Raw genomic sequence first — 115,343 nt, 5'->3', positions numbered from 1 at the left:
TCGATGATCTCCAGGGCCTCCAGGACCTCCTCCACGGGCTTGACGCCGGTGTAGGGGCGGCCCGCGGCCTTGTGCTGGCGCCAGTTGTGATTGATGTCGCAGTACTGGCACTCCTCCTTGGCGCCGAAGTACTGGCACACCCGGAAGACGGTCAGATAGACGAGGTAGCCCCACTGGATGGTCGGGGCGACCTCCATGACGGACTTGCCGTTCGCGAGCTTGTGCCGGTAGTAGTCCGGCATCGGGGGCAGGCCCACGTCGGAGATGCGCTGGCCGTCCAGGTAGAGGCCGAGCAGGCCGTCCGCGTCGGCGGCCACGCGGTACGGCGAGGACGGGTTCACCCGCACCGACACCACCGTGCGGCGCAGCTCGTAGGGGCCACCGGTGAGGACGATCTCCTCCGGCGGGCGGCGCAGCGCGGCCTCGCCCAGCTCGGGCAGGGTGCCGTGGTCGAAGGAGAAGATGAAGTACGACTTCGGCTTGATGTCGCCGGCGGCCTCGTCGGCGCTGTCGCTGAGCGCCGACGGGTCGAAGGCGATCCCGCCGCGCAGCAGGTCCTCCTTGATCACGGCCTCGCGCGGCACCTGGGAGTGCCGCTGCATGAGTCCTTCGATCAGCTCCGTACGCCTGGGCATGGGGCGGGCACCTCGGATCCTGTTGAGCTTTGGGGTTGTTTGTCCGGTTGCATCATGTTTCTCAGTCGCGCCCGGGATCACCGTGCGCGAGGTCCACGCTAATACCGGCGATTCCGGCGCCGAATCCGCCTCCGGTCCCGGGCACGCTCCGCCTCTGGTCCCGGGCACGCTCCGCCTCCGGTCCCGGTCGCGCCGGGCGCGTCTCCGCAGCGCGCGGGAGCGTTCGTGGGCCCGAGGTCGGATTCCGGGAACCCGGCCGCCCGGCCTGCACGTTCTCCAAGTCACCGCACGTGGTCACGGGGCCGCGGCGGACGGCCCGAACGGACGCGCGGGGGCGCTCATGGACAGGACACGCAGGGGCCGCTCATGACCAGGACGCGCAGGGGGCGCTCATGACCAGGACGCGCAGGGGGCGCTCATGAACGATCTCGTGGCGGGCGGCAATCTGCCGCTGCCGGACGGCACCCTCACGCTCCGCGTGCCCGGCCCCTTCGACCTGTCGGTGCTGATCACGGGCGACAGCGGCAAGGTCGCGGGCGACGCCGACTTCGTCTTCTACAACCAGCCCGCCGCGTCCGGGGCCCGCCTCGACGGCGACACGGTCACGGTCGACGCCCGCCGCCTGCGACCCGGCGCGAGCCGGGTCACCGTCGTCGTCAGCCCCGCCGAGCCCGGCACCCCGCTCGGGCGGCTGCCCGCGATAGCCCTCCAGGTCAGCGGCGCACGCGGCGAGACCGTCGCCCGCTTCACACCGCCGCGCGCGCACCACGAGACGGTGCTGCTGCTCGCCGAGATCTACCGCCGGGGCACCGGCTGGAAGCTGCGGGCGCTCGGTCAGGGGTACGCGGACGGGCTTGCGGGCGTGGCGCGGGACTTCGGCCTGGACGTGGCCGACGACACACCGCCGCCCCCTCCCGCCGTATCCCCGGCTCCCCCGACCCACACGGCTCCCCCAACCCACACGGCTCCCCCGGCCCACACGGCGCCCCGCCCCGGCCACCCCGCGCCCCACGCCCCACCACCCCCGCCGTCCGACCCCTTCCTCACCCTCGTCAACGCCGCCCGCGCCCGCGCCGGTGTCCCGCCCGTCCAGTCCGACCCGCGCCTCACCGAGGCCGCCCGCGCGCACGCCGCCGGGATGGCGGCGCGGGGCAGGCTCGGCTCCGAAGGCGCGGACGGCGTCTCGCTGCACCAACGCGTGACCTCGGGCGGCTACGCGTACCTGGCGATGGGCGAGCACCTGGTGTCGGGCCCGCGCACCCCGGCCGACTTCCTGGACTACTGCCTGGGCGACGACCGCTCCCGGCAGACGGTCCTGGAGCGGGCGTACTCCCACGTCGGGGTGGCACATGTCCCGCACGCACGCTCCGGCGACATCTTCTGGACGGCGCTGTGGGCCGAGCCGTACACCCCGCAGGGCCTGGCGAGGACGGCGGCCGACGTCCTGGCCCGCACCAACACCCACCGGGCGGCGGCCGGGCTGCGCCCCCTCGCCCCCGACCCGCGCCTGACCGCCGCCGCCCAGGCCCACAGCGCCGACATGATCGCCCGCGCCTTCTACTCCCACACCGCCCCGGACGGCAGCGAGCCCTGGCACCGCGCCGCCGCCGCGGGCAGCGCGCACCGCGCGGTCGGCGAGAACATCGCGTGCGGCCAGCGCTCGGCCGCCGAGGTCGTCGAGGGCTGGATGAACAGCCCCGGCCACCGCGCCAACATCCTCAAGCCCGCCTTCACCCACCTCGGCGTGGGCTTCGCGGGCGGCGGCGAGGCGGGGACGTACTGGACCCAGCTCTTCGGGGGTTAGAGCCGGTCCGACGGGGACGGGTTTCCGGTCGGCACCCGGCGCGCACAACCGGGGGCCGTCGCCCTTGACGGCCACCCGGCTGCGCGCCGAGGCCGGTGCGGCAGCGGATCGGCCCCCCGTAGAGCGGATCCCCTGAACCGCCGGCCCCCGGGGAGAGTCCAGCCGACGCCGGATTGTCCAGCAGCCCGCTGCCGCGCCCGTGGACAAAACCGGGCGCGTCCCCGCAGGTCGGGGATTGGCCGGGGAGCGGCTTTTGGGACGTGGGACGCCGTGGTCGGGTGGGCTCGCACACAGGGCCGATGGGGGTGGGCGCCGCATGGGACGTCAGGAGAAGCCGCTCGATCCGGGGGCGGGTCCGGTGCAGCGGTTCGCGTGCGCGCTGCGCGAACTGCGGCGGGGCGCGGGGACGCCGACGTACCGGACGATGGCACGGCGTACGGGCTTCTCGGTGACGGCGCTCGCCGCCGCGGCGTCCGGCGGCCGGCTGCCGTCCCCGGCCGTGCTCGCCGCGTACGTGCAGGCGTGCGGCGGCGACGTCGCCGAGTGGGAGCGGGCCCGGCGGGACGCCCACCGGGAGGAGAGCGCCCGGCCGTCCGACGAGGACGAGGACACCGCCGATCCGCCCTACCGGGGCCTCGCCCGCTTCGAGGTCGGCGACAGCGAACGGTTCTTCGGCCGCGAGCGGCTCACCGACGAGCTGATGCGCCTCGTCCGGGAGCACCGGCGCGTCGTCGTCTTCGGCCCCTCGGGCAGCGGCAAGTCGTCGCTGCTGCGGGCCGGTCTGATCCCCCGGCTGCGCGGCGGCGAGCACGGGCGTCCGGCCGTGATCCGGATCCTCACCCCCGGGGCGCGGCCGGTGCACGAGCACGGGGAACTGTTCGTCCCGGCCCCGGGGGCGGGTGAGACGTGGGTGGTCGTGGACCAGTTCGAGGAGGCGTTCACACTCTGCCGGGACCCGCGCGAGCGGGCCGCGTTCATCGATCTGCTGACCGCCCGCGACGGCGACGACGGGCTGCGGGTGGTGCTCGGGGCGCGGGCCGACTTCTACTCCCGCTGTCTGGAGCACGCGGGTCTCGCCGCGGTCGTACGGGAGGCGAGCCTGCCCATCGGCCCGATGACGCGGGCCGAACTGCGCGCGGCGATCGTCCGGCCCGCGACCGCGGCGGGCCTCGTCGTCGAACGGGCCCTCACCGCCCGGCTCGTCGAGGAGACCGCCGACGAACCGGGCGGCCTGCCGCTGCTCTCCCACGTCCTCCTGGAGACCTGGCGGCGCCGTCGCGGCCGCACCCTGACCCTGGACGCCCACCTCGCCGCGGGCGGGCTGCACGGCGCGATCGCCCAGACCGCCGAGCGCGTCCACACCGGCCTGTCCCCGGACCGGGCCGAGCTGGCCCGGCGCATCCTGCTGCGCCTGATCACCCCGGGCGAGGGCGCCCAGGACACCCGGCGTCCCGTCGACCGCGCCGAGATCGAGCACGGCGACCCCGCCGACACGGACGCGGTGATCGACCGCCTGGCCAGGGCGCGGCTGATCACGCTGGACGCCGGCTCCGTGGACCTGGCGCACGAGGCCCTGATCACGGCGTGGCCGCGGCTGCGCTCCTGGATCGAGGCCGACCGGGAACGCCTGGTGGCGCACCGCCGTCTGACCGAGGCCGCCGCGCTCTGGGAGGAGTTGGAGCGGGACGCCGGCGCCGTGTACCGGGGCACGCGGCTGAGCGCGGCCGAGGAGCGGTTCTGCGGGCCGGGCGGGCAGGACGACTTCACGGCCGCCGAGCGGGAGTTCCTGGCCGCGGGGCTCGCGGCGCGCGACGCCGAGCGCCGTGCCGCCGCCCGCCGGAACCGGTACGTCCGCTATTCCGCGATCGGCCTCGCCGTGCTGCTGCTCCTGGTCACCGGTGTCAGCGTGCTCGCCGTCGACCAGCGCGAGGACGCCGAGCGCGCCCGGCAGCACGCCACCTCCCGGCAGCTCGCCGCGCAGGCCGTCAGCCTGGCGCCGAGCCGCCCGGCCGTCGCGGGGCTGCTCGCCGTCGAGGCGTACCGTACGGAACCGACGCCCGAGGCCCGGGGCGCGCTCCTGACGATGTCCACCTTCCGGTACCACCAGGGGGAGCTCACCGGCCACGACGACGCCGTGTCCGAGGTGGCGTTCAGCCCGGACGGCACCCTCGCCTCCGTCAGCCGCGACCGGCGCGTCATCCTGTGGGATCCCCAACGGCGTACCCGCAAAGCCGTCCTGACAGGGCATCACACCTGGTTGCGCACGGTGGCGTTCAGCCCGGACGGCGGTGTCCTGGCCACCGGGGGCGACGACGGCAAGGTGCTGCTCTGGGACGCCGCTTCGCGCAAGCGCCTGTCGGTCCTGGGCGGTCATGCCGGACCGGTGAAGTCGCTGGCCTTCAGCCCGGACGGGGGCACGCTGGCGACGGCGGGGGTGGACGGCACGGTGGCCCTGTGGGACCTGGGGGACGGCCCGGACCGCACCGACGGCTCAGACCGCACCGACCAACCCCAGACGGCCCGGTTCCGCCCGGGCCAGGACCGCGCGGCCCACGACCGCCCGGCCCGAGCCCACCCCATCCGCAAGCGCGGCACCCTCCGAGGCCACACGGGCAGCGTCAACACCGTCGCCTTCAGCCCCGACGGCCGCACCGTCGCCACCGCCGGGGAGGACCGCAGGGCGATGCTCTGGGACCCGGCGAGCGCCAAGCGGCGCGCGGTGCTTGCGGGGCACAAGGACGCGGTGAAGGGCATCGCCTTCAGCCCGGACGGCCGCACCGTGGCCACGGCCTCCGGCGACCACTCGGTGATCCTGTGGCACGCCGCCCGCGGCACCCGCGCGGCCACCCTCACCGGCCACACCGGAGCCGTCCGTGCCCTCGCGTTCAGCCCCGACGGCAGGACTCTCGCCACGGCGGGGCTCGATCGCACCGTCGTGCTCTGGGACCCGCTGCGCCGCGCCCGTACGGCCACGCTGACCGGCCACGGCACGAACGTCTACAGCCTGGCGTTCGCCCCCGGCCCCCGGCCGCTGCTCGCGTCGAGCGGCGAGAACGGCGCCATCACCCTGTGGGACCCGTCGCGGACCGCCCTGTCCGGCCATCGCGACCGGGTCAACAAGGCCGTGTTCAGCCCCGACGGCCGCACCCTGGCCACGGCGAGCGACGACGGCACCGCCGTGCTGTGGGACCTGCGCCGCGGGACGCGCAAGGCGACGCTCAACGGCCGTACCGGGCCGGTCACTTCGGTGGCGTTCAGCCCGGACGGCCGCACCGTCGCCACCACCACGGGCACCGATGTGCACCCGCCCCGCGCGAAGGACTACACCCTCACCCTCTGGCGCGCGGCCGCCCCCGCCGAGCCGCTGGCCCGCCTCACCGGACACACCGACCGCGTCCTCGACGTCGCGTTCAGCCCCGACGGCCGCACGGTGGCCACCGCGGGCGCCGACGACACCGTCATGCTGTGGGACAGCACGCGCCGGACCCGTCTGGCCGTGCTGCCGCAGGGCGCCCGCAAGGGCCGGTCCCCGGCGCACGACCCGCTGGGCGCCGAGGCGAAGTGGGGTGTCTACGCGGTGGCGTTCAGCCCGGACGGCAGGACCCTCGCCTCGGCCGGGCACGACGGCACGGCCCTTCTGTGGGACGTGGCGACACGCACCCGTCGGCTCACCCTGGCCCGGCACACCGGTTCGCTGCGGGCGGTCGCGTTCAGCCCGGACGGCCGCACCCTGGCCACCGCCGCGCTGGACCGCAAGGTCATCCTGTGGGACACCGCCCGGGGCTCCCGCCGCGCCACCTTCACCGGCGACTCCTCCGGCCTCGCCGTGGCGTTCAGCCCCGACGGGCGCAGGCTGGCGGCGGCCAACGCCGACACCGCCGTCGTCCTGTGGGACCTGCCCGCGCGCCGCCAACTGGCCACCCTCACCGGCCACTCCCGGCAGGTGCGCAGCCTCGACTTCAGCCCCGGCGGCACCCGGCTCGCCTCGGCGGCCGTCGACGGCAGGGCGGTCCTGTGGAACACCGACGCCGAGCGCACCGCGGCCCAACTGTGCGCCACCCGCCCCCGCGAGCTGACCGAGCCGGAGCGGAACAGGTTCGCCGCCCAGTCCCGCCGCCACGCCTGCGGATAGCGCACGGGCCCCTCACCCGGCGACGGCCACCGGCACCCCCGTCCGCGCCGACGCGTACCCCGCCGCCACGATCCGCAGCGTACGGAGCCCGCCCGCACCGTCCGCGACCTCCATGCCGTCCGCGCCGGGGCCGTACAGGAACGCGCGCAGCATCGCCGCGTCCAGGTCGACGCCGAAGGAGAGTTCCAGGGCGCGGCCGTGGCGTTCGCTGTGGCCGTGGACCTTCTGGTCGAAGGCGTCCATCTCCAGCGTGGCGTGCTCGCCGACGAGGGTCAGCTCCAGGCCGCCCCAGGCGGGGTGGGAGCGCGGGTGGGACCAGCTGCAGTCGATGGTGGCGACGGTGCCGTTGTCGTAGACCACGGTGACCAGGCCGCTGGTCTCGGCGGTCACCTCGCCCTCGTACAGGAGGTTGTTGGTCTGGGCGTAGACCTCCACCGCGCGGGCCGCGAACAGGTCGTCGAGGAGGTCGGCGATGTGGACGGTGTGGTCCATCAGGGCGCCGCCGCCCGCGAGTTCGGGGTCGGCGAACCAGCGGCGGGTCCGGGTCGGCATATGGCCGTTGTTGGCACCGGACACGGTCAGGACACGGCCGGTGTCACCGGCGGCCACGGCCCGCTTGACGGCCGCGTACGCCGGGCTGAACCGCACCGGGAAGGCCACCGCGAGCCGCACACCGGCCGCCCGGCACGCGGCGACCATCGCCTCGCCGTCCGCGACGGTGGTCGCGAGCGGCTTCTCGCAGAGGACGTCCACCCGGTGCGCGGCGGCCAGCTCGACCAGCGGGCGGTGCCGGGCGTTCTCCGAGCAGACGATCACGGCGTCCGGCCCCCAGGCGAAGGCCTCCTCGTACGTGTCCACGTACGGGACGCCGTGCCCCTCGGCGAACGCGCGGCCGCGGGTCTCGCCGGGCGCGGCGAGCGCGTTGAGCGCGCTGTCCGGGTCGCTGCCGATGACCTCCACTCCGGGCAGGTCGCGCAGCAGGGTCAGATAGGCCGCCGCGTGGACGTGGGCGAACGACAGGACGGCGACCTTCATCGGGCGGACTCCTCGTTGTCTGCGGGCCCGGCGTGCCCGGCGTGCTGTGCCGGGTCGGCCGGTGCGGGGGCCGCGTGGCCCGCTGTGGGGGCTGGGGTCAGTTCGACGGCGCGGCCCGTGCGGCTCGACTCCACCGCCGCGCGCGCGACCCGCACCGCCTCGATGCCGTCGCGGGCGCTCACCCGCGGCCGGACCGCCGGGTCGTCCCAGGACGCGGCGAACTCGCGGAGTTCGGTGAGGTAGGGGCTCTCCGTCATGGGGCTGGAGGGGATGCCCTCGTTGGCGGCGCGCTCGCCCTGCGCGGTGATGCGGAAGCCGGGCACGGCGGTGGAGTCGTGGCGCAGCAGCCCGTCCGCGCCCGCGATCCGGAACGTCGTACGGAACTGCTGGTCGGGCAGTCCCCACAGGCCGCTGACGTGGCTGACGGCGCCGGAGGCGTGGGTGAGGACGGCGGTGGCGGTGACGACGTCGGCCGGGGCGCCGGTGGCGTGTTCGATGCCGCGGGTCTGGGCGTGCACGCGCACGACGTCGCCCGCGACCCAGCGGGCGATGTCGATGTCGTGCACCATCAGGTCCATGATCACGCCGCCGGACTGGGCGGGGTCGGCGAACCACGGCGCCCACTGCGGGCGCGCCCCGCCCCGGGTGAAGCGCAGGACCGCGAGCGGGCCGAGCTCGCCGCGGACGACGGCGTCCCGCATGGCCGCGTAGGCGGGGAAGTAGCGGACCACGTGCGCCGGGTGCAGGCGCACGCCCGCGGCGTCGGCGGCGGCCGCGATGTCCTCGGCGTCCGCGACGGTCAGCGCGAGCGGCTTCTCGCAGACGACGTGCCGTCCGGCGGCGATCGCGGCGCGGGCGAGGTCCTTGTGGGTGGGGGTGGGGGTGCAGATGTCGACGGCACGGCATGGGGCGAGGAGGTCGTCGAGGGCGGGCACGGCGGTGATGTCGTGCCCGCGTGCCGCGTACTCGGCGGCGAGTTTCTCCGCGGAGCCGTCCTGGGTGTGGACGCTGACCCGCGCGCCCAGTTCCAGCCAGCCGGGCAGGTGCGCGCGGGCGATGCCGCCCGCGCCGAGCAGGCCGATGTGAAGCGGTGGCATGGAGGTTCTGGCCTTTCTCTGTACGTCGGTGTGCCGTCAGCCCTTGGACCCGGAGAAGGCGACGCTCTGTACGAAGTGCCGCTGCAGGAAGACGTAGACGAGCAGCATCGGCAGGCTCGCGATCAGCGACCCGGCCATCATCACCGGGTAGTTGGTCTCGTACTGGCCCTCGAGGGAGGTCAGGCCCGCGCTGATCGGCATGGCGTCGGGGTCGGTGTTGACGATGAGGGGCCACAGGAGGTCGTTCCAGGCGGTCATCGCGGTGATGACGGCGAGCGCGGCGAGCGCGGGCCGGATCAGCGGCAGCATGATCGACCAGAAGATGCGGAAGGAGCCCGCGCCGTCGATGCGCGCGGCCTCCTCCAGTTCCTTGGGCAGCGCGAGGAAGGCCTGGCGCAGCAGGAAGGTGCCGAAGGCGCTGAACATGCCGGGCAGGAACAGCGCGGGCGTCGAGTTGAGCAGCCCGAACTGCTGGATGATGTCGTACTGCGGCAGCACGAGCAGGGAGCTCGGCACCATCAGGACGGACAGGAAGAGGCCGAACAGCAGGTCGCGGCCCCGGAATTGCATGCGCGCGAAGGCGTAGGCGGCGAGCGAGCAGAAGACGAGCTGACCCGCCGTGCGTCCGGCGGTGGCCAGCGCGCTGTTGGTGAGCATCTCGCGGAACGGCATCGCGGTGAAGACCTCGTCGAAGCTCGACCAGTTCCAGTCGTCGGGCAGGAACGTGGGCGGTACCCGGGAGACCTCGGCGAGCGACTTGAGCGCGGTGAGCGCCTGCCACAGGAACGGGAAGACCATCACGAGGGCGCCGAGCGAGAGCACCAAGTGGGTGGCCACGGAGCCGCCGTTGACACGCCACCGGGGTCGCGCGACGGCGGCCTCGGCACCGGTCGCCCGCGCGCCGGTGATCTCGGTGTCAGCCATAGTGCACCCACTTCCGCTGGAGCCGGAACTGCAGATAGGTGAGGCCCGCGATGAGCAGCATCAGCAGGAAGGCGAGGGCGGCCGCGGCGCCCTGGGCGTTCTCGATGAACGCCCATGTGTAGAAGAGGCCGACGACCGACTGGGTCTCCCCGACCGCGGGGTTCTTCTCGCCCATCATGATGAAGATCAGGTCGAAGGTCTGCAGGGACTGGATCATGCAGATGACGGACGCGAAGAACAGCGTGGGGCTGAGCAGCGGCAGGGTGATGGTGAAGAAGCGGCGCACGGGGCCCGCGCCGTCCAGCTCCGCGGCCTCGTAGTAGTCCCGGGGGATCGACTTGATGCCCGCCATGAAGATGATCAAGTAGTAGCCGGTGGTCGACCAGACCATGACGGCGCCGATGGCGAGCACGGCCGTCGAGGGGTCCGACACCCAGTAGTGCCGGTCGACGCCGAACCACCCGAGGATCTCGTTCAGGAGCCCGAAGTCGCCGTTGTAGAGCCAGTTCCAGACCAGGCCGACGGCGACGGGCAGGGTCACGAACGGCACGAAGTACAGGGCGCGGTAGACGGCGACGCCGCGCAGTCCGCGCCGGTTGAGGAGCGCGGCGACGACGATGGCGAGGGGCAGCGCGACCAGCCCGATGCCGCAGTAGATGAGGGTGTTGCCGAGGGCCTGCCAGACGGTGACGTCGCGCAGCACGCGCGCGTAGTTGTCGGTGCCGGTCCAGGTGTGGCCGCCGAAGGGGCCGAACTCGGTGAAGCTGAAGTAGAACGTCTGGATCATCGGCCAGAAGTAGAAGACGCCGAAGCCGATGCCGAGCGGCGCGATGAAGCCGTACGCGGCCCGCTGGCCGCGCCGGACCGGCCGCGCGGCGGTCCTGGGTGCCCGGCGTCCGGCCGACTTCGCGGCCGCCGTGGCGGGGAAGAGACTCATCAGCCGCGCTCCTCCTTCAGGGCCCGGTCCATCTGCTCGCCCAGGGTGCGGGCGGCGTCCTCGATGCCGCCCTTGCCGCTGAACGCGGCGCCGAGGAGCGGGTATTGGAGGTTCTCCCAGACGGCGGTGTTCTTCGAGCTGGGGTACGGCACGCCGTACTTCTCCATGTCGATGAAGTGCTTGAGGTCGAACTCCGGCATCGACTTCAGCCAGGCGTCCTGGGTGCCCGCGTAGCTGGAGATCGTGACGCCCGACTCGGCCTGGATCTCGGCGGCCCTGCGGCTCGCCATGAAGTGCACGAACTTCCAGGCGGCGGCCTTCTTGTCGCTCTTGGCGGAGATGACGTTGGCCAGGCCGTGGATGACGGTGGTGCGCTCGCGGCCCTTGGGAAGGACGGTGACTCCGGCGTGGTCCTTGAGGGCGGGCACGGCGTACATCTGCCCGGCCATCGCCGACAGGTCGTGCACCATGGCCACCTTCTCGGACCAGAAGCGCACCCGGCCGATGTTCTCCACCATCGCGGACTGCGGCGGCGACCAGCCGCGGTCGATCATGTCGGTGAGGAATCGCAGGCCCTCGACGGAGCGCTCGTCGCCGAAGCCGGAGTGGCCGTCGCGCAGGACGTATCCGCCCGCGGCGTGGATGGCCGGGTAGAGGACGAGTTGGCGCTGCATCTCGGAGCAGAAGCCGTGCACGCGCTCGCGCGGGTTGGTGAGTTCGGCGGCGGCGTCCCGCAGGTCGTCCCAGGTCCAGCTGGTGTCGGGGTACTTGACGCCCGCCTTGTCGAAGAGGTCCTTGTTGTACCAGAGGCCGATGGTGTCGAAGTCCTTGGGCAGCCCGTACTGGATCCCGTCGTACGCGTACAGCCGCACCAGTTGCTCGGGGTGGCGGTCGACCGGGGTCCGGTCGTGCTCGATGTGCTCGGACAGCGGCTCCAGGACGTCGTGGGCCGCGTAGAGCTGGAAGTTGACGGCGTTCATCCAGAACACGTCGGGGGCGGTGCCGCCGCGCATCGATGTCTTCAGGGTGGTCCAGTAGCTCGACCACGGGGTGAGCTCGATGCGCACGGAGATGTCCGGGTTCGCCTTCTCGAACGCGGCGATGATCTGCTTCATGCCCGGGACCTGGGCGGGGTCCCACATGCCGTACGAGACGGTGGTGCGGCCGCCGCCGTCGGCGCCGCCGCCCTCGTCCGAGCAGGCGGCGAGCACCGGGGCCGACGCCGCGGCCAGGCCTGAGCAGAGGAGGGTCCTCCTGCGCATACGCGCCTCCGCTTCCGTTGGGGTGGGGGTGGCTTGAGGTCACCGGGGGCCGGGCCCGGCGCGGGCGCCGACCCGGGCGCCGGCGGTCAGCCGACCGGGTCCGCGAGCAGTTCCTCCTCCACGCGGTCGAGTGCCTTGCGCACGGCGCCGAGGGCGACGCCGCGCTCGCCGAGGGTGCTCAGGGCGATCCGGGGGACGTGCAGCGTCTGGGGCCGCAGCCGTTCCTCCAGGAGCGGTACGAGGTGGGCGCCGAGCGGGGTCGCGCCGCCGGTGAGGACGACGAGTTCGGGGTCGAGGGCGAGGGCGAGGGCGGCGATGCCGGGCGAGATGCGGTCGGCGAAGTCCGCTATGGCGTCGAGCGCGCGCGGGTCCGCGGCGTCGGCCGCCCGGGCCAGCGCGGCCACCTCGGACTCGCCGTCGCGCAGCCCGTCCTTCCAGGCCAGGGCCTCGTGCGCGCGGCCCATGCCGAGCAGCGGAAGCAGGCCGAGTTCGCCCGCGCCGCCCCGGCCGCCGCGGTGCAACTGCCCGCCGATGGTGAGGCTGCAGGCGACGCGGTGGCCGGTCAGGACGCAGACCACGTCCCCGGCGAGGGTCGCGGCGCCCTGCCAGCGCTCGGCGAGCACGGCGAGGTTCACGTCGTTCTCGACGAGCGTGTGCCCCGTCTCGCCGTCGGCGAGCAGGCGGCCGAGGTCCACGCCGGACCACTCGGGCACCACGACGGAGGTGATGTGGCCGCTCGCGTCCACCACGCCGGGCACGCCGACGCAGCGGGCGAGCACCAGGTCACGGCGTACGGTGTGGGCGTCGAGGAAGGCGTCGAGGCCGTCCTGGAGCAGCGCGAGGCGCGGGCCGCCGCCCAACTCCGGGTCGATGTCGGCGCGTTCGGCGGCGAGGACGTTGCCGCCGAGGTCGGCGAGGAGCAGCACCATCTTGTGCAGCCCGATGTCGGCCCCGAGCACGTACCCGGACTCCCCCCGGAACCGGAACCGCCGCGCGGGCCGCCCCCGCACCCGCTCCCCCGCGTCGGCCTCGGTCACCCACCCCTGGGCGGCGAGTTCCTCCAGGGCCGCGTCCACGGTGGGCCGGGACAGGCCGGTGCCCGCGGCGAGTTCGGCGAGGGTCTGGGGGCTGCGGCGGTGCAGGGCGCGCAGGACGACGGTGGTGTTGAGGCGACGCAGGGCGGCCAGGTCGTGGCCACGCGTCCGTTTTCGCATGAGTTCTGCACCCCGGGGGAAGTGGTGGGACAGCTCGACTACGGCCCCATTAAAGGGGTGTGACGCGGCTCGCGTCGAGATTCGGTAGGAGAGTTGCATAAAGCTGCTCCGCCGGGAAGACCCCACGGAGGGCCGATTCCCTTACGGTCACCGGCCGTTGCCCGTACGGTCACGGGACCTTGCCCGCACCGCCGCACGATCCCTGCCGGTACGGTCACGGGACCCCGCGCCATCGTCCCGCGGCCGGGCCCGAGCGGCCCGAACCACCGTCCCCGTCCGAGGAGTTGCCCCCATGACCGCAGTCCCGCCCACCGCCGACGGTATCGGCGCCGCCGACGGCCTCGACACCGGCACCCCGCACCCCGCCCGCGTCTACGACTGGTTCCTCGGCGGCACGGACCACTACGCGGCGGACGCGGAGCTGGGGCGGCAGCTGGTCGCGCTGGACGCGAGCACCAAGTACTGCGCACAGCACAACCGCTGGTTCATGCGGCGGGCCACCCGCCACCTCGCGGGCACGGCCGGAATCCGCCAGTTCCTCGACCTCGGCAGCGGCATACCGACCGAACCGAACCTGCACCGCGTCGCCCAGTCCGCCGCACCCGACGCGCGGGTCGTGTACGTGGACAACGACCCGATCGTCCTCGCGCACGCCGAGCCGCTGATGGCCGGATCCGCGACGGGCGCGAGCACCTTCCTCCAGGCGGACGTCCGCGAGCCCGACCGCATCCTCGAACTCGCCGCCACCGTCCTGGACTTCGACCAGCCGATCGCCCTCTCCCTGATCGCCCTCCTGCACTTCGTCAGCGACGACGACGGGGCACGCGAGATCGTCGCCCGCCTCACCGGCGCGCTCGCGCCCGGCAGCCACCTGGTGCTCTCCCAGATGGCGGGCGACTGGATCCCCGAGCGCACCGACCGCGCCGTGGAGATGTACAAGGCGGGCGGCGTCACGCTGGTCCCGCGCTCCCGAGCCGAGGTGGAGCGCCTCTTCGACGGCTTCGAACTGCTCCAGCCGGGCTTGGTGTGGCCGCCCGACTGGCGTCCGGAGCTGGGGGTGGACGAGGTGCGGGACGGGACGGAGGTGCCGTTGTACGCGGGGGTGGGGCGGAAGGGCTGAGGGGGCCTCCTGGCCCGAGTCGGCCCGGCGAACGGCTCCCCGCAGCAGGCCCCCTCCCCGCCACCTCCCCTTTTGGTCGTCTTGACGATAAGCGCGCCGGAGCCCTATCGTCGGGATGACGAAAAACGGGGAGGGGTTCCACCATGGCCGACATCACCCGGCGCCTTGGCCTGCGCCATCTGCGGTCCGCGCCGACCGCGCACATCCGGCACCACAAGAACGGGAAGCTCGCCCACGACGGGCCGGGGCTGAGCTTCTGGTTCCGCCCGCTGAGCGCGGCGCTGTCCGAAGTGCCGGTCGACGACCGGGAGTTGGCAGTCGCCTTCCACGCGCGCACCGCCGACTTCCAGGACGTCACCGTGCAGGCCGCGGTGACCTACCGGATCAGCGACCCGGCGGCGGCCGCCGCCCGCCTGGACTTCTCCGTCGACCCCGACACCGGGGTCTGGCGGTCCGCTCCCCTGGAGCAACTGTCCACGCTGCTCACCGAGTCGGCCCAGCAGCACGCCCTCGACGTACTCGCCCGGATGCCGCTGTCGGCCGCGCTCGCGGAGGGGGTGGCGGCGGTGCGGGAGCGGGTGCGCACCGGGCTCGGCTCCGAACCGCGGCTGCCCGCCACCGGGATCGAGGTCGTCGCCGTACGCGTGGTGGCGATCCGGCCCGAGCCGGAGGTGGAGCGCGCGCTGCGCACCCCGGCGCGCGAGCGCATCCAGCAGGACGCGGACAGCGCCACGTTCGAGCGCCGGGCCGTGGCGGTCGAGCGCGAGCGCGCCATCGCCGAGAACGAGCTCGCCAGCCGCATCGAACTCGCTCGCCAGGAGGAGCAGTTGGTCGCCCGGCGCGGCACCAACGCGCGCCGCGAGGCCGAGGAGAAGGCCGCCGCGGACGCCGTACGCACCGAGGCCGAGGCCGCCCGCACCGTCGCACTCGCCCAGGCCGAGGCCGAAGCCGCCCGCACCGTCGGCGAGGCGCGCGCCGCCGCCCAGCGGTCCTGGCTGACGGCCCACGCGAGCGCCGACCCGGCGACCCTGCACGCCCTGGCGGCGACCCGCCTCGCGGAGAACGTGCCGCGCATCGAGAGCTTGACGCTCACCCCGGATGTGGTGACGGGGTTGCTGGGGAGGCTGGGGCGCGGTGGGGGCGGCGTCGGGGCCGAGGCGGGTGCCGACGCGGACGCCGGGGCCGGGGCCGGGGGAAGCCCTGGCGCGGGCGCCGCTGCCGATCAGGGCGCGCGTGGCAGCCGCGGCTCGGGCGGCGGAGGGCACTCATGACGCTGGCGCCGCGTGCCGTCCTCGTGCACCGCACCACCGAGTACGAGGAGTTGCTCGCCCGGCACGGCACGCACGGGCAGGCCGCGTTCTTCCTCTCCTCGCGCGGCCGGGACATCGACGAGGTGGCCGGGCGGCACCGGCTGGCGCAGCGGGCGCTCGCCGACGTGGCGGCGGCGGTGCCGCTGCGGTGGCGGACGGCGCGGGTGGAGCGCGCGGACCTGGACCGGTTCCTGTTCGGGCCCGAGGACGTGGTGGTCGTGGTGGGGCAGGACGGGCTGGTCGCGAACGCCGCCAAGTACCTGTCGGGGCAGCCGGTCGTGGGGGTCGACGCCGAGCCGGGGCGGAACCCCGGTGTGCTGGTGCGGCACCGGGCCGCCGACGCGGCCAAGCTGCTGCCGCACGCGGCGGCGGGGGCGGCCGGGGCGGACGAACTCACCATGGTCGAGGCGGTGACCGACGACGGCCAGCGGCTGCGCGCCCTCAACGAGATCTACGTCGGCGCCGCCGGGCACCAGACGGCCCGCTACCGCCTCAGCTCCGGCGCGGGGCCGGGCGGCACGGAGGCCCAGGCGTCCTCCGGGGTCGTGGTCGGCACCGGCACGGGTGCCACTGGCTGGCTGGGTTCGCTGCGCCGCCAGGCCGCGGACGGCCCGCGCCCACCGGAACCGTACGAGGCCCGCCTCCTCTGGTTCGTCCGGGAGGCCTGGCCGTCCCCGACGACCGGCACCACCCTCGTGCGCGGCGAACTCACCGCCGGCCAACGCCTCTGGCTCACCGTCGAGTCGGACCACCTCGTGGCCTTCGGCGACGGCATGGAGACCGACGCGCTCGGCCTCGGGTGGGGGCAGAGCGTGCGGGTGGGGGTGGCGGCGGGGGCGCTGCGGCTGGTGGGCTGAGGGGGCGGTGGGGCCTCGGGGGCGGTGGGGGCCTCGCGGGCTACGGGGGCAGCGGCCTGGCACGGCAGGGGCGGGCGTGCGGGGTGCGCCCCTGCCCGGGTTGTCTGGCCTGGGGGTTGCAGGTTTGCCCAAGACTTGCCCAACGTCGTGGGTGCATCGTGCTGGCTTGAGGGCACCGTGCGCGGCCGGGTGCCCCCTGGCCCACTCACGGCGGAAGGCAAGGGACAAGTGATCGAGACCTTGTCCACCACCGAGGACCTCCCCTGGGGAGAGCGCTTCGCCAACTGGAACGAGCTGACCTCCCGCGCCGTCCTCCCCACCCGAGCGCGATGTCACGACGAAGCGGGCTTCCAGGCATCGGCTCTGGTACTCGGCTCGGGCACCCTGCAGATATCGACCGGCACGTCGTGGTCGTCGTATTCCGCGGCGCGCACCCAGAAGCTCATCCGGCAGTCGGACCCGGAGCGGTACCTCCTCGGCGTCGTGCGCTCCGGAAGACCCCGATTCAGCCAGGGGAACCACGACGCCCGCCTCAGCGCCGACGACTTGATCGTCCTCGACTCCTCCCAGCCGTTCACCTCGCACCACGAGCCCGGCAAGCTCGAGACCCTGATCCTCCCCAAAGCACTCCTGCCGCTCCCCGCGGCGCAGGTGGCTCCGCTGCTGGCCCAACGGCTCCCCGGGAACACCGGCATCGGCGCCGTCCTCGCCCGCTGTCTCCAGGAGATCGCCTGCACGGACAGCCGGTACCGAGGTGCCGACATCATCCGCCTGCTCGACACCGCCCTGGAACTGCTCGCCGCCCTGCTGGCCCACGAGCTCCAGTCGCCGCACGCGCTGTCCCCCGAGAGCCAACAGCATTCCCTGCTCGCCCGCGTCCAGTCCTTCATCCACCAGCACCTGGCCGACCCCGACCTGTCACCGGCGACCGTCGCCCACGCCCACCACATCTCCCTGCGCCGCCTGCAACAGGTGCTCGCCACCGCGGGCACGACCCCCGCGGCCCTGATCCGGCGCAAACGACTGCAGCAGTGCCAGCGCGCCCTGCTGGACCCCGGGCACGGCGGGTGCACCATCCGGACCATCGCCGCCCGCTGGGGCTTCACCAGCCACGCCCACTTCACCCGGCTCTTCCACGCCACCCACGGATCATCACCCAGCGAATACCGGGCCTCCCACGGCTCGCTCCTGCGCACACCGACGAGCCCACCGCACGACTAGCCGACGACGACTCGGGGCGTTCGCGGAATCCTCCCCGTGCGGCGACGAAGATCGCAGGTGGGGGCCGGTGCAGGACCCCCGGCCAGGTAGGGCAGGATGGGCGGCCGTGTCTTCGCGCACGGGAGCGAACCGGCCGACCATGGGAGCGTATTGATGGACCGAGCCCTCACTCTGCACGACTGGACGATCGCCGGGACAGCGGTGCTCTGCGGGCTCGCGGCGGCGGTGCTGCTGCGGATGTCGCTGCGCTGGCTCGGGGAGCGGGCCAGTCGGACCCGGTGGGGCGGGGACGATGTCATCGTCGACGCCGCCCGCGCGCTCGTGCCGTGTGCGGCGATCGCGGGCGGGCTCGCCGCGGCGGCGGCCGCGCTGCCGCTGACGCCGCGTACCGGACGTACCGTCACCCTCGTCCTGTCGGCGCTGCTCATCCTCGCCGCCACGGTCACCGCGGCCCGGATCGTCGCGGGGCTCGTCAAGTCGCTGGCCCAGTCGCGCTCCGGCGTGGCGGGCTCGGCGACCATATTCGTCAACATCAGCCGGGTCGTGGTGCTCGCCATCGGGTTCCTGGTGGTGCTGCAGACGCTCGGTGTGTCCATCGCGCCGCTGCTCACCGCCCTCGGCGTGGGCGGGCTCGCGGTCGCGCTCGCCCTGCAGGACACCCTCGCGAACCTCTTCGCGGGCGTGCACATCCTCGCCGCGAAGACCGTGCAGCCGGGCGACTACATCCGGCTGACCAGCGGTGAGGAGGGCTACGTCGTCGACATCAACTGGCGCAACACCTCGGTGCGCAACCTCTCCAACAACCTCGTCATCATCCCCAACGCCAAGCTCGCGGGCACCAACATGACCAACTACAGCCGCCCCGAGCAGGAGCTGTCGATCATGGTGCAGGCGGGTGTCGGCTACGACGCCGACCTCGACCGCGTCGAGCAGGTCACCGTCGAGGTCGTCGACGAGGTCATGAAGGACATCACCGGGGCCGTCCCCGACCACGAGGCCGCCATCCGCTTCCACACGTTCGGCGACTCCCGGATCGGCTTCACGGTGATCCTGGGCGTCGGCGAGTTCAGCGATCAGTACCGGATCAAGCACGAGTTCATCAAGCGGCTGCACCGGCGCTACCGCGCCGAAGGCATCCCCGTCCCCGCCCCGACCCGCACGGTGACCGTGCGGCAGGGCGCGGTTCCTGTGCTCATCCCCCATCAGCGGGACGCGGAACACAGGGATGCGGTCGATGTTCCGGCGGTACCTCACGACGACACCCAGGCCTGATCCGGCGTCCGGTCCGGCCCGGCCCGCTGCCCCTTCTCGAACCCTCTCGAACCTTCTCGAAAGGCCTTGCATAAGGGGGTGTTGGGGGGCCGCGAACTACCCGTGGGGGAGGAAAACCGGTCGCATATGACGGGCGGGCAGTCGCCCCGGCCCGGGCCCGCGCGCCACACCCCTGCCGTACAGCGCCGGAATCCCCGCTCCCGGATCCATGGTCGGCCTTTTCCGGCCGATCGCTAAAAGTAGTTGAAAAGTTACACCTTGTGGTCACGGAACCGCACGCAGACGATCGGCCCCTGCCCGTCTTCGAGGAGGTTCCCGTGAACGATCGCCTTTCGCTCTCTCCGGATTCAGCACGGCAACTCGCGACCGCGACCAAGACCGCGCCGCAGATGCGCGGCACCACGCCCCGCTATCTGCTGCGCGCGCTGCCCTGGGTCGACCTCAAGTCCGGTGTGTACCGCGTGAACCGGCGCCGCACGTTCATGCTCGGCGACGACCGGATCGCCACGCACACCGACGGCGGTTCGCCCCGCGTCATACCGGGCGACCTGCGCGAACTGCCGTATCTGCGGGACGCCGAGGAGTCCTGCCTCACCGAACTCGCGGGCGCCTTCACCGAGGTCAGCTTCGAGGCCGGGCAGGTCCTGGCGCAGGAGGGCGACCCCGCCGAGCGGCTGTGGATCATCGTGCAGGGCCGCGCCGAGAAGCGGGTGACCGGGCGCTACGGCGAGGAACAGCTCATCGAGGTCATCGGCGACGGCCAGTTCTTCGACCTGGGCGCCTGGACCCGCGAGGAGCAGGCGCCGTACCGCGTGCGGGCCCTGACCCCCGGCACCGCGCTGTGCGCCGACCGCGGCGCCCTCGCCGCGCTCGCCGACCGCGACGCGGGCGTACGGAACTCGATCACCGCGTACGTCTCCGGCAACGGCGTCCGGCCCGGGGCCGAGGTGCCGGTCGACCTCACCTCCGGCCACGTCGGCGAGCCCGACCTGCCGGCCACGTACGTCGACTACGAGGACGCGCCCCGCGAGTACCACATGACGCTCGCGCAGACGATCCTGCGCGTCCACACCCGCGTCCACGACGTCTACAGCGGCGACGTCGACCAGACCCGCCAGCAGGCGCTGCTCACCGTCGAGGCGCTGCGCGAGCGGCAGGAGGCGGCGCTGCTCAACCACCCGGAGTTCGGCCTGTTCCACAGTGTGGCGCCGGGCCAGCGGGTGCAGACACGCACCGGCTCGCCGACCCCGGACGACCTGGACGAGCTGCTGTCGAAGGTGTGGAAGCAGCCGAGCTTCTTCCTCGCGCACCCGAAGGCCATCGCCGCCTTCGGCCGCGAATGTACGCGGCGGGGTGTGCCCCCGGTGACGGACAGCCGCTTCGGCAGCCCGCTGCTCACCTGGCGCGGGGTGCCGCTGCTCCCGTCGGACAAGGTGCCGTTCAGCAACGGTGTCAGCGGCAACGGCTCGGGCGCGGCCCTCGGCACCACCGAGATCCTGCTCATGCGGATGGGCGAGGCCGACCGGGGCGTGGTCGGCCTGCGGCCCGCGGAGGTCGCCGACGAGGTCGAGCCCGGTCTGTCCATGCGGAACATGGGCACCGACCAGAAGGGCATCAGCTCGTACCTGATGACGGCGTACTTCAACACGGCGGTGCTGGTCGAGGACGCCATCGCGGTGCTCCAGAACGTCGAGGTGAACAACTACCATGACTACTCCTGATCTCAGGGCGCTGCTGCGTTCCCCTGAGCAGGTGCCGTCGCCGACGGCCACCTCGGCAGCCGGGATCCCGGCGACGCCCTCGGCGACCGCGGCGCCGACGACTCCGGCGGTACCCACGACCGGCGTGCCCGCGGCGGCGACCCCCGCCCCCGCGGACGTACCGGCCGTCCCCGCCGAGACACCGACGGCGGCCACCACCGTCCCCGCCGCACCCCCGGCCGACCTCTCCGGCCTCACCGCGACGCCCCCCGGCGCCTTCTCGCCCGAGGCCGCCCGCAAGGACGTCCCGATCCTGCACCGCACCGTCAACGGGCATCCGCTCGTCTGGCTCGACAACGGGGCGACCACGCAGAAGCCGCGGCAGGTGATCGAGGCCGTGAGCGCGTACTACAGCGCGGCCAACTCCAACATCCACCGCGGCGCGCACACCATGGCGCGCGAGGCCACGGAGCTGTACGAGGCGGGGCGCGGCGCGGTCGCCGAGTTCCTGGGGGCGCCCTCGCCCGACACGATCATGTTCGTGCGGGGCACCACCGAGGCGATCAACCTGGTGGCGCAGAGCTGGGGCCGGGCCCACCTCGGGCCGGGGGACGACATCCTCGTGCCCGTCCTGGAGCACCACTCGGACATCGTGCCCTGGCAGTTGATCGCCGAGGAGACGCGCGCACGGGTCGTGCCCGTGCCGCTGACGCCGGACGGCGAGATCGACCAGGCCGCGTACGCCGACCTGTTGTCCGCGCGCACCCGGATGGTCGTGGTCAGCCAGGCCTCGAACGTGCTCGGTACGGTGCCGCCGGTGGCCGAGATGACGGCGCTCGCGCACCGGTACGGCGCGAAGGTGCTGGTGGACGGCGCGCAGGCGGTGGCCCACATGCCGGTGGACGTGCAGGAACTCGGCGCGGACTTCTACGCGTTCTCCGGGCACAAGCTGTTCGCGCCCACGGGCATCGGCGCGCTGTACGCGACGCCGCAGGCCATGGCGGAGATGAAGCCCTGGCAGGGCGGCGGCAACATGATCGAGTCGGTGAGCTTCGAGCGGACCACGTTCGCGGCGATGCCGCACATGATGGAGGCCGGGACCGGCCACATCTCGGGCGTCGTCGGCCTGTTGGCGGCGATCGACTGGCTGCGGGGCTTCGACCAGAGCGCCGTGGCGGCGTACGAGCAGGCGCTCATGGCGTACGCGATGCAGGCGATGGCGACCGTGCCGGGCCTGGAGGTGATCGGGTCGGCGGCCGAGCGGATCGCGGTCATGACCTTCACGATGGCGGGCCACGATCCGGCGTCGATCGCGAGCTGGCTGGACAAGGACGGGATCGCGGTCCGTGCGGGCCACCACTGCGCGCAGCCCGCGCTCGCGCACTACGGCCTGGAGTCGGCGGCCCGCGCCTCGTTCGCGCTGTACAACACCTCGGACGAGGTGGACCAGTTGGTGGCGTCGCTGCGGCGGCTCGGCCAGTCGGGACAGACCGGCCGGACCGAGCAGTCCGGGCAGGCCGCCCCGGCGCAGTAGCCGCGTGCCACCCCGGGATCCGGGGCCGTCAGCCCGTGGGGCGGCGGCTCCGGGTCCGGACGTGGAACACGATGAGGCCGATGACGGCGAAGGACGCCGCCCAGATCAGGCCGAGACCGAGGTAGCGCCACAGGACGGTGTCGCCGAGCGAGCCGCCCACGGAGAACTGCATCGGCCCGAAGGACGGGAAGTACTGCAGGACCGGCTTGTTGGCGGCCGGGTTGCCGAGCGGGTTCTGCAGGAACGTGTCGGTGAGGCCGCCCATGATGATGAGGAAGAAGCCCTCCAGGTCGTTCTTGACCAGGACGCCGAGGAGCAGGCCGAGCGAGCCGTAGGTGAGGGTCATGGTGACGAACCCGGCGAGGATGGTCGCCCAGCCCGTGAACCCGGGGCGCCAGTACAGGAGCAGCGCGAGGGCCGTGTAGAGCGCGATGGTGCCCGCGACGATGCCGATGGCGAGCATCTTGGCGCCGATGAGGGTGGACTGGCGGAACCCGGCGAAGGCGAGGCGCCTGTCGAAGGCCAGGGCCTTGCGGACGGCGTCGAAGACGACGAAGCCGGAGATCATCGTGAGTGAGTTGAGCCCGGCGGTGATCAGGGTGATGTGCTTGCCGGAGACGCTCAGCATGTCGCCGGTGGCGTACAGCTTGAAGTCCAGGCCCTTGTCGCCCGCGATCGACGTCATCAGCAGGTACCAGAGCGGCACGAACCCGAGCAGGAGCAGCGCGGCGAGGCGGTTGCGGCTCTGTTCGCGTACGGAGAACCGCAGCGCGGTCGGGAACTGGGCGTAGAGCGGGGTGCCCGTGAGGGTGTCAGGCGCCGGCATGGGTGTGCTCCTTCACTTCCAGATCGCGCGGCGTCAGCCGGCCGTCGACGAGGTCGGCGAGGACGTCGAAGCGCTCCTGCTCGAAGACGAGGTGGGTGATGACGACCACGGCCTTGTCCCGCTCGTGCAGTTGGTCGACGAGGTCCCAGAAGCGCAGATACGTCTCCCAGTCGAAGCCCTGGTACGGCTCGTCGAGGAGCAGGACGTCGGGGTCGTGCAGGAGCGCGAGCGTGAGGTTGAGCTTCTGGCGGGTGCCGCCGGACAGGTCGCCCGCCGCGGTCTCGCGGTACTTCGCGTAGCCGAGCAGGTCCACCAGTTCGTCCGCGCGGTCCAGGCTGGTCAGGCGGTGGGCGGCGGCGAAGTAGCGCAGGTGCTGGTCCACGGTGAGGTTGGCGTTGAGGACCGGGTCCTGGGGGCAGTAGCCGAGGGCGCCACTGAGGGTGACCTCGCCCTTGTCGACGTGCAGGGTGCCCGCGATCGACTTCAGGAGCGTCGACTTGCCGGAACCGTTCTCGCCGACCACGGCGACCAGTTGGCCGGGCTCGACCGTGAGGTCCACGCCGCGCAGCACCTGATGTCGGCCGTAGGCCTTGTGGATGTCCCGGGCGGTGAGTGCGGGCTTCGGCCTTGTGGTCATGCCTGGGCTCCTTCTGCTTCCGGCTGAGCTGTTTCCGCCTGCGGTTCTGCTGCTGGTGTTCGTGCTGGTGCTGGTGCTTGCGGAGCTTCAGGTGCTTGGGGTGCTTCGGGCGTTTGGGGTGCTTCCGGTGGCGCGTTCAGCCCGCCCGCGTAGATGGTCAGGAGCTCCGGGCCCCAGCGGGCCAGGCCCGCCGCCGACAGCGGGTCCACGCCGAGTACCCCGGTGAGCTGGTCACGGAGCAGGAACACCGACAGGTCGTTGACCAGCAGCAGCGCGGCACGGACCTGCGGGTCGCCGCCCCGGGCGGCGGCGCCCGATTCGGCGAGGTCGTCCAGCGTCTCCCTGCTCATCGCGTACAGCCGCCGGAACAGGCCGCGGCCCGCTTCCGTGTCGGACAGCAGCAGCCGTCGCAGATAGCCCGGCAGCGGTGAGCCGACCGGCAGGTGACGCAGGAAGATCTCGCCGAGCGAGCGCGCCGCCGCGGCCGACTCGCCAAGGAGCTCCGGGCCGCTCTCGCCGGTCAGCTCGCTGAGCATGCCCTCGAAGACGGTGATGACGTACTGGTCGACCTCCTGGCGCAGGCCGTCCTTGGAGCGGAAGTGGTGCACCACGAGTCCCGGCGAGACACCGGCCGCGGTGGCGATCTGCCGGACGGTCACCACGTCGGGGCCGTGCGCGGCGAAGAGGCGCAGGGCCTCGTCTCTGATGACCGCCCGTGTGGTGCGGTCCTCGGGCATTGAACGCATGTACAGCAGACTAAACGCTCGTTCAATCGACTGTCCAGTACCGCCGGAACGCCGGGCTCCGGGGTGCTGGCGTGGGGCGGCCGGTGCACGGGGGCACGGCAGCGGAAGGCCGCGCGGCGGGCGGTCGTCAGTCATCCGTGGAGGCGTGCGGCGTCCGTCTCCACGGATGATGGATGCGGATATCCGGAAATTGATCGGGACCCGTACGGACGAAACCCGTCAGGTGATCGATGACACCCGGACACCACCCCTGCAAAACTCGTGCCCAGCCGAAAGGACAGGGCCAAGAGGGGGCCAAAGGGGGCCTTGTAGTCTCTTCTCCCCGAGCGACCAGTGCTGCCCTTTGCTGTCCAGTGATGCCGTTTGCTGTCACCGGGGGGAACGTCATGCACATCAATATCCTGGGGCCCGTCTCCGTGGCCGCGGACGGGAAACTCCACGGAATTCAGGCCAACAAGGTACGGGCCATGCTGGCCACGCTCGCCCTCGACGCGGGCCGGGCCGTCTCGCACGGCGACCTCGCCGACGAGCTGTGGGCGGGTCAGCCGCTCGGCAACACCCGCAACGCGCTCCAGGCGCACGCCACCCGGCTGCGCAAGGCCTTCGACGGCCACGAAACGTGCCGCCGGGGCGCGACGGTGCTGCGGGCGGTGCGCGGCGGCTATCTGCTGGACGTGCCGCCCGCCTGCGTCGACGGCAACCGTTTCCTCGACCTGGCCACGCGCGGCGCGGCCGCGCTGCCCGTGGCCCCCGAGCGGGCCATCGAGCTGCTGCAGGCCGGACTTGAGCTGTGGCAGGGGCCCGCGCTGCTCGACGCGGGCGACGGGCTGCGCTGCCAGGGCGCGGCCGCGCTCTTCGACGAGCGGCGTCTGACGGTCCGGGAGGACCTGATCCGGGCCCGGCTCGCCGTCGGTGACGCCGCCCGCGCGGTGGCCGAGCTGCGCCGCCTGGTGGCCCAGCACCCGCTGCGCGAGCGCTTCTGCGAGCTGCTGATGCTCGGCCTGTACCGCACCGGCCGGCAGGCGGAGGCCCTGGAGCTGTTCCATGTGACGCGGCGGCGGCTCGACGAGGAGCTGGGCGTGCAGCCCGGAATCGTGCTGCAGCGTCGGCACACGGAAATCCTGTCGCAGGATCCGGCGCTTTCCCTTTCAACTGCCACAGCCGCCACGTGAATCTCCGGGACCGCCATGGGAACGATTTCACCTCAGGGGTCCCACTTCTTGAAGTGTGACTCGGGGGGGCACTCCGTGGGCACTTCCCGGGGCGGCGGGAGGGATTTCGTCGCGCCGCGAACAGTGCCTGTCGACGGTGCCGTGAGCAGTGCCGCCAGCAGTGGCGTCAGCAGTGCCGTGAACGAGAACTCATTGCCAGGTAGAACATCTGGTTCGGCGACCGCAGGAGCAGCCGCGTGATGACGTCAGATCCGCAACCACCCCGGCGCGCCGCGCCCGTCCGGCCCGGGGAGCCCGTCGCCATCGTGGGTGTCGCGGCGCTCGACCCGGGCACGCTCGACGACGTCGTGGTGGACGTCGCCCGATTCGGCATCCCGCCGATGCAGGCCAGGTCCATGAACCGGATGCAGTTGCTGATGCTGGAGGCGGCCCGCCGGTGCCTGGCCGACGCGGGCCATCCGGAGCGGCCGCTGCCCGCCGAGCGCACCGACGTCGTCGCCGGTCTGTGCTTCGCCCTCGACCGGCAGCACGCGAACGCCCTGCGGGTCGAACTGCCCCGGTACGCCCGCGAGGTGGAGCGCGCGGCCGTCGCGGCGGGCGCCGAACCGGACAGCGCCGCGCGCGCCGGGGCCGAGCTGCGCGGGCGGCTCACGCGGCGGCTCGGCGGGTCGCCGCACGACCGGGTCGGCGAGATGGCCAGCACCATCCCGGCACGGATCGCGGCGGCCTTCAAGCTGCACGGCCGTACCCTCGCCGTCGAGTCCGCTGAGGCCACGTCGTTCGTGGCCCTCGCCCACGCGCTCGGGCAGTTGCGGGCCGAGGGGTCGGACGCGGTGCTCGTGCTCGCGGGGCAGCGGGACGAACATCCTTACGTGGCATGGGCGTTGGCGGCGAAGGGGCGGCCCGGGGCCGGGCAGCCGCCAGGGGCCGGACGGTCACCCGGCGCCGACGAGCCGCCCTCCGCACGCCCCCTACGCCCCCTCACCGAAGGCGTCGGCGCCGTCCTCCTCAAACGGCTCTCGGACGCCGTCCGCGACCAGGACCGCGTCTACGCCACGATCCTCGACTGCACCCTGCACCACGATCCGCAGCCCGGCTGCTTCCGCCCGTCCCGCTCCGCCGAGCTGTGGCAGCGGGCGGCCAGGGAATCACTGCGGGCGGCGGGGGTCGACGCGGAGACCGTGCAGTACGTCGAGTACGTGGACTCCGCCGTCACCACAGCCTCAGCCACAGCCGACACCACCGTCGCCACCGTCGCCACCGTCGCCACCGTCGCCGCAGACACCGCAGACACCGCAGACACCGCAGACACCGCAGACACCGCAGACACCGCAGACACCAGCGTCACCACCCACCACGAAGCCGCGACCGGCACAGCGCACCACCCCTCGGACGCCCCCGTCCTCGGCACCGGCGACGGCCGCGCCTTCGCGCACGCGGGCCTCGCCTCCCTCACCAAGGTCGCCCTGGCCCTGCACCACGGCCACTACCCTGGCCAACCCCTCGGCTCAAGCGCCGAGTCGGACGGCACGGCGACCCGGCACCCGGAGCCGGGCGCGCCCTGGCCGTCAGGCGTACGACCCGACACGCCACGCCGAGCCGTGGTCCAAGGCGCCTCCCTCACCGGCACGTTCAGCCACCTCGTACTGGAGGAGCACCCCGCCCCGCGGGCGGCGGAGCCCGGACCCGGAAACCACCCGGCCCCCCGGGGACGCGCCCGCCGCGCCTGGGCCTCGGCCACCCGGGCCGTGCCCGTCGCGGTGGTCGGCCTCGGCGGGCGCTTCGCCGGGGCCGCGGACGCCGCCGGGTTCTGGCGCGTCGTGGACTCGGGCCGGACCCGGATCGGGCCCGTGCCGGAGGCGGTGCTCGACCGGGAGCTGTACTACTCCCCCGGCGCCCTCAGCCTCACCCACTCGTACACCGACCAGGGCGGGCACGTACCGGTGCCCGCCGAGCCGCCGGAGGACCTGGCGGTGCTGCCGCCCCGGTACGCGGCGCTCGACGGCGCGCAGCGGCTCGCGCTCGCCGTCGCCGCCGAACTCTTCGCGCCGCGCCACGCGCTCGCGGGGCGCGGGGTGGTCGCGGTCGGCGGCACGCTGGGGCTGACGCGCGAGCGGCGCGCCCACGCGGATCTCGCCCTCGACGGCCTGGACGACACGGTCGTGGGGCTCCCGGCGCTCGCCGGGCTGTCCCCGCTGGGCCGCAAGAAGCTCCTCGAACGGCTGCGGGAGCGGACCGGGCGGGTCGCCGACGGCCTGCCGCCCGCGCTCCTCGACGGCTGTCTGGCCAGCGGCGTCGCCGCGCTGCTCGCCAACGAGTACGGGCTCGACGCGGTCCCGCTCGCCGTGGAGGCGGCCTGCGCGTCGTCGCTCGCCGCACTCGACATCGCCGTCGGCGCGCTGCGCTCCGGCGCGGCGGACTACGCCGTCGCGGGCGGCGTCGAACTGGCCTGCAACGTACGGGACATGGTGCTGTGCTCGGCGCTCGGCCTCCTGTCGCACAGCAGGAACGCGCCGTTCGACGCGGGTGCCGACGGTTTCACGCCGGGGGACGGCTGCGGGCTGTTCCTGCTGAAGCGGTACGACGACGCGCGGCGCGACGGAGACACCGTGCACGGCGTGATCCGTGCCGTCGGCGCGTCCAACGACGCCAAGTCGCTCATCGCACCGGACGTCGCGGGCCAGGTGCGCGCCATGCAACGCGCCTTCGCCCAGGTCGACTTCGAGCCCTGCACGGTCGACTACCTGGAGGCGCACGGCACCGGCACGAAGGTCGGCGACCGGGTCGAGATCGCGGCGGCGGCGCGCCTGTACGCGGGCGGGCCGCGGGCGGAGCCGCTGCGCATCGGCTCGGCGAAGTCGTTCTTCGGGCACACCTTCGCGGCGGCGGGCAGCGCCGGGCTGCTGCGCACGCTGCTCGCCCTGCGCGCCGGGACCCTGCCGCCCAACACGCTGCTGCGCACGCTCAATCCGGCGCTCGGCCTCGCCGCCATCCCCGCCGAGATCCGCACCGAGGCGGAGCCGTGGACCCGGCCGCCGGGCAGGCCGCGGCGGGCGGCCGTCAGCTCCTTCGGCACCGGCGGCATCAACTACCACGTGCTCGTAGAGGAGCACCGCGAGGAAGGGTCCGGACCACGATGAGCTTGTCCTTCGACGCCGACGCCGACACATCCGCCACCATCGGGACAGCTGCCGAAGCCGCGGAGATGTGCCGCATGGTCGAGGCCTTCGCGCGGCGCGAACTCGGCGACGTACCCACGTCGTTCGACCGTGCCGAGTTCCGGCGGCGCTGGCTGCTCGCGGGCGGGCAGGGCCTGGTCGGCAGTGTGGTGCCGGAGCGGTACGGCGGCAGCGGCCTGGACGCGGTGACGGCCGCGGCCGTCCTGGAGGCGCTCGGCTACGGCTCCCCGGACACCGGGTTCGCGTTCTCCGTGGCGGCGCATCTGTTCGCCGCGGTGATGCCGATCGTGGAGTTCGGCACGGAGCGGCAGAAGCAGGCGTGGCTGCCCGCGCTGTGTTCGGGCGAGCGGATCGCCGCGCACTCCATCACGGAGCCGGAGGCCGGTTCGGACACCCTCGCGCTGCGCACGCGGGCGGTGCGGGAGGGCGACCACTACGTCCTCGACGGCGCCAAGGCGTTCACGACGAACGCGCCCGTCGCGGACGTGTTCGTGGTGCAGGCGGCGACCGCGCCCGGCGGTGGCTTCTTCGGCCTGACGGCGTTCGTCGTCGAGGCCGACACGCCGGGGCTCACGGTCGGGCCCGCGTACGACAAGGTGGGGCTGCGCGGCTCGCCGACGGCCGATGTGCGCCTGGACGGGTGCGTGGTGCCCGCGAGCCGGGTCCTGGGCGCGGAGGGCGCGGGCGCGAGCGTGTTCGCGGGGTCCATGAAGTGGGAGCGCACCTGCCTGTTCGCGGCGTACCTCGGCGCGATGCGGCGCGTCCTGGAGTCCACGGTCGCGTACGTCAAGGAGCGCGAGCAGTTCGGTGTGCCCATCGGCGGCTTCCAGGCGGTGAGTCATCGCGTCGTCGACATGACGCTGGCCCTGGAGTCGGCGCGGCTGCTGCTCCAGGAGGCGGCGCGGGGCCTGGCGCGGGGCAGCGAGGACGAGGTCGCGCCCGCGCTCGCGAAGCTCGCCGTCAGCGAGGCGGCCGTACGGATCGGTCTCGACGCGATCCAACTGCGGGGCGCGCTGGGCGTCCTGACGGGCGGTGACGCCGAGACGCTGCTGCGGGACGCCTTGCCTTCGCGCATCTTCTCCGGGACCAATGAGATCCAGAAGAACAACATCGCCCGCGCCCTCGGCCTGGGCGGCAACCGCCGCTCGGGCGGAAGGCACTGACCGTACGGGCGTCACTCCTGACCGGCACCACTCCTGACCGGCACCACAACCTGACGGACACCACGCCCCTGACTGACGGGATGTCATTCACCATGTCGCCCGACACACCCCACCCCGCGCGGGACGGCGCCCACGCGCCGCCCGCCGCCACCACGGTCATCGTGCACCGCATCCGGCTGCTCGGCGGCGTGGACCCGGAGCGGTTCGAGTCCTGGGTCCGGGACGTCGACTACGCGGCCTGTCCGCGGCTGCCGGGGGTGGTGGCGTTCGCCGTGCAGCGCGTCACGGACGCCGGTGCCGCGTCGCCCGGCGAGTACTTCGAGGTCATCGAAGTGACCGCCCGAGCGGACTTCGAACGCGATATGCAGTCCGACACTTTCCGCGGACTGGTCGCCGAATTCGAGAAGATGGCCACGGTGGTGGCCGAGTTGACCGGCGATCGCGTGGGGCCCGGATACCGCTCTCGATAATTTTTGCGATACGGAATACCGGGGCGGCTTCTTTTCCGGACGGGCCCGCCCGTTCTTCGTCGGTGCGTCCCGTTCAACCCTCTTGTCCGCGGAATTCAGCGGTCCGCCCGATTGTCGCCATCAAACCTGTTTCATAGGCAATGGCGACCGCTTGGGCGCGTGTGCTCACACCCATCTTTCGGAGCACATGGTGAACGTGGGACCGGACGGTCGCCAGGGACACCGACAGCTTTTCGGCGACTTCCGCGTTGGACTTCCCCTGGGCGAGCAGGACGATCACCTCGGACTCGCGGGGCGTGAGGTCGGCGGCCCGGCGCCCGGTGGTGCCCGAACGCCCCTGCTGGGGCAGGCGTTGGAGGCTGCGCCGGGCGGCGGCCGGCATCACCATCGAGGCGCCCGCGCTCACCGTGCGCAGCACGTGGATGAGGTCGTCCGCCGAGGAGTCCGGGGCGAGGACCGCTCTGACGCCGACGCACAGGGCCTCGACGGAGCGGTGCGCGGACTCGGCCTTGGCGATGAGGACTATCTTCGTCAGGGCGGCGAGCTCCGCGAGTTCACGGCTGTCGTCCAGGCCGAGCGCCGGGGCCACCACGATCATGACGTGGGGCGCCAACTCGGCTACGGCGGCGGCGGATTCACGGCCCGTGGTGAAGCCGAGGACCTCGAAGTCGGGCTGCTGGTCGAGCAGCGCGCGCATCGCCGCGGACATGATCGACTCGTCGCAGCACACCAGGACGCGGATCTTCATGGATCGCCGCCTCACCGCGTCTGGCCCGGCTGCGGGCCGCTGCCGCGCCGGTCGCACCGGACCGTTCCTCCTGTCCTTCCCGTTCCTCTCGTCACGGCATCACGTCCGGACGGGCCGGCCTCCCCGGCCCGGGAGTGACTTCCAGCAGGTGCCCCCTACAGCAGTTCCCCATCTCGCTGCCCCCCCCTTTGAATGACACGACCATGTGCCTTCGGGTACCCCTCGTCGCTGCTGCCCGTAAACGCATCCAGCTACTGTTCGAATCTGCGTTTTCCGCTCCCGTACGCCCCCTCTCGCGGCGTATCAGGGCAGACTCACGGGTGCGGAATATGCCGTCCGCACTGCAACAGTATGTGGGCGCAACTACCCTCTGGGCGAGGATTATTGGAAGAAGCATGAGAATGGCTCGAAACGGCGTGACGGGAAACTCAGATCCTCCGCAGATGTGCGTCAGCAGGGCGGCGTGGGGAGGGCGGGAACTCGGTGACGGGCCAGCCGAGGCGGCTCACGAAGAACGCCCGTCCCGGGATCCGGAGGCTCGACTGGAAGGCCGCCCGCAGGTCTTCGTGCTGGAGCACGACGCTCACGGGGTGCAGGGCGAGTCCCGCCGTGGTCGCGCACAGCCAGTAATCGGCCAGTCGCGCTCCGCCCTTGACGGCGTCCGCGAGCGTCGGCTCCGTCCGCCCGAAGCTCATGGCGACCACGACGGGCGTCGGCCGCACCATCCGGGCGAGGCCGCGGGCGAGGCTCCGGCCGACGAGCCGGTCGTAGCCGACGGGACCGAGCAACCGCATGGTCGCGGGCGCGAGCGCGGCCCGCAGCGCCAGCCTGCTCGGCCACGACAGCGGCCCGAAGAGCTGGTCCAGCGCGAACCCGTCGCCGCAGGCGGTGGCCTCGGCGCGGTCGGCCCGCAGGTACGCGTGCGTCTCGCGCCAGGCCTCGCGGTGGCTGAAGTCCCGGCCGCCGTGCGCGGCCACGAAGTCGGCGAACGCGGCACGGTCGGCGCCGGACGTCAGGTGCCGCACGGTGACGTCGGCGTCGCGGGCCGCCGCGCATCCCGAGGGGGCGAGCAGGCCGTCCAGGAGGGCGGGCCGGACGGGTTGGGTCAGGTAGGGGGCGCGGTTGGTGCGGCGGGCGCGGGCGGCGGCGCGCAGGGTACGCAGCTCCGCGCCGCCGTCCCGGTCGGCGGGGTGGGTTTCGGCCTCGGCACCGGGCACGGTCGCCGCCCCGGCACCGGCATCGGTTCCGGCACCAGCCCCGGCACCGGTCGTGGCCCCGGCACCAGCCCCGTCCCGGGCTTCGGCGCCAGCCCCCTCCCCGTCCCGCCTCCGCAGCCGCGCCACACACAGCGCCGTCCACGACCCGGGCCACGCGGTCCCGGGCGGTTCGGCACCCCGTGCCGTCCCCGCGTCCAGCGTGCCCTCCGCGAAGTGCAGGGCGTCCGCCGACCAGCCCAGCGCCTCCAGGGCCCGCAGCAGGAGCTGCCAGTACAGGCCGCAGCTGAGCAGCATCTCGACGGCGTGGGCGGGCAGAGACCGCAGCTCCCGGCTCCGGTCGAGCCCCAGGACGAGGTACTGGTACGTTCCGTCGCCGCGCCCGCCCCCGGGGGCCGGAACGCCGGACGCCTCGGCCTCCCCGTCCACCAGCCGCGCGGCGGCCGCACGTGACTCCGCGCTCCGCGCCCACGCCACCGCCCACGGCTGGCAGTTGTGGGACGAGGGGCTGAGCACGGCGATCCGGGCGGCCTCCCGCAGGGCCTCGTCGAAGTCGGGGAGGCGGTGGGTCGCGGGTGGGGCGGCGGCTTCGGCGGCGGGGGCACCAGGGGTGGCGGCCCGGTCTGGGGTCATCGTCGTGTTCTCCTCAGCTCCACACGAGGGCAAGTGAGTAGTCGTCGATCTCGCGGGCCCAGCTGTCCAGGCGGGCGGCGGTCGCCGTGGGGGCGTGCCGCCGCAGGCCGGGTCCCGGGCGCCAGGAGAAGCGGCCGTCGGGGTGCCAGGCCGTGAGGTCGACCTCCCGGGTGTCGACGCGCAGGCCGAAGCCGAGGTGCTTGAGCACGGCCTCCTTGCAGGCCCAGCGCAGCGACAGCGGCATGGTGTCGAGCACGGGACAGCCGGGGCCGGGCTCCGGGGTCAGCAACGCGGCGAGCGGCGGCGGCACTTGGCGGGTGCGTTCCAGGTCGATGCCGACGGGACGCGGCCCGCACGCGGCCACCGCCAGGTCGCCGGAGTGCGTGAGGCCGACCTCCACGGGCGCGTTCACCGTGGGCTTGCCCGCGCGGATGCCCCGGGCCACCGCGCCGACCCGCACGTCCCGGGTGCGTACGGACAGCCCGTCGTACCGCCGCAGGTACGCGCTGACGCCGTGCTTCACGGCGAGGCGCCCGGCCATCCACTCCACGCGCCGTCTGGGCACGGGGAGTTCGGCGGCGCGGGCGCGTTCCTCGGCGCACAGGTGTCGGGCCCCCAGCGCCGCGCGGCCCGCGTCGTCCCGTGCCCGTACCCAGGCGATGGACACCACGGCGAGGGTCAGCGGTCCGCGCGCGTGCGTGACCCGCAGGGGGCGGGCCGGGTCCAGGGTGACGCTGTCGTCGAGACGGGGAGCGGCGGCGCGTACGAGAAGGGGCATCGGGTCAGCGGTCCACGGGCGGCGGCAGGAGGAAGGGGTAGGGCTTGCGGCGGACCGTGCGCTGCCACCGGCGGTCGGCGGCGCGCAGGCGCTGGATCAGCTCCCACATGCGCGCGTCGCCGCGGTAGTACGAGGCGACGTCGGCGGCCGTGATGGGCTCGGCGAGGCGGGCGTTGGCCTGCTCCAGGAACACGGGGATCAGCGTGTCGAGGTGTTCCTTGTGGAGGTTGCCGAGGAAGTCCAGGAGCACGCCGCGCGTCTCGTAGAACTTGTCGAAGATGGATGTGGCCATGGTGACGCGGACGGCGTCGCGCAGGAGCCACGGCAGCGAGGTGAAGAAGAGCCGCACGTCGAGGAGTTCGCGGCGCCGCTCGTCGCGCATCAAGGGCGTACTGACGTCGAGATACGTCAACTCGCCGTCCACGTCGATCCAGTTGGAGGCCTGCGCGTCCAGGCCGAGCGTCGGGTGCACGGCGGCGTCGACGCGGTCGAGGAAGCGGGCGAAGAAGCTCTTCGCCCACGCCTCGCCCTCGGTGTGCAGGAGCCGGGAGCAGAGCCGCTCCGGCGGGAGTTCGCGCTGCACGCAGTACGCCGTGATCCGCCCGCGGGGCCCGGTCGTGTGCCAGACCTCGGTGGGCGCGACGGTCAGGCCGCGCTCGGCGAGGCGGCGCAGATACACGTCGAGCGAGTCGCGGTAGCGCTCGAAGCGGTCCCGGTCGGGGAAGACGGGCAGCCGTTTGCAGGCGAAGGAGTCACCGTCGGCGCGCAGCCGGAGCACGAGGGTGATCTCGCCGTAGCCCAGCACGTCGAGGGCGCTGTCGTCGGCTCGGCGCAGCGCGTCCTGGACCTGTTCCTCCAGGCGCGCGAGCGCGGTGTGCGGGACCGTGAGGGTCATGGGTGCCTACTCATTCTCGGCGGGCTCGGGTCCGGGGCACTGAGGGGGCGGCGGCGGGAGCGGGGTGCGGGAGCAGGGGTACGACGCGGTCGTCGGGTGCGGCACGTGCGCCCCGGCTCACGGCGCCGTCACCACCAGGACGGCGTTCTGGCCGCCGAAGCCGAAGGAGTTGCTGACGGCGACGTCCAGCTTCCGCGCGCGCGGAGCGCCGGAGACGACGTCCAGCTCGATGTCGGCGTCCTGGTGGTGGAGGTTGGCGGTCGGCGGCACCGTGCCGTGCTGGACGGCAAGGACGGTCAGCGCGGCCTCGATCGCGCCGGCCGCGCCCAGGGTGTGGCCGAGCACCCCCTTGGTGGCGGTGACCGCGGCGCCCGCGCCGAGGAACTTGCGCAGGACCGCCGCCTCGGCCGCGTCGTTCAGGGGCGTCGACGTGCCGTGCGCGTTGACGTGGTCGACCTCGTCCGGCATGACGCCCGCCCGCGCGAGCGCCGTGCGCAGCGCCAGGAGCACACCGGTGCCCCGCGGGTCGGGCGCCGTCATGTGGTGCGCGTCGGCCGACGCGCCGTATCCGGCGAGGCGGGCCCGGACGGTGGCGCCGCGCGCCCGGGCGTCCGCCGCTCGCTCCAGGACGAGCATGCCGCTGCCCTCGCCGATGACGAACCCGTCCCGGTCCCGGTCGAACGGCCGGGAGGCGGCGGTAGGTTCGTCGAGCCGCCGCGACAGCGCGCCCATCTGCGCGAAGCCGGTGACCATCAGCGGCGTCACCCCGGCCTCGCCGCCGCCCGCGACCACCACGTCGCAACTGCCGTCGCGCAGCAGGTGCAGCGCCGTGCCGATGGCCGTCGCGCCGGACGCGCAGGCCGTCGCGGTCACCAGGTTCGGCCCGGTCGCGCGCAGGTCCATGGCGAGGTGCCCGGCGACCATGTTCGGTACGAGCATGGGGACGAGCAGCGCCGACACCGCCTGCGGACCCTCCTCGAGCAGGCGGCGATGCTGGGCCTCCCAGGTCGCGACGCCGCCGAGGCCGCAGCCCACGACGACGCCGACACGGGCGCCGTCCCACGTCCCCGGGTCGAGCCCGCTGTCCGCGACGGCCTCACGCGCGGCGGCGACGGACAGCTGACTGAACCGGTCCTGCGTCAACGCGCTGCGCCTGCCGACGTGTTGGCGTGCGCTGAAGCCGGGAACCGTGCAGGAGATGTCCACCGGCAGCCCGGCCAGGCCCGGATCGGTGGCCGCCGCGGACTGCCCCCGGCACACCCCGGCCCAGGTGTCGGCCACGCCGATGCCCGCGGCGGTGACGAGGCCGAGGCCGGTGACGGCGATGTCGTCGGGGGCGGAGGCGGGTGCGGGGCGGGTCATGAGGCGGGGGTGGAGGTGGGGGTGGCGGCGGGCTGCGAGGCGGGTGCCCGGCCCGGTGGTCGTCCCTGAGTGCGCTCTCGTACGGGAGCTGGCCCGCGTACCGGAGCTGGCCCGCGTACGGGATCTAGCCCACGTACCGGAGCCGGCCCTCGTACGGGCGCCACCGCACCCGGCACCCCCGCCTTCCGCTCCAGCACCGCCGCCGTCGTCCCGATCGTGTCCCCGGGCCTCGCCGCGTCCTCGCCGACGGACACGCCCAGTTCGGCGTGGACGACGAGGAACACCTCGACCAGGATCAGTGAGTCCATGTCGAGGTCCGCGAACGTGGTGTCGGGAGCGATCTCCGCCGGGTCCACGTCGAAACGGTCGACCAGCAGTCCGACCAACCTGCCGTACATCGCGCTCATCGAATGCGCCCCACCTCTCCGGTCGCCTGGGGTCGAGTCTGCGGGCCGCGCCTGACCGCCCGCCGCGCCGGACGCTGACCGATGGCTGACCCGAGGGGCCGTCGGGCCGTCCGGCGTGACGCCACCGGGCGCGATCAGCGGGCGGTCAGCGAGCCGTCAGCACGCGTGGCCGCTTCCCGTCAGCCCGCCCGGCGAGACTCGATAACCGCACCGCCGAACAGCGCGAAAGCCGCACAGCGCGAACGCAGCACCGCCGCAGATCCCACCCGATCCGAGCCGCACCACGCGCCGCCGCACCGCCCCGCACCCACGTCCTGCCGTCCGGGAGACCGAGGAGCACGCGTGACCGCACCCCCACCGAGCCGACCGTCACCCGACCGTGCCGCGGTGCTCACCGGGGTCGGGGGCTGTCTGCCGCCGACCGCCGTCAGCAACGACGAGCTGTCCGTGCGCCTGGACAGCTCCGACGCGTGGATCCGCTCCCGGACCGGGATCCGGCAGCGGTACTTCGCCGCGCCCGGCACCGCCACCTCCGATCTGGCGGTCGGGGCGGGCGCCAAGGCCCTGAAGTCGTCCGGCACACCCGTCGTCGACGCCGTGCTGCTGGCCACCACCACCCCGGACCGGCCGTGCCCGGCGACCGCGCCCGTCGTCGCGGCGCGCCTGGGCCTGACCGGCACCGCCGCCTTCGACGTCTCGGCGGTCTGCACGGGTTTCGTGTACGCCCTCGCCACGGCGGCCGGTCTCATCGCCACCGGCGCCGCCGACCGGGTCCTGGTGATCGGCGCGGAGACGTTCTCCACGCTGCTCGACCCGGACGACCGCGCCACCTCGGTGATCTTCGGCGACGGCGCGGGAGCGGTGGTCCTGCGCGCGGGCGAACCCGCGGAGCCGGGCGCGCTCGGCCCGTTCGACCTGGGCAGCGACGGCGGCCGTGAGGACCTGATCACGGTGCCCGCGGGCGGCTCCCGCCAGCGCCTCTCGGGCCGCTCCCCGACGCCCGCCGAGCGCTATTTCACGATGGACGGCAAGGAGGTCTTCCGGCACGCCGTGCAGCGCATGTCCGCCTCCGCGCGGGCCGTTCTCGACCGCGCCGGGTGGACTCCGGCGGACGTCGACCACCTGGTCGGCCACCAGGCCAACCTGCGCATCACCAACCACGTGGCCGACGAGGTGGGCGTCCCTCGCCCACGCTGCTTCAGCAACATCGCCGACGTGGGCAACACGGCCGCCGCGTCCATCCCCCTCGCCCTGGACCAGGCCCATGCCGACGGCGTCCTGCGAGCCGGCGACCGGGTGCTGCTCACCGCCTTCGGCGGGGGCCTCACCTGGGGGTCGACGGTGCTGACCTGGCCCCGCCTTGACCACATCTGAGGAGAACCGCATGAGCGAGACGTACGACAGGCTGGTCGAGCTGCTGGTCGACCGGTTCGAGGTGGACCGCTCGGAGATCGGCCCCGACACCAAGTTCGAAGAGCTCGACATGGACTCGCTGTTCCTCGTCGAGCTGCTCCTCGTCATCCAGTCCGAGTTCAAGGTCGCCATCGGCGAGGACGCGGCGACCCCGGGCGACACGGTCGCGGCGGTGGCGGGACTCATCGAGGACCGGCTGCCCGCGTCGAGCCCGAGCGCCGCCGCGGCGTCGGCCACCGCAGAGCGATCCTAGGGCGCGGCCATGACCACCGAGCAGTCGATCATCAACTACATCGCCGACGTCTGGCTCGACGGCGACGCCGACGGACTCGACGCCCAACTCCCCATAGCCGAGCTGAACATCATCGACTCGGCCGGGATCTTCGACCTCGTGCACTACCTGCAGAGCGACTTCCGCATCACCGTTCCGCTGCGGGAGATCTCCCCGGCGAACTTCCAGTCCGTCGACACGATCGCCGCACTCGTCGAACGGCTGCGGTCCCAGGGGGAGAGCGTGCGATGACCGATGCCACCGCGCAAGGCCACGAGGGCGCCGCCCTACGGCGCGAGATCGTGGACATCGTCGCGTCCCGGACGCTGTACGACGAGTCGTACCTGCTGCCGGAGAGTCACTTCGAGGCCGACCTCGGCATCGACTCCGTCATCCACGAGTCGATCCTCGCCCTGGTCACGGAGCGCTTCGCGCTCGCCTCGCCGCTGCCCGACGGGCTGTACACCATCCACGACCTCGCCGTCGCGGTCGAGGAGGCGCTCGCGGCCGCGGGGCGGACGAACGGCTCCGCCCCCGGCCCCGAAGCGGCACTCTCCCCCGCGCCCCCGTCCGGCGCCCCCGCCGCCGCGGACCCCGTCCTCGAAGCCGTCCTCCGCGCCGCCATGCACCACACCCAGTACCGGCGCGAACAACTGCCCCTCGACGCCGACTTCGAGGGCGAGCTGGGCATCGACTCGGTGGTCCTCGTGTCGATCGTCGCCGACTGCGCCCGCGACCTCGGCCTGCCCGACGACCTCGCGGGCACCCTGACCGCGCCGTCCCTGCGCGACCTGATCGCCGGGCTGCGGGCGTACCTAGGCACCGGCGACCGCGGAAGCGACGCCACCGGCACCGGCGCCCCGGACCCCGCCGCCTGGGACAGCCGCTCCATGAAGGACTTCGTGGAGGGCCGGGACGCCGACCTCTTCGCCAAGACCCGCAGCTTCCGCGGCTATCTGCGCGGGCGCGAGGCCGACCACCTGTACTGGTACGGGATGCCGCTGCACTCCCGCTGCGGCAGCCGCGCCCTCATCCTCGACGAACTCACGGGCCGCAAGCGTGAGTTCCTGATGTTCGCCTCCAACAACTACCTGGGCGTCGCCAACCACCCCAAGGTCATCGAGGCGGTCTGCGAGGCCACCCGCGCCTACGGCGCCACGCACACCGGGTCGCGCTTCATCGGCGGCACGAACATGCTGCACAAGGAGTTGGAGCGGCGCCTCGCCGCGTTCAAAGGACGCCCGGCGTGCATCGTCTATCCGGGCGGGTACGCGGCCAACCTCGGCACCATCTCCGCGCTGGTCAAGAGCTACGACACGCTGATCGTCGACAAGCTCAACCATATGAGCATCGGCGACGGCGCCCGGCTCTCCGGCGCGGTCCGCAAGATCTACCAGCACAACGACATGGCGGACCTGGAGCGCATCCTCAAGCGCTGCGACGACCGCTCGGCGGGCAAACTCATCGTCGCGGACGGCGTGTTCAGCATGCACGGCGACATCTGCGACCTGCCCGAGATCGTCCGGCTCGGCAAGGAGTACGGCGCCCGCGTCATGATCGACGACGCGCACGCGACGGGGGTACTCGGCGCGCGCGGCTCGGGCACCGCCGAGCACTTCGGTCTCAAGGGCGAGGTCGACCTGGAGCTCGGCACCATGAGCAAGTCCCTGGCGGGCATGGGCGGTTTCGTCGTCGGCGACGAGGACGTCGTCGAGTACCTGCGCTTCTACGCCAACTCCTACGTCTTCGCCGCCAACATCCCCGCCGGGGTCGCCGCCGGGCTCATCGCCTCCCTCGACGTCATCGAGGCGGAGCCGGAGCGGATCACCCGGCTCTGGTCCAACATCCGCTTCCTGCACCGCCAGCTCGCCGACGCGGGCTTCGACCTGGAGAACACCGAGAGCGCCATCCTTCCGCTCGTCATCGGCGACGAGCGCCGGGCCATGGAGCTGGGCCGGGCCGTGCGGGCCCGCGGTCTGTTCTGTCAGACGGTGGTGTTCCCGGGCGTTCCGCTCGGCGACGCGCGGCTGCGGGTCAGCGTCACCTGCGAGCACACCCGGGAGGACCTGGAGGCCGCCGCGGGCATCTTCGTCGAGGCCGCCCGCGAGACCGGCGTCCTGCCGTCGGCCGGGTGAGCGCGATGACGAACCCGGCCCAAGAGCCCCGGCCGTCGGAGTTGCCGGAGTCATCGGAGTTATCGGAGTTATCGGAGTTCCCGGACCTGTCGGCGCTGTCGGAGCTCTCGGACGTCGCGCTGATCCGCAAGCCGTGGCCGCCCAGCGCCGAACGCACCGCGCGGCTCGCCTTCGTCGGGCCCGGCGCCCGCACGTACGGCGAGCTGGCCGGGCATGTGGCCGCCGTCGCCGCGGGACTGCTCGGCCTCGGCGCCGAGGTCGGCGACCGGGTCGCGATCTGGACGGACAAGCAGCCGCGCTACGCCGAGGCGATCCTCGGCGCCCTGCACGCGGGCTGCGCGTACGTCCCGCTGGACGGCGGGCAGCCGGTGGCCCGCGTGCGGACGATCCTCGCGGACGCCGAGCCGGTGGCCCTCGTCACGGACAGCCGCCGCCTGAAGTCGCTGAGGGAGCGTCAACTCCCGGACTCGGTGCGGGTGATCGTGCTCGTGGACGAGTACGAGCACGACGGCCAGGACGCGGACGGGGGTGCGGGCGAGGGCCCGCCGCAACACGTCCGCCCCGGCCCACCGGTCCCCGTCCACGACTGGACCGCCTTCACGTCGAGCGCCGCGGGCCACGTCGTCCTGCTGCCGCCCCTGGACCGCGACGACCTCGCCGCGATCCTGTACACCTCCGGGTCGACCGGCACCCCCAAGGGCGTGCGCATCAGCTACCGGAACCTGGCGTGCTTCATCCGGTGGGCGCGCGAGGAGCTGGCCGTCGGGCCCGGCGACGTGTTCGCCAACCACGCCTCGTTCAACTTCGACCTGTCGACGTTCGACCTGTTCACGGCCCTGTCGGTGGGCGCGGGCCTGTGGATCGTGCCCGACGGGCAGGCCCGCGACGTGGGCGCGCTCGCCGCCGGGATCCGCGAGCACGGCGTCACCGTCTGGTACTCCGTGCCGTCGGTGCTCCGGCTGCTCACGGTGTCGGGCGCGCTCACCCCCGAGACGGCACGGGGACTGCGGTACGTCCTGTTCGCGGGCGAGGTGTTCCCGATTCCCCAACTCCGCGCCCTGGCCGCGCAGTTGGCACCGGAGACCGGGCTCTACAACCTGTACGGGCCGACCGAGACGAACGTCTGCACCTACCACCGGGTGCGCCCCGAGGACCTGTCGCGCCACGACCCCGTCCCCATCGGCACGCCCCTGCCCGGCGCCAAGGTGTCCGTCGTCGACGCCGCGGGCCGCGCCCTCACCGGACCCGACGCGTGCGGCGAGCTCGTCGTCGAGGGCGACTGCGTCACCCCCGGCTACTGGCGCCGCGAGTCCGAGCCCGCCGCGGCCGGCCACCGTCGCGGCCGACACGCCACGGGCGACCTGGTGAGCCATGACGTAGACCACGACAGTGCCGCCCTGGTGTACCGGGGCCGCAAGGACCGCATGGTGAAGCTCGCGGGCCACCGCGTGGAACTCGGCGAGATCGAGGCGGCCGTGCTGCGCCACCCCGGCATCGCGCACGCCGCCGTCGTCGCCGACACCGGCGACCCCGACGGCGGCATCGCCCTCTACTTCACCCTCAACGGCGAGACGCCGCGGCCCGGCCTCATCGAGCTGAAGCGGCACTGCGCGCGCTACCTGCCGCGCTACATGCTGCCGCGCACGGCCACCTGCCTCGACGAACTGCCCCACAACTCCAACGGCAAGACCGACTACCGGCGCCTCGCCGGCCCGGCGCCCACACCCCAGCCGGCGCCCGACCCCGCCCCGCGTGCCGTGCCCGGCAAGTGACGGAGACGTACACATGAACCAAGGCCCCACCGAGACCTGGGGGCGCGGCACCGCGCCGGGGACCCTCGTCGCCCTGCTGCGCCACCACGCCGAACACCGGCCGGACGCGCTCGCGTACCGCTTCCTCGGCACCGCCGGCACCCCGGCACCCGAGGGCGGCACCACCTCCGCGGCCGGCTCCGGCTCCGGCTCCGACTCCGACTCCGACTCCGGCCCCGGCTCCGGCTCCGGCTCCGGCTCCGGCTCCGGCTCCGGCGAGCGTTCCTGGACGTTCGCCGAGCTCGACCTGCGGGCGCGGCGCGTCGCCGCCCTGCTCCAGCACGAGGGCGCGGCCGGCGACCCGGTGCTGCTCCTGCACCCGCCCGGCCTCGACTACATCGCCGGTTTCTTCGGCTGCCTCTACGCGGGGGCCGTCGCCGTCCCCGCCTATCCGCCGGACACGCGCCGCTTCGGCCAGACCATGCCCCGGCTCGCCTCGATCGCCCGGGACTCGGGGGCCGCGCACGCGCTGACCACGGGCGGCCTGTCGCGGTTCGCGGACGACCGGAAGGACGACCTGGCCGCGCTCGGGCTCGGCGGGCTGCGGTGGCTGGTGACGGGCGGCGGCGCCGGGGCGGCGGGCGGGACGGACCCGGCGGCGGACAGCGGCGCCGGGCACGGGGACACCGTGGGCGCGGCCGACTGGTGCCCGCCGGACGTCACCGGCGACTCGCTCGCCTTCCTCCAGTACACCTCCGGCTCGACGTCCGCCCCCAAGGGCGTCATGGTCAGCCACGGCAATCTGCTGCACAACCTCGCCGCCATCCACCGCAGGCTGGCGCACGACGCGGACTCGCAGATGGTGTCGTGGCTGCCGCCCTACCACGACATGGGCCTGATCGGCGGCATCCTGTCGCCCCTGTACGGCGGGTTCCCCGCGCATCTGATGGCGCCGATGTCGTTCGTGCGGCGCCCGTTGCTGTGGCTGGAGACCCTGTCCGACACGCGGGCGTCGACCAGCGTCGCCCCGAACTTCGGCTTCGAGGCGTGCGTCCGCAGGATCACCGACGAGGAGCGCGACCGGCTCGACCTGAGCCACTGGCGGCTCGCCCTGAACGGCGCGGAGCCGGTGCGGGCCGGGACCCTGGACCAGTTCGTCGAGCGGTTCGCCCCGAGCGGGTTCCGGCGGGGCGCGCTGCTGCCCTGCTACGGCCTCGCGGAGGCCACCCTGATGGTGACGGGCGTGCACGCCCACGAGCCGCCCGCCGTCGGGGAGTTCGACGCGGCGGCGCTCGGCGCGGGGGTCGCCGCCGAGGCCACCCACGCCGGGAGGGCGGCCGGGGGCCGGGTGACGCGGGTCGTCGCCTGCGGCCCGGCCGTCGACGGCATGGACGTGGCGATCGTGGACGCGGCGGCGCGGCGACGGGTGTCCGGCGAGGGGACGATCGGTGAGGTGTGGCTCGCGGGCGGCAGTGTGGCGCGGGGCTACTGGCGCCGCCCCGAGGCCACCGCGGAGAGCTTCGGCGCCCGCCTGGAGGGCGAGTCCGACACGCCGTACCTGCGCACCGGCGACCTGGGGTTCCTGCGCGACGGCCAGCTGCACGTCGTCGGCCGCACCAAGGACGTCGTCATCGTGCAGGGCCGCAACATCTACCCCCACGACATCGAACTCACCGTGGAACAGGCCGACCCGGCCGTCCGCGCGGGCTGCGGCGCCGCCTTCGCCGTCGAGGTGGACGGCGCCGAACACCTGGTGGTGGCGTACGAGACCGACGACCGCCGGGCCGCCGACACGCCGGGCCTGCTCGCCCGGCTGCGGTCCGCGATAGCCGACGAGCACGAGGTCACGCCGCACGCCGTGGTCCTGCTCAAGCGGTCCACGGTGCACCGCACCACCAGCGGCAAGATCCAGCGGCAGGCGTGCCGCAAGGACTTCCTGGGCCTCGGCCTGAACGTGGTGGCGGCCAGCGTCACCCGCGAGGCACCGGACCCGGCCGCGCGGGACGGGCGGCGGCGACCGGGGCAGCCGGTGGGCGCGGTGGTCGAGGAGGTCCTGCGGGCGTACGTCCCGGACGTCTCCGGCGTCGCCACCCGCACGTTCGCCGACCTCGGCCTCGACCATGCCCGGCTGCTGCTCGTCGTACGGGATCTGGAGCGGCGCCTCGGGGTGCCGGTCCCGGTCGGGGAGCTGCTCGTACGGCCGCGGGTCGACACGCTGACCGGGCTGCTCGCGGAGCGGGTGCCCGACAGCGGGACCTGGGACCCGGACTCCGTGGCGGCGTGGCTGACCGGCAAGGTCGCCGAACGCCTGGGGCTGGCCGCGACGGCGGTCGACCCGTCCCTGCCGCTCGCGTCGCTGGGCCTGGACTCCAAGCAGGCCGTGGCGGTCCTGGCGGAGCTGAGTGCCCGGACCGGCCGTGAGATCCCCGCGTCCGTGGTCTTCGACCATCCGACGATCAGCGCGATCGCCGCCCACCTCGCCGCGACCGGCACGGAGGCGACCACGGCGGGCTCCGGGCCGTCGGCGTCCGTGGCCCAGGGGCAGGGCGACGCGCCCGAGCCGATCGCGGTCGTCGGGATCGGCTGCCGCTTCCCCGGCGCACCCGACCCGGACAGCTACTGGCGGCTGCTGCGCGACGGCCGCGACGCGATCACCGAGGTGCCGCGCGGCCGGTGGGACGCCGGGCGCGTCGCGGCGCCGGACTTCGGCGGGTTCGTCGACGGCGTCGAGGAGTTCGACGCCCGGTTCTTCGGCCTGTCGGCGCGCGAGGCGCTCCGCATGGACCCGCAGCAGCGGCTGCTCCTGGAGACGGCCTGGACCACCCTGGAGGACGCGGGCCACGACCCGACGTCGTACGCGGGCAGTGCCACCGGCGTGTTCGTCGGCATCAGCAGCCACGACTACGCCGAGCTCCAGATGGGCCACCTCGACACCGTCGACGTGCACGGCGCGACCGGCAACGCGCACTCCATCGCCGCCAACCGGCTCTCCTACGCCCTCGACCTGCGCGGCCCGAGCCTCGCCCTGGACACGGCGTGCTCCTCGTCCCTGACGGCCGTCCACCTGGCGTGCGACAGCCTGCGCCGGGGCGAGTGCGCGACGGCCCTCGCGGGCGGCGTGAACCTGATGCTGACGCCCGGGCTCTCGGTGGCGTTCGCGGACGGCGGGATGCTGGCGGCGGACGGGCGCTGCCGGACGTTCGACGACGCGGCGGGCGGCTATGTGCGCGGCGAGGGCGCGGGCCTGGTCCTGCTCAAGCCCCTTGCGGCCGCCCTCGCCGCCGGCGACCGCGTGCACGCCCTGATCAGAGGCTCGGCCACCGGGCACGGCGGGCGCAGCAACGGCCTGACCGCGCCCAAGGGGTCCGCTCAGCGCGCCGTCATCGAACAGGCCCTGGCCCGCGCCGAGTTGAGCGGCAAGGAGATCGACTACGTCGAGGCGCACGGCACCGGCACGCCGCTCGGCGACCCGGTCGAGTGGGAGGGCCTCGCGGCGGCGTACGGCATGGGCCGCCCGGACGGCGCCCGCTGCCTGGTCGGCTCCGTCAAGACCAACATCGGGCACCTGGAGGCGGCCGCGGGCGTCGCGGGCCTCATCAAGGCGGCGCTCGTCGTGCGCGAACGCGAGGTGCCCCCGACGCTCCACCTGGCCACGCCCAACCGCCAACTCGACTGGCATGGCGCCGGGTTGGACGTACCGACCCGGCTGACGCCCCTGCCCGGCGCGGGCCCGGCGCGCGCCGCCGTCAGCTCCTTCGGCTTCGGCGGGGCGAACGCCCACGTCGTCCTGGAGTCCCCGCCCGACCCCGACCCCGCGCCCGCGCCGCCCGCGCGGCCGGTGCACGCCCTGTGCCTGTCGGGCCACACGCCGACCGCCCTGGCCACCCTGGCCCAGCGCTGGCGCACGCACCTGGCCGCCCGCCCCGACACGCCCCTCGCCGACCTGTGCCGCGGCGCCAGCACCGGCCGGGCCGTGCTCACGCACCGCGCGGTCGTCGTCGGCGGGTCCGCCGCCGCGCTCGACGCCGGGCTCGACGCGCTGGCCCGCGACGAGGCCTCGACGGCCGTGGTCCGCGCCGCCGCCGGGCACGGCCCCGAGCCGCACACGGCGTTCCTGTTCAGCGGCCAGGGCACGCAGTACCCGGGCATGGGCAAGGGCCTGTACGACACGCACGAGCCGTTCGCCCGCGCCATCGACCGCGCGGACGGCGTGCTGCGGCCGCACCTCGGCGTGCCCCTGACCGAGGTGCTCTTCGCGCCGGACGGCACGGACCGGCTGCGCGCCACGCGCTACTGCCAACCCGCCCTGGTCGCCCTGGAGATCGCGCTCGCCGAGCTGTGGCAGTCCCTCGGCGTCCGGCCCACCGCCGTGCTCGGGCACAGCGTGGGCGCGTACGCCGCCGCGTGCGTGTCCGGCGCGCTGTCCTTCGAGGACGCCCTCACGCTCGCCGCGACCCGCGGGCGGCTCATGGACGAGCAGCCGGGCGACGGCACGATGATCTCCTGCGCCGGGGACGCCGAGACGGTACGAGAAGTGGCTTCCCGGTACGGGACGTTGGCGGTGGCCGCCGTCAACACGCCGACCCACCTGGTGCTTTCCGGCGACCGGGGCGAGGTCGAGCGGGCCCGCGCGGAGCTGGTGGCGCGGTCCGTCGTCGTCAAGCCGCTCACGGTGTCGGGCGCCTTCCACTCGCCGCTGATGGCGGGCGCCGCCGAGCCGCTGCGCGCGGCCGCCCGTTCCGTGCGGTTCGCCGAGCCCGCCGTCACCTGGGTGTCCGACGCCACCGGTGAGCCCGTCGACCGGATCGACGCCGACGCCCTGGTGGAGCACCTGCTCGGCACGGTGCGCTTCGCGGACGGCCTCGCGACCCTGCGCCGCCTCGGCTGCACGGCGTTCGTCGAGGTGGGACCGCACCCGACGCTGCTCGGCCTGGGGCGGGCGACGGCTCCGGCCGACGCCGGGTCCGAGGCGCCGCCCGCGCTGTGGCTGCCGTCGCTGCGCCGGGGCCGGGGCGGGGCCGTGCCCGGGGCGGCGGGCGACTGGGGGACGCTGCTCACGTCCCTGGGGCGGCTGCACTGCGCGGGCGCCGCAGTGGACTGGGCGGCGCTGGACGCGGGGCGGCGGGCGCCCCGGGTGGCGGTGCCGCACGCGGTGTGGGAGCGGGAGCCGTACTGGTTCACGGCACCCGCGGACGCGGCCACGGAACAGAGCGCGCCCACCCCCGTCGACGTACCGCGTGAGACCGCCCCCGGACCGGGCGGGACCGCGCTCATACCGCGCGAGCCGGTGGCCGCACCACCAGCGTCGACTCCCCTTCCCGCGACGGCGGAACACTCCCGTACCGGACGGCAGGAAGTGTTCGCGCAGGTGTCACGCGTCTGCGGCCACGCCGTCGCGCACATCCCGCGCGACGCCCGGCTCGGCGCGGACCTCGGCTTCGACTCGCTGATGCGCACCGAGCTGGAACGGGCCCTTGCGCGGCGGTTCCCCGGGCACTTGGACCAGAGCCGCGAGCGGTTGCCCGAGGACCCCACCGTGGGGCAGCTCGCCGACCTGCTGGCGGGCGCCGTAACCGTGCGGGACGAGGCGCACCCGGCCGCCGAGGCACCCGTGGCCCCGCGGCCCGGGCACACCGCCGAGGAGACGGCACCCGCCGTGCGGCAGGAGCGCGTCTTCGAGGAGTGGCCCGAGTACGCCGAACTGCAGGGGCGGCTGCGGCAGGCCACGGCCGACGGCGACAACCCGTACGGGCGCACCCACGAGGGGTTCAACGGCGGCCGGGCCAGCGTCGACGGCCGCCCCGTGCTGAACTTCTCCTCCTTCAACTACCTTGCCCTGTCCCACCATCCGCGGGTCCGCGAGGCGGCGCGCGCCGCCGTCGACCAGTACGGCACGTCCTGCTCGGCGACGCCGCTCCTGTTCGGCGAGACGCCGCTGCACCACGAACTCGACGCCGAGATCGCCGCGTTCCTCGGCACCGAGGCCGCGATCGTGTTCGCGGGCGGGCACGCCACGAACGTCGCGACCATCGGGCACCTCTTCGGCCCCGAGGACCTGATCCTGCACGACGAGTGGATCCACGACAGCGCGGTGCGCGGCAGCGTCCTGTCCGGCGCCCGGCGCAGGCCGTTCCCGCACAACGACTGGCGCGCCCTCGACCGGCTGCTCACCGCGGGCCGGCCCCGGGCCCGGCGGGCCCTCGTCCTCGTCGAGGGCGCGTACAGCCAGGACGGGGACCTGCCCGACCTGCCGAAGTTCATCGACGTCAAGCGTCGGCACGGCGCGCTGCTGATGGTCGACGAGGCCCACTCGCTCGGGGTGCTCGGCCGCACCGGGCGCGGCATCGGCGAGTACTTCGGCGTCGACCGCGCCGACGTCGACCTGTGGATGGGCACGCTCAGCAAGGCCGTCGGCAGCCTCGGCGGCTATGTCGCGGCGCGGCAGCCGATCGTCGAGTACCTGAAGTTCACCACGCCGCTGCACATCTTCAGCACCGGCATCTCCCCCGCCAACACGGCCGCCGCCCTGGAGGCGCTGCGGGTCGTGCGGGACGAGCCGGAGCGGGTGGCGCGGCTGCGGCACCTCGCCGAGCACTTCCGTGACGCGGCCCGCGCCCGCGGGTACGACATCGGCGTCTCGCGCGCGTCCGCGGTGGTCCCCGTCGTCATCGGCGGCTGGGAGGAGACCATGGCGCTCTCCAACGCGCTGCTCCGCCTCGGTGTGAACGTGATGCCGATCGGCCACCCCGCCGTCCCGCGCGACGAGTGCCGCCTGCGCTTCTTCATCAACGCCGACCACACCGAGCACGAACTCGACCGCGCACTCGACCTGTTGGGGCAAGCCATGGCGACACGCAAGCGGACGAACGGAACCTCGCGGACGGCGGGACACACCGGGACGGCGGCGCGCCGCGAGGCGCGACCGGGCCACGAGGCGGAGCCGGCCCACGAGGCCGACGGCCCGCACCACGAGGCGGCGGCGCCGCGCGCGGCAGAGCCGGTCACCGGGACCGAGCCGGGCACCACCTCCCCTGCGCCCGGTCCCGCCCCCTCCGCCCCCGACGTCCTCGTGGCGGGCGCCGGCGGTTTCATCGGCGGCCACCTCGCCCGCCGCCTCGCCGAACGCGGCCACCATGTGCGGGTCCTCGTCCGCGAGGGCAGCGACCGCTCCGCGTTCGCGGGCCTCGACGTCGACGTGGCCGTCGGGGACCTCGGCGATCCGGACAGCCTGCGCCGGGCGACGGCCGGGGTGCGGCACGTGTACAACTGCACGGGCCTGTCCGCCGACTGGGGCCCGTGGGCGGAGTTCCAGCGGGTCAACGTCGACGGCAGCCGCAACCTCGTCGACGCGGCCCGGCACGCGGGCACCGTCGAGCGTTTCCTGCACGTCAGCACCACCGACGTCTACGGCTACCCGGTGCGCCCCTGCGACGAGGACACGCCGCCGCGCGACATCGGCCTGCCGTACAACCGCAGCAAGCTCCTCGGCGAGCAGGCCGTGCGCGAGACGGCCGCGCGCGCCGGGCTGCCGCTGACCGTGGTGCGGCCGGTCAGTGTGTACGGGCCGCGCAGCAAGGACTTCGTCGTCGAGATCGCGACGCTGCTCCTGAGCCGCCAGATGGTGTACATCCGGGGCGGCCACGTACCGGCGGGGCTCCTGTACGTGACCAACGCGGCCGACGCGATGATCGCCGCCTGCGCGTCCGAGGCCGCCGCGGGCCGCACGTACAACCTGCGCGATCCCGACCGCACCACCTGGCGCGCCTACGTCGAGGCACTGGCCCGCGGCCTCGGTGCGAAGCCGCCGTCGCTGAGCCTGCCCGCGCCGCTCGCGCGCGGCGTCGCGACGCTGTCGGAGGGGGTGTACGGGGCGCTGCGGATCACGTCGCGGCCGGTCCTCACCCGGCACGCGGTGCACCTCTTCGACCGCGACCAGTCGTACGCCATCGACCGTGCCCGCGACGACTTCGGCTTCAAGGGCGAGGTGGGCTTCGAGGAGGGGGTGCGGCGCACGCTCGCCTGGCTCGACTCGCCCGAGGGCCGCGCCCGGGTGCCGCGCTGAGGCCCGCCCGCAGGCCAGACCGACCCGAGCCCGAGAGGACATCCGCCGTGCACGTCACCGAACGGCCGCAGGCGCCGGTCGGCTCCTGGTTCGCGGGCCCCGGCTTCGAGCCCGCGCCGGGGGCCGCCGGGCCCGCGGCCGGGTCCCCGCCGGGGACCGCCGCCCTCCCCGGGGCCGGGCCCGCGCCGGGCGCGCCCGCCCCCCGCCCCCGCCTGATCTGCTTCGGCTACGCGGGCGGCACCCCGTCCGTGTACCGCGACTGGCCGGACCTGCTCGGCCCCGGCGTCACGGTCGTGCCGGTGCTGCTCCCGGGGCGCGGGCTGCGGCTCGCGGAGGAGCCGTACACCGCCATGGAACCGCTGGCCCGCGACGTGACCGACGCGCTCGTGGCGGCCGGACACGTCGACGACTACGCCCTGTTCGGGCACAGCATGGGCGCGCTCCTGGCCTACGAGGTCGCCTGCGCGCTCCGGGAGCGCGGGCGGCCGGGCCCCGGGCACCTGTTCGTATCCGGCAGCCGGGCCCCGCACCTGTACGGCGGCCCGGCCGACCAGGCGCTCGGCGACGACGACCTGCGCCGACTCGTGCACGACCTGGGCGCCCTCGACCCCGACGACCGGGTGGGCGGCTCCTACCTGGAGCGCAGGCTGCCGGTCCTGCGCGCCGACCTCACGCTCTGCGCCCGCTACCGCTGGCGGCCGCGCCGACCGCTCGACTGCCCGATGACGGCGTTCTCCGCCGTCCCCGACCCGGTGGCGCCCCCGGACCACGTCGAGGCGTGGCGGACGTACACCAGCGCCTCGCTCCTGCACCACCGGGTGCCGGGCGGCCACTTCTATCTGAACGGACCCGCACGGCTTCCGCTCCTTCGTGAGCTGCGCGCCGAACTCACCCGTACCGCCGAGGAGAGGGAACCCTCATGGACCTACTGAGGCTGGCCAGGGCCGTCAAGGACCGGGCCCAGGAACCGTTCACGGAACTCGCCGCGATGGCACGCATCGTCGCCGACCCCCGCCTGCCGCTGCTTCTCGTCCTCAACCGGACGCTGTTCACGCCGCTCTATCGCGCGTCGTTCCTCGCCGCCGCGGCGGGCTCCGGCGTCCTCGGGTGCCTGGCGGCGCGCCCCTGCGACCTGGAGAGCCTCGCCGAGCACCTGGAGAGCGGGCCCGACGACCGGCAGCGGCTGCGCGCCTGGCTGGACATCGGTGTCCAACTGGGCGAACTGGACCGGCGCGAGGGCTGCTACCGCCTGCGCAGCCGCACCGCCAAGGCGCTCGCGCAGGTCGGCAACGACGCCGTCGCGGGCGCCCTCGAAGAGCTGCTCCGTTTCCATGTGCCCGCGCTGCGCGACGCCCCGCGCATGCTCAAGGACGGCAGCCGCTTCGAGCTGTCCGACCAGGACGGCCTGGTCATCGCCCGCTCCACGCTGGTCGTACGCGGCTTCGTGGAGGAGGCCATCAGCCGGACGCTGCCGCGCACCACGCCGGTGCGGCTCCTGGAGGTCGGCTGCGGCAGCGGCGCGTACGTGCGGTACGCCGCCGGACTCAACCCGCGCCTCACGGCGCTCGCCGTCGACCTGCAGGCGGAGGTCGCCGGGCAGGCCGCGAAGAACATGGCGCACTGGGGCCTCGCCGACCGCGTCGAGACCCGCGCGGGCGACCTGCGCACGCTGGACCTGCAACCGCAGTTCGACGTGGTGACGCTGCACAACAACATCTACTACTTCCCCGAGGAGGAGCGCGCCGAAGTCCTCGCGCGCGCCCGCTCGTTCCTCGCCCCCGGCGGCACCCTGCTGCTCACCTCCTCGTGCCGGGGCAGCGGCACGCTGGGGCTCGACGTGCTCAACCTGTGGTTCGAGTACGCCGGTTTCGGCGGGCCGCTGCCGCTGGCCGACGAGCTCCTCGACCAGTTGCGCGCGGCGGGCTTCGACGGCGTACGGGCGACGCGGCTGCTGCCCGGCCAGGCGTTCCGCTCGTTCGTCGGCACCAACCCCGTGACCGGGTCCGCCGTCCCCGCCCCGGCCCGCTCCGGCTCCCCCACCACCGCCGAGGAGGCCGCGTCATGACGACGAAGGCGACCACCGAATCCGCCCCCACCATCGAGGCCCGCACCGACCCCGGCACCGACACCGACCCCGCCCGCACCCCCGCCCCGCACGCCGACCTCGTGGCCGTCCTCGGCCGCCCCCACCCCGCCACCCCCGACGAACTCGGCGGCAAGGCGGCCCGCCTCGACGAGCTGACCGCGGCGGGGCTCCCGGTACCGCCCGCGTTCTGCCTGACCACCGGGCTCTTCGACGTCTTCCTGCGCGAGAGCGGCCTCGCCGCCGAGATCCGCGGCGCCGAGGCCCGCGGCGAACCCGCCCTCACCGTCCGCGAGTCGATCCTCGCCCGGGACGTCCCGGAGCCGGTCGCCCGCACGATCCTCACGGCCTACGAGGAGCTGGGCCGCCCCCGGGTCGCGGTGCGCTCGTCCGCGCCGCGCGAGGACTCCGCCGAGCGGTCCTTCGCGGGCCAGCACGACACGGTCCTCGACGTGTCGGGCGACGCGGCGCTGCTCGACGCGGTCAAGGTCTGCTGGGCCTCGCTGTGGTCGGACCGGGCCGCGGCCTACCGGGCGGGCGGCGGCCCGGCTGGCTCCATCGCGGTCGTCGTGCAGGAGATGGTGCCCGCCGACGTCAGCGGGGTGCTCTTCACCGTCGATCCGGTCGGCGGCAGGCCCAACCGGCTTGTGGTGGAGGCCTGTTGCGGGCTCGGCGAGGGCCTGGTGTCGGGCAGGGTGTCCAGCGACTTCTTCGTGGTGGACGACCGGACGCTCGACGTCGTCGAGGAACGCGTGCGGTACAAGGTCACCAAGTGCGCGCCGCTCGCGCCCGGCCGCATCGGCCTGACGAAGGTCGACGCCGCCGACCGGGACGCCCCCTGCCTGACCCGGGACCAGCTCGCGGCGCTCGCCCGGCTCGCCCTGGAGATCCGGGACGGCTGCGGCGTGGAGCAGGACATCGAGTGGGCCCTGCGCGACGGCACGCTGTACCTGCTCCAGGCCCGGCCCATCACCACCCGGCCCCGGCCCGAGGCCTCCGACGGCGCCCACAGCCCTTATCTGCCGGGCCTGTTGGCGAAGCAGCCGGACGCCGTGCGGCACGGCACCCTGTGGTCGCGGATGGACATCGGCGAGATCTTCGTCGGCCTGATGTCCCCGCTCGGCCTGAGCTTCGCCCGCCACTACCAGGACCACGTCCACGGCGACTGCGCGGCGGCCCTCGGTGTGCGCGACACCGGCGACGTCGACCTGCACATGGGCTTCTTCCAGGGCCACGTCTACCTGAACATCTCCTACACCGCCTATCTGCTCGGCCAGGCCCTGCCCACCCGTGACCAGCGGCACTTCACCCGCCGCTTCGTCAGCGAGGAGGTGGACCTGGCCACGTACAAGAACCCCTTCGGGACGTTCCCCGGCGGCCTGGAGGACCTGCTCTCGACGACGCACTGGCTGCGCGCCACGGCCAACGAGATGGTGGTGATGAAGGGCCGCGCCCGCGACATGGCCGCGGCCCGCCTCTACGAGTTCGACCGCGCCCGGCGCCTGGACCTCACCCGCATGAGCCGCCGCGAGCTGCACGCCGAACTCGGCCGCTACCTCGACTACTTCCACGACGCGCACGTCGGCTACATGCCGTACTACATCAACGCGTTCGGGTTCTACGGCATCCTCACCGAGCTGTGCGCGAAGTGGCTCGGCGCCGCCGGCGACAACCTGCAGAACCGCATCAAGACGGACATGTCGAGCCTGCGCACCGTGGCGTCGGCGCAGGAGATCTGGAGCGTCGCGCAGGCCGCGAAGGCCAGGCCCCGGGTCATGGAGATCATCGAGGCGGCGCCCCTCGACGAGGTCGCGGACCGGCTGCGCGCCGACCCCGACGGCGAGGCGTTCTGGCAGGCGGAGCTGGAGCCGTTCCTGCGCGCCAACGGCACCCGCGGCCGCCAGGAGATGGAGCTCACCCACCAGCGCTGGATCGACGACCCGTCCTACGTCTTCCAGATGATCCGCCGCTACGCCGCCGACGGCTTCACCGCCGACGACATCATGGGCCGCAGCCGCGCCCGCCAGGAGGGCGACGTCCGGGCGGTCCTCAAGGAGCTGCCGCTGCCGCGCCGCACCACCATCGAGGGCGTCATCTCGATGTACGCCCTGTGCAGCGAGCTGCGCGAGGCCACCCGCATGTCGATGATCACGTCGATCTGGCTGGTCAGGAACATCGTGTACGAGGTGGGGCGGCGGCTCGTCGAGGAGGGCGTGCTGCACTCCCTGGACGAGGTCGCCTACCTCGACTTCGCGGACGTGCGCCGCTATCTGGCCGGTGCGCTGCCCGCGCGCGAGGCGTTCCCGCGGGCCGCGATCGAGGAGCGGCGGCGCCTGCACGAGTACCACAACCGGCTGCCGGAGCCGCCGCTCACCTTCGTCGGCGAGCACGACGGCACCCGCGCGGTACGGCCCGTGAAGGACGGGGCGCGCCTGGACGGGCTCGGCTCCAGCCCCGGCCGGATCGTCGGCCGGGCCCGCATCGTCGAGGACCTGGTGTGGCAGGCCGACGAGTTCCAGGCGGGCGAGATCCTCGTGACCCGGCACACCGACGCGTCCTGGACGCCGCTGTTCGCCATCGCGGGCGGAGTGGTCACCGACATCGGCTCGATGCTCTCGCACAGCTCCATCGTGTCGCGGGAGTTCAACGTGCCCTCGGTGGTCAACACCAAGTACGCCACGCAGGTGATCAACACCGGCGACATGGTCATGGTCGACGGCGACACGGGGGTCGTCGAGGTCGTCGAGGGCTGAGGGCCGAGAGCCGACGGCGGCGCGGGGCACGGCACGGCAGGACATCGCGAGGCACGAGAGGAACACGAGAGGAAACGGGAGTTCCCCATGATTCCGAACCAGTGGTATCCGATCCTGCGGACGCAGGACATCAAACGTGACGCGCCGACCGGCGTGCGCCGCCTGGGCGAGGAGCTGGTGCTCTGGCGCGACCTGCGCGGCAAACTGGTCTGCCAGTCCGCGCGCTGCCCCCACAAGGGCGCGAACCTCGCCGACGGCCGGCTCGTCGGCAACTCCATCGCCTGCCCGTACCACGGCTTCCGGTTCGGCACCGAGGGCTCCTGCCGACTGGTGCCCGCGCTCGGCTCCGAGGGCCGCATTCCGGCGTCGCTGCGGATCGAGACGTACGAGGTGCGCGAGGAGCACGGCCTGGTGTGGCTGTGGTGGGGCGACAAGCGCGCGCAGCTGCCGAAGATCGAGCTGCCCCACGAACTCGCCGAGCACCCGCGGCCGTACGAGACCATCACCTTCAGCCGCCCGGTCCACTACACGCGCTACATCGAGAGCCTGCTCGAGTTCTACCACGTGACGTTCGTGCACCGGGATCACTGGGCGAACATCATCGACTACACGTTCATGTACGGCAGTTGGAACAAGCTGTGGGCGGACGGGCGCGAGCGCTACATCGCCGCCAACAAGATCGTGGACCATCGCGTCGATGTGGACGGCACGACCATCCGCTCCACCTTCGACCAGTGCGAGGAGGGCAACCCCGACAACAGCTGGCACTTCAACCTCATCTACCAGGCCCCCTGCATGACCCACGTCCGCCAGGGCCTGCTGGAGGTCACGACCTGGCTCGTGCCCATCGACGAGCACCACACCCAGGCCATCATGCGCCTCTACGAGTACCCGCTGCTCAAGTGGATGGTGCCGTTCAAGCCGCTGCGGCCGCTGATCCTGCGGCTGTCGCTGATGATGGAGCAGTACGTCCAGGACCAGCAGGACAACGACATCATGGCGCGCCAGGAACCCAAGGTCAGCGAGCGCGGGGTGAACAAGTTCATCGCTGTCGACGAGATGAACGCCAAGTTCCTGCAGCTGCGGGACCGGTTGAAGGCGGAGGCGCGCGCGGAGGCCGAGGCCCGGGACGCGGACCGTGCACCGGAGCCGGTGCCGGGCGCCGACGAGCCCTTGGCGGTGCCCGGGACGGCCACCACCAACGGCACTGGCAAGGGCAATGGGAATGGCAATGGCGGCAAGCGGGCGCGGAAAGGCGCCCGCGCGGGCGGGCTCAGCAGGACCACGACCTGACCCCGGCGCGCGTTCCGGCGCCGATCGCCGGAACGTGCGCCGCGCGCCGGACCGTGGCCACGCGCCGGACCGTGGCCGGGGTCAGGACCGTGGCCGGGGTCAGGGCCATGGCCGAGGTCAGGACCACGGCCGGGGTCAGGACGAGGCGACCCGCAGCGACACCGTCCCCGACCGCCCGCGGCCCTCGGCGTCCGTGAGGTTCCGGGTCACGCCCGCCCACCACTGGGCGCCCTCCTCGATGTGGCGCAGCAGGATGCCCTCGCGGACCGCCCAGGGGCAGATGTCGGCCGACGTGATGCCCATGAGCTTCATGGCCGTGTGCCCGACGACCGCCCCGGCCAGGCTCTGGGCCGCCCGGGGCGCCGAGATCCCCGGCAGCCGGGCGCGCTCGGCCGCGGGCAGCAGCGCGAGCCGGTCCTTGGCCCAGCGCAGCGCGGACCGGTCGAGCCGCCGGGGCACGAACAGGCCGTGCCGTCCCGGCACTTCACCGGTGAGCCGCGCCAGCTGCTGGAACGTCCGCGAGGTGGCGACGGCCGTGCGCGGCCCCTCCCAGCGGACCCGCGCCGCCACGTCCCGGAGCTGATGGCGCACGCGGCGCCGCAGCGCCTTGAGGGCCTGCGGGGTCGGCGGGTCCTCGCCGTGCAGGAACTCGTGCGTGAGCCGGTTCGCGCCGAGCGGCAGCGACGCCGCGAAGTCCGGCAGCCGCCCACGCCCGAACGCCACCTCCAGCGAGCCGCCGCCGATGTCGAACAGGACGAGCGGCCCCGCCTGCCAGCCCAGCCAGCGGCGCGCGCCGAGGAACGTCAGCTCGGCCTCCAGCTCACCGGGCAGCGTGCACAGCCCGACGCCGGTGCTCGCCCGCACGGCGCGCAGCACGTCGAGGCGGTTCGGCGCGTCCCGCACCACGGCGGTCGCGAAGGCCAACGGCTCCTCGGCGCCCCACCGTTCGGCCGTCACCGCGGCCTCGTCGACGGCGCGCACGAGGTGCCGGACGGCGTCCTCGTCCAGCGGCCCGCCGGGCGCCACCCGCTCGCCGAGCCGCAGCTTCCACTTCGCCGTGTGCACGGGCAGCGGCGCCCCGCCCGCGGCATCCGCCACCACGAGGCGCACCGTGCGCGATCCGACATCCAGCACGCTCACTCGCATGAGCCCTCAGTACCCACCCCTCGTCCCCACACGCCCCACGGTTCCGACACCCTCCGTTTCCTCACACTTCTTCCGAACGCCATCTTTCCGCCAACCAGCGCTCGCGGAAAGGTCATTTCGCTCCCTGATCCAACCGCTCCTTTCTAGCGTGGCCCTATGACTGCTGCCGCCGCACCGCCCGGACACCTCCACGACCTGGTCCTGCGCGGGGGCCGGGTCCTCGATCCCGAGACCGGTCTCGACGCGATCGCCGACGTGGCCGTGACGGCCGGGACGATCTCGGCAGTCGCGCCGACGGCCCCGGCCGCCCCGGCGCCCGCGGCGTCCCCCCAGCCGCCGTGGCGGCTGGCCGCGCGCCGGACGCTGGACGTGACGGGCCTCGTCGTCGCCCCCGGCTTCATCGATCTGCACAGCCACTCCCACACTGTCGCCGGGCACCGCCTCCAGGCCCTCGACGGCGTGACGACGGCCCTGGAACTCGAACTCGGCCTCTCCCCCGTCGACGAGGCCTACCGGCAGGCCGCCGCCGAGGGCCGACCCCTCAACTACGGCTTCTCCGCCTCCTGGGCGCAGGCCCGGATGGCCGCCGTCGGCGGGCTCCCGCACGGCGGCGGCGCCGCGGCCGCCCTGGACCACCTGGGCAACGGCGCCTGGCAGCGCGAGGCCACCCGGCTCCAGGAGGACGCGCTGCTCGAACTGTTGCGCCGCGACCTCGCCGACGGCGCCCTCGGCATCGGCCTGATCGTCGGCTACGCCCCCCGGATCCGGCCCGAGGAGTACCTGGCCGTCGCCCGCCTCGCCGCCCGCACCGCCCAGCCGACCTTCACCCACGCCCGGAGCCTCGTCGAGCAGGTCGCGGACACCCCCGTCGACGGCGCCGAGGAGATCGCGCGGGCGGCGGGCGAGACCGGCGTGCACGCGCACTACTGCCATGTGACGTCGACGTCGCGGCGGCACACCGAGCGGGTCCTCGCCCTCATGGACCGGACCAGGGCCGAGGGCGGCCGGGTCTCCACCGAGGCCTATCCGTACGGCGCGGGCATGACCGCCGTCGGTGCCGCGTTCCTCGAACCGGACCTGTTGCCCGCCGCCGGGCTCGACGTCACGGACATCGTCCTCGCGACGACGGGCGAGCGGGTCCGCGACACCGCCCGGCTGCGCGAGCTGCGCGCCGCCGACCCGGGCGCCCTCGCCGTGCTGCACTTCCTCGACGAGACCGACGCCCACGACCGGTCGTTCATCGACCGGGCCCTGCTGCACCCGACGACGGTCGTCGGCTCGGACGCGATGCCGCTGACGTGGACCGGCCCGGCGCCGGACCCCCTGGCGTGGCCGCTGCCGCCGGGCGCCGCGGTCACCCACCCGCGCACCGCGGGCACGTTCTCCCGGATGCTGCGCCGGTACGTCCGCGAACTCGGCGCCCTCGACCTCCTCGACGCGGTCGGCCGCGCCACCCTGGGGCCCGCGCGCGTGCTGGAGTCCGGTGTGCCCGCGCTGCGCCACAAGGGGCGGGTCCAGGTGGGGTGCGACGCCGACCTCGTCGTCTTCGACCTGGCGACGGTCGGCGACCGGGCCACGTACGCCGACAGCGTCCGGCCGTCGGTGGGGTTCGCCCATGTGCTGGTCGGCGGGACGCCGGTGGTGGCGGACGGGGAGGTGGTGGCGGGGGCGCTGCCGGGGCGGGCGGTGCGGCGCTGAGGGTCCGGACCCGCCGCCGGGAGGTGCACGCGCCGTCCGGTCAGGGCGAAGGCGGGCCGACAGCGGCCTGTGCGACCGTGTCGACCCGCCTCGGGACAGGTTCCCCGCCTCAGGTCCGGCGGGGTGCCGCTCCTGGCACTCCGCGCCCGCCCCGGGCCGGGCCGGGCGTCAGCCCCGGTACTGCGGCTCGGGCTGGCGCACCTGCGGCGGCACCTGCTGCTGCGCGGCGAGCCGCCGGGACAGCTTCTCGCCCTCGACGTCCATGTTCGGAAGCAGCCGGTCGAGCCACTTCGGCAGCCACCACGCCGACTTGCCGAGCAGCGCGAACAGCGCGGGCACGATGGTCATGCGGACGATGAAGGCGTCGAAGAGGACGGCGACAGCGAGACCGAAGCCGATCATCTTGATCAGGTCGTTCTCCTCCATGATGAAGCCGGAGAAGACACTGATCATGATCAGCGCGGCCGCGGTGACCACACGCCCGCCGTAGTGGAAGCCGGTGACCACCGACTCGCGCGGCTCGACGCCGTGGACGTACGCCTCGCGCATCCGCGTCACCAGGAACACCTCGTAGTCCATCGCGAGGCCGAAGACCACACCGATCATGAAGACCGGCATCGTGCTCATGATCGGGCTGGGCTGATCGACGCCGAAGACGTCCGCGAGCCACCCCCACTGGAAGACCGCCACCACCGCGCCGAACGCGGCGGACACCGAGAGCAGGAATCCGAGCGCCGCCTTCAGCGGCACCAGGATCGAGCGGAAGACCAGCATCAACAGGAGGAAGGCCAGGCCGACGACCGTGCCCAGATAGGGCAGGAGCGCGTCGTCGAGGGTCTTGGAGAAGTCGATGAACATGGCCGTCTGGCCGGTGAGCAGGATCTCGGGACCGTGGTCGGCCTCGATGTCCCTTGCCACTCCTCGCAGGGATTTGACCAGGTCCTTGGTCTCGTCCTCGGCCGGTCCCGTCTTGGGCACGACGTTCACGATGGCCGTGTCGTTGGCCTTGTTGGGCGAGGCAGGACCGACCGACTCGACGCCGGGCTCCTTCTCCATCCGCTTGCGCACGGTCTCGGCCTGGGCCTTGACGTTCTTGCCCTCGATGGTGACCATCAGCGGCCCGTTGAAGCCCTTGCCGAAGGAGTCCGACATCATGTCGTAGGCCTTGCGCTGGGTGGTGTCCGTCGCCATCGTGCCCTCGCCGGGCAGACCGAGCTTCATGCTGGCGGCCGGTACGGCGACCGCGCCGAGGCCCACGACGGCCAGCAGGAGGACGGCGACCGGGTGGCGCAGGATGAAGCGCGCCCAGCGGGCACCGAGGTTCGGCTGCTGCCGCTTGCTGGCCCGCTCCTCCGCCTTGCGCTGCTTCTTCTCCGACAGTGGCTTGCCCTTGTACTGGGCGCGGTCCTTGCGGGCGAGCACCTTGACGGGCGCGAAGCCGAGGAGCGCGGGGACGAGCGTCACGGCGATGAGGACGGCGATCGCGACGGTGCCCGCGGCGGCCATGCCCATCTTCGTGAGCATCGGGATGTTGACGACGGCCAGGCCCACCAGGGCGATGATGACGGTGAGTCCGGCGAAGACGACGGCCGTGCCCGCGGTGCCCACGGCCCGCCCGGCCGCGTCCGGGCGTTCGCGGCCCTCGGTGATCTCCGATCGATAGCGGGAAACGATGAACAGGGCATAGTCGATGCCGACCGCGAGGCCGATCATCATGGCCAGGGTCGTGGTCGTGGACGACAAGCCGAGGGTGGAGCCGAGCGCGGTGATGCCGGCGATACCGACGCCGACACCGACGAGCGCGGTGAGCAGCGACATGCCGGCGGCGATCATCGAGCCGAAGGTGAGGATGAGGACGATCGCGGAGACGGCGATGCCGATCCCTTCGGCGGAACCGCCCATGGACTGCTCGACCTTGACGGCGTCACCGCCCGCCTCGGCCTTGAGTCCGCTCTTGCGGGCGTTCTCCAGCATCTTGTCCAGGGCGTCGTGCGCCTTGTCGTTCACCTTGGTCTGGACGACCTTGTAGGTGGCGGACACATAGACGGTGGACTTGTCCTTGCTGACGGCCGCGTTGCCCGCGTAGGGGTCGCCGACGCTCGCCACCTGGGGCGCCTCGCGCAGCTCGGCGATGACCTTTTTGACCTTGGCCTTCTCGCCCGCGGCGGTGATGTCCCCGCCGCCGGGCACCCGCAGGACCACACGGGCCGTGGCGCCGTCGGCGCTCGCGTCCGGGAACTTGTCCTCAAGGAGGTCGTACGCCTTCTGCGACTCCGTGCCCGGCATCGAGAACGTGTCGACGGGGGGCGTCGGCGCGGACGAGGCAGCGTAGCCCACCCCGCCGAAGATCAGCACCCAGAGCAGTGCCATCAGGCCGCGTCGCCGGAAGGCGAAGCGGCCGAGTTTGTACAGGATGGTAGCCACGGCGAAGGGACTCCCGTCGGGTAGTCAGGAACAGGGGACAGTGCGAGAACCGCGGCGGCGGTCCCGATGCGCGTCGCCGTGGGACGCGAGCCGGAGCTCGTCGACGTACCACGTGATGCCCATAGCACTACGATGGCACCATAATGGAGCCACAGCAAGCCACCATGGCACACATTCGGCGCCAGCGCGCCGCCATCCCGCATCGACACCACTCCCGGCGGGGAATCGACGGCGAGCAAGGGCCTTTCGAGTGCCCGTTCGGGCCCACTGGAGCGCGGGACGGCGTCACGAACGCACCCCTTCGGACGCCCGGGAGCAGCGAACCATCAGGTCGCCACCCGCTCGCCCGCGCCATCACCACACCCAGACCCGGAGGGGTTGCCGTAGCCGAGATTCAGCCAGCCGCCACAGGGGGAATCGGATGGCGCTCACATGGCGCTACACATGTGCCATCATGGCGCCATGGACCTCACGCCATACGTCGACGATTTCCGGCATGAGCTCGCAGTCGCCGCAGACGCGTGCGGAGACGACGCCCGAGCCCTGGCCCAACGACTCACCGCACCGCTGGCGACAGCGGCCCGGCTCACCCTGCTCAACGCGCTGTCCGACGCCATGGGCGAGGTCACCCGCGACCTCGCGCCCGGCTCGGTCGTCGTACAACTGCACGGCCTCGACCCCGAGTTCGTGGTGACACCGCCCCGCGACGACCACCCCCGCGCCGAGCGGGAGCAGCACCGGGACGCACCGCGGCACGCACCGGCATCCGTGGCGTCGGCGCCCCCCTTCATCGACGCCGGCCCGCCCGGCGGTTTCATCCGGCTGCAATTCGCCAGCGTGCGGGAACTGGAATCAGCCATCGCCCTCTTCGGCCGCGCCGACCCTGACCATGAGGCGCTCGCCCTGCACCTGCCGAGCGACGGCACCGTGCCCGCACTCCGCGCCGTCCTGGACGCCCTGGACGACGCGGCGATCGAGGCCACGAGGCTCACCGTGCACAGCGCCGGTCTCGACGATGTCGTGCACTCCCTCATCGGCCTGCCCCACACAGGGAGCGGGCTGCCCACGACGGGCATCGAGTTCGTGGCGTCGAACGACGAGCTCGCCCGCCGCAAGCCGTCGCCCCGCAAGCCCCGCAAGTCCCCCCGGGGCGGAGCTGGTTGAGCCCCGGCCCGCGCGCGACGCCGCGGCCCGCGGGTGTCGCAGAGCCCCGTCACGTACGCGCTCGTGCGGCGCCCGTGGTCGAGGGCGGCGGGCCCCCTGGCGCGGCAAACCGAAAGGCCGCCCACCGGTTGGTGGACGGCCCGCTCGGTCGGTGCCGGATCGGCGGCGTCAGGCGCCGCCCTCGCGCCGTACCCGGTCCAGTACGCCGGGCAGCGCGCGCAGGAACGCCGTCACCTCGTCCTCGCCGATGATCAGCGGCGGGGCCAGCCGGATGGTGTCCGGCAGCGCGGCGTTCACCAGCAGGCCCGCGTCCTGGGCCGCCTGCTGCACGCGCGGGGCACAGGACTCGGTGAGGACGATGCCGAGCAGCAGCCCGGCGCCGCGGACCCGGTCCACCAACGGGTGGCCGAGTGCCTCGATGCCCTGCCGCAGCGTCTCGCCCTGCCGCTTGACGTGGTCCAGGAGCCCGTCGCCGTGAAGGGTGTCGAGCACCGCGAGCGCGGCGGCGCAGGAGACGGGGTTGCCGCCGAAGGTGGTGCCGTGCGCGCCGGGCACCATCAGGTCGGCGGCCGGACCGAAGGCGAGCGTCGCGCCGATGGGCATGCCGCCGCCGAGGCCCTTGGCGAGGGTGAGGACGTCCGGCTCGATGCCGTGCGCCTGGTGCTCGAACCAGTGGCCGGTGCGGCCGATCCCGGTCTGCACCTCGTCGAGGACCAGCAGCGCGCCGGCGGCCCGGGTGATCTCGCGGGCCGCGGCCAGATATCCGGGCGGCGGCACGACGACGCCGTTCTCGCCCTGGATCGGCTCGATGACGACGAGTGCGGTGTCGTGGTCGACGGCGGCGCGCAGCGCTTCGGCGTCGCCGAACGGCACATGCGTGATGTCACCGGGCAGCGGCTCGAACGGAGCGCGCTTGGCGGGCTGGCCGGTGAGGGCAAGGGAGCCCATGGTGCGGCCGTGGAAGGCGCCCTGAGCGGCGACCATCCGGCGGCGGCCGGTCAGGCGGCCGATTTTGAAGGCCGCCTCGTTGGCCTCCGCCCCGGAGTTGGAGAAGAAGACCCGCCCGGAGCGCCCGGTCAGGCGCAGCAGGCGCTCGGCGAGCCGCACCGGCGGCTCGGCGATGAAGAGGTTCGAGACATGGCCGAGCCGGCCGACCTGCTCGCTGACGGCGCGGACGACGGCGGGGTGCGCGGTGCCGAGGGAGTTCACGGCGATGCCGCCGAGGAAGTCGAGGTACTTCTTGCCGTCGGCGTCCCAGAACGCGGCGCCCTCGCCGCGCACCAACGGCACCCTCGGCGTGCCGTAGTTGTCCATCAGCGACGCCTGCCAGCGCTCGGTGAGCTTGGTGTTCCCGCGCTCCCCCACGGCGTCGCCCGGGCCGCCGGTGCCGCCCGTGTCGCCGGTGTCGCTCGTTGGCTCGTTCATCCCATCCCCTCCGTGCCGGGCGCGCTCATCGCGCCCCCCTCTTCGACGGCCCCGCTCATCGCAGATCGTCTTCGATGTCCGGCATGACCAGCGTGCCGATCTCCTCGCGCGTGAACATCTCCAGGAGCACCGAGTGCTGGACCCGGCCGTCGATGACGCGCGCGCTGCCCACGCCGTTGCGGACCGCGTGCAGGCAGCCTGCCATCTTGGGGACCATGCCGTCGGCCAGCTCCGGGAGGATCTTCTCCAGTTCGCTGGCGCTGAGCCTGCTGATGACCTCGTCGCTGTGCGGCCAGTCCGCGTACAGGCCCTCGACGTCGGTGAGGAAGACCAGCGTGTGGGCGTTGAGCGACGCGGCGATCGCGGCGGCGGCGGTATCGGCGTTCACGTTGTAGACGTGGTCGTCGTCGACGCTGCGGGCCACCGGTGAGATGACCGGGATGCGGCCGTCCGCAAGGAGGGCCTCGACGGCACCGGGGTCCACCGAGGCGATTTCGCCGACCCGGCCGATGTCGACCAACTCGCCGTTCTCGTTCTCCGGCCGGTACTTGACCGCGGTGATGGTGTCCGCGTCCTCGCCGGTGAGGCCGACGCCGAGCGGGCCGTGCTGGTTGATGAGGCCGACGAGCTCGCGCTGCACCTGGCCCGCGAGGACCATCCGGACCACGTTCATGGCCTCGGGCGAGGTGACCCGCAGGCCCTCCTTGAACTCACTGTCGATGTTGTGGAGTTTCAGGGCGGCGCTGATCTGCGGGCCGCCGCCGTGGACGACGACCGGCTTGAGTCCGGCGTGCCGAAGGAAGACGACGTCGTGGGCGAAGGCGGCCTTCAGCTCATCGTCGATCATGGCGTTGCCGCCGAACTTGATGACGCAGATCTTGCCCTGGTGGCGGTTGAGCCACGGCAGCGCGTCCATCACGGACTGCGCCTTGACCAGTGCGGGGTGCTCTTGGGTGCTGATCCTCATGACGAGTACGCGCTGTTCTCGTGGACGTACGCGGACGTCAGGTCGTTGGCCCACAGCGTGGCCTGCCGACCACCGGCCGCCAGGTCCGTGGTGATGACGACCTCACGACCGGACATGTCGACCGCGGTCCGGTCGGCGCCGATCGCGCCGTCCTTGCAGACCCAGACGCCGTTGATGGCGACGTTCACACGGTCCGGCTCGAAGGTGGCGGAGGTGGTGCCGATGGCGGACAGCACCCGGCCCCAGTTCGGATCCTCGCCGTGGATGGCGCACTTCAGGAGGTTGTTGCGGGCGATGGCGCGCCCGGCCTCCACGGCGTCCTCCTCGGTGGCCGCGTTCACGACGTCGATGCGGATGTCTTTCGAGGAGCCCTCGGCGTCGCCGATGAGCTGGCGCGCGAGGTCGTCGCACACCTGCCGGACGGCCTCGGCGAAGTCCGCGTACTCCGGCGTCGTGCCGGAGGCGCCGGAGGCGAGCAGCAGCACGGTGTCGTTGGTGGACATGCAGCCGTCGGAGTCGACCCGGTCGAAGGTCACCCGGGTCGCCGCCCGCAGCGCCTTGTCCAGGACGCCGGTGCCGAGGTCGGCGTCGGTGGTGAGGACGACGAGCATCGTGGCGAGGCCGGGGGCGAGCATGCCCGCGCCCTTGGCCATGCCGCCGACCGTCCATCCCTCGCCCTCGACGACCGCGGTCTTGTGCACGCTGTCGGTCGTCATGATGGCGATGGCCGCCCGCTCGCCACCGTCCGCGGAGAGTTCGGCCACGGCGCTCTCGACGCCCGGCAGGAGCTTGTCCATCGGGAGCCGTACGCCGATGAGGCCGGTGGACGCGACGGCGACCTCGCCCGCGCGGTGGCCCGCCAGGCTCGCCGCGACCTTCTCGGCGGTGGCCCGGGTGTCCTGGAAGCCCTCGGGGCCGGTGCAGGCGTTGGCGCCACCGGAGTTGAGGATGACGGCGCTCACCGAGCCCACCCTCAGGACCTGTTCGCTCCACACCACGGGGGCGGCCTTCACCCGGTTCGAGGTGAAAACACCTGCCGCCGACCGGCGCGGGCCGTTGTTCACGACCAGTGCCACATCCGGATTTCCGCTGCTCTTGATTCCGGCCGTGACGCCTGCGGCCGAAAAACCTTGTGCTGCCGTGACGCTCATGGCTCTACTACTCCTATAGTGGAAGTTCCCAGTCTCCCGGGAAGGCCGTGGGGGACCACCGACGATGACATGACTCAAGCCGCCTCATTCCTCGATTTCGGCGACGTAACAGTCCGACAACCCGCAACAAACTACAGGCAATTCATGCTCTCGGCACCGGACTGTCCTGTCCACGGGACAACGGGCCACCTGGGCCGAGCGCACCGAGACCTTATGTATGGACCGTAAGGCCCGCCGGAGAAACAACCGGCAGGTCCGGGAGCGCACTTCGCGGTCGCGGTGGCCTGCGGAAGTCCCTAAACTTTTCCCGGAGTTTTGCTGCGGTCGCAGTGAATACTTCACAGGACCACCGCACTCCGCCACTGTCTGTACCGACAATTCGTCGGCGAGCAGCCGGGCCTGGACGCCGGGCACACACTCGACCGACAATGACGAAGCTGGTGGACTGTGTCTTCCAGCACATGGCATCGATCGGCTTCCGCCGGGAAGCCATCGCGTACGGCTTGAAATGGAGTGGACCATGAGCAGCAACCCGTTCGACGACGCGGATGGCCAGTTCTACGTCTTGGTGAACGACGAGGAGCAGCACTCCCTGTGGCCTTCGTTCACCGAGGTCCCCGCCGGCTGGCGGGTGGCGTTCGGCGAGGCCGGCCGCCAGGAGTGCCTGGACTACGTGGAGCAGAACTGGACCGACCTGCGGCCCAAGAGCCTGCGCGACGCGATGGCCGCCGACCAGGCCGCGTGAGCCTCCCTGGCCACGTGCGGCGGGCGCGTTCCTGAGCGGCGCCGAAAGGGGTGGGCCCCGGTGCTTCCCAGCACCGGGGCCCACCCCTTGGCACGTGCGCGACCGACCGCACCCCTCCGGGCCGGAGCCGTCACGGCCACCCGCGCATGCGAACGGCCCGCCGGTGGGGGCCGGCGGACCGTCCGGAACAGGGGTGGCTCAGACCTTCTCGCCGACGCCGCGTCGCTCGACGATCGAGTCGGCGATCTCACCGCTGCGGACAGCGATGTTCGACAGCAAGGACGACGTCAGACCGTGCGTGTGCTCGGTGCCGCCCTGGAGGTAGATGCCACAGGACAGGTCGCCGGAGGTGACGACGCGGTAGTCGCGCTCCACCCGGTGGCGGCCCTCCTCGTCGCGCAGGCAGAAGGCGTCGAGGTCACCGAGCAGCCGGGTGGCGTCCATCGTGGCGTAGCCGGTCGCGAAGACGAGCGCGTCGACGTCCATCTCCTGCTCGCTCTCGCCGTCCAGGAGCGAGTGCAGGACGACACGCGTGTCGTTGCCGGAGCGCTTCACCTCCTTGACCCGGGTGAGGTTCAGGAAGTGCAGCCGCTGCGCGCCCGCGACCTCCTCCTCGTAGGAGCGGCGGAACAGTTCCCTGATCACGTCGTCGTCGACGACGGAGTAGTTCGTGTTCTTGTGGTACCGCCAGAACGAGTCCCGCGTCTTCTCGGTGCCGAAGTAGTAGTGGTCGACCGCGGTGGGGTCGAACACCTGGTTGGCGAAGGGCGTGTCGTCCGCGACGGAGTAGCCGTAGCTGGGCAGGATCGCCGAGACCTGGGCGTGCGGCAGCATGTCGTGCAGGTACTTGGTGATCTCGGCGGCGCTCTGACCGGCGCCGACGACCGCGACGTTCTTCAGGTCCGCGGGCTTCATCCGGCCGTACTTCGCCAGGAACTCCGAGCTGTGCCACACCCGCTCGTCGCGCTCCATGCCGTCGGGCATGCGCGGCACCAGGCCGGTGGAGACGGTGATGTTGCGGGCCTTCACCACACGGGTGCCGCCGCCGACGGTGTCGCGGACGACGACCTCCAGAACCTGCCGGCCCTCGGACGTCTCGTCGGCCAGGCGGATCCCGGTGACCTCGGAGTTGTACGAGACACGATCGCGGAAGCCCGCCTCCGCCCACTCCAGGTACTGGTGGAACTCCTGGCGGGTGGGGAAGAAGTCCTGGTTGTTCACGAACTGGACCAGGCGGTCCGAGTCGTGCAGGTAGGAGACGAAGCTGTAGCGCGACAGCGGATTGCGGAAGGTGGCCAGGTCCTTCAGGAACGAAATCTGCATCGTCGCCTGCGGAAGCAGCATGTTGCGATGCCAGCCGAACGCCGCCTGCCGCTCGAAGAACGCCGCTGTGATCGGTCGCTCAGAGGAATTGGACTGATGTTCCTCCAGGGCGATGGCGAGGGACAGGTTGGACGGGCCGAACCCGATGCCAACGATGTCGTATATCTCGTTTTCACGCGTACCCATAGACAATCTCCCGCTGGTGTAGCTTCGACAGGGACTTCCACAGCTGCGACGACGGCATTGCGGTTATCCGAGAGGAACTCGGTCGGAAACGCTGCGGCTGGAGATTCTGCCAACTCTCGTCTGACGCACGGCTGATGGTCTCGAACATCTCGACCGGTGGTCCGGGAGACACGCATTAAGTATTGCGCTGGAGAACACCGCCACGCCAACTTAGAGGGGCCGGGCGGACCTTTCAAGAGCACCCGGCCGCACCGCCCCTGACGGGCACGCTGTCCTGCCGACAGGACAGCCGCGCGGCTCGTCCACAATTGCGTTGAGCCCTCTCAAAGCGCTGGTAGCGTCGGCGGCTTGGTGCCATACCGTGAGTGAGAAGAACGAAAGGGTGAACCCGGATGTTCGTTCCCAGCCAGTACCGTCAGCCGGACAGTTCGTGGATGCTGGATCTGATCCGTGGCAATCCGTTGGCACTGTTTGTGAGCAACGGCAGCCCCGAGGCGGGTCCGTTCGCCACGCATCTGCCGGTGATTCAGGATCCGGACTGGACCGGTGAATGGTCGGACGACCTCTCGGGTGGCCGACTGCTCGGGCACATGAACCGGGCGAACCCGCACTGGAAGGCGCTCGAGTCGGGCAGCGTGAACCTGCTGACGTTCACCGGGCCGCACGGCTATGTGTCGCCGACGGTGTATCAGGTGACGCCGGCCGCGCCGACGTGGAACTTCACCTCGGTGCATGTCCACGGTGTCGTCGAGAAGATCGAGGGCATCGAGAACACCCTGGAGGTGGTGAAGTCCACCGTGCGCGCCTACGAGGGTGACTTCGGCGACGGCTGGGACATGTCGGAATCACTCGACTACTTCCGGAAGATAGTGCCCGCCGTCGGCGCGTTCCGCATCAAAGTGACGGGCGCCGAGGGCATGTTCAAGCTCAGCCAGGAGCAGCCCGACGAGGTCCAGGGCCGCGTGCGGGACTCCTTCGGCGGCCGTGAGTGCACCCGCCACCAGGCGACGGCCCAGCTCATGGGCAAGCTGCCGTAACCCGTCCCCGAACTCTCCACTCCGCGTGCCCCTGCCGCTGCCGCGGACCGTTCTCCGGGGCCCCAACACCCGTCCCGCTCACGGGACTTCGGTGCCCGCCGTTCGGTCCGCGGCAGCGGTTCGGGGCATCCGCGCCGACACCTGCCGCCCCTGCCGACGCCTCCCGACACCTGCCGACGCGCAGGAGCCCGCACTCCCTCATTCGGGAAGCGCGGGCTCCTGCGCGTCGAGCTTTCGTCCGCCGAGGTCAACAGCCCTGACCTCGACGCATGTTGTCCAGCGGACGGATCGGATCAGGCGCTGAGGCCGGCCTGCTTCCGCGCCGCCGCCTCGTCCTCGACGAGCGCACGCTCGGCGGCGTTGTCGAGCGTCGCGAGCACCCACTGCTCGAAGTCGATGCCGGACTGCTCGGCGGCCTTGTGCCACCACTGGAGCCTGCTGCCGGGAACGGCGAGCCGCCGCATCGTCTCGGGCGTCTGGTTTCCGTCGCGCGCCTCGTCCTCACGGGCGACACGGATGGCGCTGCGCAACTGCTTGGTCGTCCACTGCATCTGCTCGGCCCGGTCGAGCCACAGCTCCTGCTCGTCGATCGGCAGCGAGGCCAGCTCCGCGTGGTGCTGGAAGCTCAGTGCCGCGCGTCGACGGCTGAAGTCGAAGCGCCGGGACACCCACGCGTAGTTGCGCAGGGTCTGGTACTGGAGCCCGGCCGCACGGATGCCGCGCTGGTAGCGGTCGGTGTAGTGGTCCTTGCCGTATACCAGCCAGTCCCCGAGCCACCAGGAAGAGGAATTAACAATTCCGGAGAGCTGGCGTCCAGCCCGCTCCCAGTCCTCGAAGGTCAGACCGGCCGGCATCTGCAGGCCCACCTTCGTCGTCAGTACCTGGCCACGACGCTCGTCCACTCCTGCTCTTCGCTGCCGCGGCACCGCGCTCGCGTTTCGGCGGAAGAGCACAACCTTCGAGTCCTCGAGGTCGCTGACCTGGTTCGTCATCATGCCTCCATGTGAAAGAACATCGAACGAACGCGGACACAGCGGTTCGCATCCGAACAGGAAAATGCCATGCGGGTGTGACAGCCGTGTCCTGACCCAGCACGGGTCGGAAGCCTTCGCGATCGCGAGGCACAGGCTGGTCGATCAATCACAGCCGATCGGCCGGATGAGGGCTCCGTCTCAAGCCACTCGCCGATTCGGGTCGTCAGAGTTCCGTCAACTCATCGCTGGATCCGTCGGCGTGGCACGTACGTGTACGCCGTCGGCCGCCCTCACCGCTCGAGGGGGCCGCCGGCACAGCGCGCAGGCAGGTCCGGCCGTTCGGCGCATCCTTCAGGACTGCGCGGAAGGCATTCAGTCGGCATGTGTGCAGATTCGTACATCAACTACTCGCCCCGTTCAACTACTCGCCCCGTTCGCCTCGACCACGACCTCCGCGTCCGCGGGACGGCCGACGTGTCCTCCATCGGTACCGATCACCCGGTTGCGCAGTGGTCTCTTCCAAAGGCCTACCCGAGTAGAACCCGACACCTGTTGGAGATTCAAGGATGAGGCAGCCGCTCGTCACGACTTTTCGAAGTTCGAACAAGATAGCCCAGCATCGCTGTGGCTGTCGTGGTGTACCGCAGCGCTCTCCGGACCCGGTCGGCGACGGCGTTGCGATCAACTGCCGCCACTGGCAGCAGGAATTGAGCCGACTGTAGCGCGTAGCGAAACAGCTGCCGACGAGAAGGGGAAGTCCAGAAGGCGGGGGCCTTCGTTGAGTTCAGCCAGTCGGATTCGGGGCGGATGATGATGGTCCGTCACCATCGGCGTCTATTGGCCGAATCTCAGAACTGCCAGCGAACCGTAGCATTTACCCTGCCGCCTCTTAACGCGAGTATGAGCCACACTCCCCGCGATGTGGCCGAAGAACACCTCCTCAGACAAGTCACCCTTCAGCTATGCGGAGTTCGGCCCACCGGCACGACGGCGGAGGTGCGCACGGGGAGTCGGGCTTGAGCGGAGGGTCGGACAGGCCGCGACGGACACCCGGGGGGCGGCCGCGGAACCGGGTGCGAACGGATACCGGAATGGCGCACTCCAGGAAGCGGGAACCCGGAAGCTGAAATTCCTGATCCTCTTCACGGAAACCGTCCGGCAGTTGGCGTGGAACCGGCGAACGAACCGGAGAGGTAGAGTCCGCTCCCGCCACCCTCGCGGACCGGGTGCGCGAACCCGGTTTACTGCTGTGGTTGCCACATCAGTCACACCCGCAGCAAGATGGTGCGCCGCGCTCTCGGATCCTAGACTCGACGCTCGGCAGTTGCCGCTCAGGGACGTCCGGGGAGGGATCGCAGCATGGTTGTGCCCTGCGCATTGCCAACATCGACTCCGATCAGCGAGGTGCCCGAAACCCCGCTCGCATCACCTTTCAGCGACTTCACCGATCAGGTCTTCCAGAATCTGCGCCGAGCCGATCAGCGCAGGTGGGCGGGGGCCTATTTGGCGGGGCTGCTCATCACCCCCGGGAAGAAGTCCGTACGCCGTCTCGCCGGAGCCGTCTCGGCGTCGCCCACCGCGGCGCAGTCCCTGCGCCAGTTCGTGAGCCTGAGCCCCTGGGACTGGGACCCCGTCATGCACGAGCTCACCCGCTGGGCCGAGAACCACGGCCGCGTCTCCAGTTGGGCGATCGGCCGCGCGGTCCTGCCCAAGCGCGGCGACCGGTCCGTGGGCGTGCACCGCTCGTTCGACCCGGTCTCCGGCCGCACCCTCAACTGCCAGCTGGGGCTCGGCGCCTTCCTCGGCATCGACGACCTGCACGTCCCGGTCGACTGGCGGCTGCTGCTCCCGGCGCCCTGGACCGACGACGCCCAGCTGCGCCGGCGCGCGCGCATACCCGAGGACGTCGGCCACCGCCCGCTGTGGGCCCAGGCGCTGGACCTGGTCGACACCCTGGAGGCCCGCACCGCGCCCACGTCCGCGCCGGTCATCGCCGACCTGAGCGACGACCCCGACGTGAGCCTCTTCCTGCGCGGACTCAGCCAGCGGGCCCGGGACTTCGTGGTCGCCGTGCCCCAGCATCTGAAGGTCCTGCCCGTCGGTGACCGCACGCCCGGCAGCCCGGAACCGGTGAGCGCGCGCGACCATGTCTCCTCGGGCAACACCGACTCCGTCCTCCTCACCGCGGCGGACGGTCACCAGCAGCACACCCGCGTCCGGTCCGTGCTCGTCCGGCTTCCCGGGGACAGGCCGGGCGTGACGCCCGAATATCCCTACCGCATATTCACCGAAGTGCTTCCGGAAAGCCGCTCGGCATCCATGTGGATCACCAGCCTGACGCATCAGCAACTCGACAACGTTGCCTCACTCGCGGCCCAACGAACCCGCACCACCACGGCGGTCGCGGGCATGGAACGCCACTTCGGCCTGCTCGACTTCGAGGGCCGTTCCTTTCCCGGCTGGTATCACCACATGACGCTCGTTTCCGCGGCCTACACATATCAGCGGCTCACGCACCGGCCCGTTCCGCGGCATCTGCCGTGCTGTCCGGCGCCTCTCTCCCGAGACCATCAGCACCGGCTGCACTTGGTCTGACGACGACTTCGGATCGACTCCGCTCCAGGAAGGCACTCCGTCATATTCATGGCGGCTACAGCGAAACCGATTCCCGGTCCCCCAGGCGAATTGGCGCTATTGACCGCAAGTCAGCCTCGGGCGGCGAATCGACCGGGGACCAGTCGGGCCCGGCGGAAACCGCCCGGCACTCCCCCATATCGGCATACCGCATTCCACGGGGCGCGGCTCACCTAGAATTGCGGCGCGGTACGAGGAAGGGCGCTCGTCCGGCGCCTCGCGTCGAGGCGCTCTCGTACCGGAGTGTCCGGCACGCGCCGGAGGGGTGCGGCCCTGGAGACCGCCGGGGGAGGTCGGTCTCCAGGGCCGCGGGATCGGTACCGGCGTGCGATACGCGTCGCCGGACCGAAGTTTCGTGGCCGCGGTGTGGCTAGTTCACCCAGCCCGTGTAGCGCTGGGAGTTTCCCGATGTGCCGCGCGGCGCGCGCCGCTCCGTGCGGCGGCCGCGCTCGTCGAACTCGAGCATCGCGGAGACCGCGCGAACCAGCCACGCGTTCACCGACAGCCGTTCGCGGCCCGCGGCCTCCTCGATCCGGGCCTTGAGATGCTCGGGCGGTCGGAAGTTGATGCGAGAGGTCGCACCTTCCTCACCGCTCACTGTCGCTGGCGCCAGTGACACCAATGATGGCGCCACTCCAGCGTGCGGACGGTCGAAGCCGTGGTCGGCCTCGTCGTCGAACAGCCGGTCCGGCGGGGGCAGCGTCACGACGAACGTCGGGTCGAGACCCCGCAGGCGAATCTCGACCAAACCGGGGGCCAGGTCGCGGGTGATCTCGTCCGCGGCGGCCGACAGCGCGTCAAGAAGCGTCAGACGGGCAGCGGAAGCCAGCGGTGTGACGAGGCGTTCAGCGAGTTCTCGCGCCTCCTCGTCGCCCGCCTCCACTGCGGCCAAGAGCTCCTGGCGCAGATTGTCGACGTACCGCGTGAGTTCCATGGCGCCATAGTCGCACCACAATAGCGCCATGCGCAAGCTTTCGAGGCATCACCCTCCTGTCACTTGGCGCCGCATGCCGCTACCGGGCCCCGACGGCTGTTTCCGGTCATGCCCCGGTGCTCTCCCACTTCCGCCCGCCGTCGCCTCCCCGCCGCGGCGCAGCGCCAACCCGTGGCGGGAATGAGGCAGGTGACTTACGCTCGCCGCCCCAGGCGCACCACACTGGACCTCCACGACCAAGGACCGGCACGTGACGAGGAGTTGGTGAGATGTCCACGCAGTCCCCCGCGGGATCCGACCGGGCGACCAGGGAAGTGATCGACACCTATCTGACCCGGCTCGCGGAGCGGGACCTGGACGGCGCGGTGCGGCTCTTCGCCGAGTCGGCGGAGTGGGTCGCGCCGGGCTCGCCGGACGTGCCGTGGTCGGGGAACCGGACCGGGCGGACGGGCGTCTCGGAATTCTTCACCATGCTGCACGAGTATCTGCAGCCCGAGGAGTTCACCGTCACGCACATCGTGGTCGACGGCGAGCAGGGCGTGATCCTCGGCCACCTGCGGGACACCGTCAAGGCCACCGGCGCACCGCTGACGACACCGTTCGCCGCGCATCTCACCGTGGTCGACGGCCAGGTCACGCGCTACCACCTGTTCGAGGACACCTACGCCCTGCACCGGGCCGCGACCGGCGGCTGACCGACCCGCGAGAGAGGCACCACAGATGACCCCCCGTGACCGCATGCCGTCCCATCCGGTGGTGAGCGCCTTCGTGGACGCGGTCAACGCCCAGGATCCCGCGGCCCTGTGGGCCGTGCTCGCGGAGGACGCCACGGTGATCGACGTGGGAACCGAGCGCGACCCGGGCGCGTGGGTGGAACGTGAGCTGTTCTCGTCCCACGCGCGGATGGAAGTGGTGCGGGAATCGCCCGACGGCCTGTCGGTCGGCGCCCGCTTCCACAACGACATCTGGGGCGACATCGACACCGCGTGGGAGTTCTCGGTGACCGACGGCGTCATCCAGCGCTTCGCCACCGGGCCCGGCTGAACCGACGGGCGAGCGGAGGGCAGCCGACCGAGCGCAGGGAAGCCGAGGGGAATAGGGGGCATGGTGTGAGCCGCACCCCCGGGCCCGAGGTGGAGCAGGCACCGAAGGAGTCGGTGCGGATCCGCCTTCTGGGCCCGGTGAGCGTGGAGGTCCGGGGCCGCCAGGTCGGCCTCGGGCCGCAGCAGCGCGCGCTCCTCGCGGCCCTCGCGCTCGCCCGCGGCCGCCCCGTCAGCACCTCCCGGCTCGCCGAACTCCTGTGGGAGGGCGAGGCACCGGACGGCGCGGTGAGCGCCCTGCGCACGCACGTCCTGCACTTGCGCCGCATCCTGGAGCCGGGCCGACGCGCCACCTCCGGGTTCGAGGTCCTGGTCAGCGCGGGCGCCCGCAGCAACACCAGCTACACGCTCCAGGTGACCGACGAGCAGGTCGACGCGCTGCGCTTCGTCCACCTCACCGACCGGGCCCGCAAGGCCGCCGCCGACGGCGACGCCGGGGCCGTGGTCGCCTTCCTCGACGAGGCGCTGGCCCTGTGGACGGGTCCGGCCCTCGAAGGGGTCAGCGACCGCAGCTTCGCGCTCGCCGAGGCCGAACGCCTCGAGGAGCTGCGGCTGGTGGCCCGGGAGGACCGGCTCGACGCGTTCATCGAACTCGGGCACTACGAGGACTCGGTGGCCGAACTGACCACGCTGGTGAGTGAGTTCCCGCTGCGCGAGCGGCTGCGCTGCCAGTTGATGCTGGCGCTGCACCGCTCCGGGCGACAGGCGGACGCCCTCGCCTCGTACCGCGACTTCTATCAACTCCTCGACGCCGAGGTGGGGATCGAACCCGGCCGCCCCCTCAAGGAGCTCCACCAGCGCGTCCTCTCCGGCGACCCCGACCGCGCCCCCACCGCCCCGGCCGCACCCGCCGCCCGCCCGGTCCCGCGCCAACTCCCGCCCGACGTCGCCAGTTTCACGGGCCGCTCGGACTATCTGCGCCAGCTCGACACGCTGCTCGCCCAGCACGACGCGGGCCCGGGGCAGACGCTGGTGATCTCCTCCGTGTCCGGCATGGCGGGCGTCGGCAAGACCACGCTCGCGCTGCACTGGATGCACCGGGTGGCCGACCGCTTCCCCGACGGGCAGCTCTACGCGAATCTGCGCGGCCACGCCCAGGAGCCGCCGACCACCGCCGACGAGGCGCTGGGGCAGCTCCTGCGGGCCCTCGGGGTCGGCACCGGGCATCTGCCGGAGAGCACCGACGAGAAGGCGGCGCTGTACCGCTCGCTGCTCGCGGGCCGGCGCATGCTGATCCTGCTCGACGACGCGGCCGGGCTCGCGCAGGTGCGCCCGCTGCTGCCCGGCTCGCCGACCTGCTTCGTCGTCGTCACCAGCCGCAACGATCTGCGCGGTCTGACCGCGTTCCACGACGCCCACCGGGTGAGCCTGAGCGTGTTCGGCGAGGAGGAGGCCCTGGCCCTGCTCTCCCGTGTCATCGGCGCGGACCGGGTGCGGCACGAGCCGGAGGCCGCCGCCGAGGCCGTCCGGCTGTGCGGGCTGCTGCCGCTGGCCGTGCGGATCGTCGCGGCCCACCTCATCGGCGACCGGCATCCGCCGATCGAGGAGGTCGTACGGCGGCTGCGCGGCGCCGACCGGCTGCGGGAGCTGGCCCTGGACCAGGAGGAGCACACCGGCGTCCGCAGCGTCCTCGCCCTGTCGTACCGGTCGCTGCCGGCCGCCGAGCAGAAGCTCCTGCGGCTGCTGGCCCTCGCCCCCGGACCCGGCGTCTCCGCCCCGGCCGCCGCCGCCCTGGCCGGGACCGACCTGCCCACCACCGCCCGGCTCCTGGACCAGCTCGTCGCCCGCAGCCTGCTGGAGAGCCACCAGCCGGGCCACTTCCAACTGCACGCCCTCGTCGGCCTGTTCGCCCAGGAGCGGGCCCGGGCGGAGGACAGCACCGCCGCCCGCGAGCGCGCCGTGGGCCGCCTGCTCACCTGGTACCTGGCCACCGCCGAGCAGGCCGCCCAACTGCTGTACGGCACCTTCTACTCCTGGTACGCGGCCGAGGCGCCGGAGCCCGACGGCTCCCCCACCGCGCCGCTGGTCTTCCGCACCCCCGCCGACGCGCTGGCCTGGCTCGACGACGAGCGGGCCGCGCTGCTCGCCTGCGCCCGGCACGCCGTGCGGCACGGGCCGCGTCCGTTCGCCTGGCAGTCGGCGCTCGCCCTGCACGGACACCTCATGGAGCACGGCCGTCGCGTCGACTGGCTGCGGGCCGCGCAGACCGGGCTGCGGGCGGCCGAGGCCGCGCAGGACGAGCACGCGCGGGCGGTGATGCACTGGAGCATGTGCTACGTGCTGTGGGAACTGGCCCGGCACGACGAGGCGCTGTGGCACAGCGCGCACGCCGAGACCCTGTTCGCGCGGACCGGGCAGCCCGTGGAGACCGCCGGGGCGGTGCTCGGGCTCGCCGCCTCGCACCGCGAACGCGGCGCCCTCGACCAGGCCACCCGCGACGCCGAGCGCGCCCTGGACCTCTACGGCGACGGCGACCAGCCCGCCGGGGAGGCGTGGGCGCTGTGCCTGCTCGGCTTCGTCCGGTTCGACCAGGGCCGACTCGCCGTCGCACACCGGCACTTCACGGAGGGCCGGGCGCGCGCCGAGGCGTCGGCGGACCAGCACACGGTCATGCTGGCCCTGTGGGGGCTCGGTGCCGTCGAGCACGCGCTCGGCGCGGCGGACGAGGCACAGCGCCTGCTGACCCGGGCGCTCGCCGCGGACGGGCGGCTGCTGTTCACCTACGCGGCGGAGGGCGCCCTGAACGCCCTCGCGGTGGCGTGCCGGGACGCCGGGGATCCGCGGCTCGCGCTCAAGTACGCCGTCGACGCGCTCGGCGTCACCCACCGCACGCACCGGCGGCTCGTGGAGCCGGACGCCCTCAACACGATCGGTACGGTGCTGCTGCGCCTGGACGACGCGCCCGGTGCCCTCGACCACCACGGCCGCGCCCTGGAGGCGGCGCGCGCGGCGGGCTGCCGCCGGGCCGAGGCCGACGCCGGTGTGGGGCTCGCGGCGGTGCACCGGCACCTGGGCGAGTACGGCGAGGCGCTCGCCTGCGCCCGGCGGGCGCTCGGCGTGGCACGGCCGGCGGGGCTGCGGCTCGCCGAGGCCGAGGCGCGGGCCGAGCTGGCGCTCGTCCACCTGGCGCTCGGTCAGCACCCGAGAGCGGCCCGGGCCGTCGAGCGGTCCGTGCGCCTGTACCGGGCGGCCGGGCACCGGCCGGGACTCGCCCGCGCCCTGGAGGTGGCGGCGGCCGTGCGGCGCGCGGACCCCGGCCTCACCCCAGCGCCCGCACCCCCGCCGTGACCGCGGCGGCCACCAGGATCACCAGCGGTACGGGGGCCTTGAGCCGCCAGGCCACCAGGGCCCCGGCGAAACCGGCGAGCCGGGCGTCGAACGTCATGCCGTGCGCGCCCGCCGCGCCCACGAGCTGGGTGACGACGAGGACGGCCAGCAGCGCGGGCGTCAGGTAGGCGACGAACCGCGGGAACCAGGCGGGCAGTTCGCGGTCGCCCATGACCAGCGACCCGGCGCCCTTGATGAGGAAGGTGGTCACCACCAGGGCGCCGACGACGGTCCACGGGTCGCTGCTCATCGGGCCCTCCTGGGCGTGCGGCGGGTCGGCGGCCGCTCCGGGCGCGGGGCGCTGCGGGGTGCGGTCATCGGGACCGCCACGTCCCCACCACCGCGATGACGCAGGCCGCGGCGATGGCGGTGTCGGGCACGCCGACGCCGGTGAGGACGGCGGCGCAGCCCGCGGCGGTGGCGGCCGCCGTCCGCTTGGGGGCGGTGCCGAGGTGGGGTGCGAGCAGCAGGAAGAACAGGACGGGCGAGACGGCGTCCAGGCCGTAGGTGAGGATGTCCACCGCCTTGAACGGGCCGATCGCGCCGAGCAGGGTGCCGAGGACCCAGCCGAGCCACAGCACCACCCCCGAGGACAGCAGGCGCACCCGGTCGAAGCGGCCGTCCGCGTCGCTGGCGATGGCCCAGGACTCCTCGATGACGAGCTGGGACTCGACCGCGCGACGGGCCCGGCCGCCGCGCAGCGCGGGCAGGATGGCGAAGCCCATCACCAGGTAGCGCAGGTTCAGCAGGGTCCCCGCCACGGCCGCCGCGGCCCAGCCGCCGCCGTTGACGATCACCGAGACGGCGGCGAACTGCGACGAGCCGACGAACACCAGGCCGGACATCGAGGTCGTGGCGAGCGCGTCGAAGCCCGCGCCCTTGGCGAGGACGCCGAAGGAGATCCCGAAGGCGAAGATCGCGACGGTGAACGGCACGGCCGCCCTGGCTCCCGTGGCCCAGGCACCGCGCCGCCCGCCCGCCGGAACCGGCCGGACGGGCTCGGCACCGCGACCGGTCATCCGCTCTCGCTCACGGCGGGGGCGGGGCGGTGGGGCGCGGGGCGCCGCGAGGTGGCACCGGACAGGGGCGAGGCGGCAGCGGGCACGGACTCGGCGCCATCGGACGCGGGGGCTACGCCTACGGATGCGGGGGCTGTGCCTACGGACGCGGAAGCACCGCTTTCGGACGCGGACCTGGCACCGCCGCACGCGGGCCTGGCGCCGGACGAGGGTGCCGGGCACGCCTCCTCCCCCCGCACGATCCGCCCGTACGCCGCCGCGAGCGCCGCCCCGACCGCGCCGAGGGGGAACCGCAGGGCGTCGACGGCGGTGACGGGCTGGACCTCGTACGCCGTGCCGGTGAGGAACACCTCGGTGGCGTCGGCGAGTTCGGACGGGTCCAGGTGGCGTTCGACGACGGAGAGTCCCCGGTCGCGGGCGATGTCGATGACGGTACGACGGGTGATGCCGTCCAGGACGCACTCCGGGGGCGGGGTGTGCAGCTCGCCCGCGATCACCAGGAACAGGTTGGCGCCGGTGGCCTCGGCGAGGCGGCCGCGGTGGTCGAGGAGCAGCGCGTCGTCGTGGCCCGCCGCCTCGGCCTCCTGTCCGGCGAGGGCGCCGAGGGCGTACAGGGCGGCGGTCTTGGCGCTGACGGGCGCGGTGTCGGGGGCGGGACGGCGCCAGCGGGAGGTGCGCAGGCGGATGCCGCGGGGCCCGTCGGTGAAGATCCGCGGCCAGGGCCAGGCCGCGATGGCGACGTGCACGCGGCTGTCCGGCGCGACCAGCCGCAGGGTGTCGCTGCCGCGCCAGGCGACCGGGCGTACGTAGCCGTCGGTGAGGCCCGCGACGGCGACGGCCTCGGCGGAGGCGGCGGCCAGCTCCGGGACGGACCAGGGCAGTTCGAAGCCCATCGTGCGGGCCGACGCGGCGAGCCGGGCGGTGTGCTCGTGGAGCTTGAACACCTTGCCGCCGTAGGCCCGTTCGCCCTCGAAGACGCTGCCTCCGTAGTGCAGTCCGTGACTGAGGACGTGCAGCCGTGCCTCTCGCCAGGGCACGAACTCCCCGTCGTACCAGATGACGCCGTCCCGGTCGTCGAGGGGCGGGACGGCGGGGGTGGCCGTGGTCATGTGGCGAAGCCCCGCTCGGCGTAGGGGAAGCCTTCGAGTTCGTTGGCGGCGACGGTGTCGTCGCGGCGCGACGCGTAGTAGATGCGGACCTCGTCGATGAGTCCGGCGTCGTCGAAGCGGTAGACCTCGGCGCCGCGCAGCACCTTGCCCAGGCGGGGCTTGAACGCGGTCCACTCGCAGACGGCGGTGCGGGTGTGCTCGTCGGCGTACACGGCGTCGACGGCCCAGTGGGAGTCGTTGGCCCGCACGTCGGCGCCCCAGCGCGCCACGATCGGGTCGATGCCGGGGACGGGTCCGGACATGCCGTGGGCGAGGTAGTGCACGACCCGCTCGGACACGCACTGGGCGAACAGGTCGCGGTCGACCTTGTTGCACGCCTCGAAGTACTGCCGCACCGCGGCCTCCATCGCGGCCCGGTCCAGCGCGGCCCCGTCACGACGACCCATGGCTGTCACTCTCTCCTCACCTTTCATCGCTGGTCGTTCCCCGTGCGTCCCGCTCACATCTCCGCCGGTGCGAAGCGCAGCGGCGGCAGGGCGGCGAGGTGCTCCCGGGCGCGCAGCAGCGTCCGCTGGTCACCGGTGAAGGCGTAGCGGTCGCCGTCCGCGCCCTCGTGCAGCTGGGTGCGTACCAGTTCCTTGGCCGCCGCACGGTACTCCGACGGCGTGGAGACGGCCGCTTCCATGTCCTCGATCGCCTCGACCAGCTCCCGCAGCCCGTCGAGGGCCCGGTCGAGGTCCAGGCGCAGCCGGTCGGCGCGGTCGACGGCGATCGCGTGCCGGGCGCGGAGCCAGGAGTAGAGGAACACGCCGGTGCCCGCGTCGAAGTTGCGGACGGCGTGCGCGTCCAGCGGATACCGGAACACGCGCTCAAGGAGGACCATGGCGATCTGCTCGTCGGCGTACGGGACGACGGGGTCCGCGCGGCAGGCGAGCACGGTCTTGGCGTCGACCTTCAGCTCCTCGAGGAGGCCGATGAACCAGTTCGTCTTGAGTTTGACGTGCCGGTCGAGCGGCCACTGACCCTGGTGGTGGAAGTAGTCGTGGAGATATCCCCACAGGGCGCGGGCCTGGTAACAGACTTCGGGGTCGAGTCCGGCCGAGTCCCGGGGCACGGATTCGGCGGTGAGAACGGACTGCGCGGACGGCAGGGCGAACGTCTCGTGAATCCGGCGGAATTTACTGAAGAAGAAGATCGCGTAATTCTGTTCGGTGACTCTGTCGTGGGCGGCGACATTCTCGGGGAAGAACACGATGCAGTTGCCCTCGGCGAACCCCGCACTGCCCGCCAGCAGGACGGTCGCCTGGCAGTTGTTCTTGGGGTGCGGATAGGGGACGGCCAGTTCGGGCAGCGCGTCGGGTTCCTTGCGGCGTACGAGGAAGAACTCCAGACGCCGGCCGACGGGCGGGGCGCTGTTGGTGGTCTGCACGGGGGCGAGGAACGCGGCCCAGTCGCCGTCGGCGGGGGCGGTGAGGGCGTCGCGGCTGCGGGCGAAGTGCGGCGGCGTGTCGAGCCCGGCGGCCAGCCAGTCGTCGACGTCGGCGGCGAGCGCGTCGGCCTGGGCGGCGCGGTCGTGCCCGGCGAACCAGCGGGCGGCCTCGGCCTTGATGGCGAGCAGGCTCCGGCGGTCGTCGTCGTCCGGGGCGGGGACGGTGCCGTCGTCGCGCTGGCGGGTGCGGAAGTCGTCGATCCGGGGCAGCAGCCCGTGGCCGAGACGGGTGGCCTCGTCGAGCAGGTCGTCCCGGAGGCGGTACGCGGCGCGGGTGCCGGTCACCGATCGGACTCCCGGACGTGATGGACGGTGAAGACCATCGGCACCTCGCCGAAGCTGCGGACGACCCGCAGGCCGTGGGCGCGGGCGGCGACGACGGTGGTGACGCAGGCGTCGGCGTGGCCGCCGGCGCAGTCGATGGCCGCCTGCGCGTTGCTGGTCACGAGCCGCCGTGCGCTCCGGTCCGGCACGAGCCCGGCGGGGGCGGGGTGGGTGGCCACGATGCGGGGCTCGGTGCGTGCTCCGGGCGGGGCGGCGAGCACCATCTCGTGGGTGGGCCACAGGAAGCAGTCGACCATGCGGCAGGTCTGCAGGTGGCCGAAGACGAGGGTGTGCAGGTCGGGGTAGACGGCGCAGGCGAGCAGGGCGTGCTCGCCGTTCCTGGGCACGCTCGCCATGGCCTGTTCCAGGGAGGTGTGCAGGACGACCTGCCCGTCGTCGGCGCGCCCGCGCTGCCGGAACCAGAGGTGGGCGGCGGACTCCAGGTTGGTGCCGGTGGGGCCGAGGGTGTGCAGGTACCGGATCGCGCCGATCGCCGATGGCGGCTTCAGGGACCCCGACAGCTCCGGCAGCCTCGACAACTCCGGCGCCTCCGACGACTGGGTAATCGGCTGTGCCCCCGGCACGGGCTCCGCCCGCGGTAAAGCGACGACGCCGACTTGTTCCCCCGTCATCATTTCCACTCCCTCTAGAATTTCTGCCGAAATTCTCCGGTCGTGCTGGGCGACGCCCGGGACGTGCGCCACTGGTGCAGGTTCGCGTCGGCGATCCTAGGCGGCCGCGCCCCGCAGATGCCAGGGCGTTCGTGGCCTGCCGGACCGATTCCCGCACTCTGGCCAATTCGGCCCGTCCGGCGTTCCGGAATCCCGCCGACAAATCCCACCGGGCCGGGATGAATTCACGCCGCTTTCATCGACGCGTCCGTGATGTCGCCGTACGCATCACGTCACGGCGACCGCAATGCGGCGCTCCCTTGTCCGGGACGGCGCCTCCGGGCAGGGATCGCGAAGCGGCGCTCGCGCGGCAGCGCGCACGCGGCATTGGTCACACGGCAGAGGTCACGCGACGGCAGTGGGCAGCGCCGGCAGCCGCGTCCCGTACAGCCAGGCCTCGAACAGCTCGTCCACCGGCCCCTGCGCGTACCGCTCCACGTGGGCGGCGAACATCTGCGTGCTGACCACGCCGTGCCGGTGGACCGTGGCCCACGCGCGCAGCATCCGGAAGAACGCGTCGTCGCCGAGTGCGCAGCGCACCGCGTGCACGGCGAGGCCGCCGCGTTCGTAGAGCCGGTCGTCGAACATCAGCTTGCGGCCGGGGTCGGCCAGCTTGAGGTCCTGCGGCTGTGCGGCGAGCAGCCGGTGCGCGACCCCGGCGAGTTCCTGGGCGCCGCGCCCGCCCGAGCGCTCCGACCAGAGCCATTCCGCGTACTTGGCGAGGCCCTCGTTGAGCCAGATGTGCCGCCAGTCGGCGATGGTGACGCTGTTGCCGAACCACTGGTGGGCCAGTTCGTGCGCGACGAGCCGCTCCGCGCCCCGGGCGCCGTCCACATGGTTGACGCCGAACAGCGACAGGCCCTGCGCCTCGACGGGCACGTCGAGTTCCTCGTCCGCCACGACGACGCCGTACTCACCGAAGGGATAGGGCCCGAAGAGCTCCTCGAAGAGCGCCATCATCTGCGGCTGGCGCGCGAAGTCCCGGGAGAACTCGGCCAGGAGGTGCGCCGGGAAGTGCCCGGTCTGCGGCACCCCGCTGAGTCCCGGGTCGCCGAGGAGCACCGTCTGGTACTTGCCGATGGACAGGCCGACCAGATAGCTGGGGGTGGGTGCGGCCTGTTCGTAGAGCCAGGTGGTGGTGGAGGCCCTGGTGGTACGGGTGAGCAGTCGGCCGCCGATCACCACCTGGTAGGCGGAGGGGGTGGTGATCGAGATCTGGTACGAGGCCTTGTCGGCGGGCCGGTCGTTGCACGGGTACCAGGACGGCGCCCCGACCGGCTGGCTCGCGACCAGCGCGCCGTCGGTCAGCTCCTCCCAGCCGAGCCCGCCCCAGGGGCTGTTGACCGGCCTCGGGTTGCCCGAGTAGTGCACCTCGACGGTGAACGCGGACCCGGCGGGCAGCGCCTTCGCCGGGCGCACCCGCAGCTTGCCGCCGCGGTGCGTGTAGTGCGCGGCGCGCCCGTCGACGCGGACGCGGCCGATGCGGAAGCCGCCGAGGTTGAGCTGGAACTCGGTGAGCGCCGCCCGTCCCGCTATGGCGCTGACGCGGGCGGCGCCCGCGAGCCGGTTCGGTCCTGGCCGGTAGTCGAGCTCCAGCTCGTAGCGGTGCACCCGGTAGCGGGAGTCACCGTTGCCCGGGAAGTAGGGGTCCGGTGCTGTCTTCTGCTGCCCGCTCACGCCTGGTCCGCTCCCTGCCCTGTGCTCGTACGACGTGATGCGCGTGCTGTCCGGGCGTCCGGGTCGGCGGCCCGCCGCCTCAGGGGCGCCAGGCCTCGATCGGGTTGCCCAGCCAGCGGGTGTCCGCCGGTACCGACTCGCCGGCCATCACGAGGGACGCGGGCCCCAGGGTCGACCGGGCGCCGATCTCGCTGCCGGGCAGCACGATTCCGCCCGGGCCCAAGGTGGCGCCCTCGCGCAGGACCACAGTATCCGTCCGCAGGATCCGATCATGGAAGAGGTGCGTCTGCAGGACGCAGCCCCGGTTCACGCTGGTCGCGGTCTCCAGGGTGACCAGATCGGTCTCCGGGAGCCAGTAACTCTCGCACCAGGCGCCCCGGCCGATGTGCGCGCCGAGCCCGCGCAGCCACAGGTTCAGGACCGGGGTGCCGGGGACGGCTCCGGCGAGCCAGGGCACGGCGACCATCTCGACGAAGGTGTCGGCGAGTTCGTTGCGCCACACGAAGCCGCACCACAGCGGGTGCTCGCCGGTGCGGTGCCGGCCGACGAGCAGCCACTTGGCGGCGATCGAGGCGAGGCCGCCGAGCGCTCCGGCGACGAGCAGGACCGCCCCGGAAAGCAGCGCGGCGAGCCACAGGCCGTGCTCGGCGACGGCGGCGAGCAGTGCGACCACCAGGATGACCAGGGCCGCCGAGCAGAACACCGGGACGATCCGGCACAGCTCGACCAGGGCGCGGGCCAGCTTGAGGCGGGCGGGCGGCGCGAAGGTGCGGCTGTCGTCGGAGCCGGCTGCCGCGCGCGGCAGCCTGACCGGCGGCAGGCCCAGGTAGGAGCTGCCCTTCTTGGCCTTCTTCGGGGTCGCCGAGAGGACGCCGACCAGGCCGTCGTCCGGCACCGAGCGGCCGGGCGCGGTCATGCCGGAGTTGCCGAGGAAGGCCCGGCGGCCGATCTCCGCGCGGCCGATGCGCACCCAGCCGCCGCCGAGTTCATAGGGGGCGGTCAGCGTGTCGTCGGCGAGGAACGCGCCCTCGCCGACCGTGGTCAGGCTGGGCAGCGCGAGCACGGTGGACACCTCGGCGCCGCGTCCGATGCGCATGCCGAGCAGCCGCATCCAGACAGGGGTGACGAGCCCGGCGTACAGGGGGAAGAGCGTCTGCCGGGACAGGTCCATGAGCTGGGTGACGGTCCACGCCTGCCAGCCGATGCGGCTGTGGGTGGGGCGGGTGCCCGCGTGCAGGCCGAGGCTGAGCAGGCGGACGCCGACGAGGATCAGGACGGCGTACGCGAGGCCGAAGGCCAGCGTCGCCGGGGCGAGGGCGAGCAGTGCGCCGCGTACGGCCGCGCCGAGTGCGGCGTCGGCGGGCACGAAGGCGCGCGCCACGAACAGCGCGGGCACCGCGGCCGCGACCGGAAGCAGGCTGAGTGCGATGCCCGTGATGCCGTACATCGCGCGCCAGTGCACGGCGCGCGGCGGCCGCTGCTTCGGCCAGTCCCGCTTGGCCTTGCCGAGTTTGCCCGCGGGCGAGCCCGCCCAGCGCTGGCCGGTCGGGATCTGGCCGCGCACGGCGGAGCCGGGGGCGACCTCGGCGCGCTTGCCGACACGGGCGCCCGGGAACAGGATGCTGCGGGTGCCGACCACGGCGCCCGCGCCGACCTTGATCGCGCCGATCTCCAGGCGGTCCCCGTCGAGCCAGTGCCCGGACAGGTCCACCTCGGTCTCGACGGCGCAGCCGCGGCCGAGCTTGAGCAGCCCGGTGACCGGCGGCAGCGAGTGCAGGTCGACCTCGGAGCCGATCTTGGCGCCGAGCGCACGGGCGTACCGCTCCAGCCAGGAGCCGGTCAGGGAGGTGGCGCCGCTGTACTCGGCGAGGCGTTCCGCGGTCCACAGCCGCAGGTGCACGGAGCCGCCGCGCGGATAGGTGCCGGGGTCCACTCCGCGCAGCAGCAGCCGGGCGCCGCCCGCCGCGATGCCGAGGCGACCGGGCGGGCTGTAGAGGACCAGGGCACCGGCGGCGATCAGCCACCAGGAGGCGGACGGGGCCCAGGGGTAGGCGCCGAAGTGGTGCAGGACGTTGCCGAGCGCGGCGAGCGCGACCGCCCAGCGCAGCCCGACGAGGGTGAACAGCGGGAGCAGGAGGCCGGTTTGGGCCGCCTGGGTGCGCCTGGGCACGGGCGCGACGACGCGGGCGGCGCCGTCGCCCTGCGCGGACTTCTCCAGGCGGCGGGCCAGCTTGCGCAGGACGGGCCGCTCGTAGATGTCGATGACGGCGGCGCTCGGGTAGCGCGTGCGCAGCCGCGTGGTGAGCCGGGCGGCGGCCAGGCTGCTGCCGCCGATCGCGAAGAAGTCGTCGGACGCGCTGTTCACCGGGATGCCGAGGGTCTCGCTCCACTGCTCGGCGAGCCAGGCCTCGGTGCCGTAGAGCTGCTCGGCCTTGCCGCCGGTGTCGACGTCGGGCAGTGGCCAGGGCAGCGCCGCGCGGTCGACCTTGCCGGAGGTGCGGGTGGGCAGGTCCTCGACGGGGGCGAGCAGCGGTACGAGTGCGGCGGGCAGTTCGGCGCGCAGCTTCTCGACGGCGGCCGCGTGGTCGAAGCCGTCCTGGGTGACCAGGTAGCCGACGAGCAGTTGGTTGCCGCTGCGTGCGGTGCGGACGGCGGCGGCCGCGCCCGCGACGCCGGGCAGCGCCTGGAGGGCGGCGTCGACCTCGCCGAGCTCGATGCGCCGCCCGCCGAGCTTGATCTGCTCGTCGCTGCGGCCGAGGAAGACCAGGCCTTCGGGGTCGGCCTTGACGAGGTCGCCGCTGCGGTAGGCGCGCTGCCAGCCCATGGACTCCAGGGGCGCGTACTTCTCGGCGTCCTTCTCCGGGTCGAGGTAGCGGGCGAGGCCCGCGCCGCCGATGACGAGCTGGCCGCTCTCGCCCATCGGCACGGGCCGTCCGGCCTCGTCGACGACGACCAACTCCCAGCCGTTCAGCGGCAGTCCGATGCGGATGGGCTCGTCGCCGGTCATCAGGGCGGCGCAGGCGACGACGGTGGCCTCGGTGGGGCCGTAGGTGTTCCACACCTCGCGGCCCTCGGTGACCAGGCGCTGGGTGAGCTCCGGCGGGCAGGCCTCACCACCGAAGATCAGCAGGCGTACGTCGTTGAGGGTCTCCGGCTCCCACAGGGCGGCGAGCGTCGGCACGGTGGAGACCACGGTGATCTCCTGCTCGACCAGCCACGGCCCGAGGTCGGCGCCGCTGCGCACCTGGGAGCGCGGCACCGGCACGAGGCAGGCGCCGTAGCGCCAGGCCAGCCACATCTCCTCGCAGGACGCGTCGAACGCGACGGAGAGCCCTGCCATCACCCGGTCGCCGGGCCCGATGGGCTCCTCGGTGAGGAACAGGGCCGCCTCGGCGTCGACGAACGCGGCGGCGCTGCGGTTGCTGACCGCGACGCCCTTGGGCCTGCCGGTCGATCCGGACGTGAAGATGATCCAGGCGTCGTCGTCGAGCCCGGGCCGTCCGGCCGGGACGTCGGCGGGCTTGTCGACCGTGAAGGCGTGCCCGGCGCCGATGACGGCGCGCACCTCGGCCTCGCCGAAGACGAGGTCGGCGCGCTCGTCGGGGTCCTCGGCGTCGACCGGGACGTAGGCGGCGCCCGCTGCGATGACGGCGAGGATCGCGATGTACAGCTCGTTCGTGCCGCTCGGCACGCGGACGCCGACGCGGTCGCCGCGGCCGACCCCGGCGGCGTCGAGCCGCCGGCGCAGCCGCTCCACTTCGGCGGCCAGCTCGCGGTACGTCACCTGGCGGGTGCCGTCGTCGAGGGCGGGTTCGTCGGCGTGCGACCGCACCGTCGCGTCGAGGATGTCCATGAGGGTGCGCGGCTCGGCGGCGCTCCCGGCGATGAAGAAGGCCGGCTCCTCGAACTGTTCGCTCATCTCCGCTTCGAGCAGGCTGAGCTCAGCGTTCGCGCGCGTGGCTTCCATCGAGTCCTATCGTCGAAGGCCGCGGGTCCCCGGGAGTTCGCCGTGCCGCTCCCGGTTTGCCTGGGGTTGTCCGGCCCTGGAACCAAACAACCGGCTTAGCCTAATCGCTGTGGGCGAACGCGGCACCGCGGAGTGAGCAAGGCCACCGGCGAGGTGCCCGGAATGCGACCACGCCCCGACACCAACGGAAAAGGCCGCTCCTGCCTTGCGGCAGAAACGGCCTCCGACCTGTGAGAACACGGTCGGGACGACAGGATTTGAACCTGCGACCCCTTGACCCCCAGTCAAGTGCGCTACCAAGCTGCGCCACGTCCCGTTGCCCGCTGACCTGGGGTTTCCCTGGCCGAACGCGCACCGAAACAATACCGCACTCCGGACCGTGATCGCTCACGCCTTTCCACCGCTTGACCTCAAGTCTGGTTCAGGTTGCACGCTCGTCGACATGACGACGACAACGGAGCACACCTTCACGTACGCGGACCTCCCCCGCCTCATGGGCCTCATGACCGGTGACGAGAAGCACGGCCCCGCGGCGACCTCCACGCTGGACGCGCTGTGGGTGCTCTACGACCGCGTGCTCAGGGTCACACCCGCCCGGGCGGACGCCCCTGATCGCGACCGGTTCCTGCTCTCCAAGGGGCACGGGCCGATGGCGTACTACGCGGTGCTCGCGGCCAAGGGCTTCCTGCCCGTCGACTGGCTGGAGGGCTTCGGCGCGTACGACTCCCCGCTCGGGCACCACCCGGACCGCGTCCTGGTCCCCGGCGCCGAGATCGGCAGCGGCTCCCTCGGACACGGCCTGCCCCTGGCCGTCGGCACCGCCCTCGGGCTGCGGGCGCGCGGCCTCACCGACCCGAGTGTGTGGGTGCTCGTCGGGGACGCCGAGCTGGACGAGGGCAGCAACCACGAGGCCATCGCCTACGCCGGACCCGCCGGTCTCGACCGCCTGCACACCCTGGTGATCGACAACGCGTCGGCGTCCTTCGCCCGCCCCGGCGGCATCGCCGCCCGCTTCGAGGCGGCCGGGTGGTCCGCGGTCACCGTCGACGGCCGGGACCACGAGGCGCTGTACGCGGCGTTCACGGCGCCGCATGCCGGGCGGCCGCACGTGGTGGTCGCGCGCGTCGAAGCCAAGGAGTTCGCGGGCGAGCCCAAGTCCGCGTGACGCCTGCCGTACCGGTCCGCCCTCTCCCACCACTCCCGGAAGGACAACCTCCCCATGGACACCATGCGTGACCGTTTCGCCCCCGTCATGACACGGCTGCTCGACGAGGACCCGCGCGTCGCCGTCGTGCTCGCCGAGATCGGCAAGGACGGCTTCAAGGAGGCGATGCGGGCTCATCCGGACCGGGTGATCAATGTCGGCATCCGGGAGCAGTTGCTCGTCGGCGCCGGTGCCGGGCTCGCCCTGGCGGGGCTGCGGCCCGTCGTGCACACCTTCGCGAGCTTCCTGGTGGAGCGGCCCTTCGAGCAGATCAAGCTGGACTTCGGCCACCAGGACGTGGGCGGCGTCCTGGTCAGCGCGGCGGCGTCGTTCGACTGGCCGGAGGGCGGGTTCACACACATGTCCCCCGGGGATGTCGCGCTCCTCGACACGCTGGACGACTGGACCGTGCACGTGCCGGGCCACCCCGACGAGGCCGAGGCGCTGCTGCGGCACGGGGTCGGCGCGGGCGACGACAAGGTGTACGTGCGGCTGTCCGTGCAGGCCAACGCCTCGCCCATGCCGGTGGACGGCGCGCGGTTCCTGACCGTGCGGGAGGGGCGGCGGGGGGTCGTCGTCGCCGTGGGGCCGATGCTGGAGCAGGTCCTCGCGGCTACGGAGGGGCTGGATGTGACGGTGCTGTACGCGACGACGGTGCGGCCGTTCGACGCGGTGGGGCTGCGCCGGGCCGTGGGGGGTGGGGCGGCTGACGTCGTCCTGGTCGAGCCGTACCTCGCCGGTACGTCGACGGCCGCCGCGAACGACGCCCTCGTGGAGGTGCCGCACCGTGTTCTCGGCCTCGGAGTGGGCCGCCGAGAGCTGCGCCGATACGGCCGCCTCGACGAGCATGTGCGGGCGCACGGTCTGGACGCGGGTTCGCTGCGCGGGCGGATCGAGGGGTTCCTGGGCTGAGGTTCGGGGTGCCCTGCCGGGGCGGGCTGGAAACGTTGCCGCACCGGCGGGATTCTCAGCCCCTCCGGCGTTTGAGGAGCGGGGGTCTGGGGGCAGCGCCCCCAGTTTCGGGAAGGGACGGGACCGGGGAGCCCCCGGCAAGGCCCCCACCCACCCGCACAAGCCCCCGTATCGCCCCCACCGACAACAACGCCCCACACACCACAAGCACCATCACCCCACCCATCAACAACACCCGCTCAGCGCCAAAAGCGGCCGCCGCGGGCCCCGCCAGCGCCTGCCCCACGGGCAGCATCGCCAGCGACCCCGCGACGTCGTACGCGTGGATCCGGTTGAGGACGTCCGGCGGCACCTGGGTCTGCACGCTGGTGGCCCACATGACCGCCCAGAACGAGGTCCCGGCCCCCGCGACCACCGCCCCCGCCACCATCAGCCCGACCCCGAGCTGAGCCCCGACGGACGCGGGAAACGCGGCGAAGCCGATGAGGGCGAACGCCCCGGCGCGCAGCATGCGCCGGGGCCGGAGCCGCAGGGCGATCACCCCGCCGATGACGGTGCCCGCGCCGAGGGCGGAGTTGACCAGGCCGTACGCCCCCGAACCGTGCTGTTCGACGACGGTGACGGCGACGAGCGGCGTCGCCGGACCGGTGACCGTGATCATCAGGACGCACCAGATGGCGATGACGCCCCACAGCCAGGTGCGGGCACGGAACTCCCGCCAGCCGACGGCGAGATCGCGCTTGAACCCGAGACTCGGCGCGTGGCTGCCGGGCGCGGCGGGCGGCAGCCGGAGCAGCAGCAGGCACAGGGCGCTCAGCGCGTACGTACCGGCGTGGGCGGCGAAGACGGCGGCGGGTGCGGCGAGGCCGACGAGGACGCCCGCGACGGCCGGGCCCGCGAGCTGTGCGCCGGACTCGGCGACCCGGATGGCGCCGTTGGCCTTCTGGACGTCGGCAGCGAGCCGGGGCACGGTGCTGGCGACGCCGGGCTGGAAGACCGCGGCCGCGGCGCCGTTGACGGCGCCGATGACGCAGATCTCCCAGAGGACGACGTGCCCGGTGAGGAAGAAGACGGCGGCGAGCGACTGGGTGACGAGCCGCACGGCGTCGGCGCCGATCATCAGGAGCCGGGTGCTGAACCGGTCGGCGAAGACGCCGCCGAAGACGACGAGCGACGCGAAGCAGGCGGCGGTCGCGGCCATCGCGAGGCCGACGGCCCCGGCGCCGTACCCGTGCAGCAGCAGCCCGGCGGCCAGGGCGACGGGCAGCATGGTGTCGCCGAGCTTGGCGATGGCCCGCGCCACGAAGAAGAGCCCGAAGTCCCGTGACCAGAGGGCGTCCACGGCGGGCCCCGCGGCACCCGGACGCTGTGAACTCCCCGCCCCCACCCCTGACATACCCGCCCCTCCGCTGACCGCCGACGGCACGACCGCTGGATCATGCCATGCGTTCGGGCCGCGCTCAGCCGAATTTACGGGGCGCCGGAGGCCGGGCCCGCGACCGTGCCGCCGCGCGGGGGCGCCGCTCCCCCGCCGTGCCCGCCGCCGCGCCCCGTCACTCCGGCGCCGGCACCCCCAACTCCGGGTGGCTGTCCAGGAGTCGGGTCGGCGCGGCCTGGCGCCAGGAGTCGGCGAGGATGTCGGACAGCTCGTCGCGGTCGACGGCCTTCAGCCGCACCCGTACCCACGCGAAGCTCGCCTCGTGGTCGGCGATCCAGAACTTGTCCGGCTCGGCGAGCACCAGCTCGTCGCGTTCCAGCTTCGGACAGCGCACGGCGATGGACGTCTCCTCCTCGGGGAGCGTGGCGAACATCTTCCCCGCGACCCGGAACGTCGGCATGCTCCAGGCGAGCTTCTCCGTCGTGTCCGGCAGGGCGAGCGCGGTACGGCGTACATCATCGGCGTTGACCATGGCCAGAACCGTAGCCAAGCCGACTGACAATCGCCCGCCGGGCCGGGCCGCGGACGCCCCCGGCGACCCCGCACCGCGTGCCCGGCGCGCCCCCGCCCTACGGAATCCGTGCGTCCAGCCACCCCGTGAGGTCCGCCTGCACCTCGTCCCGGTTCGTCTCGTTCAGGATCTCGTGCCGCGCCCCCTCGTACCCCTTCCAGGTCAGGTCCCGTACGCCCGCGTACCGGAAGTCCTCGAGGAGTTCGTACACGAGGGTCATCCGCTGGTTGCAGGGGTCCTCCGTGCCGACGGCGATGTGGACGGGGAGGTCGGCGGGGATCCGGGCCAGGTTCCGGGGGTCGTTGATCTTGCGGACGGCGTGCACCCAGTCCAGCGTCAGGCCTGCGGAGAAGGCGAACCCGCAGCGCTCGTCGGCCGCGTACCGGTCCACCTCCGCCTCGTCGCGCGAGAGCCACTCGAAGCCGGTGCGGCGCGGGTAGGGGTCGTTGAAGGCGGCGAAGAGCTCGCCGAGGAAGGACGACGGGGCCGCCCGGCCGCCCTTGGCGATCTCCTCGCCGAGCCGCGCGGCGGCCACCTCGGTCTCCGCTCCGGGCAGCGAGCGGAACGTGCCGGAGAGGATCAGGCCGGTGAGCGTGTCCGGGTACTCCTGGGCGTAGTCCCGGGCGAGCAGGGAGCCCAGGCTGTGGCCGAGGAGGACGACGGGGACGTCGGGGTGCAGGGCCCGCACCTGGTCGCCGATGGCCTTGAGGTCGTCGACGATGGCCCGCCAGGCGTCGGCGCCGCTGTCGGGCTCGGCCGTGTCGGTGACGCCGTAGCCGCCGGTGGCCTGTGCGGTGGCGCCGTGGCCGCGGTGGTCGGAGGCGACCACCCCGTACCCGTGCGCGACGAGGTGGCGGGCGAACCGTTCGTAGCGCAGGCCGTGTTCGGCGGCGCCGTGCGCGATCTGGACGACGGCCCGGGGCCGGCCCGCGGCGGGCAGCCAGGTGTACGTGGCGACGGGCACGCCGTCCGGCGCGGTCAGCAGTCCCGCGGTGTACGTGACCGGCGCTCCGTCGGCGTGGTCGTGGTCCGGCATCGGAGCACTCCTCTGCTGTGCGGTGGGACTCGACTCTTCTGGCACACCCTCCCCCGCGCGTCGAACGTCAACCCCCGCGCCGCTCGGGGCCCCGCCGACCCATTGACCCTCCCGGGATGCGGAACCTACGCTGAACAACCTTGCGGAGTAAGCGCTTTCCACGGCGATCGGCCCACCGTGCCGCGCACTCCCTCGCGCACCAGCGACTCACCGCACACCCGGCTACCGGCAGCCGTCCAAGCCCAGGGAGCGCCATGAGTTCCACGCGAAGTGCCCGCATGTCCAGAGCGCCCTTCGTCCTCACCGCCCTGTTCGCCCTCCTCGTCGCCCTCGGTCTGACCTCGCCGCCCCGCGCGGAGGCCGCCGCGGCCTTCCGGGTCCTGGTCTTCTCGAAGGTCACCAACTACCCGCACGAGTCCATCCCGGCGGGCATCGAGGCGATCAAGAAGCTGGGGAGCGAGCACGGCTTCGAGGTGGAGGCCACCGACGACGCGGCCGCCTTCACCGACGCCAACCTCGCCCGGTTCCAGGCGATCGTGTTCAACAACACCAACTCGACGCCGGAGAAGGGCGACCTGCTCGACGCGGCGCAGCGCGCGGCGCTGCAGAAGTTCGTCCGCGGGGGCGGCGGCTGGGTGGGGCTGCACGCGGCGTCGGCGAGCGAGCGGGACTGGGGCTGGTACGAGGGGCTGGTCGGGGCGATCTTCGACAAGCATCCGCCGGTGCAGAAGGGCCGGGTGAAGGTCCTGGACCAGGCGCACCCGTCCACGAAGGGGCTGCCGCAGCTCTGGGAGCGCGAGGAGGAGTGGTACAACTGGCGCGCCAATCCGACCGGGAAGGTGCACACGCTCGCGCAGATCAAGGTGCGTGACGGCGTCGACGGGCTGGACGAGGGCGTGGACCACCCGTGGTCGTGGTGCCAGAACTACGACGGCGGCCGGTCCTGGTACACGGCCGGCGGGCACGCGTCCGCGGCGTTCTCGGAGCAGGCGTTCCTGCGGCACCTGCTGGGCGGCATCGAGTGGGCGGCCGGTGCGAAAGCGGGTGACTGCACGGCGACGAAGACGGGCGCGTTCCAGCGGACGCCGCTGGCCACCGACGACCTCGCCGACCCCTTCGAGCTGGCGGTGGCGCCGGACCGGCGGGTGTTCTTCATCCAGCGCACCGGCAAGCTGAAGGTGATCGACCAGGAGACGCTGAAGGTCACGACGGCGCTGGACCTCGCGTACACGCCGGAGATGACGAGCCAGTCGGACGGGCTGCTCGGGCTCGCCCTCGACCCGGACTTCGGCGCCAACCACTGGCTGTATCTGCTGCACTCGGACAAGACCGAGAAGCGCATCAACCTGTCGCGGTTCACGGAGGCGGGCGGCAAGGTCGACCCGGCCTCGGAGAAGCGGCTCCTGACGATTCCGACGCTGCGCGGCGAGGGCCGGGCCAACTCGCACATGGCGGGCTCGATCGCCTTCGACAAGAAGGGCGAGCTGTACATCGCGACGGGCGACAACACCGACCCGTTCGCGTCGGACGGCTTCACGCCGGTCGACGAGCGCGCGGGCCGCCGCGCCTGGGACGCGCAGGGCACCTCCGGCAACACCGACGACCTGCGCGGCAAGGTCCTGCGGATCACGCCGAAGGACGACGGGACGTACGCGGTGCCGGACGGCAATCTGTTCGCGCCGGGCACGGACAAGACGCGGCCCGAGGTGTACGCGATGGGCCTGCGCAACCCGTTCCGGATCACGACGGACCCGGTGAGCGGCGCGCTGCTCGTCGCCGACTACGGCCCGGACGCGCGCCAGGCCGTGCCCGACCGCGGCCCCGAGGGAACGGTCGAATTCAACCGGATCACCACGGCCGGGAACTACGGCTGGCCGTACTGCACCGGCGCCAACACCCCCTTCAACGACTACGACTTCGCGGCCCAGAAGCCCGGCGCGAAGTTCGACTGCGGCAAGCTCGTCAACGACTCGCCGAACAACACGGGCCTGCGGGACCTGCCGCCCGCCCGGGCCGCCGACGTCTGGTACGCCTACTCCGCCTCCGAGCGCTTCCCGGAGCTCGGCACCGGGGGCGGCGGCCCGATGAGCGGCCCCGTCTACGACTACGACGCCGCCAATCCGTACCGGACGAAGTTCCCGGAGTACTTCGAGGGCAAGTGGTTCACGTACGAGCTGACGCGGCAGTGGTTCAAGGCGTTCTCGATCCAGGAGAAGGACCAGGAGTTCACCGATCCGCGGTTCCCGCCCGCCAAGGCGGGTGATCTGCACTCCATCAACGGGATCTTCCCGGACATGAAGTGGAACCAGCCGTTCGACGCCGACTTCGGCCCGGACGGCGCGCTGTACGTGATCGACTTCGGGCTCGGCAGCGGCACGGGCCGAGGCGGCAGCAACGAGGGCGCGGGCATCTACCGCATCGACTACGTGGCCGACAAGCGGCTGCCCGACGCCCGCGTGAGCGCCACGCCCGACAACGGCGGGGCGCCGCTCGAGGTGGCGTTCTCCAGCGCGGGTTCGGGCCTGCCCGACGGCAAGCCCGTCACGTACGCCTGGGACTTCGACGGCGACGGAAGCACCGACTCGACCGCGGCGAACCCGACCCACACGTACACGAAGAAGGGGCAGTTCACCGCGCGCCTGAAGGTCACCGGGCCCGGCGAGCTGAGCGGTCTCGCGGTGCGGGAGGTCACCGTCGGCAACACCCGGCCGACGGTGACGATCCAACAGCCCCCGGACGGCGGCATGTTCAGCTTCGGCGACACCGTTCCGTTCACGGTGAAGGTCACCGACCCCGAGGACCGGAGGATCGACTGCTCCAAGGTCGTCGTCCAGTCCCAGCTCGGCCACGACTCGCATCTGCACCCGCTGGACAACTACACCGGCTGCACGGGCGAGATCGTCACGGACACCGGCGACAGCCACGGCCCCGGCCAGAACCTGTACTACGGCATCACCGCCCAGTACACGGACAAGGGAACGCCGGGCGTGCCCGCGCTCACCGGCTCGGACGCGCTGACGCTGCGGACCTCGCTGCGGGAGGCGGAGCACCGCACGACCAGCGGTGGCGCGCACGGCGGCGCGGAGACGGGCAGCCGTCCCGACGCGTCCGGCGGGAAGCGGCTCATCGAGATCGAGCACGGGGACTGGGTCGCCTTCGACCCGGTGCACCTGAAGGGCGTGGACTCGGTGACGGTCGGCGCGGCCTCCGGCGGGCTCGGCGGCGACGTCGAGTTCCGGGCGGGCTCACCGACGGGCAAGCTCCTGGGCAAGGTGACCGTGCCGAACACCGGCGGCTACGGCAACTTCATCTCCCCCACGACGGCACTCGCCCGCCACGACGGCACGACGAAGCTGTACGCCGTGTTCACCAACCCGCAGTGGGCCGAGGACAAGCCGGACCTGTTCACCGTGGACTGGCTGCACTTCAACGGTCCTGGTGCGGAGAAGAGCCCGCACGCCCGGGTGACGGTCACCGCCGCGCCGGGCAGCGGCGCGCCGCCGCTCGCCGTCCGCCTCACCGGCAAGCCGCAGCTTCCCGCCGGGCGCGAGGTCTCCTCGTACCACTGGGACTTCGGCGACAACTCCAAGCCGGGCGGCACCGAGGGACCGACGGCCGAGCACGCGTACCCGCGCGCGGGCGCGTACACGGCGCGGCTGACCGTCACGGACAACAAGGGCGACACGACGACCGGTTCGGTCCGGATCACGGTGAAGTGAGGAGGGCGGCATGGACGACGCAGTGCGCACAGACGGCGGCGGAGGCGGCGACTGGGGCAGGCGCGCCCTTCTCGGTACGTCGCTGGGGCTCGCGGCGGGGCTGGCGACGGGTGCCCCGGCGTGGGCCGGGGGCGGGCCGGGGCGGCCGTGCCGGAGGCTGCCGCGCGGCGGCATCGGCATGCACCTCTACACGATGCGCGCCGCCCTCGCGCAGGACTTCCTCGGCACGCTGGAGCGGCTCGCCGCGATCGGGTACGCGACGGTCGGTGTCAGCGGGCGGCACGGGCACACGGCGGACGCCGTCCGGCGGATGCTGGACGGCGTCCGGCTCAAGGCGGTCCTTGAGCACGTCGCGTACGACGTCCTGCGCGGTCCCGGCCTCGGCCAGGCCCTGGCGGACCTGCACACGCTGGGCGCGGCCTGGCCCGTGGTGCCGAGCCTGCCGGGCGCGCTGCACTCACCGGCCGGATTCCGGGAGGCGGCACGGGAGTTCAACCGGATCGGGCGGGCGGCGCGCGACGCGGGCCTCGGCCGTCTGCTGTTCCACAACCACGGCTCGGACCACGTCGTGGTCGACGGCGTCAACCTGTACGACGTCCTCGTCACGGAGACCGACCCGGATCTGGTCGGCTTCGAACTGGACGTCTACTGGGCCGTCAAGGGCGGTGCGAAGCCCGGGAGTTACTTCGTCCGGCACCCGGGGCGATTCCCCGCGCTGCACGTCAAGGACATGGCCGCGGACGGGGACTTCGCCGACGTCGGGTCGGGGACGCTGGACTTCGCGGCGATGTTCGACCACGCGCGCCGGGGCGGGGTGCGGCAGTGGCTGGTCGAGCACGACAACCCGACGGACCCGTTCGCCACGGCGCGGAACAGCTATCGGTATCTGGCGGGGCTGCGATACTGAGCGGCTACGCCCGGCACGGCTCGTCCAGGGTCCGGTCCGGGCCCTGGACGAGGCTCTTGTAGAGAAAGGTGGTGGGGCGCAGCATTCCGGCCGGATCCGCCGCGTGGTCCGGCACGACGCCCGTCCGGGTCCAGCCCGCCGAGGCGTACAGGGTCTCGGCGGGGCTGTCCGTCTCGGTGTCCAGGAGCAGCAGCGTCACGCCCGCCCGTGCGGCCTCCCGCTCCGCGAGCGCGAGCAGGGACCTGCCCAGGCCCCGGCCGCGCGCCTCGCGGTGCACCAGGAGTTTCACCAGCTCGGCGCGGTGGCGGGCGTTGGGCTTGGCGGCGAAGGCAAGGCTGACGGTGCCGATGACGCGTCCGGCGTCGCCGACCCCTTCGCCCCCGTTCGCGCGGACGACCCAGGTCGCGACGCGCCCGGCGGTCACGTCCGCCGCCCGACCGCGCCACCAGTCCGCCGCGCTCTCGCGGTCGAGCCCGGCGAGGAACCCGACGGACGCCCCGCCGTCCACCGCGTCGACCAGCAGCTCGCCCAACTCACCGGCCAGGGCCGCCATCTGATTCCCCATCACCCGCTCGGCGCCGAGCGCCGCAGCTGTCGTCACGGCGCCACCACCAGCAGCGCGTACCGCACGGCCCGTTCGCCCCCGCACCGGAATCGGGTGCTTCCCCACACCCGGAACCGCAGGCAGTCACCGGTGGCCAGCGCGTGCGGCACACCGCCCACGGTCACCTCCAACTCGCCCTCAAGGACCCAGATGTGCTGTTCGAGGCCGGGCAGGGGCGGCCGGTCATATGCCAGGTCGGCGCCGGGTGCCAGCGTGCCCTCGACGACTTCGCCGCGCAGGCCCGCGTGCGGCGGCGAGACGGACCGCCGCCCGAAGCCGGCGGCGGCGTCCGTCCACACGGCCTGCTCGGCGGCACGCACGAGCTGCGCGGGCTCGGCCTCGACCTCGCTGAGGAGCTGCGACGTGGTGCGGCCGTAGGCGCCGCAGAGCCGGTTCAGGATCGCCGCCGTCGGGCTGATCTCGCCGCGCTCGGCCCGCGAGAGCGTCGACCGGCTGACGCCGCTGCGCTCCGCCAACTCGTCCAGGGACCATCCCCGTTCGGACCTCAGCCCGGACAGGCGGGCGGCGAGCCGGGCGTCCACATCGCTGCCGACGGCCGGGGCGGCACCGTCGTCGTCGGTGGCCGGGGCGGCCACACTTCCATCACTTCCCATATTCGGGATGCTATCCCACATCCGAGACGTGGCGCTCGCTCGGGACGCCTGGGCTCCCCCAGCCGCCCTCAGTCGTGCGCCCCCGCCGCTCCCAGCAGCTCCCGGATCCGCCCCGTCGCCCCGCGGAACTCGGCCGACGCGAGCGTGGCCGCGTACGCCCGCTCCCGGGGCAGGCCGACGTCGATGACCTCGGTCACCGTGCCCGGGCGCGGGCTCATCACCACGACGCGGTCGGCCAGGTAGACGGCCTCGGGGATGGAGTGGGTGACCAGGAGCACCGTGGTGCCGGTCTCGCGCCAGATGCGGTTCAGTTCGACGTTCAGATGCTCGCGGGTGAGCGCGTCGAGGGCGCCGAACGGCTCGTCCATGAGCAGGACGGGCGGCTCGTGCAGCAGCGCGCGGCACAGCGCGACGCGCTGCTGCATACCGCCGGACAGCTCGTGCGGATAGGCGTCCTCGAAGCCGTCGAGGCCGGTCATGCGGATCAGTTCGTCGGCCCGCGCGCGGGCCGCGGCCGCCGGGAGGCCGCGCATCTCCGCCTGGAGCAGGATGTTGCGGCGGGCCGAGCGCCAGTCGAGCAGGGCGGCGCGCTGGAAGACGTACCCGATGTCACGCCGCGGCCCGCGCACCGGCTCACCGCCGAGCACCGCCGCGCCCGCCGACGGCGCGAGCAGCCCCGCGACCAGCTTGAGCAGCGTGGACTTGCCGCACCCCGAAGGTCCGACGATGGCGACGAACTCGCCGCGCGCCACGTCGAGGGAGACATCGCTGAGCGCGGTGACGTCCTTCCTCTTCGTACGGAAGCGGACGGAGACGCCGTCGAGCCGGACGGCGGACGCGGTGCCGCTGCCGGTCCGGTGGGACCGCGCATCGGACTGGTCCGGTGCCGCCTTGTTCAGTGCCGTGTCGTTCACGGTCGTCATCCCCTGCCCCCGATATCGACGGTCGTCATCGCCTGCCCCCGGTGCCCACGGTCGCCATCGCCCGCCCCGCTATCCCTTGACCCCGTTGGCCGCGTCCCAGTACTCGGCGACCGGTTTCGGGCTCTTGACCATGCCCGCCTCCGCGAAGACGTCGATCGTCTGCTTCCAGTCGGCCTCGGTGTTGGCGCCGGGCGCCTTGCCGCGGGTGGCGTCCGTGTGGAGCAGCGTCAAGGTGGTCTTGAACTGCTCCGCCAGGACCTCGCGCGGCGGCAGTTGCTCGGACGCGCCCTCCATCGCGGCGACCGCGGGCCCCGGGGACTTCTCGGCGGCGGCCCAGGACTCGCTCACGGCCGCGGTCATGCGGCGGGCGAGGTCGCCGCCGCGCCGCAGGGTCTTGGTCCCGGCGATCAGGCCGTTGGAGTAGAAGTTCAGGCCGTGTTCGGAGAAGCGCAGGTAGGAGACGTCCTTTTTGGCCTTGTTCTGCATGATCGGGCCCTGGTCGCTGGCGTAGCCGAGGAGGGCGTCCGTGCGGCCTGAGATCACCGCGGCGATCTTGCCCGCCGGGTCGGTGTTCTGGACCTCGACGTCGTCGAGGTCCAGGCCGTTCTTCTGCAGGAAGATGGGGAAGGTCTTGGTGAGCGCGTCGCCCGCGGTGCCCGCGACGGTCTTGCCCTTGAGGTCGGCGGGCGCGTCGATGCCCTCGGCGTCGAAGAACTGCACGGACGCGGGTGTCGTCTGGAGGTAGACGCCGAGGCTCTTGACCCGCACGCCCTGGTCGACGCCCGCGAGGACGGCCGGGGTGTCGGCCCAGCCGAAGTCGGTGCGGCCGGTGCCGGTCGCCTGGACCGTCTTCTGGGAGCCCTGCCCGGCCCGTATCTCCAGGTCGATGCCGTGCTTCTCGAAGACCTCGCGCTGCTTGCCGTAGTAGAACGGCGCGTGCTCGCCGTACGGATACCAGTTGAGGGTGAGCGTCACCTTGTCCAGCTTCTCGCCGGAGTCGCTGACAGTGGTCTTGTCGTCCCCGCCGCAGGCCGTCGCGGTGACGGAGACCAGGAGCAGCGGGAGGAGGCCGGTGAGGAGTCGGTTTCTGCGCGTCGCGTGCATGGGGTCGGCCCTTCTCGCGTGCGTCGGACGGGACGTGGCTGGGGAGCGTCGGCGCGTCAGAGCGTGAGGGTGGCGGCGGTGTCGCGGCGGGACGCGTGCCACGGCAGCAGCAGCTTCTCGGCGATCTCCACGAGGACGAAGAGGACGACGCCGATGAGCGACATCACGAGCAGCCCGGCGAACAGCATCGGGGTGTCGAGGTTGCCGTTGGCCTGCAGGATGACGTAGCCGAGGCCCTCGTTCGCGCCGACGAACTCGCCCACGACGGCGCCGGTCACGGCCAGCGTGACGGCGACCTTCAGGCCGGAGAACAGATGCGGCAGCGAGGCCGGGAAGCGGATCTTCAGGAAGGTCTGCCAGGGCCGGGCGCCCATGGTGGCGGACAGCTGGAGCATCTCCGGATCCACCGCCTTGAGCCCCGTCACCATCGAGATCACCACCGGGAAGAAGGCGATGAGGACGGCGATGAGGACCTTCGGGCCGATGCCGAAGCCGAGCCAGACGACGAACAGCGGCGCGATGGCGATCTTCGGCACGACCTGGGCGAAGAGCAGGATCGGATAGAGGGTCTTCTCGACCGTCGTGGAATAGACCATCACCACCGCGCAGAGGATGCCCACGCCGACGGCGATGAGGAAGCCAAGGAGGGTCTCGTACGTGGTGACCCAGCCGTGCTCCCACAAGTAGCCGGGCTTGTCGAGGATGACGTCGAGGGTGGCGCCGGGGGTGGGCAGCAGGTACGACTCGACCCAGCCGGCGGCGGCGATCACCCACCAGGCGCCGAAGCACACGAGCAGCAGGGCGAGCGGCCGCCAGGTCTTCTCGGCCGCGTCGAGGGCGCGGCGGCGCGGGCCGGGCCGGGTGCGCTCGGCGACGCCCGCCGTTTCCTTCGGGGCAGTACGGGACAGGACGCGCTGACTCACGGTGGACTCCCCGGAACGTCGGCGAAAGTCGTCAGGGCTACCTCGAGTTGCTGCCGGAACCGCCTCGCGAAGCACCTCACGCACATCTCGTGCGACACGCGCAGCACGCGCGCCACACGTTTCAGAAAGCGCTTTCTGACACGGTGTCCGCCACGCTAATGACTCGCCGACCACAGGGTCAATACGTCGTTCCGAAGTTCCGAACGCGGAATTCCGGGTGTGCCGGTGGGCGGCCGGGCACGGGGACGGCCGCCGGGGCCTACTCCGCGGCGTCCCCCAGGGCGCCGAGCACCGGCGCGATCAGCGGATGCGTCTCCGCGCCGCGGCGCACGGCCGCGAACACCCGCCGCGTGGGCGTGATCCCGTCCACCGGCCGGACCACGGCCCCCGCCATGTCCATCCCGCGCAGCGCGGACCTCGGTACGAGGGCGACGCCCGCCCCGGCCGAGGCCAGCGCGACGACGGCGCGGAAGTCGTCGGAGGTGTGCTCCAGGACCGGCTGGAACCCGGCCTGTTCACAGGCCAGGACCACCACGTCGTGGCACGGGTTGCCCGGGAACGGGCCGATCCACGGGTCCTTGGCCAGCTCGGCGAGCGGCACCCGCTCGCTGTCGGCGGCCCGGTGGCCCACGGGCAGCACCGCGTCGAACGGCTCGGCGTACAGCGGCACCCGCGTGAGCCGGGAGTCGTCCGCCCCCGGCGCGCCCCGGTACTCCACGGCCACCGCGACGTCCACCTGCCGGTCCAGGACCATCGGCAGGCTGGCGTCGCCCTCGGCGTCCTGAACCCGGACCCGGATGCCGGGCGCGGTCTCCGCGAGGCGGGTGAGGGCGGGGGCCACGACCAGGCCGATGCCGGTGGCGAACGACGCGAGGGTCACCGTGCCCGCCGTGCCCGCGTCGTACGCGGCCAGCTCGGCCTCGGCGCGCTCCAGCTGGGCGAGCACGGCGTTCGTGTGCGCCAGCAGGATCTCGCCCGCCGGCGTCAGCCGGACGCCCCTCGCGGAGCGCTCCACCAGGCGGTGGCCCGTCTCCTGCTCCAGCGCCGTGAGCTGCTGGGAGACGGCGGACGGGGTGAGGTAGAGGGCGGCGGCCGCTGCGGTGACGGTGCGGTGGTCGGCCACCGCGCGAAGAATGTGCAGCCGCCGCGCTTCGATCATGCGCCCATTCTCCCACCCACCCGCACCCGGGGCCCCGGCCCCGCACCCCGGCCTTCGCCTGGGGCTGAGCCCCTCTCCCCCATCGGCACTCCGCGCCTCGTCCTCAAACTCCCCCAAGCTCTCAATGAGCAGGGGGTATACCTCCACGACGGGCTGAAAATCTGCGGCTGGACCGCGCCTCCGCCGATCGCGCTGCCGTGCGGCCCAGATGGGTGCGGGGCGGGCGGACCACTCGCCGTACGGGCCGGATACCAGCCGTGCGGCGAAGATCCAGCCCGGGCGATGCCAGCCCGTCCGGCACTTGAGGACGAGGCCGCAGGCCGATCGGGGGCGCCCCCGCCCCACCCGCACGGGACACCGGGGCGCCCCGCGAGGGACTACGCAGCCTCCAACTCGGCCCGCGCAGCGACGAACGCGTCCACGGCCCGGTCCACGTCCGCCGTCGAGTGCGCCGCGGACAGCTGCACCCGGATCCTGGCCTGTCCCTGCGGCACGACGGGGTAGGAGAAGCCGATGACGTACACGCCCCGCTCGAGGAGCAGTTCGGCCATCCGCCCGGCCACGGCGGCGTCACCGATCATGACGGGCGCGATGGCGTGGTCGCCGGGCAGGATGTCGAACCCGGCCTCGGTCATCCGCGAGCGGAAGAGGGCGGTGTTGTCGGCAAGCCGTTCCCGCAGGTCACCGGCGGACTCAAGAAGGTCGAGGACCTTGAGGGAGGCGGCCGCGATCACCGGGGCGAGGGTGTTGGAGAAGAGATAAGGACGCGAGCGCTGGCGCAGCAGGGCGACGATCTCGGCGCGGGCGGCGACGTACCCGCCGGAAGCGCCGCCGAGCGCCTTGCCGAGCGTGCCGGTGATGATGTCGACGCGGTCCATGACGCCGTGCAGCTCGGGCGTGCCCCGGCCGCCGGGGCCGACGAAGCCGACGGCGTGCGAGTCGTCGACCATGACCATGGCGTCGTAGCGCTCGGCGAGGTCGCAGATCTCGGCGAGCGGCGCGACGTAGCCGTCCATCGAGAAGACGCCGTCGGTGACGACGAGCTTGCGCCGGGCGCCGCCTTCGGTGGCCTCCTTGAGCTGCTTCTCCAGGTCGGCCATGTCGCGGTTGGCGTACCGGAAGCGGCGGGCCTTGGAGAGGCGGATGCCGTCGATGATGGAGGCGTGGTTGAGGGCGTCGGAGATGACCGCGTCGTCGGGGCCGAGGAGGGTTTCGAAGACGCCGCCGTTGGCGTCGAAGCAGGAGGAGTAGAGGATCGTGTCCTCCTGGCCGAGGAAGGAGGAGAGCCGCGCCTCCAGCTCCTTGTGCACCTCCTGGGTGCCGCAGATGAAGCGGACGGACGCCATGCCGTAGCCCCAGCGGTCGAGCGCCTGATGGGCGGCGGCGATGACCTCGGGGTGGTCGGCGAGGCCGAGGTAGTTGTTGGCGCAGAAGTTCAGTACGTCGCCGGGACGGCCCCCCGCGGTGACGGAGACCGTCGCGGACTGCGGGGTGCCGATGACGCGCTCGGGCTTGTGCAGACCGGCGGCGCGGATCTCTTCGAGGTCGGCGGCGAGGGCGGCGCGTACGGAGTCGAACATCAGGGAGTCGTCCTTCGGGAGTGCGGAGGGTGGGCGGAGCCGGGGCTCGAGGGGGCCGGCCGGGGTGCGAGCCGGTCCGGCCGGGCTCAGACGGTCCAGTCGAGGATGACCTTGCCGCCGCGGCCGCTCGCCGCGTCGTCGAAGGCCTCCTGGAAGTCGCGGTACCCGTACCGTCCGGTGATCACGGGCGCGAGGTCGAGGCCGCCTTCGAGCAGCACCGACATGGCGTACCAGGTCTCGAACATCTCCCGGCCGTAGATGCCCTTGATGGTGATCATCGAGGTGACGATCTGCGACCAGTCGACGGCGAACTCCTCGGCGGGCAGGCCGAGCATGGCGATCTTGCCGCCGTGGGTCATGTTGGCGACCATGTCGCGCATCGCGCGCGGGTTGCCGGACATCTCCAGGCCGACGTCGAAGCCCTCGCGCAGGCCGAGTTCGCGCTGGCCGTCGGCGATCGTCGACTCGGCGACGTTGAGGGCGAGGCTGACGCCGGTCTTGCGGGCGAGCTGCAGGCGCTCCTCGCTGACGTCGGTGATGACGACGTGGCGGGCGCCCGCGTGCCGGGCGACGGCGGCGGCCATCAGGCCGATCGGGCCCGCCCCTGTGATCAGCACGTCCTCGCCGACCAGCGGGAAGGACAGGGCCGTGTGCACGGCGTTGCCGAAGGGGTCGAAGATCGCGGCGATGTCGAGGTCCACCTGCACCCGGTGCACCCACACGTTGGCGGCGGGCAGCGCGACGTACTCCGCGAACGCCCCGTCGCGCCCGACACCGAGGCCGACCGTGGCGCGGCAGAGGTGGCGGCGCCCGGCCAGACAGTTGCGGCACTTGCCGCACACCAGGTGGCCCTCGCCGCTGACCAGGTCCCCGGCCTTGATGTCGGCGACGTCCCGGCCGGTCTCGACGACCTCGCCGACGAACTCGTGGCCGACGACCAGCGGCGCCTTGATGGCCTGCTGCGCCCAGCCGTCCCAGGCCCGGATGTGCAGATCGGTGCCGCAGATCCCGGTGCGCAACACCTTGATCAGGACGTCGCCGGGGCCCACCTGCGGCTCGGGGACGTCCATCAGCCGGAGACCCGGCTCTGCCTTCTCCTTGACCAGCGCCTTCACGCGTCGGCTCCTGTCGTACGTCTGGGGGGTGCCGGCCGCCCGTACAGCTCCTGTACGTCCCGTACCGATGCCCACACCGGTCGCACACCGACGCACAGCAATCTTCCGTACGCCGCGCCGCTGGTCCATCGAGGATTTCTTAAGCGCGGCCGCAGCTTTCCTTCAGACCCCAGGCGGGCCGGGCGTTCCCGGGGCCGGACGGCCTAGCGCCGCTGCCCCCGATCGAAGTACACGATCAACTCCGGATCGAGCTCCGGCACCGCGCGCGGCGCCCCGCCGTCCCGCAGCGACTGGGTGGCCCGCACCCCCGCGGCGACGGCCATCCGCGCGGCCACCGGCGAGGTGTCGGTGACTCCCCCGTCCCGCGCGAACCGCACGAACTCGTCGACGAGCAGCGGATCCGCGCCGCCGTGCCCGGCTGTGTCGTCGGCGTTCCCGGCGTCCGGCACCGGGTACTCGGCGTCGCCCCGCTCCCGGTGCGCCGAACGCCCGCTGTTCCACACCCTCACCACGCCGCCGGGACCGTCGCCGAAGTTCTCCAGGCGGCCCGCGTCGCCGATGACGGTGTAGTTGCGCCAGTAGTCGGGCGTGAAGTGGCACTGCTGGTAGGCGGCGAGGACCCCGTTGTCCAGGCGCATGTTGACCAGCGACACGTCCTCGACGTCGATCACCGGGTTGAGGGCGCGCTGGGTGTGCGGCGGCCAGTGGCCGTCCTCGGTGTACCAGTCGTCGGCCTTGGGCTCGCCGGGAGCGCGGCGGTGCGGATTGTCGCCGTAGACCATGAGGTCACCGAGCGCCTGCACCTGCCGGGTGTAGCCGCCCGCGAGCCAGTGCAGCACGTCGATGTCGTGGGCGGCCTTCTGCAGCAACAGGCCGGTGGTGTACCGCCGTTCGGCGTGCCAGTCCTTGAAGTACCAGTCGCCGCCGTACCCCACGAAGTGCCGCACCCACACCGTCTTGACCGCGCCGATCTCACCGCGCCTGATGATGTCCCGCATCAGCCGCACCACCGGCATGTGGCGCATGTTGTGCCCGACGTACAGCCGGGTGCCGCTCTCGTACGCGGCGCGCAGGATCGCGTCGCACCCCTCGACGTCGATGGCGAGGGGCTTCTCCACGAACACGGGCTTGCCCGCGCGCAGCGCCGCACAGGTCAGTTCGGCGTGGGTGTGGTCGGGGGTGAGGAGCACGAGCGCGTCGACGTCGGGGTCCTCGGTGACCTCGCGGTGGTCGGCGGATATCCGGGCGCCGGGGAAGGCCGGGGCGGCGGCGGTGCGGGCGGCCGGGTCGGGGTCGGCGAGCGCGGTGACGCGGGAGCCCGCGCCGGGCCGGTGGGCGGTGCGGGCGAGGGAGCCGCGAAGCCCGTAGCCGAGGACGCCGAGACGGAGGTCGGTCATGGGGTGCCTTTCGGAGTGCGTGGATGCCATGCGGGATGAGCCATTCGGAAAACGCTTACTAGACGGTCAGTGCGTCATCGACAGTCACCCCCTTGCACTTCTTTCCCCACAGCCTCTGGCGTACAGCCTCGCCGCAGTACACGCTTACTGTCCACGGCGTATCACTCTCCGAACCGAGGACCCCGCCATGACCCCGCCCCACCTCGCGCTCCCGCCCGCCGACCGCGTCCGCTCGCCGCTCACCGGCTGGACCCGCGCGCACTGGGAGGCGCTCGCCGACCGACAGCTCCAGGCGCTGGTTCCGTACGCCACGCCGGGGTTCGCGCAGTACCGCCTGCCCGGGCGCGAGAGTTGGTCGGGGGTGGTGTCGGACGGGCTGGAGGGCTTCGCGCGGTCCTTCCTGCTCGCCTCGTTCCGCATCGCGGGAGCGGGCGGTGACGTGGATCCCGCGCTGGTGGAGCGGTACGCCATGGGTCTTGCGGCGGGCACGGACCGCGACCGGCGCGCGGGCGGGGCGGGCGGCGGCGAGGCGTGGCCCGAACTCACCGACTGCTCCCAGCAGATGGTGGAGGCCGCGTCCATCGCCATCGGCCTGCACGAGACGCGGCCGTGGATCTGGGACCGGCTCGACACCGGGGTGCGCGAGCGGGTCGTCGACTGGCTCTCGGGCTTCGTCGGCGCCCGCACCTGGGACAACAACTGGCGCCTCTTCCAGGTGGTGGCCGAGGAGTTCCTCGCGTCGGTGGGCGCCCCGCACCGGCGGGCCGACATCGACGGGGGCCTGGACCGCATCGAGGACTGGTACCGGGGCGACGGCTGGTACAGCGACGGCGACGGCCGCAACTTCGACTACTACATCGGCTGGGCGATGCACCTGTACCCACTCCTGTGGGCGCGCATGGCGGGCCCGGAGCACGACGGCGGCCGCGGCGCGGTGTACCGCGAGCGCCTCGCCCGGTTCCTCGCCGCCTACCCGCACTTCTTCGGCGCCGACGGCGCGCCCGTGCACCAGGGCCGCTCCCTCACGTACCGCTTCGCCGTGACCGCGCCCGTGTGGCTGGGCGCCCTCGCGGACTGCTCGCCGCTCGCGCCGGGCCTGACCCGCCGTCTCGCCTCCGGCACGGCCCGGCACTTCGTGGAGCGCGGCGTCCCGGACGAGCGGGGGCTGCTGCCGCTCGGCTGGTACGGGACCCATCTGCCGTCCACGCAGGCCTACTCGGGACCGGCGTCACCGTACTGGGCGAGCAAGGGCTTCCTCGGCCTGCTCCTGCCCGCCGACCATCCCGTGTGGACCGACCGCGAACTCCCGCTCCCCGTCGAGGAGTCCGACCAGTACACGGCGCTGCCCCGGCCGGGCTGGCTGCTGCACGGCACCCGCCACGACGGCATCGTCCGCCTGGTCAACCACGGCAGCGACCACCACCCCGTCCGGGACACCGACGGACCGGCGACGGACGACCCGCACTACGCCAAGCTCGGCTACTCCACGGCGACGGCCCCCGAGACCGCCCCGCGCGCGTGGGAGCGCGCCGTCGACGGCCATCTGGCGCTGCTCGCCCCGGACGGCACCGCCTCGCGCCGCCGCCGCATCCACCCGCTGGCCTGCGCGGGCCGCACCGCCTCGTCCCGTCACGACGCCTGCTTCCCGGGCACCGAGGACACGTACCCGATCCTCACCACCAGTGCCCTGTACGGCCCGTGGGAGATCCGCGCGCACCGGGTGCGGGCGCCCGCGGGGGCGACGGTCCGCGAGGGCGGGTACGCGGTGGCGGACCAGGCGCCGCCGCGGGTGGAGTGGGGGCCGGGGTGGGCGCTGGCGCGGACCGACGCGGGGCTGGTCAGCGCGGTGGTGGGGTTGTACGGGTGGCCCGATGAAGGAGGTGCGGGAGGTGCGGCGGGCGCGGCGGCGGCTGATGGCGCGGCGGCGGCCGGTGCTGCGGCGGGTGCGGTCCGGGAAGTCGAGGCCAACGCCTACGGCCCGCACTCGGCCACGCCGTACCTGATGGCGCGCGCCCATCCGGGCGGTGCGAGCGTCCACGTCACGCTGGTCGCCCTCACGCGGGACGACGTACGGCCGGGGGCCCTGAAGGAGGCGATCGGGTGCGTCGTGCGCGACGACACGGTACGGATCACGTTCCCCGACGGAGCGGAGCTCGTGCTCTGAGGCGCGGCCGTGCGTGCCGCCCGGTCACAGGGGCGCGGCTGTGTCCCCGTCGTACCCGTCGTCCTCGCGCCGCTGGATGCGCGCGGCCAGCTCGGCCGCCATCGCCTTGATCGTGTCGAGCCCGGCGCGCCCCCACGCCCGCGGTCGCACGTCCGCGGCGCACACGGTGCCGAGGACGAGGCCGGTCCGGTCGGCGAGCGGCGCGCCCAGGTAGGACTGGATGCCGATCTCGTCGACGACGGGGTTGCCCGCGAACCGCGGGTAGTCGCCCACGTCCTCGAGGACCAGCGCCCGGCCGCGCACCACCACGTGCGGGCAGTAGCCGCGCTCGCGGCCCATGTGGCGCCCGACGGCACCGGTCGGCGGCTCGGTCGCGTCGGCGCCCGGCTCGGCCGGCTCGGGCAGGTGCAGCCCGGCGAAGAACTGCCGTTCCTCGCCGATGAAGTTGACCATCGCGTACGGGGCGTCCAGGACCCGCGCGAGCCGGTCCGCGAACGCGTCGAGGCCGGGCTCGCACCGCTCCCCCAGGCCCAGCTCCCGCAGCCGTCGCACCCGCGTCGGCGCGTCCTTGTCGACCGGGGTCAGCAGCAGCCGGCCGGTCGCTTCGTAGGTCATCGGCGTGCTCCAGGGGTCATGTCGTGCGGGCTCCGAAGGTGGACGAGGCGGGTGCGTGGGCGAGCAGGTGGCGGACGAGGGTCAGGAGCGTCTGGATGCCGGAGCTGGAGATGCGGGCGTCGCAGCGGACGACCGGTACCTGCGGGTCGAGGTCGATGGCGGCGCGCACCTCCTCGGGCTCGTAGCGGTGGGAGCCGTCGAACTCGTTGATGGCGACGATGAATCCCATGCCGCGCTGCTCGAAGAAGTCGACGGCGGCGAAGCAGTCCTCCAGGCGGCGGGTGTCCGCGAGGACGACCGCGCCGAGCGCCCCCTCGGACAACTCGTCCCACATGAACCAGAACCGCTCCTGGCCCGGTGTGCCGAACAGGTAGAGCACGTGCGCCGGGTCGAGGGTGATCCGTCCGAAGTCCATGGCGACGGTCGTCGTGGTCTTGTTCTCCACGCCCGACAGGTCGTCGGTGCCCTCGCTGACCGTCGTGAGCAACTCCTCGGTGCTCAGCGGCGCGATCTCGCTGACCGCACCCACGAAGGTCGTCTTGCCGACCCCGAACCCGCCCGCGACGAGGATCTTCAGCGCGGTGGGGAAGGCGTCAGAGCTGTCGTCGTAGTCCATCGAGCACTGCCTCCAACAGGGACCGGTCAGTGGGGTTGTGGTAGAAGTCCGGGGCTCTCGTGGTGATCGCCCCGCAGTCGACGAGATCGGACAGGATCACCTTGGTCACCACCGCCGGCAGCTTGAGCTGGGCGGCGATCTCCGCGACCGAAGTGGGTGCCTCGCAGAGGTCGAGCGCGAGGGTGTGCTCGGGGCCCAGATAGCCGGCCGGGACGGTGCCGGTCGTCCGCACCTGGGACAGCAGGTCGAGCTGTGCCGTCGGTCTGGTGCGCCCGCCGCTGACCGTGTAGGGGCGGATGAGCCGCCCCGCGGCGTCGTCGAGCCACGGCCCGTCGTGCGGGGGCCCCACGCTCAGTGCCTCATCGACGCGGGCTCGGCAGCGGGCTGCCGGGGCGCTGTGACCAGGTAGGGGCGCACGCTCTTCACGAGCATCGCCATCTCGTAGCCGAGCACCGCCGCGTCCGCGTCCCGCCCGGCGAGCACCGCCAGACAGGTCCCCGAGCCCGCCGTGGACACGAAGAGCAGCGTGGAGTCCAGCTCCACGACCACCTGCCGTACGTCCCCGCCGTCCCCGAAGCGGACGCCCGCGCTGCGCCCGAGCGAGTACAGGCCCGAGGCGAGCGCCGCCATGTGGTCGGCGCTGTCCGGGTCGAGGCCGTGCACCGACTTCACCAGGCCGTCGCAGGAGAGCAGGACGGCGCTGTGGGTGTGCGGCACCCGCTGCACGAGGCCGCTCATCAGCCAGTCGAGATCGGATACCTGGCCGGTCGGCGCATCGCTCGCCATGGTGGATCGACTCCTTGAAGTACGGGGGTTCTCGAAGTTCTCGAGGTCTGCCGGGGCAGACGGGGCGGGGGTGGTGCGGTCGGTCACCCTGATCGGCGCGGCCCGCGAGCCCGGCGTGTCCGGTGCGGACAGCGCGGACGGCGGGGGCGGTGCGCCCGGCGCGGTCAGCCGCCCTGGTCGGCACGGCCTGCCCGGTCGCCTCGGTCGACGGTCACGGTGGGGCCGGGCCCCGGGTTGGTCCGGGCCGCGCCGACCGCGCCGTCCGGGGAGACGTCACGGGCCTCGGCGGCCTGGGCGAGGCCGATGCCGCGCTGGAAGGCGGCCATCAGACCGGGGTCGTGGCCGACGTGTTCGTCGTCCTCGCGCGGAGCCCGGGCGTCGCGCAACTGGGGTGCCAGGTGTTCCTGGGCGCGGCGCTTGGGCAACTGCGGTCTGCCGACCCGGCCGCGCACGGCGCCGTTGCGGGGCAGCGGCGGGGTGGCGGTGTGCTCGATGGCGCTCTGCCGGTCCTCGGGGCGGATGCCCGGTACGGCCTCGGCGGGGGTGGGCCGGTCGCCGCGGGGGGCCCGGACGGGCAGCGGGGCGGGCTGGGTGGTGCCCATGGGGCCGGTGAGACCGGTGGCTCCCTGGTTCCCGTGCCGAGGGGTGTGGGGCGCGCGGGGGGTGCCGGGGTCCTGGCGGGCGAAGGGGTCGTGCGGGGTGTGGGGTGTGAGGGATTCCTGGGGGGTGTGGGGTTCTTGGTACGCGTACGGGTGGGCCTGCGGGTGTGCCTGCGGGGTGGGGCTCTGGGCGGAGTGGCGGGGCTGGGGGGTGGTGGGCGCGGGGTGGGCCGAGGCGGGCGAGGGGGCCGGGGTCGGGTCCGTGACCGATGCGGGGGCCTGGGCGGTTGCTCGCGCCGGGGTCGAGCCCGGGTAGGCGGAGGCAGCCTGCCGCGGCCCGGGCACCAGGCCGCTCACGCCACCGCCCGCACCCCCGCCACCGCTCGCGCCCCCGCCGATGTCCCCACCCACGGCGACGTTCCCGTCGGTCCGACCGCCGCCCGCGCCCCCGCCGCCCCGGGCAGCCGACGGCGCGTCGTCCTGCTCGGCGCCGAGCAGCCCCTGCGGCACGATCAGGACGGCCTGCACCCCGCCGTAGATGTTGGTCTGGAGGCGTACGGCGATGCCGTGCCTGCGGGCGAGCGCGGCGACCACGAAGAGCCCGATGCGCCCGTCCTGGAGCAGGCTGGCGACGTTGACCTGGTCGGGGTCGGCGAGCAGTTGGTTCATCCGGACCTGCTCGGCGAGCGGCATGCCGAGGCCGCGGTCCTCGACCTCGATGGCGAGCCCGGCGGTCACGAGGTTGGCGCGCAGCAGGACTTGGGTGTGCGGGGCGGAGAACACGGTGGCGTTCTCCACGAGTTCCGCGAGCAGGTGGATGACGTCGGCGACGGCGTGCCCGCGCAGGGTGCCGTCGATCGGCGGCACCAGTTTGACCCGGGAGTACTGCTCGACCTCGGCGATCGAGGAGCGCAGCACCTCCGTCATGGTCACCGGCCTGCTCCACTGGCGCCGGGACATGGCGCCGCCGAGCACGGCCAGGTTCTCGGCGTGCCGTCGGATGCGGGTGGCCAGGTGGTCGATGTGGAAGAGGCCCTTGAGGAGTTCGGGGTCCTCGACGGTGTTCTCCAGGTCGTCCAGGAGTGAGATCTCGCGGTGCACGAGGGACTGCAGCCGCCGGGCGAGGTTCACGAAGACCTCGACCTTCTGCTCGCTGCCCGCCTGGCTGGAGAGCCGGGATGCCTGCACGACGGCGGTGACGGCGCCGTCGTGCGCCCGGGACAGCTCCTCGGCGAGCGGGCCGAACTCGTCCCCGGTGGCCACGGGCCGCGCGGGCTGCTGCCCGGGCTCGGCCGGTGCCTCGCCGCGGCGCAGTTGCTCGACGAGTTCGCGCAGGTCGGCCTGGCCGCGCACACTGGCGCGGCGCAGCGCGCCGACGCGGTCGCGCACGGCCCTGGAGGTCCGCTCGGCGGCCACCGCGGCGATCACGACGCAGGCGAGGCCGAGCACGGCGGCCGCGCCGAGCACGGCGAGCAGGGGTGGTCGGGGCCGGGCCCCGGCGTCCCGGATCAGGTACAGCACGGCGGCGCTGCCGCACAGGCCGACCGCGACGGCGGGCAGCACGGCGATGCGCAGGAGCTGGGGTCGTATGCGCGCCTCGGGCAGCGGTGGCGCGGCGCGGCCCCCTGACCTGCCGTGCCGGCCGCTCTCCCGGCGGTCTGCGCGTGCTGCCGGTGCGCGAAGGTGAGACATCTGCGTCCTCGGTACGTGCGGACGGGACGCCGCGGCGGTCCGCCGCGGCATCTCGTCGATGGCATCGCGATGCCGGCCGGCAGGCCGTGATGTGATCCCTGCGTCGCCCGACGGCCACACACGGTAGTCGTCACCGCATCAAGTGCGGTGGGCAGTTGACAAACTCCGGCGGCAGGGATCCCGCTCTGGTATGACGCGTCGCACGACTGCGCGAAAACGCTCGTACGGGTGCGCGAGGAACGCTACGAATGTTCACTCCGGGGCAGGTCAGGTCGGCGGACGGGCCGACCGGCCCCAAGGCCCCTCCGGTCAGCCGACTTCCGCGACCTCGTGCCCCGGTGCGCTCGGCGTCGGCTTCTTCCGCCCGCACGTCCCCGGACTGCCCGCCGCGGCGTCCTGCGGCGCCCGCGCGATCGCACGCCACCACGGGGCCTCGGGCAGGGCGTCGGACGACGGCTCGAAGGGCTCGCCGGGGATCGGCAGGGCGACCGCGGTGTCCTCGTCGCGGGCGGCGGCGAGCGTGTTCTCGCCGGGCTCCGACCACGGGTGCGGCGCGAGGTTGAACGTGCCCCAGTGGATCGGCAGGAGTACGCCGTGCGGCTTGCCGCCCTGAAGGTCCAGGTGGGCGCGTACGCCTTCCTCGGGCCTCATGTGGATGTCGGGCCAGAACTCCGCATAGGCACCGATCTGGATCATCGTGGCGTCGAACGGGCCGTGCAGGGCGCCGATCTCCTTGAAGCCGGGGAAGTAGCCGGTGTCGCCGCTGTGGAAGACGCGGTGCTCGGGGCCGCGCACGGCCCAGGACGCCCACAGCGTGTGCTGCTGGTTGCGCAGGCCGCGCCCGCAGAAGTGCCGGGCGGGTGTCGCCGTCAGGGTCAGGCCCGCGATGTCCGTGGACTCGTGCCAGTCCAGCTCGCGCAGCCGGTCCGCGGGCACGCCCCAGCGCTCCAGGTGGGCGCCGACGCCGAGCGGCACCGCGAACACCGTGTCCGTACCGGCGAGGGCCCGGATGCTGGGCATGTCCAGGTGGTCGTAGTGGTCGTGGGAGATCACGACCGCGTCGACGGGGCCGAGCGCGGCCAGGGGCACCGGCACCGGGTGCAGCCGCTTCGGCCCGGCGAAGGCGAACGGCGAGCACCTGTCGCCCCACACGGGGTCGAAGAGCACCCGGCGGCCGTCGATCTCGGCG

Annotated in this window: 85 protein-coding genes, 1 tRNA gene and 1 pseudogene (2 of these 87 cut by a window edge); 36 read left to right on the top strand and 51 right to left on the bottom strand. The window is 73.1% G+C overall.

Annotation, left to right across the window (positions count from 1 at the left end; translation table 11 throughout):
- A protein-coding gene (locus IE274_RS26200) for a radical SAM protein (RefSeq protein ID WP_190118342.1) crosses the window boundary here: on the bottom strand, positions 1 to 635 show its 5' portion. It extends 676 nt beyond the left edge of the window; only the first 635 of its 1,311 coding nucleotides appear in the window; it begins with the start codon at positions 633 to 635; its stop codon lies beyond the left edge, outside the window.
- 418 nt (positions 636 to 1,053) lie between these two features.
- Between IE274_RS26200 and IE274_RS26195 the strand changes: the two genes are divergently transcribed.
- Positions 1,054 to 2,439 (top strand): CAP domain-containing protein, encoded by a 1,386-nt coding sequence (locus IE274_RS26195; protein ID WP_190118341.1) that lies wholly within the window; start codon positions 1,054 to 1,056, stop codon positions 2,437 to 2,439.
- Positions 2,440 to 2,755: 316 nt separating this feature from the next.
- Positions 2,756 to 6,571: an nSTAND1 domain-containing NTPase gene (locus tag IE274_RS26190; protein WP_229909814.1), complete on the top strand. Its 3,816-nt coding sequence runs from the start codon at positions 2,756 to 2,758 to the stop codon at positions 6,569 to 6,571.
- 12 nt (positions 6,572 to 6,583) lie between these two features.
- On the opposite strand, the gene IE274_RS26185 is transcribed toward IE274_RS26190, so the two are convergent.
- The 6 genes from IE274_RS26185 to IE274_RS26160 form a co-directional block, all read right to left on the bottom strand.
- Entirely contained in the window at positions 6,584 to 7,606 is a 1,023-nt protein-coding gene (locus IE274_RS26185; protein WP_190118340.1) for a Gfo/Idh/MocA family protein, read from the bottom strand.
- Entirely contained in the window at positions 7,603 to 8,703 is a 1,101-nt protein-coding gene (locus tag IE274_RS26180; RefSeq protein ID WP_229909813.1) for a Gfo/Idh/MocA family protein, read from the bottom strand. Before IE274_RS26180 ends, IE274_RS26185 begins: the two co-directional genes overlap by 4 nt.
- A 36-nt stretch (positions 8,704 to 8,739) precedes the next feature.
- Complete coding sequence (locus tag IE274_RS26175; protein WP_190118339.1) at positions 8,740 to 9,627, bottom strand: carbohydrate ABC transporter permease; 888 nt, start codon at positions 9,625 to 9,627, stop codon at positions 8,740 to 8,742.
- Positions 9,620 to 10,564: a carbohydrate ABC transporter permease gene (locus IE274_RS26170; RefSeq protein ID WP_190118338.1), complete on the bottom strand. Its 945-nt coding sequence runs from the start codon at positions 10,562 to 10,564 to the stop codon at positions 9,620 to 9,622. Before IE274_RS26170 ends, IE274_RS26175 begins: the two co-directional genes overlap by 8 nt.
- The gene (locus IE274_RS26165; RefSeq protein WP_229909812.1) at positions 10,564 to 11,826 is read right to left on the bottom strand and encodes an ABC transporter substrate-binding protein; all 1,263 of its coding nucleotides are present in this window, start codon (positions 11,824 to 11,826) and stop codon (positions 10,564 to 10,566) included. The genes IE274_RS26170 and IE274_RS26165 overlap by 1 nt, the downstream gene beginning before the upstream one ends.
- A gap of 86 nt (positions 11,827 to 11,912) precedes the next feature.
- Entirely contained in the window at positions 11,913 to 13,040 is a 1,128-nt protein-coding gene (locus IE274_RS26160; RefSeq protein WP_190118337.1) for an ROK family transcriptional regulator, read from the bottom strand.
- A 292-nt stretch (positions 13,041 to 13,332) separates the two neighbouring features.
- Between IE274_RS26160 and IE274_RS26155 the strand changes: the two genes are divergently transcribed.
- From IE274_RS26155 to IE274_RS26125, 7 genes and pseudogenes are all read left to right on the top strand, one after another.
- Positions 13,333 to 14,160 (top strand): SAM-dependent methyltransferase, encoded by an 828-nt coding sequence (locus tag IE274_RS26155; RefSeq protein ID WP_190118336.1) that lies wholly within the window; start codon positions 13,333 to 13,335, stop codon positions 14,158 to 14,160.
- Between the two features lie 143 nt (positions 14,161 to 14,303).
- Positions 14,304 to 15,314 (top strand): annotated as a pseudogene (locus IE274_RS26150) (SPFH domain-containing protein); the annotation flags it as partial.
- A 113-nt stretch (positions 15,315 to 15,427) separates the two neighbouring features.
- Positions 15,428 to 16,327 (top strand): hypothetical protein, encoded by a 900-nt coding sequence (locus IE274_RS26145; protein ID WP_190118334.1) that lies wholly within the window; start codon positions 15,428 to 15,430, stop codon positions 16,325 to 16,327.
- Between the two features lie 228 nt (positions 16,328 to 16,555).
- On the top strand, positions 16,556 to 17,548 hold the full coding sequence (locus IE274_RS26140) for an AraC-like ligand-binding domain-containing protein (protein WP_190118333.1): 993 nt from the start codon (positions 16,556 to 16,558) through the stop codon (positions 17,546 to 17,548).
- Positions 17,549 to 17,701: 153 nt separating this feature from the next.
- On the top strand, positions 17,702 to 18,820 hold the full coding sequence (locus tag IE274_RS26135; RefSeq protein WP_190118332.1) for a mechanosensitive ion channel family protein: 1,119 nt from the start codon (positions 17,702 to 17,704) through the stop codon (positions 18,818 to 18,820).
- Between the two features lie 317 nt (positions 18,821 to 19,137).
- Positions 19,138 to 20,541, top strand: a complete 1,404-nt coding sequence (locus tag IE274_RS26130; protein WP_190118331.1) for a family 2B encapsulin nanocompartment shell protein — start codon at positions 19,138 to 19,140, stop codon at positions 20,539 to 20,541.
- Complete coding sequence (locus IE274_RS26125; RefSeq protein WP_190118330.1) at positions 20,528 to 22,054, top strand: cysteine desulfurase; 1,527 nt, start codon at positions 20,528 to 20,530, stop codon at positions 22,052 to 22,054. The genes IE274_RS26130 and IE274_RS26125 overlap by 14 nt, the downstream gene beginning before the upstream one ends.
- A gap of 28 nt (positions 22,055 to 22,082) precedes the next feature.
- Here IE274_RS26125 and IE274_RS26120 read toward each other — a convergent pair whose 3' ends face one another.
- From IE274_RS26120 to IE274_RS26110, 3 genes are read right to left on the bottom strand one after another with little or no spacing between them, the layout of a single operon-like run.
- Entirely contained in the window at positions 22,083 to 22,880 is a 798-nt protein-coding gene (locus IE274_RS26120; protein WP_190118329.1) for a hypothetical protein, read from the bottom strand.
- Positions 22,867 to 23,517: an ABC transporter ATP-binding protein gene (locus tag IE274_RS26115; protein ID WP_190118328.1), complete on the bottom strand. Its 651-nt coding sequence runs from the start codon at positions 23,515 to 23,517 to the stop codon at positions 22,867 to 22,869. The genes IE274_RS26120 and IE274_RS26115 overlap by 14 nt, the downstream gene beginning before the upstream one ends.
- Positions 23,514 to 24,263 carry a TetR/AcrR family transcriptional regulator gene (locus IE274_RS26110; protein WP_190118327.1) on the bottom strand — a complete coding sequence of 250 codons (750 nt, stop codon included), beginning with the start codon at positions 24,261 to 24,263 and terminating at the stop codon, positions 23,514 to 23,516. Before IE274_RS26110 ends, IE274_RS26115 begins: the two co-directional genes overlap by 4 nt.
- 386 nt (positions 24,264 to 24,649) lie before the next feature.
- Here IE274_RS26110 and IE274_RS26105 point away from each other — a divergent pair, with 386 nt between their 5' ends.
- The 4 genes from IE274_RS26105 to IE274_RS26090 all read left to right on the top strand — a co-directional run bounded on the left by IE274_RS26105 (position 24,650) and on the right by IE274_RS26090 (position 30,247).
- On the top strand, positions 24,650 to 25,435 hold the full coding sequence (locus IE274_RS26105; protein WP_190118326.1) for an AfsR/SARP family transcriptional regulator: 786 nt from the start codon (positions 24,650 to 24,652) through the stop codon (positions 25,433 to 25,435).
- Between the two features lie 239 nt (positions 25,436 to 25,674).
- Positions 25,675 to 28,575, top strand: coding sequence for a polyketide synthase (locus IE274_RS26100; protein ID WP_190118325.1), 2,901 nt, complete (start codon positions 25,675 to 25,677; stop codon positions 28,573 to 28,575).
- Positions 28,572 to 29,777, top strand: coding sequence for an L-prolyl-[peptidyl-carrier protein] dehydrogenase (redW, locus tag IE274_RS26095; RefSeq protein WP_190118324.1), 1,206 nt, complete (start codon positions 28,572 to 28,574; stop codon positions 29,775 to 29,777). The genes IE274_RS26100 and redW overlap by 4 nt, the downstream gene beginning before the upstream one ends.
- A gap of 80 nt (positions 29,778 to 29,857) precedes the next feature.
- Positions 29,858 to 30,247: a RedY/HapK family protein gene (locus IE274_RS26090; RefSeq protein WP_229909811.1), complete on the top strand. Its 390-nt coding sequence runs from the start codon at positions 29,858 to 29,860 to the stop codon at positions 30,245 to 30,247.
- A gap of 73 nt (positions 30,248 to 30,320) precedes the next feature.
- Here the strand turns inward: IE274_RS26090 and IE274_RS26085 are convergent, their stop codons facing one another.
- From IE274_RS26085 to IE274_RS26060, 6 genes are all read right to left on the bottom strand, one after another.
- Positions 30,321 to 30,995 carry a response regulator transcription factor gene (locus IE274_RS26085; RefSeq protein WP_190118323.1) on the bottom strand — a complete coding sequence of 225 codons (675 nt, stop codon included), beginning with the start codon at positions 30,993 to 30,995 and terminating at the stop codon, positions 30,321 to 30,323.
- A gap of 428 nt (positions 30,996 to 31,423) precedes the next feature.
- A complete protein-coding gene (locus IE274_RS26080) occupies positions 31,424 to 32,842 on the bottom strand; it encodes a RedV protein (protein WP_190118322.1) in 1,419 nt (472 codons plus the stop codon).
- Positions 32,843 to 32,855: 13 nt separating this feature from the next.
- Positions 32,856 to 33,620, bottom strand: coding sequence for a 4'-phosphopantetheinyl transferase family protein (locus IE274_RS26075; protein ID WP_190118321.1), 765 nt, complete (start codon positions 33,618 to 33,620; stop codon positions 32,856 to 32,858).
- A 4-nt stretch (positions 33,621 to 33,624) separates the two neighbouring features.
- A complete protein-coding gene (locus IE274_RS26070; RefSeq protein ID WP_190118320.1) occupies positions 33,625 to 34,515 on the bottom strand; it encodes a DUF6206 family protein in 891 nt (296 codons plus the stop codon).
- Positions 34,516 to 34,632: 117 nt separating this feature from the next.
- The gene (locus tag IE274_RS26065; RefSeq protein WP_190118319.1) at positions 34,633 to 35,877 is read right to left on the bottom strand and encodes a beta-ketoacyl-[acyl-carrier-protein] synthase family protein; all 1,245 of its coding nucleotides are present in this window, start codon (positions 35,875 to 35,877) and stop codon (positions 34,633 to 34,635) included.
- Positions 35,874 to 36,284, bottom strand: coding sequence for an acyl carrier protein (locus tag IE274_RS26060; RefSeq protein WP_190118318.1), 411 nt, complete (start codon positions 36,282 to 36,284; stop codon positions 35,874 to 35,876). The genes IE274_RS26065 and IE274_RS26060 overlap by 4 nt, the downstream gene beginning before the upstream one ends.
- A gap of 342 nt (positions 36,285 to 36,626) precedes the next feature.
- Between IE274_RS26060 and IE274_RS26055 the strand changes: the two genes are divergently transcribed.
- The 10 genes from IE274_RS26055 (at position 36,627) to IE274_RS26010 (ending at position 56,045) form a co-directional block, all read left to right on the top strand.
- Entirely contained in the window at positions 36,627 to 37,658 is a 1,032-nt protein-coding gene (locus tag IE274_RS26055; protein WP_190118317.1) for a beta-ketoacyl-ACP synthase III, read from the top strand.
- Positions 37,659 to 37,668: 10 nt separating this feature from the next.
- Positions 37,669 to 37,950, top strand: coding sequence for an acyl carrier protein (locus IE274_RS26050; RefSeq protein ID WP_190118316.1), 282 nt, complete (start codon positions 37,669 to 37,671; stop codon positions 37,948 to 37,950).
- Positions 37,951 to 37,959: 9 nt separating this feature from the next.
- Positions 37,960 to 38,220 (top strand): acyl carrier protein, encoded by a 261-nt coding sequence (locus IE274_RS26045; RefSeq protein ID WP_190118315.1) that lies wholly within the window; start codon positions 37,960 to 37,962, stop codon positions 38,218 to 38,220.
- Entirely contained in the window at positions 38,217 to 40,103 is a 1,887-nt protein-coding gene (locus IE274_RS26040; RefSeq protein WP_190118314.1) for an aminotransferase class I/II-fold pyridoxal phosphate-dependent enzyme, read from the top strand. The genes IE274_RS26045 and IE274_RS26040 overlap by 4 nt, the downstream gene beginning before the upstream one ends.
- A gap of 5 nt (positions 40,104 to 40,108) precedes the next feature.
- Complete coding sequence (locus tag IE274_RS26035; RefSeq protein WP_190118419.1) at positions 40,109 to 41,875, top strand: amino acid adenylation domain-containing protein; 1,767 nt, start codon at positions 40,109 to 40,111, stop codon at positions 41,873 to 41,875.
- Positions 41,876 to 41,888: 13 nt separating this feature from the next.
- Positions 41,889 to 49,916, top strand: a complete 8,028-nt coding sequence (locus IE274_RS26030) for a type I polyketide synthase (RefSeq protein WP_190118313.1) — start codon at positions 41,889 to 41,891, stop codon at positions 49,914 to 49,916.
- Between the two features lie 47 nt (positions 49,917 to 49,963).
- Positions 49,964 to 50,848 carry a thioesterase II family protein gene (locus IE274_RS26025; RefSeq protein ID WP_190118312.1) on the top strand — a complete coding sequence of 295 codons (885 nt, stop codon included), beginning with the start codon at positions 49,964 to 49,966 and terminating at the stop codon, positions 50,846 to 50,848.
- Positions 50,836 to 51,981: an SAM-dependent methyltransferase gene (locus IE274_RS26020; protein WP_190118311.1), complete on the top strand. Its 1,146-nt coding sequence runs from the start codon at positions 50,836 to 50,838 to the stop codon at positions 51,979 to 51,981. Before IE274_RS26025 ends, IE274_RS26020 begins: the two co-directional genes overlap by 13 nt.
- Positions 51,978 to 54,752: an undecylprodigiosin ligase RedH gene (gene redH / locus IE274_RS26015; RefSeq protein WP_229909810.1), complete on the top strand. Its 2,775-nt coding sequence runs from the start codon at positions 51,978 to 51,980 to the stop codon at positions 54,750 to 54,752. The genes IE274_RS26020 and redH overlap by 4 nt, the downstream gene beginning before the upstream one ends.
- A gap of 87 nt (positions 54,753 to 54,839) precedes the next feature.
- A complete protein-coding gene (locus IE274_RS26010; RefSeq protein ID WP_190118310.1) occupies positions 54,840 to 56,045 on the top strand; it encodes a Rieske 2Fe-2S domain-containing protein in 1,206 nt (401 codons plus the stop codon).
- Positions 56,046 to 56,180: 135 nt separating this feature from the next.
- Here IE274_RS26010 and IE274_RS26005 read toward each other — a convergent pair whose 3' ends face one another.
- Positions 56,181 to 57,191 (bottom strand): Ppx/GppA family phosphatase, encoded by a 1,011-nt coding sequence (locus IE274_RS26005; protein WP_190118309.1) that lies wholly within the window; start codon positions 57,189 to 57,191, stop codon positions 56,181 to 56,183.
- 156 nt (positions 57,192 to 57,347) lie between these two features.
- Between IE274_RS26005 and IE274_RS26000 the strand changes: the two genes are divergently transcribed.
- Positions 57,348 to 58,889 (top strand): amidohydrolase family protein, encoded by a 1,542-nt coding sequence (locus IE274_RS26000; protein WP_190118308.1) that lies wholly within the window; start codon positions 57,348 to 57,350, stop codon positions 58,887 to 58,889.
- 168 nt (positions 58,890 to 59,057) lie between these two features.
- Here the strand turns inward: IE274_RS26000 and IE274_RS25995 are convergent, their stop codons facing one another.
- Positions 59,058 to 61,313 (bottom strand): MMPL family transporter, encoded by a 2,256-nt coding sequence (locus IE274_RS25995; RefSeq protein ID WP_190118307.1) that lies wholly within the window; start codon positions 61,311 to 61,313, stop codon positions 59,058 to 59,060.
- Between the two features lie 462 nt (positions 61,314 to 61,775).
- Between IE274_RS25995 and IE274_RS40405 the strand changes: the two genes are divergently transcribed.
- Positions 61,776 to 62,477: a hypothetical protein gene (locus tag IE274_RS40405; RefSeq protein ID WP_372447001.1), complete on the top strand. Its 702-nt coding sequence runs from the start codon at positions 61,776 to 61,778 to the stop codon at positions 62,475 to 62,477.
- 168 nt (positions 62,478 to 62,645) lie between these two features.
- On the opposite strand, the gene IE274_RS25985 is transcribed toward IE274_RS40405, so the two are convergent.
- Genes IE274_RS25985 through argJ form a run of 3 tightly spaced genes read right to left on the bottom strand, consistent with a single transcriptional unit; the run spans position 62,646 to position 66,020 of the window.
- On the bottom strand, positions 62,646 to 63,902 hold the full coding sequence (locus IE274_RS25985; RefSeq protein ID WP_190118306.1) for an acetylornithine transaminase: 1,257 nt from the start codon (positions 63,900 to 63,902) through the stop codon (positions 62,646 to 62,648).
- A 55-nt stretch (positions 63,903 to 63,957) separates the two neighbouring features.
- The gene (argB, locus tag IE274_RS25980; protein WP_190118305.1) at positions 63,958 to 64,869 is read right to left on the bottom strand and encodes an acetylglutamate kinase; all 912 of its coding nucleotides are present in this window, start codon (positions 64,867 to 64,869) and stop codon (positions 63,958 to 63,960) included.
- The gene (argJ, locus tag IE274_RS25975; RefSeq protein WP_190118304.1) at positions 64,866 to 66,020 is read right to left on the bottom strand and encodes a bifunctional glutamate N-acetyltransferase/amino-acid acetyltransferase ArgJ; all 1,155 of its coding nucleotides are present in this window, start codon (positions 66,018 to 66,020) and stop codon (positions 64,866 to 64,868) included. The genes argB and argJ overlap by 4 nt, the downstream gene beginning before the upstream one ends.
- A 520-nt stretch (positions 66,021 to 66,540) precedes the next feature.
- Between argJ and IE274_RS25970 the strand changes: the two genes are divergently transcribed.
- Positions 66,541 to 66,765 (top strand): MbtH family protein, encoded by a 225-nt coding sequence (locus tag IE274_RS25970; protein WP_190118303.1) that lies wholly within the window; start codon positions 66,541 to 66,543, stop codon positions 66,763 to 66,765.
- 198 nt (positions 66,766 to 66,963) lie between these two features.
- On the opposite strand, the gene IE274_RS25965 is transcribed toward IE274_RS25970, so the two are convergent.
- Positions 66,964 to 68,274 (bottom strand): lysine N(6)-hydroxylase/L-ornithine N(5)-oxygenase family protein, encoded by a 1,311-nt coding sequence (locus IE274_RS25965; RefSeq protein ID WP_190118302.1) that lies wholly within the window; start codon positions 68,272 to 68,274, stop codon positions 66,964 to 66,966.
- A gap of 392 nt (positions 68,275 to 68,666) precedes the next feature.
- Here IE274_RS25965 and IE274_RS25960 point away from each other — a divergent pair, with 392 nt between their 5' ends.
- Positions 68,667 to 69,311: an FMN-binding negative transcriptional regulator gene (locus IE274_RS25960; protein WP_190118301.1), complete on the top strand. Its 645-nt coding sequence runs from the start codon at positions 68,667 to 68,669 to the stop codon at positions 69,309 to 69,311.
- Positions 69,312 to 69,604: 293 nt separating this feature from the next.
- On the opposite strand, the gene IE274_RS25955 is transcribed toward IE274_RS25960, so the two are convergent.
- Positions 69,605 to 70,213 carry an LmbU family transcriptional regulator gene (locus IE274_RS25955; RefSeq protein WP_229909808.1) on the bottom strand — a complete coding sequence of 203 codons (609 nt, stop codon included), beginning with the start codon at positions 70,211 to 70,213 and terminating at the stop codon, positions 69,605 to 69,607.
- Positions 70,214 to 71,689: 1,476 nt separating this feature from the next.
- Here IE274_RS25955 and IE274_RS25950 point away from each other — a divergent pair.
- Positions 71,690 to 72,880: an IS701 family transposase gene (locus IE274_RS25950; RefSeq protein ID WP_190118299.1), complete on the top strand. Its 1,191-nt coding sequence runs from the start codon at positions 71,690 to 71,692 to the stop codon at positions 72,878 to 72,880.
- A 409-nt stretch (positions 72,881 to 73,289) separates the two neighbouring features.
- On the opposite strand, the gene IE274_RS25945 is transcribed toward IE274_RS25950, so the two are convergent.
- On the bottom strand, positions 73,290 to 73,853 hold the full coding sequence (locus IE274_RS25945; protein ID WP_190118298.1) for a hypothetical protein: 564 nt from the start codon (positions 73,851 to 73,853) through the stop codon (positions 73,290 to 73,292).
- 269 nt (positions 73,854 to 74,122) lie between these two features.
- Here IE274_RS25945 and IE274_RS25940 point away from each other — a divergent pair, with 269 nt between their 5' ends.
- The 3 genes from IE274_RS25940 to IE274_RS25930 all read left to right on the top strand — a co-directional run bounded on the left by IE274_RS25940 (position 74,123) and on the right by IE274_RS25930 (position 78,241).
- Positions 74,123 to 74,548: a nuclear transport factor 2 family protein gene (locus IE274_RS25940; protein WP_190118297.1), complete on the top strand. Its 426-nt coding sequence runs from the start codon at positions 74,123 to 74,125 to the stop codon at positions 74,546 to 74,548.
- Positions 74,549 to 74,573: 25 nt separating this feature from the next.
- On the top strand, positions 74,574 to 74,897 hold the full coding sequence (locus tag IE274_RS25935; RefSeq protein WP_190118296.1) for a nuclear transport factor 2 family protein: 324 nt from the start codon (positions 74,574 to 74,576) through the stop codon (positions 74,895 to 74,897).
- A gap of 65 nt (positions 74,898 to 74,962) precedes the next feature.
- Positions 74,963 to 78,241: an AfsR/SARP family transcriptional regulator gene (locus IE274_RS25930; RefSeq protein WP_190118295.1), complete on the top strand. Its 3,279-nt coding sequence runs from the start codon at positions 74,963 to 74,965 to the stop codon at positions 78,239 to 78,241.
- Here IE274_RS25930 and IE274_RS25925 read toward each other — a convergent pair.
- The 9 genes from IE274_RS25925 to IE274_RS25885 form a co-directional block, all read right to left on the bottom strand.
- Entirely contained in the window at positions 78,213 to 78,530 is a 318-nt protein-coding gene (locus tag IE274_RS25925) for an AzlD domain-containing protein (RefSeq protein WP_190118294.1), read from the bottom strand. The two genes, IE274_RS25930 and IE274_RS25925, sit on opposite strands and share 29 nt — an antisense overlap.
- Positions 78,531 to 78,594: 64 nt before the next feature.
- Entirely contained in the window at positions 78,595 to 79,299 is a 705-nt protein-coding gene (locus IE274_RS25920; protein ID WP_190118293.1) for an AzlC family ABC transporter permease, read from the bottom strand.
- On the bottom strand, positions 79,296 to 80,408 hold the full coding sequence (locus tag IE274_RS25915; RefSeq protein WP_229909807.1) for a branched-chain amino acid transaminase: 1,113 nt from the start codon (positions 80,406 to 80,408) through the stop codon (positions 79,296 to 79,298). Before IE274_RS25915 ends, IE274_RS25920 begins: the two co-directional genes overlap by 4 nt.
- Positions 80,405 to 80,854, bottom strand: a complete 450-nt coding sequence (locus tag IE274_RS25910; protein WP_190118292.1) for a nuclear transport factor 2 family protein — start codon at positions 80,852 to 80,854, stop codon at positions 80,405 to 80,407. The genes IE274_RS25915 and IE274_RS25910 overlap by 4 nt, the downstream gene beginning before the upstream one ends.
- A 53-nt stretch (positions 80,855 to 80,907) precedes the next feature.
- Positions 80,908 to 82,182, bottom strand: coding sequence for a DUF6421 family protein (locus tag IE274_RS25905; protein ID WP_190118291.1), 1,275 nt, complete (start codon positions 82,180 to 82,182; stop codon positions 80,908 to 80,910).
- Positions 82,179 to 82,760, bottom strand: coding sequence for a type 2 periplasmic-binding domain-containing protein (locus IE274_RS25900; RefSeq protein WP_229909806.1), 582 nt, complete (start codon positions 82,758 to 82,760; stop codon positions 82,179 to 82,181). Before IE274_RS25900 ends, IE274_RS25905 begins: the two co-directional genes overlap by 4 nt.
- Positions 82,761 to 83,237: 477 nt before the next feature.
- Entirely contained in the window at positions 83,238 to 84,569 is a 1,332-nt protein-coding gene (locus tag IE274_RS25895) for a M1 family metallopeptidase (RefSeq protein WP_190118290.1), read from the bottom strand.
- Between the two features lie 79 nt (positions 84,570 to 84,648).
- The gene (locus IE274_RS25890) at positions 84,649 to 88,536 is read right to left on the bottom strand and encodes a Pls/PosA family non-ribosomal peptide synthetase (RefSeq protein ID WP_190118289.1); all 3,888 of its coding nucleotides are present in this window, start codon (positions 88,534 to 88,536) and stop codon (positions 84,649 to 84,651) included.
- 242 nt (positions 88,537 to 88,778) lie between these two features.
- A tRNA-Pro gene (locus IE274_RS25885) sits at positions 88,779 to 88,852 on the bottom strand.
- Positions 88,853 to 88,978: 126 nt separating this feature from the next.
- Between IE274_RS25885 and IE274_RS25880 the strand changes: the two genes are divergently transcribed.
- Positions 88,979 to 89,701, top strand: coding sequence for a thiamine pyrophosphate-binding protein (locus tag IE274_RS25880; RefSeq protein ID WP_190118288.1), 723 nt, complete (start codon positions 88,979 to 88,981; stop codon positions 89,699 to 89,701).
- 54 nt (positions 89,702 to 89,755) lie between these two features.
- Positions 89,756 to 90,652, top strand: coding sequence for a transketolase family protein (locus IE274_RS25875; protein ID WP_190118287.1), 897 nt, complete (start codon positions 89,756 to 89,758; stop codon positions 90,650 to 90,652).
- Between the two features lie 55 nt (positions 90,653 to 90,707).
- On the opposite strand, the gene IE274_RS25870 is transcribed toward IE274_RS25875, so the two are convergent.
- From IE274_RS25870 to IE274_RS25860, 3 genes are all read right to left on the bottom strand, one after another.
- Positions 90,708 to 92,048, bottom strand: a complete 1,341-nt coding sequence (locus IE274_RS25870) for an MFS transporter (protein ID WP_190118286.1) — start codon at positions 92,046 to 92,048, stop codon at positions 90,708 to 90,710.
- A gap of 157 nt (positions 92,049 to 92,205) precedes the next feature.
- On the bottom strand, positions 92,206 to 92,562 hold the full coding sequence (locus IE274_RS25865) for an MmcQ/YjbR family DNA-binding protein (RefSeq protein ID WP_190118285.1): 357 nt from the start codon (positions 92,560 to 92,562) through the stop codon (positions 92,206 to 92,208).
- 97 nt (positions 92,563 to 92,659) lie between these two features.
- On the bottom strand, positions 92,660 to 93,637 hold the full coding sequence (locus tag IE274_RS25860) for an alpha/beta fold hydrolase (protein ID WP_190118284.1): 978 nt from the start codon (positions 93,635 to 93,637) through the stop codon (positions 92,660 to 92,662).
- 254 nt (positions 93,638 to 93,891) lie between these two features.
- Here IE274_RS25860 and IE274_RS25855 point away from each other — a divergent pair, with 254 nt between their 5' ends.
- Together IE274_RS25855 and IE274_RS25850 are read left to right on the top strand one after the other, a co-directional pair.
- Positions 93,892 to 97,356, top strand: coding sequence for a ThuA domain-containing protein (locus IE274_RS25855; RefSeq protein ID WP_372447002.1), 3,465 nt, complete (start codon positions 93,892 to 93,894; stop codon positions 97,354 to 97,356).
- Positions 97,357 to 97,366: 10 nt separating this feature from the next.
- On the top strand, positions 97,367 to 98,263 hold the full coding sequence (locus tag IE274_RS25850) for a sugar phosphate isomerase/epimerase family protein (RefSeq protein ID WP_190118282.1): 897 nt from the start codon (positions 97,367 to 97,369) through the stop codon (positions 98,261 to 98,263).
- Between the two features lie 4 nt (positions 98,264 to 98,267).
- Here the strand turns inward: IE274_RS25850 and IE274_RS25845 are convergent, their stop codons facing one another.
- The 9 genes from IE274_RS25845 to IE274_RS25805 form a co-directional block, all read right to left on the bottom strand.
- Positions 98,268 to 98,828 carry a GNAT family N-acetyltransferase gene (locus IE274_RS25845; protein WP_190118417.1) on the bottom strand — a complete coding sequence of 187 codons (561 nt, stop codon included), beginning with the start codon at positions 98,826 to 98,828 and terminating at the stop codon, positions 98,268 to 98,270.
- A gap of 32 nt (positions 98,829 to 98,860) precedes the next feature.
- Positions 98,861 to 99,481 (bottom strand): helix-turn-helix domain-containing protein, encoded by a 621-nt coding sequence (locus IE274_RS25840; protein WP_190118281.1) that lies wholly within the window; start codon positions 99,479 to 99,481, stop codon positions 98,861 to 98,863.
- Between the two features lie 68 nt (positions 99,482 to 99,549).
- Positions 99,550 to 100,404, bottom strand: coding sequence for an ABC transporter ATP-binding protein (locus IE274_RS25835; RefSeq protein ID WP_190118280.1), 855 nt, complete (start codon positions 100,402 to 100,404; stop codon positions 99,550 to 99,552).
- A gap of 69 nt (positions 100,405 to 100,473) precedes the next feature.
- Positions 100,474 to 101,508 carry an ABC transporter substrate-binding protein gene (locus IE274_RS25830; protein WP_190118279.1) on the bottom strand — a complete coding sequence of 345 codons (1,035 nt, stop codon included), beginning with the start codon at positions 101,506 to 101,508 and terminating at the stop codon, positions 100,474 to 100,476.
- A 56-nt stretch (positions 101,509 to 101,564) separates the two neighbouring features.
- Positions 101,565 to 102,431: an ABC transporter permease gene (locus IE274_RS25825; protein ID WP_190118278.1), complete on the bottom strand. Its 867-nt coding sequence runs from the start codon at positions 102,429 to 102,431 to the stop codon at positions 101,565 to 101,567.
- A 259-nt stretch (positions 102,432 to 102,690) separates the two neighbouring features.
- On the bottom strand, positions 102,691 to 103,590 hold the full coding sequence (locus tag IE274_RS25820) for a LysR family transcriptional regulator (protein ID WP_190118277.1): 900 nt from the start codon (positions 103,588 to 103,590) through the stop codon (positions 102,691 to 102,693).
- 377 nt (positions 103,591 to 103,967) lie between these two features.
- Entirely contained in the window at positions 103,968 to 105,170 is a 1,203-nt protein-coding gene (locus tag IE274_RS25815) for a glycine C-acetyltransferase (RefSeq protein WP_190118276.1), read from the bottom strand.
- Positions 105,171 to 105,256: 86 nt separating this feature from the next.
- On the bottom strand, positions 105,257 to 106,285 hold the full coding sequence (gene tdh / locus IE274_RS25810) for an L-threonine 3-dehydrogenase (RefSeq protein WP_190118275.1): 1,029 nt from the start codon (positions 106,283 to 106,285) through the stop codon (positions 105,257 to 105,259).
- Between the two features lie 203 nt (positions 106,286 to 106,488).
- A complete protein-coding gene (locus tag IE274_RS25805) occupies positions 106,489 to 107,682 on the bottom strand; it encodes a Gfo/Idh/MocA family protein (protein WP_190118274.1) in 1,194 nt (397 codons plus the stop codon).
- 187 nt (positions 107,683 to 107,869) lie between these two features.
- On the opposite strand from IE274_RS25805, the gene IE274_RS25800 reads away from it, so the two are divergent.
- Positions 107,870 to 109,846 (top strand): DUF2264 domain-containing protein, encoded by a 1,977-nt coding sequence (locus tag IE274_RS25800; RefSeq protein ID WP_190118273.1) that lies wholly within the window; start codon positions 107,870 to 107,872, stop codon positions 109,844 to 109,846.
- 24 nt (positions 109,847 to 109,870) lie between these two features.
- Here IE274_RS25800 and IE274_RS25795 read toward each other — a convergent pair whose 3' ends face one another.
- The 6 genes from IE274_RS25795 to IE274_RS25770 form a co-directional block, all read right to left on the bottom strand.
- On the bottom strand, positions 109,871 to 110,461 hold the full coding sequence (locus IE274_RS25795) for a GAF domain-containing protein (RefSeq protein WP_190118272.1): 591 nt from the start codon (positions 110,459 to 110,461) through the stop codon (positions 109,871 to 109,873).
- Between the two features lie 16 nt (positions 110,462 to 110,477).
- The gene (locus tag IE274_RS25790) at positions 110,478 to 111,077 is read right to left on the bottom strand and encodes a GTP-binding protein (RefSeq protein WP_190118271.1); all 600 of its coding nucleotides are present in this window, start codon (positions 111,075 to 111,077) and stop codon (positions 110,478 to 110,480) included.
- Positions 111,055 to 111,426 carry a DUF742 domain-containing protein gene (locus IE274_RS25785; RefSeq protein WP_190118270.1) on the bottom strand — a complete coding sequence of 124 codons (372 nt, stop codon included), beginning with the start codon at positions 111,424 to 111,426 and terminating at the stop codon, positions 111,055 to 111,057. Before IE274_RS25785 ends, IE274_RS25790 begins: the two co-directional genes overlap by 23 nt.
- A 2-nt stretch (positions 111,427 to 111,428) precedes the next feature.
- On the bottom strand, positions 111,429 to 111,863 hold the full coding sequence (locus IE274_RS25780; protein ID WP_190118269.1) for a roadblock/LC7 domain-containing protein: 435 nt from the start codon (positions 111,861 to 111,863) through the stop codon (positions 111,429 to 111,431).
- 164 nt (positions 111,864 to 112,027) lie between these two features.
- A complete protein-coding gene (locus IE274_RS25775) occupies positions 112,028 to 114,154 on the bottom strand; it encodes a sensor histidine kinase (RefSeq protein WP_190118268.1) in 2,127 nt (708 codons plus the stop codon).
- A 309-nt stretch (positions 114,155 to 114,463) separates the two neighbouring features.
- Positions 114,464 to 115,343 carry the 3' portion of an MBL fold metallo-hydrolase gene (locus tag IE274_RS25770; protein WP_190118267.1) on the bottom strand. Its footprint extends 314 nt past the window's final position, so 880 of the gene's 1,194 nt are visible here — the last part of the coding sequence; the start codon falls outside the window, past its right edge; the stop codon is at positions 114,464 to 114,466.

The organism is Streptomyces flavofungini (genome assembly GCF_014650815.1).
Lineage (GTDB): Bacteria > Actinomycetota > Actinomycetes > Streptomycetales > Streptomycetaceae > Streptomyces > Streptomyces flavofungini.
This window is presented reverse-complemented; position numbering and strand designations above follow the sequence as displayed.

Coding starts and splice junctions, on each gene's coding strand:
- IE274_RS40405 (WP_372447001.1), top strand. CDS start 61,776: ATGGACCTCACGCCATACGTCGACGATTTCCGGCATGAGCTCGCAGTC.
- IE274_RS26085 (WP_190118323.1), bottom strand. CDS start 30,995: ATGAAGATCCGCGTCCTGGTGTGCTGCGACGAGTCGATCATGTCCGCG.
- IE274_RS25795 (WP_190118272.1), bottom strand. CDS start 110,461: ATGACCTACGAAGCGACCGGCCGGCTGCTGCTGACCCCGGTCGACAAG.
- IE274_RS26180 (WP_229909813.1), bottom strand. CDS start 8,703: ATGCCACCGCTTCACATCGGCCTGCTCGGCGCGGGCGGCATCGCCCGC.
- IE274_RS26090 (WP_229909811.1), top strand. CDS start 29,858: ATGTCATTCACCATGTCGCCCGACACACCCCACCCCGCGCGGGACGGC.
- IE274_RS25940 (WP_190118297.1), top strand. CDS start 74,123: ATGTCCACGCAGTCCCCCGCGGGATCCGACCGGGCGACCAGGGAAGTG.
- IE274_RS25850 (WP_190118282.1), top strand. CDS start 97,367: ATGGACGACGCAGTGCGCACAGACGGCGGCGGAGGCGGCGACTGGGGC.
- IE274_RS26170 (WP_190118338.1), bottom strand. CDS start 10,564: ATGAGTCTCTTCCCCGCCACGGCGGCCGCGAAGTCGGCCGGACGCCGG.
- IE274_RS25815 (WP_190118276.1), bottom strand. CDS start 105,170: ATGTTCGACTCCGTACGCGCCGCCCTCGCCGCCGACCTCGAAGAGATC.
- IE274_RS26030 (WP_190118313.1), top strand. CDS start 41,889: ATGAACCAAGGCCCCACCGAGACCTGGGGGCGCGGCACCGCGCCGGGG.
- IE274_RS25965 (WP_190118302.1), bottom strand. CDS start 68,274: ATGGGTACGCGTGAAAACGAGATATACGACATCGTTGGCATCGGGTTC.
- IE274_RS26070 (WP_190118320.1), bottom strand. CDS start 34,515: ATGACCCTCACGGTCCCGCACACCGCGCTCGCGCGCCTGGAGGAACAG.
- IE274_RS25915 (WP_229909807.1), bottom strand. CDS start 80,408: ATGACCACGGCCACCCCCGCCGTCCCGCCCCTCGACGACCGGGACGGC.
- IE274_RS26040 (WP_190118314.1), top strand. CDS start 38,217: ATGACCGATGCCACCGCGCAAGGCCACGAGGGCGCCGCCCTACGGCGC.
- IE274_RS26000 (WP_190118308.1), top strand. CDS start 57,348: ATGACTGCTGCCGCCGCACCGCCCGGACACCTCCACGACCTGGTCCTG.
- IE274_RS25800 (WP_190118273.1), top strand. CDS start 107,870: ATGACCCCGCCCCACCTCGCGCTCCCGCCCGCCGACCGCGTCCGCTCG.
- IE274_RS26005 (WP_190118309.1), bottom strand. CDS start 57,191: ATGCGAGTGAGCGTGCTGGATGTCGGATCGCGCACGGTGCGCCTCGTG.
- IE274_RS26105 (WP_190118326.1), top strand. CDS start 24,650: ATGCACATCAATATCCTGGGGCCCGTCTCCGTGGCCGCGGACGGGAAA.
- IE274_RS25860 (WP_190118284.1), bottom strand. CDS start 93,637: ATGCCGGACCACGACCACGCCGACGGAGCGCCGGTCACGTACACCGCG.
- IE274_RS25865 (WP_190118285.1), bottom strand. CDS start 92,562: ATGGTCAACGCCGATGATGTACGCCGTACCGCGCTCGCCCTGCCGGAC.
- IE274_RS26145 (WP_190118334.1), top strand. CDS start 15,428: ATGACGCTGGCGCCGCGTGCCGTCCTCGTGCACCGCACCACCGAGTAC.
- IE274_RS25910 (WP_190118292.1), bottom strand. CDS start 80,854: ATGGGTCGTCGTGACGGGGCCGCGCTGGACCGGGCCGCGATGGAGGCC.
- IE274_RS26065 (WP_190118319.1), bottom strand. CDS start 35,877: ATGACCCGCCCCGCACCCGCCTCCGCCCCCGACGACATCGCCGTCACC.
- IE274_RS26155 (WP_190118336.1), top strand. CDS start 13,333: ATGACCGCAGTCCCGCCCACCGCCGACGGTATCGGCGCCGCCGACGGC.
- IE274_RS26075 (WP_190118321.1), bottom strand. CDS start 33,620: ATGCCCCTTCTCGTACGCGCCGCCGCTCCCCGTCTCGACGACAGCGTC.
- IE274_RS25775 (WP_190118268.1), bottom strand. CDS start 114,154: ATGTCTCACCTTCGCGCACCGGCAGCACGCGCAGACCGCCGGGAGAGC.
- IE274_RS26185 (WP_190118340.1), bottom strand. CDS start 7,606: ATGAAGGTCGCCGTCCTGTCGTTCGCCCACGTCCACGCGGCGGCCTAT.
- IE274_RS25985 (WP_190118306.1), bottom strand. CDS start 63,902: ATGAACGAGCCAACGAGCGACACCGGCGACACGGGCGGCACCGGCGGC.
- IE274_RS25790 (WP_190118271.1), bottom strand. CDS start 111,077: ATGGACTACGACGACAGCTCTGACGCCTTCCCCACCGCGCTGAAGATC.
- IE274_RS26190 (WP_229909814.1), top strand. CDS start 2,756: ATGGGACGTCAGGAGAAGCCGCTCGATCCGGGGGCGGGTCCGGTGCAG.
- IE274_RS25805 (WP_190118274.1), bottom strand. CDS start 107,682: ATGACCGACCTCCGTCTCGGCGTCCTCGGCTACGGGCTTCGCGGCTCC.
- IE274_RS26080 (WP_190118322.1), bottom strand. CDS start 32,842: ATGACCCCAGACCGGGCCGCCACCCCTGGTGCCCCCGCCGCCGAAGCC.
- IE274_RS25840 (WP_190118281.1), bottom strand. CDS start 99,481: ATGGGAAGTGATGGAAGTGTGGCCGCCCCGGCCACCGACGACGACGGT.
- IE274_RS25780 (WP_190118269.1), bottom strand. CDS start 111,863: ATGGCGAGCGATGCGCCGACCGGCCAGGTATCCGATCTCGACTGGCTG.
- IE274_RS25845 (WP_190118417.1), bottom strand. CDS start 98,828: ATGGGGAATCAGATGGCGGCCCTGGCCGGTGAGTTGGGCGAGCTGCTG.
- IE274_RS26115 (WP_190118328.1), bottom strand. CDS start 23,517: ATGACCACAAGGCCGAAGCCCGCACTCACCGCCCGGGACATCCACAAG.
- IE274_RS25970 (WP_190118303.1), top strand. CDS start 66,541: ATGAGCAGCAACCCGTTCGACGACGCGGATGGCCAGTTCTACGTCTTG.
- IE274_RS25960 (WP_190118301.1), top strand. CDS start 68,667: ATGTTCGTTCCCAGCCAGTACCGTCAGCCGGACAGTTCGTGGATGCTG.
- IE274_RS26160 (WP_190118337.1), bottom strand. CDS start 13,040: ATGCGAAAACGGACGCGTGGCCACGACCTGGCCGCCCTGCGTCGCCTC.
- IE274_RS25880 (WP_190118288.1), top strand. CDS start 88,979: ATGACGACGACAACGGAGCACACCTTCACGTACGCGGACCTCCCCCGC.
- IE274_RS26120 (WP_190118329.1), bottom strand. CDS start 22,880: ATGCCGGCGCCTGACACCCTCACGGGCACCCCGCTCTACGCCCAGTTC.
- IE274_RS26020 (WP_190118311.1), top strand. CDS start 50,836: ATGGACCTACTGAGGCTGGCCAGGGCCGTCAAGGACCGGGCCCAGGAA.
- IE274_RS25945 (WP_190118298.1), bottom strand. CDS start 73,853: ATGGAACTCACGCGGTACGTCGACAATCTGCGCCAGGAGCTCTTGGCC.
- IE274_RS25875 (WP_190118287.1), top strand. CDS start 89,756: ATGGACACCATGCGTGACCGTTTCGCCCCCGTCATGACACGGCTGCTC.
- IE274_RS25835 (WP_190118280.1), bottom strand. CDS start 100,404: ATGACGACCGTGAACGACACGGCACTGAACAAGGCGGCACCGGACCAG.
- IE274_RS25920 (WP_190118293.1), bottom strand. CDS start 79,299: ATGACCGGTCGCGGTGCCGAGCCCGTCCGGCCGGTTCCGGCGGGCGGG.
- IE274_RS25855 (WP_372447002.1), top strand. CDS start 93,892: ATGAGTTCCACGCGAAGTGCCCGCATGTCCAGAGCGCCCTTCGTCCTC.
- redH (WP_229909810.1), top strand. CDS start 51,978: ATGACGACGAAGGCGACCACCGAATCCGCCCCCACCATCGAGGCCCGC.
- IE274_RS25830 (WP_190118279.1), bottom strand. CDS start 101,508: ATGCACGCGACGCGCAGAAACCGACTCCTCACCGGCCTCCTCCCGCTG.
- IE274_RS26195 (WP_190118341.1), top strand. CDS start 1,054: ATGAACGATCTCGTGGCGGGCGGCAATCTGCCGCTGCCGGACGGCACC.
- IE274_RS26165 (WP_229909812.1), bottom strand. CDS start 11,826: ATGCGCAGGAGGACCCTCCTCTGCTCAGGCCTGGCCGCGGCGTCGGCC.
- IE274_RS25820 (WP_190118277.1), bottom strand. CDS start 103,590: ATGATCGAAGCGCGGCGGCTGCACATTCTTCGCGCGGTGGCCGACCAC.
- IE274_RS25870 (WP_190118286.1), bottom strand. CDS start 92,048: ATGTCAGGGGTGGGGGCGGGGAGTTCACAGCGTCCGGGTGCCGCGGGG.
- redW (WP_190118324.1), top strand. CDS start 28,572: ATGAGCTTGTCCTTCGACGCCGACGCCGACACATCCGCCACCATCGGG.
- argB (WP_190118305.1), bottom strand. CDS start 64,869: ATGAGGATCAGCACCCAAGAGCACCCCGCACTGGTCAAGGCGCAGTCC.
- IE274_RS25890 (WP_190118289.1), bottom strand. CDS start 88,536: ATGGAAGCCACGCGCGCGAACGCTGAGCTCAGCCTGCTCGAAGCGGAG.
- IE274_RS25925 (WP_190118294.1), bottom strand. CDS start 78,530: ATGAGCAGCGACCCGTGGACCGTCGTCGGCGCCCTGGTGGTGACCACC.
- IE274_RS26060 (WP_190118318.1), bottom strand. CDS start 36,284: ATGAGCGCGATGTACGGCAGGTTGGTCGGACTGCTGGTCGACCGTTTC.
- IE274_RS26135 (WP_190118332.1), top strand. CDS start 17,702: ATGGACCGAGCCCTCACTCTGCACGACTGGACGATCGCCGGGACAGCG.
- IE274_RS26010 (WP_190118310.1), top strand. CDS start 54,840: ATGATTCCGAACCAGTGGTATCCGATCCTGCGGACGCAGGACATCAAA.
- IE274_RS26035 (WP_190118419.1), top strand. CDS start 40,109: ATGACGAACCCGGCCCAAGAGCCCCGGCCGTCGGAGTTGCCGGAGTCA.
- IE274_RS26110 (WP_190118327.1), bottom strand. CDS start 24,263: ATGCGTTCAATGCCCGAGGACCGCACCACACGGGCGGTCATCAGAGAC.
- IE274_RS26050 (WP_190118316.1), top strand. CDS start 37,669: ATGAGCGAGACGTACGACAGGCTGGTCGAGCTGCTGGTCGACCGGTTC.
- IE274_RS26100 (WP_190118325.1), top strand. CDS start 25,675: ATGACGTCAGATCCGCAACCACCCCGGCGCGCCGCGCCCGTCCGGCCC.
- argJ (WP_190118304.1), bottom strand. CDS start 66,020: ATGAGCGTCACGGCAGCACAAGGTTTTTCGGCCGCAGGCGTCACGGCC.
- IE274_RS26175 (WP_190118339.1), bottom strand. CDS start 9,627: ATGGCTGACACCGAGATCACCGGCGCGCGGGCGACCGGTGCCGAGGCC.
- IE274_RS26125 (WP_190118330.1), top strand. CDS start 20,528: ATGACTACTCCTGATCTCAGGGCGCTGCTGCGTTCCCCTGAGCAGGTG.
- IE274_RS26045 (WP_190118315.1), top strand. CDS start 37,960: ATGACCACCGAGCAGTCGATCATCAACTACATCGCCGACGTCTGGCTC.
- IE274_RS25935 (WP_190118296.1), top strand. CDS start 74,574: ATGACCCCCCGTGACCGCATGCCGTCCCATCCGGTGGTGAGCGCCTTC.